Origin of the sequence: Andreprevotia sp. IGB-42 (assembly GCF_009848685.1) — a bacterium.
In the GTDB taxonomy this organism is placed as follows: domain Bacteria; phylum Pseudomonadota; class Gammaproteobacteria; order Burkholderiales; family Chitinibacteraceae; genus Andreprevotia.
The window spans coordinates 283,356-397,715 of record NZ_WXTX01000002.1; the positions used below are offsets into that span (position 1 = coordinate 283,356).

The window sequence follows — 114,360 nt, forward strand, 5'->3', positions numbered from 1 at the left end:
CCAATACCGTGGTCTACCTGCTGGTGTTCGGCTTCAATTTCTGGCTGAACCGCAGCTGGACGTTCCAGTCGCGCGGCGGCATCCGCCGCCAGCTCACCGGCTACACCATCCTGCTCGGTTTCAACCTGCTGGCCAGTAACGCGGTGCTGTACGCGCTGTCGCACGGGCTGGGGCTTGATCCGCTATACGCCAAGCCCATCGTGATGGTCATGGTGGTGGGCTGGAATTTTGTGATCTACAAGCGCGTGATTTACAGGTGATGCCATGGGCAGACTCATTTCCATCGTAATGCCCGTGTACCACGAAGGCCCGCATATCGAGGCCAGCGTGCGCACCGTGCACGCACTGCTGGGTGAACACGGCATCGAGCATGAATTCGTGCTGGTGGACGATGGCTCGCGCGACAACAGCTGGGAAGCGTTGCAGCGGCTGTCGCAAGACCTGCCGGCCATCCGTGCCTTGCGGCTGTCGCGCAATTTCGGCAAGGAAGCCGCGCTATGCGCGGGGCTGGAAGCCACGCGCGGCGATGCCGTGGTGGTGATGGATGCCGACCTGCAGCACCCGCCAACCTGCATTCCGGAAATGGTCAGGCTATGGCGTGAAGGCTGGGATGTGGTCGAGGGTGTGAAGGCATCGCGCGGGCGCGAAAGCGGCACCTACAAGCTGGGTGCGCATGCGTTCTACAAGCTGTTCCACAAGCTGTCCGGCTTCGATCTGCGTGGTGCATCGGATTTCAAGCTGATGGACCGGCGCGCGGTCGATGCCTGGCAGGAGCTGACCGAGCGCGATACCTTTTTCCGCGGCATGTCGGCTTGGGTGGGCTTCAAGCGCTTCCGCCTGCCATTCGAGGTGGCACCGCGTACCGAGGGCGTCACCAAGTGGTCGCCGTGGAAGCTGGGCAAGCTGTTCATCTCGGCCATCACCGCGTTCTCGGCACTGCCGCTGCAGATCGTCACCTTGCTGGGCGGGGTGTTCTTCGTGGTGTCGCTGGGTATTGCCATCCAGACGCTGTACATGAAGTTTTCCGGCCATGCATTCAGCGGTTTTACCACGGTGATCCTGCTGCAGCTGATCATCGGCAGCGCGCTGATGTTCAGCCTGGGCATCATCGGCACCTATCTTGCGCGCATTTATGACGAAGTGAAGGGCCGCCCGCGCTACATCGTCAGCGAAGAAGCCCTTTCCAACCCCGATACCAAGAATCCCTGACCGGAGAGCGCCATGCCGGCCGTGCTGTACCTGCTGATTGTTTTCGTCCTGGGCGACCGCCTGCTGCGCGCCGCCTTCCCCTGGTTGCTCGATGTGCCGCAACGGCACAGCGTATTCGGCACTGCCATCCGCCTGCCGCAGTGGATGATCCGCCTGCCGGCTGCGTGGCTGCTGGGTGCGCTGGTGGTGAACTGGACCACCTTCTTTGCCTGCGACTTCGCTCGCAGCATGAAAACCGGTGCCTATCTCTCGCTGGTGCTGTTCGCGGTGATCGCCGGTGGGCTGATCTGGGCGGAACGCACCGGCTGGCTGGCGTGGCGGCAGAAAGGCCGCAGCGCGCTACGGGCGCTATGGAGCCTGGAAGGCGCGTATGTGCTCGGCGCGCTGCTGATTTCCAGCTTCATTGCCTGGCACACGCTGATGGTGAAAGATGGCGCGCTGTTCGTGGGCAGCACCGTGTGGAGCGATTTCGGCCCGCACCTGGCGATGATCCGCTCGTTCTCGTTTGGCGAGAATTTTCCGCCGCAATACCCGCATTACCCGGATGGCACCATCCGCTATCACTTCCTGTTCCAGTTCCTGACCGCCACGCTTGAAGCACTGGGTTTCCGTATCGACTGGGCGTTCAACATCCCCAGCATCCTGTCGCTGGTCAGCCTGTTCATGCTGCTGTACGTACTGGCGGTGGCCGTGGTGGGCTCGCGCCTGGCCGGTGTGCTGACCGGCGTGCTGTTCATTTTCCGCAGCTCGTTCGCATTCTTCAGCTTTGCCAAGGATCACCTCAACGGAGATCTGTGGACATCGCTGTGGAACGTATCGCTGCATATCGGCAAAACCCAGAACGAAAGCTGGGGGCTGTGGGCGCAGAACGTCTACGCCAACCAGCGCCATTTTGCGTTCTCGATTTCGGTGATGGTGCTGTTGCTGCTGGCCTTGCTGCCCTTGCTGCAGCAGAACATCGCGGCGCGCGCTGCCGCGCAGGGCTTCGGTGGCCGGCTGAAGGCCAGCTTTGCCACGCTCGATGGCTGGCTGGTGGGCGACTGGCGCCGCGCAGTCACGCTGGGCGTGCTGCTGGGCGCCATCGGTTTCTGGAACGGCGCAGTGGTGATCACCACGCTGATCGTGCTGTTCGTGCTGGCACTGGCCTGCAACCGCCGGCTGGAATTCCTGCTGATCGCGGTGATTGCTGTCGTGTTGTCGGTCTTGCAGTCCAAGCTGTTCATCGGGGGCGGTGCATCCGCAGTCAACCCGACCCTGTACTTCGGCTTCCTGGCCGAGTTCAAGACCTGGCCCGGCGTAACCGCATTCAATCTGGAGCTGCTGGGCGTATTCATCCCGCTGCTGCTGATCGCCGTTTGCGGGGCACCGCGCGGTACGCGCTGGCTGGCGCTGGCGTTCATGGCCCCGTTCATCTTTGCCAGCACGGTATCGCTGACCACCGATATCAACGCCAACCACAAGTTCATCATGATTGCGGTGATGCTGGGCAATGTGTTCATCGCCGCCCTGCTGGCACGCTTCTTTTTCAGCCGGGATGGCGCGCTCAAGGCGCTGGCCGTCTTGCTGACGGTGCTGCTGACCATCACCGGCTTCGTCGACCTCAAGACGCTGTACAACATGAACCAGGGCAATGTGGTGCTGCCGATGGACGACCCGGTAGTGAACTGGATCAAACAGAACACCAAGCCGCGCGATGTATTCCTTACCGATTTCTCGGTGTTGCATTCGGCCCAGTTTGCCGGGCGGCCGATCTATAACGGCTGGCCGTATTACGCGTGGTCTGCCGGCTACGACACCGAAACACGCGGCCGCTGGCAAAAGCAGATGTACAGCACCACCAGCCGCGAGGAGCTGCAGTTGATTGCCCGCGGCGAGCATATCAACTACATCGTGGTGGACGATGCCAACCGCAATTCACGCGAATATCCGACCAATGAAATCCTCATCGGCCAGACCTTTCCGCTGGTATTCAGCAGCCCCAAGGACAACACGCGGATTTACCGGGTGCAGTAAGGCCGGCGCTGCCGGTGTTGCAAAGAAAAAACCGGCCCGGCGCCGGTTTTTTTCATGTCATCCGTGAAGTCTCCACAGTGAGGAATCATTCGTATGATATTGATTAATAATAACTTTTTGCATTTAAACCACACCATTGGTGTATCCATGCCATCCGCATGTATCAGGCTTGATACATTTTGCTATCCTGCCTGCGAGGGTGTTAGCCAATAAGTCCACCGAAAGCCATCGACACCCGCCGAGTCAGCCAAATAAAAGCTGACCGTTCGAGGAGACGATGATGAGAAACACGCAATTCGACCTGATGCTGGCGATCGGCATCATTTTCGTGTTGATGGGGCATAGCCATCAACCTGCCTTCCTGTTCTATCCGGCCTATGCGTTCCACATGGGGCTGTTCTTTTTCATTTCAGGTTATTTCTTCAAGCCACCAGTCGCGCTGGCTGAAAAAGCCCGCTTCATTGCCAGAAAATCCCGCACACAGTTGCTGCCCTACCTTGCCTTGCTGCTGCTGTTTGGCGTGCTCACGCAATTGCTGCGCAAAGCCGGCCTGAACCTGGGGGCCGAGATGGACATGAACAGCCTGGTCTGGGGCGTGTTCGAGCGGGCAGATCAGTTCAACCTGTATCTGTCGGCCTGGTTCCTGATGACGCTATATCTGGTCAACGTGGTGGCGGCGATCGCATTCGGCAAGCAGCTCGGCCGCAACCTGGTGGTGATGCTCGTTGCCGCGGCGCTGTTTTACCAGTTGCTGGAGATGGGCAAACTCAACTACGGCGACTGGCACCTGCAACTGATCCGCTGCGGCTTCGGCTTTTTCTTCTTTGGCCTGGGTTACCTGTTCCGTGTGTTCGAGGCGGCGTTAAAACCGCTGCTACTCAAGCCTGCCGCGCTGATCGGCCTGTTTGTGCTGGTGAATGTGCTGAATGTGCATTTCGGCAACCTCAGCTACAGCATCCTGCTGGGCAATATCGGCAACGAGCTGGTGTGGGTACCTGTCCTGTCCACGCTGGCCATCATCCTGATGATCTACGCGGCAGCGCATTTCCTGGCGCAGATCTGCACCGAAAAATCGCTATTGCTGCTGATCGGCCGCAATACCTTCGCCATCATGATCTGGCATTTCTTTGCCTTCCTGCTGCTGAACCTGCTGCTGTTCGCGCTGGGTTTGGTGAAGTTCGAGCAGCTTTCGGATGTGTATTTCCGTTATCAACCGGAAAAGACCTGGGTGCTTTATCTGGCAGCCGGGCTGTTCATCCCGATCGGCATTGCCAAGCTGTACCGGCGCGCCATTCCCGCCGTGCAACGCTTTGCACTGGCCTCCGCAGCGTTGGCCAATGTGCAGGGCGAGGCCCGGGCCGATACGCCGTGACCACACAAGCGGGCATCAACCCGTTGCACGGTGCCGCCGGATAGGCGGATGCCGCAACAGCAGTCTGCCGGTAATACCGGGGTACGGTTGCAAGCCGGTTACCCGACAACCACAGGGGCGGCGCAGCTGGCACCTGTGGCCTTTCGAATCAAATGCCGGGGATATGCATTGCAGCCCCGCGAAGGACGGGTCATGCCTGAACTGCACCGCTTGCTTGCAAGGATAATGCCGCTGCTTGATGCCCATAAGCCAGCACCCGCCCCCTGCACCCGGCCAAGTCACGGTCGTCAGGACGGGTTGCCATGACAGCCGCCCTCATCTTGCTCCGTCGCCGGCAATGGCTGGAAATGGGCGTACTGGCAGCGCTGCTGCTGGTCTTTGTCTGGCAACTGGGCAGCTACCCGGGCTGGTTCGATCATATCCAGCCGCAGTCGATCTGGCCGCAGGTCAACCGGGTACTGGATGACACGCCCTATCCATTGCAAGGCTGGGCTGGCTGGCGCTGGCAGGATATGTACCAGCACAATGCCGGCCTTTCGCCGCTGTATGGCAGCCTGATCGAGCTGGGCTTGCGCCAGGGTGGCATGACACTCGGCGCGCTGCGCTGGCCGCAGGCGATTTTCAGCATCATCGCGCTGTGCCTTGCCTACTTTGCACTGCGCCGGCGCAGCAGCCTGGCTTTTGCCATTACGCTGGCCGTGTTGCTGGGTACATCGCCATGGTTTCTGGTGATGATGCGCTCGGGTGTGATCATCGGCTTCGGTGGCGCACTGCTGCTGGTTTGCCTCAGCCTGGTGTCGTTCCTGTTTCCACGCCTTGAGCAATTGCGAGCCCCGTGGCCGGCGCCACGACTGGCACCATGCTGGCTGGCTGCGCTGGCCGGTTTTTCGGTATCGCTACTGCCGTATGCGCATACATCGGTGCGCCTGCTGGCGGTATTGCTGGCGCTGGGCGTACCGCTTTGCTACCGCCTGATCGGCAAGAAGCAGGCGCTGGCCTTCGTGGCCGGGCTGCTGCCACTGTTGCTGGTGCAGCTGGGTGATCTGCACCAATCGTTGCACGTGTATTTTCTGGCTCGCGGCGAAAGCCTGCTGCACGTAGCCCGCGAGCAGGGCTCCGCCGAAGCGGCACGCACGTTCGTGATCAGCAAGGTGCTGGATAACATGCTGATCCTGGGCAAACTGCTGCTGGGCCTCAATGAGCCCGATAGCTGGTTCTCGGTCAATCTGGCCTTCAGCTACTGGCTGTCTGGCGAGGTGCTCTACCCCAAGTTTCTGGTGCCGTTTTTCCTCGCCGGCCTGCTGCGCAGTGGCTGGCTGGCATGGCGCCAGCGCAGCGCTGGCCACCTGTTGCTGTTGCTGTGGCTGGGCATTACCGTGGCGCCGGGGCTGATGTCCGGCATAGGCAGCCCCAACCAGGCACGGCTGTTTCTTGCAGTCTTCCCGCTGTATGCGCTGATCACGATCGGGCTGCTGGCTGCCTGGCAGTACCTGCGGCGCTGGCAAAGCATGCCGGTGCGCCCGCTGGCTGCCTGCCTGTTGCTGCTGATCGCGCTATACCAGGTGCACAATTTCTTCGGCTACGAGAAAGGTGGCATCGACGAGAAACCCAATACCTATGCGCAACTGCGCGCCGCCTACGACAGCAAGCTGCAGCAGTGCCCGCACGCGCTGTTCGTGCTGCACGAGTACCCGGAGTTCATGGTGTACAGCTACGTCACCATACGCTGGTTTGGCGGCCCGCCAATGCTGGCGGCGATGCGCTCGGGCCAGACCTGGCTGCTTGATTACCGCAATGCCGGGCAATTGCGCAGCTTGCTGCCACATGCAGCGCAGGTAGTGGTCATCAGCCAGAAAAACAGCGCGCAGCAGGCAGCTGCACTGCTCCAGGAAAGTATGGTGCTGCCCGATCATGGCATATCAGACGAAATCGAGATTTTCTCCCGCGGCTGCCCCTGAACCCGGGCATCAACAGGTGGCGCAACGGAAAAGGCCGACTGTAAAGTCGGCCTTTTGTATGGCTGCGCGTTTGCGCAGACTCAGGCGAGCGTTGCCGCCAGCTTCTGCCCCAGCTTGCGCCCCTCGCGGATTGCATAGTTGGTGCCGCGGTCTTCCGGGTAGATCTGCGCCATCGAGCACAGGTACAGGCCCGGCTTGGGGCCGGCTTCTGCCGGAATCAGCTCGCTATAGCGCTTTTCCACCACCGGCTGCGACCAGCGGGCTTTCCAGACGTTGTGGCGGATGATCCAGTCACGCTGAAACGCCGGGAACATCTTCTGGATATGCGGCAGCGCGAATTCCAGTACCTCGTCCGGGCTCATGCCGTACATCGCTTCGGTATGCGGCAGGTACTTGGACAAGTACACGATATGCCGGCCGCCGTAGGTTTCGGCGTGCTCGAAGTTGGTGTGCTCGATCACCGCCACGAACGGGAAAGTCGGGTCGTTGACGTTGAGCCAGTAGGTCTTGGACAGGCTCTCCTTCAACTCCAGCACCAGGCATACGTTGGCGAGGTAATGGATGCGGTTGAGCCGGGCCACGTAATCGGGCTCGGCCCAATCCTTGACCATGTCGGCAATCAGCGGCAACGCCGGCGTGGCAATCACGTTGTCTGCCAGCAACACGCCTTGTGGCGTATGCACGTGCCACACGCCATCGACCTGCTCGAACCGCTGCACCGGGGTGTTCTTGACGATGATGCCGCCCAGCGATTCGAACTTCGCCGCCAATGACTCGGCCAGTGCGACGAAACCGCCCTTGTAGTAGGCCAGGCGCTCCTCGCCGCCCTTGCCGCGCGAACCGCCGCGCAGCTTGAGCTTGTTCCAGAACCATACCGCGGAAATCTGGTCGGCCACCGGGCCGAACTTGCCCTTGAGCAACGGCTCCCACACTACCTTGTAGACTTTCTCGCCGCCCAGCTCGGTCAGCCATTCGGATGCAGTCTTGTTTTCCAGCTCCATCCAGTTGTCGACCTTGCGTGCGCGCAGCGCCAGCAGGCCCAGACGGATACGGTCAAGGAAAGGCAGCGGGGTGAACTTGAGCAGGTCCATCGGCGTGGACAGCTTGAAGAAGTTGTTGGCGAAGTACACCCCGGTATTGGTGGGGTTGATGGCCACGCGCTCGTTCAGGCCCAGCTCGTCGATCAGGCCCATGACGGCCAGATCGTTGGTAAACCAATGATGGTAAAAGCGGTCGAGTTTTTCGTCGCCCACGTCGAAGGCCGCGGCCAGGCCGCCGAGTTCGTTCTCGGCCTCCAGCACCGTCACTGCAATGCCCTTCTTGGCCAGTTCATAAGCGGCCGACAGACCGGAAAAGCCGCCGCCGATCACGGCCACACGGGTGCTGGAGGGAAGTGTGTTCTGAGTCATGATTGCGGGTCCGTCTGTAATTCGGAGTGAAGTTTCGGGGCACGATGCGTAATCAGGTAGAGCCCGCCCAGGATGGTGGGCGGTAGCCACAGCAATGCATGCACCAGCAGCGCAAAGGCAGTCGCAGCCGCGACGCTATTGGTATGCAACGCAGTCATCGCCAGTCTGACCGGGAAATCAAACGTACCCACATAGCCCGGCGTACTCGGTATCAGCGTTGCCAGCGTGCCCACCGGCAAAGCCAGCCACGCGAGGGCCGGCGTCACGATGGCGGGCAAGGCGAGAGCCGCGCAGTAAAACAAGCCGCCTTCCGCCAACCACGCAGCCAGCGACCAGCCCAACAACTTGAGCATGGTGGTGCCACGGGCGAGCTGCGCCAATGTGCCCAGGCCTTTGTCGGCCTCTTGCAGCAATCTGGCGCCTATGGCCGGCGCAAAGCGGCTGATCGATTTGATGCCCCACCGCACCAGCGGCGCAAACGACTGCGGAAACAGCAAGACGGTCAGGATGACCAGCGCAGCAGCAAACAGGAACCCGGCGCCAAAGCGCGCAAACGTTGCGGCATTGAGCTGGAAAGCCAGCAGCGCGCCGCCCAGCATCACGATCACCATCAGCAGATCGAGCAGCCGTTCGACAAACAGCGTGGCCAGCACCGTGCCCGAGGTGGTGCCAAGGCGGCGGTTGAAGGCGAATGCACGCATCACGTCGCCAGCGCGGAACGGCAACACGTTGTTCGCAGCGAAGCTCGCCAGAAAGGGGCCTGCACAGGCCATGCGCGTGAGTTGCGGCGCATCGTGCCGCAACATCGCATGCCAGCGCGAGATACGGCAGGCGTAGCCGACTGCAAAGGCCAGCAATGCCATGCCGATCCAGCCCGACCGCGCTGCGGCCAGCGTCTGGTACAGCGAGCCCCATTCCAGGTTGCGGGCGATCAGCCAGCAGAACACCACTGCCAGCGCGGCGCCGACGATCAGGCGCACGTAGGATTTTTTATTTTTCATGATGGACTTTTCAGGCGGGCCGGCCAGCAGTGGCCGGCATACCGCGCATTACTTGCGGTCGACCACCGGGCTGCGGCTGAACTGCGGCGCGTGCTCTTCCGGATAACCGATGTATTCCTGCACCACGTAGAGCGGGCGGCGTTTCACTTCGCTGTAGATGCGGCCGATATATTCACCCAGGATGCCCACGCACAGCAGCTGTACGCCCCCGATGAACAGCACCGCGATCATCAGCGCGGTCCAGCCTTCCACCCACACATTGGTGAATACGCGCAAGAACAATGCATACAGGATACCAGCCAGCGACAGCGCGGCGGCAGCCATGCCCAGGCCGATGGACATCTGCAACGGCTTGCTGGAGAACGACATGATGCCGTCGGTTGCAAACTTGAGCATCTTGCGCAGCGGGTACTTGGTTTCGCCGGCAAAGCGCTCGGCACGGCGGTACGGCAGCGCGGTCTGCTTGAAACCGGCCCAGCTGACCATGCCGCGCACGAAACGATCGCGCTCGGGCATGGCGCGGATCACCTCGACCACGTTGCGGCTCATCAGGCGGAAATCGCCGGTATCAAGCGGAATGGCCACGTCGGACAATTTGTTGAGCAAGCGATAGAACGCCAGCGCGGTAGCACGCTTGAAGGCGGATTCACCCGGCCGCTCGGTACGCACGCCATAAACCACGTCATACCCTTCGCGCCATTTGGCGATCATCTCGCCAACCACTTCGGGCGGATCCTGCAGGTCGGCATCGATCAGCACCACGGCATCGCCACGCGCGGCATCGATACCGGCGGATACCGCAATCTGATGGCCGAAATTGCGCGCAAAGCCCACGATACGGATGTGCGGGTTACGCTGCACCTCTTCTTTCAGCAGCGCACGCGTGCGGTCACGGCTGCCATCGTCGACAAAAATGAGCTCGACATCCAGATCGGTCAGCGTGGTGCAGAATGCGTTCAGCCGCTTGATCGTTTCCTGTATGACTTCTTCTTCGTTGTAGCAGGGCACAACGATAGACAGCAGCGGGTGCTTCATTCCTCATCCTCTTCCAGGGGGCGAGGATGGCGCATACCGGTGCCCGCGTGCGCAGCTGCGCGTGCCCGGACCCGGCCTGTCTTTCCACCCTCGATTATTTTTGTAGTGTCAGCCCGTCCCTTACAGGATAAGCCGCGAAGGCATTGATACCATATTCAAACGCTGGCTACCAGCACTTGGCATGTGATGCAGCCTACCTTTGCATGCTACTCCATGACGCCAGCTAGGCCGCTGGCGGTTTTTCCCTGAATGCCCACAAGCGGCTACCGGTGAAATGCCAGATAAAGCAGATTCCGGTAGTGATCACCTGTGCCAGCAGGTAGTGGATGATCAGATGGCTGGTAAACAGCGCCATCAGCGCATAGTTGAGCAACCAGCCCACTGCCAGCACCGCGTAGTAGCGTGATGCCGCATGCAGATGCGATTTGCTGCTCTGGAAGGTAAACAGGTAATTGAGGGTGTAATTGAACAGTGACCCCAGCAGGAAACCGACGGCCGAGGCCACGGGTGGGGAAACATAAAGGTAACGCACACCCACCACCAGCGTCAGGTACTGGACGGCGGTGCCCACCAGACCCACCGAAGCGGCGCGCAGCATCTGGGTGCGCCAGCTCATTGCATCCTGCCTAGTCGTTTCATTGCCATGCCGTCGAATTCTTCACTGCTGATCGTATCAGCGCCGAACCATAACAAGCACGGGCATGCCAAGGCAACGGCAACCACGCAGCAGGCGTGGCTGCCGTATCCTGCAAAACCTCAGCCGAACAGGCTTTTCACACTGCCGAGCACACCGGCAATGCCCGCATCATCGGCTGGCAACTCGCCGCCAGGCGTGAGCCCGTCCACCAATTGCGGCAATACGCCGGACAGCTGATCTGCCGCTTGGGCCGGATCGATGCCAAGCTTCCGGGCAATGCTGGTCACCGCATCGCTGCCCAGCACGGACTGGATCTGCTCTGCTGAAATGGGCAGGTTCTGACCGGAAGAAATCCATGACTGGGCCACTTCGCCCAGGCCGCCTTGCTGGAACTTGCTGATCAGGCCAGACAGCCCGCCCTGCTGTTCCAGCAATTGCGACAAGGAGCCCGCAACGCCTTCCTGCCCATCACCTTGCCCAAACAATCCACCCAGTTGATCCAGCAAGCTCATCACGCCACTCCGGTTTGCGAGCGGAGGAACCGCCCGATATGACAAATTTAACGGGTATGTATGACGTTTGCATGTAAGACAGCCAGACGGAAAAAGCCTGCGAGTTGTGCTCAACGCCACCGGGAACACAGTGGTTGACACTGCAAACCAACCGTCACACAGCCCGCACCAAGCCTCACAGACAGCGGGTTTGCGCGGTGCAATCCTGCAGTTGTGGCAGGGCAGGTGCCCGCCAAACTGTTCCGGAGAACAAAAATGAAACTGTTTCGCAACCTCATGCTGGCACTGACCGCTACCGGCCTGCTGCTGACTGGCACCGCTTTCGCTGCCGATGCATCCGCACCGGCCAAGAAAACCGAACACACGCACCATGCCAAGAAGCATGCGTCGGCACCACAGAAAGCCCAGGCCAAGAAACACGCGAAGAAAGCCTCCGAGCCGCAGAAAGCCCAAGCGAAGAAGCACAGCAAGCATGCATCCGCACCACAAAAGGCTCAAGCCAAGAAGCACAGCAAGCACGCATCCGCACCGCAAAAGGCTCAGGCCAAGAAGCACAGCAAGCACGCATCCGCACCGCAAAAGGCTCAAGCCAAGAAGCACGCCAAGCACGCATCCTCGCCGCAGAAGGCTCAAGCCAAGAAGCATGCCAAGCACGCATCCGCGCCGCAAAAGGCTCAAGCCAAGAAGCACAGCAAGAAGCACGCTCAGCACAACGGCTGATCTGGCTGCGACGGGTATCCGGACGGAAAACTGCCGCCCACGGTTGATCTGCGATCAGCATGTGGGCGCCGGTAACGGCAAAGGTTCCAGCATCGCACGTAGTCAGCTGTTGACTACGGCAGGCGCCAGCGGCAACGCTGGTGCCTTTTTTAATGGTGCGGCAAGCCACAGCGGCAATTGCTCCCATGGGCAGATCAGACGCCTGCAGCGCCAGCCATCTGCCACGCAAAGCACAAGCCACGGCAGCGCCGCCTGACTAGGCCACCCGCAATCCAAGCGCCTCGAGAATATCCGCTGCCTGGCTGTACGAGATCACCGCCCCCTGGAACAGCTTCCCGTCCAGCAGCTTCAGCCCGCCAATCTGCACCTCGCGCAGGTCGGCGCCATTGAAGCGCGCCAGGCGGGTTTCCGCGTTGCGCAAGCTGCCGCCCAGAAATACTGCCTCGCGGAAATCGCAGCCGGACAGATCGGCATCGGAAAAATCAAGCTGATCCAGCCGTGCCTTCTTGAACGACATATTGCTCAGGTTGGCGCCCACCAGCAGTGTCTCGGCAAAGTGCAGCCCCAGGCTGGTCACGTCCTCGAAATTTGCCCCGGTCAGCTTGCAACCGGTGAATGACGTGGATGACATCCGGGCGCGGCGCCACGCGGTGTTGTTCAGATCACAGCTTCTGAACCCGGCATCCGCCAGGTTGGCCGCAGCAAAATCGGCACTGCCACCGCGGCATGATTGCCAGACGGTTTGCGTGAGGTTGGCCCCCAGCCAGCTGGTACCCGGGAAAAAACAGCGCGTGAAGCGGCAATCGCTCAGGTCCAGCCGCGAGAAATCTTCATCTTCGAATGTGCAGTCTTCCAGCAGCAGCGGCGTGCTGGCTGCGGCAATGAGGGATTGCATGCGGGCGCGGGTGATCGCCTCGCCGGTTACGGGGTCAGACACGGCAGGATTCCAGGTTGGCGCATGCCGCAAGTTTGTAGGCACTACGGCGCGCAATGCGGGGGCCAGCATTATACGCCCGCAGGCAGGACTTCCGGACCGTCTTGTACGCAACCAGCCTGCTACCAGGTGCGGCGGTGGCATCGCCCTGGGCGGTCGGGCCCATGACCACACACATCCCGCACGGCCATGCCTCATGGCCTCACTTGCGCCGCAGTGCCAGCTTGCGTGCCGTGGCCTCGGCCAGGGCCAGTTCGCGGGGGGCGATGATCAGGCCGGCATCACCGGATAGCCGCTCCACCACCAGATCGATGAAGGCACGCACCCGCGTAGGCTGTGCGGAACGGCTGCCGTAATACAGGTACACGCCCAGGTGATCGGTCATGTGCTGCATCAGTACCGGAAACAGCCGTCCGGCTCGGATATGCTGTGCCACCGCAAAGCCCGGTAGCTGGGCCATCACCTGCCCGGACAGCACTGCCTGCATTTCCAGTTCGGCATCGTTGGTGGACAACGCAAACGGCACCTTGTGATGGATGATTTCGCCATCGCGCTGCAGATACCACGGCAATAATTGCCCGGTACCCGGGTGACGGAACACATTGCTGCGATGCGTGGCCAGGTCTTCCAGCGTTTGCGGTGCACCATGGCGCAACAGGTATTCCGGTGCCGCGCAGATGATCAGCTGCACCGGAAACAAGCGGCGGGCAATCAGGCCGTCGTCGGGCGGCGTGCCGATGCGGAAACCCACGTCCACCCTGTCCTGCACCCAGTTGCCGATACTGTCGTCCAGCTGTACATCGGGCTGCACATCCGGATGCTGGCGGCAAAATTCGTCGATCACCGGCCACAACAATGGTGCGAAGGTGGAACGGGGGCCAACGATGCGTAGCGGCCCGGCAATCTCGTCCTTGGCAGTACGTACCCGCTGCAGTGCACGTTCCAGCGCGGCCAGTGCGGGCTGCGCCGCCTCCAGGAAGTGCTTTCCCTCATCGGTCAGCGCGATATTGCGGGTAGTCCGGTGCAACAGGCGCACGCCAAGATGCTGCTCCAGTTGCGCCAGCGCCTGGCTGACTGCCTGCGGCGTCATGCCCTGCGCCGAGGCCGCCTTGCGCAAGCTGCCCAGTTCGACGGCCTTGGCAAAGGTGGCAATGGCGCGCAATTCGTTGATAGGCATGGGCAATACTCAGGATGGCATGGCGCCATTATCAATAAATACTTGCTTCTGCTTCAAGATTTTATCAGCTAGTTATGTGATAGCGAACCGCCTAAAGTTCAGTTCGATGTCGTGGGCGGCCACTCCGGTTGCCGCAACCCATGGCCACCGCTTTCCGCAGCGCCCTGCCCGCATCACGGGCAGGGCTGATCCGTTCCTACCCGAAACCCGATCGCAACCATCAGCAAGAGGACGCCATGACCACCAATACCCGTGCCTACGCCGCCACATCCGCCACCAGCCCGCTGACGCCGTACCGCTTCAATCGCCGCAACCCGCGCAACGACGATGTCGTGATCGACATCCTTTACTGCGGCGTATGTCACTCCGACCTGCACACCGCGCGCAACGACTGGGGCTGGAGCAGCTACCCCATCGTGCCCGGCCACGAGATCGTCGGCCGCGTCACCAGCGTGGGTGCGGACGTTACCCGCTTCAAGGTGGGCGATCATGTGGGCGTGGGCTGCATGGTCGATTCCTGCGGCCACTGCCCGGCTTGCGCACATGGCGATGAACAGCATTGCGCGGAAGGCTCGACCTTCACCTACGGCGGCATCGACCGCGTTGACGGCAGCATGACGCAGGGCGGCTACTCCGACCAGATCATCGTCAAGCAGGAATTCGTCGTCCGCGTGCCGGACGGGCTGGACCTGAAAGGCGCCGCGCCGCTGCTGTGTGCCGGCATCACCACCTGGTCGCCGCTGAAGAACTGGCATGTGGTAGCGGGCAGCAAGGTTGCCGTGGTGGGGCTGGGTGGCCTCGGCCACATGGCCATCAAGCTGGCCAAGGCCATGGGCGCCGACGTGACACTGTTCACCCGCTCGGCCGGCAAGGAAGACGATGCCCGCCGCCTGGGCGCAGACCATATCGTGTTGTCTACCGACGATGCGCAGATGGCGGAAGTCGCCGGCCGTTTTGACCTGATCGTCGACACCGTGCCGTATGCACACGATACCAATCCGTATATCCCGACGCTCAATTACGGCGGCACGCTGGTCTTGGTGGGCTACTTGGGCCCGCTGGAACCCGCACTCAACTCCATGCCCATGGTGCTGGGGCGCAAGGCCGTGGCCGGCTCGCTGATCGGCGGCATTGCCGCCACGCAGGAAATGCTCGATTTCTGCGGCGAGCATGGCATCACCGCGGATATCGAAGTGATCCGCATGGAGGAGATCAACGACGCCTACGAGCGCATGCTCAAGAGCGACGTGAAATACCGCTTCGTGATCGACATGGCCTCGCTCAAGGAAGCGGCATAAGCGGCAGGCCCTCAGGCCGGCCAGAACGGATGGGCAACCATTCCGGCGCTGGCCGGTCTTGCATGACGATGCCACACCTGGAAGGCCCGCACTGCGGGCCCTTCCCTTTTTGGCCGTGCCATCAAACACGCCACGCCGCGTGGTGCAATCAGGGTCAGCATGCCGGGCATCCGGCGCGCCATGCCCATAGAGCGCCGCCTGCCGCCGGGCTGCATACTGCATGACTTGAACAGGAAACCCGCCTTTGACGCCGAAGAAAAAACGCCACGGCTACCGCATTGCCTGCAGCACGCTGGCCGTGATCGCCGTGTCTTTCGGGCTGAGCCTTGCCAACGCATCGCAAGCCGAGCGCCCTGCCACGCAAACCTGGATGACCGCGCCGCGCCACTCCGCCGGCATCGCCCCTGATCCGGCCACGCTGGCCGACACCGCCATCGTGCAGGTCTACACCGCCACCACCTATGGCTGGCGGGGTTTGTTTGCCGTGCACCCGTGGATCATCTTCAAGCGCACTGGCGACACCGCGTACACGCGCTACGAAGTCGTCGGCTGGCGTGGCGATGACGTAGTGCAGCGTGACTATGCGCTACCTGATGGCCTGTGGTTCGGCGCGCAGCCACAGCTGCTGGTCGAGCATCGCGGCCAGAACGTGGACGCCATGATCAGCCGGATCGAGGCGGCCATTACCAGCTACCCGTTTCCGCATGTCTATCACGCGTACCCCGGCCCCAACAGCAACACCTTCCTGGCCCACATCGGTCGGGAAGTGCCCGAGCTGGGCCTCGATCTGCCGGCCAACGCCATCGGCAAGGATTACCGCGCCATCACCAACCCGGTGGGCCTGTCGCCATCCGGCCGCGGGCTGCAGGCGTCGGTACTCGGCCTGCTCGGCTTCAATATCGGGCTCGAGGAAGGCATCGAGATCAACCTGCTGGGGCTGGATCTGGGCGTGGACCTGAACCGCCCGGCGCTACGCCTGCCGTTCATAGGCCGGCTGGGCATGGACGACACCACGCAGATCGATCACGACTGACCCGGGCTAGCGGCCGCTTGCAAGCCGCGATCTGCAAGCATTGGCAGCGCGAAGCCCTCGGTCCAAGCGTCAGAGCAGCGCGCAGCGGCTCAGCTCACGCCAGGTTCTTTACCGCCAGCAAGGGCGTGAAGCGCGCCTCGGGCAATGGCGGGTGGAAATGGAAGCCCTGTGCCATTTGGCAACCCAGCGAGCGCAGGAAGGCGGCCTGCTCGGCGGTTTCCACGCCTTCCGCGATCACGCCCAGCCCCAGGTTGTCGGCAATGTCGATGATGGAGCGCACGATGGCTTCATCACGCCGCGTGCCGGGCACGTTGCGGATGAAGGAGCGATCGATCTTCAGGTAGTCGATGGAAAACTGCTGCAGATAGGTCAGGTTGGAATAACCGGTGCCGAAATCGTCCAGCGCAAAGCTGCAGCCGGCCTCGCGCAGCTGCAGCAGCATGGCTTCCAGCCGCTCGTTGTTGCGCATCAGCACCGTTTCGGTCATTTCCAGTTCCAGCCGGCCCGGCGGGATGTTGTGCTCGGCAATCAGCCGCGTCACCGTCTCGGCAAACATCGGGCGGAACTGCAGGCCGGATACATTGATGGCCAGCCGCTGCATGTGCACGCCAGCCGCATCCCACGCACTGAGCTGGCGCAATGCTTCTTCCACCACCCAGGCGCCGATCGGCACGATCAGCCCGGTTTCCTCGGCAAACGGGATGAAATCCACCGGCGACACATAGCCCTTCACCGGGTGCTTCCAGCGCAGCAGCGCCTCCGCGCCCACGATACGGCCAGTGCCCAGATCAAGCTGCGGCTGGTAGAACAGCTCGAACTCGCGGCGCTCCAGCGCAAAGCGCAGATCGGTTTCCAGTTTCAGGCGTTCCAGCGAGCGGCGATTCATTTCGTTGGAATAGAACAGGTGCGCGTGGTTGCCCTGCTTGGCGCGGTACATGGCAACCGATGCCTGGTTGATCAGCTTCTCGGCATCCAGCCCGTCATCCGGATACACGCTGATGCCGATATTGGCCAGTAACGCCACCTCGGTCGCCACGCCGTGGAAATCGATCATGAACGGCTCGTCGATCCGGCGCAGGATACGCTCGGCCACGATCACTGCATCTTCACGCTGTTGGATATCGAATAGTGCGATATAGAATTCGTCGCCGCCAAACCGCGATACCACGTCCTCTTCGCGCAGGCATTCCTTGATGCGCGATGCCATTTCCGCCAGCAGCCGGTCTGCGCCGCTATGGCCGAAGGAATCGTTCACATCCTTGAAGCCGGCGATATTGAAGCACAGGATGGCGCCGTGCCGGTGATAGCGGCGTGCCTCGGCCAGCGCCTGTTCGATCAGGATGAACAGCAATGCACGGTTGGGCAGCGTGGTGAGCGTGTCGTAATACGCCAGCCGGTGGATTTGTGCTTCGGCAGCGCGACGCTCGGTCAGGTCGGTGAAGACCGCCAGGTAATGCGTGAGCTGGCCGCGCTCGTTATGCACTGCGGTGACATTGAGCCAGACCGGGTAATCATCGCCACTGGCACGCGTATCGGTCAGCTCGCCTTCCCAGTGCCCCACTGCGGCGAGCGCGGCATCGACCTCGCCCCGGGTGCGCGGGTTGATATGGCCTTCACGCAGGAAGCGGGGGGTTTTGCCTATGGCGTCGGCCGCCTTGTAACCGGTTACCCGCTCGAATGCCTGATTGACGATCACGATCGCGTGTTGCGCATCGATCACCGCTACCGCATCGTTGGCTTTCTCGAAAATCAGCCCGTACAGGCGGTTTTTTTCTTCGGCAGCCAGCCGGTCGGTAATATCACGCAAATAGCCGATCATGTAGATCGGCCGGCCCTGCGCATCCCGCGTCAGCGACAGGTGCACGTTGGCCCAAAATGCTTCGCCGTTCTTGCGCCGGCGCAACACTTCCATCTCGCCACGACCATGCTGCAACACGGTGTTCAGCAGCTCCGCCTCGCGCTCGCTCTCGTTCGCGTACAGCAGCAGCAGGTGCTGGCCGATGATCTCGCTGGCGGCATAACCGAACAGGCGCTCCGCACCGCGGCTCCAGCCGGTGATATAGCCATCCAGATCCAGTGTCAGCAGCGATGCTTCCAGCGAGCCGAGCAGGCTTTGCGGCAAGTGGATATCGGCCGGCAATTCCTCCGGGGTCAGCATCATGCCGCCACCGTGCTGAACAACTGCCGTGTCCACGCCACGGCGGCCACTTCCCCCGCCAGCCAGTTGCGCCAGCCGGCATTGCCGGGCCAGTCGTCGAAATCTTCGGTGATGCCGTGTTCAAAGCGGCAGATCCGGTACAGCGCTTGCCCCAGTTCACCTTCGTAGTTGATCAGAGCGCGCGTCACTGCATCGGGCAGCGGCAATGGCTTGATCAGCTCTGCCAGCGGTACGCCGAACAGGCAATCCAGGCACGACAGCATGCCGGTGAAAAAAGCGCTGTCCGGCGGGCAATCGCCCAGCCAGCCCTGCCCGGCCCATGCTTCCAGCCGGCGCGCGCGCAATGCGGCCACCACCAGCAACGGCGGCACGGTCTCGCCGGGGCCGAATTGCTCGGCGTACATCAAGAGTTGCAACCAGCGCTGCAATTGCCGGCGCCCCAGCAGCGTAATGGCCTGGCGCAGGCTGCCTGCCTTCACGGTGCCGCTGATGGCCACCGAATTCACCAGCCGCAGCATGCTGATGGTCAATTGCGGGGCCTTGGCGAACACGGCCTCCAGATCCTGGCTATCTGCATCGCGGGCAATCAGCCCCAGCAGCTCCAGCAACACCGGCTGCGTGGGTTGAGGCTTGCTGCCACGTGCACTGGCCACCGTCGGCCATGCGCCACTGCACCAGGCACCGGCGGGCAGCGCGGCAAAAATGGACAGGTTGTGTACTGCAGGCATGAACAGCGGGCTGCCCGCTGGCGGCAGCTTGTCGACACAGTCGATCTGCAGCACGGCGTTTTCCGGCACCGCTTGCGTTGCGTCGGTGCAAATGCTGATCAGCTTGCCGGTGTCGGCACCGGACGGCAGCAGCGCTGCCGGATAGAGCAATGGCAGATCACGCAGCACGTATTCGGCGGCTATGGCATCGAGCACCAGCGGCAATACGGCAGGATCGGAATGCAGCCGCAAACCCACCCAACTGCGGTCGGTGCGCCACACGGGCTCTAGTAAGGTTCGGACAGGAAGTTTGGGCTGCATCGCACATCGGTTTCAGTAACTCCCTAACACCCTAGCCAGCCTCGCTTACAACAGCAAGTGCTGAATGACAGAACCTGCCTTTCAGATTTCAGCCGGTCATCGGCAAACAGCGTGCTGTAACCCGCAAAGCGGCTTGCCGTCAGGGTTATTCCCGATAACGGTCGTTATCTGCCCCACCTAGCATTCTGCTGTTAAGCAGTCGTTTCAATGCACTCTGGAGACACCCCATGCGATTGACCCCGCGCCACCTCGCGCTTGCCGCTGCCTTTACCCTGGCTGCAGGCAGCGCTGCTGCAGCAGGAAAAACACTGATTTTCTGCTCCGAAGGCAGCCCGGCCGGGTTCGACCCCGCCCGTTATTCCACCGGTACCGATTTCGATGCCAGTGCGGAAACCGTATTCAACCGGCTGACCGAGTTCGAGCGCGGCACCACCAAGGTGATCCCGGGGCTGGCAGAAAAATGGGATGTCAGTGCAGATGGCCTCACCTACACCTTCACACTGCGCAAGGGCGTGAAATTCCACACCACGCCTTACTTCAAACCGACGCGTGACTTCAATGCCGATGACGTGGTGTTCACCTTCCAGCGGCTGATCGACAAGAGCACGCCCTTCAACAAGGCGGCGCCAGCCGAGTACACGTACGCGTCCGACATGGGCCTCGATACCAACCTGGTGCTGGTGGAAAAAGTCGACCCGTACACGGTGAAGATGAAGCTCAAATCCGTGGATGCCGCCTTCATCCAGAACCTGGCGATGCCGTTCGCCTCGGTGCAATCGGCCGAATACACCGACAAGCTGCTCAAGAGCGGCAAGGCCAACCTGATCAATGCCGAGCCGATCGGTACCGGCCCGTTCATTTTCCGCAGCTACCAGAAGGATGCGGCGATCCGCTATGACGGCAACCCGGAATACTGGCGCAAGGGCGATGTGAAGCTCGACAAGCTGATCTTCGCCATCACGCCGGATGCCTCGGTGCGCTACCAGAAACTGCAGAAAGGCGAGTGCCATGTAATGGCCTACCCGCGCCCGGCCGACCTGCAGGCCATGCAGGCCAATCCGCAGCTGGCCGTCCCCAGCCAGGCCGGCTTCAACCTGGGCTGGATTGCCTACAACGTCAAGCACAAGCCGCTGGACAAGCTGGAAGTGCGCCAGGCGCTGGACATGGCGATCAACAAGAAGAGCATCATCGACGCGGTCTACCAGGGCGCCGGGCAACTGGCCACCAACCCGATGCCGCCCACGCAGTGGTCATACAACAAGACGCTGAAAGACGCCCCCAACGACGTTGCCAAGGCCAAGGCGCTGCTGGCCAAGGCCGGCTTCCCCAACGGCTTCGAGATCACGTTGTGGGCCATGCCGGTACAGCGCCCGTACAACCCCAATGCCAAGCTGATGGCGGAAATGGTGCAATCGGACTGGGCGAAGATCGGCGTGAAGGCGAAAATCGTCACCTACGAATGGGGCGAGTACATCAAGCGCGCCAAGAGCGGCGAGCAGGACACCATGACCATAGGCTGGACCGGCGATAACGGCGATCCGGATAACTGGCTGGGCGTGAACCTGAGCTGCGATGCAGTAGGCGGCAACAACTACTCCAACTGGTGCTACAAGCCGTTCGATGACCTGATCGTGAAGGCCCGCAAGCTCACCAATCAGGCTGAGCGCAGCAAGCTGTACGAGCAATCACAGGTAATCTTCAAGGAACAGGTGCCGTTCACGCCGATTGCGCACTCCACCATCTACCAGCCGGTACGCAAGGAAGTGCAGGACTTCAAGATCGGCCCGTTCGGCCTGAATGCCTTCTACGGTGTCGGCCTGAAATAATACCGCCAGCAAGCACTGCAGCTTGCTGCGTGGTGAACAGCGGCCCGCGATACACTCGCGGGCCGCTGTCTTGAGCGCAATGCATGCAGATGCAGGTTTCGCGCAACCCCGATTCAAACCTAAATTAAAACCAGAGCCGATCAGGCCCCAATCACCGCGCATGGTTGCGGTGCAGGGAGAAACCCCATGTTCACCTTCATCCTGCGGCGGCTGGCCGTGGTGATACCGACCTTCCTCGGCATCACCCTCCTGGCCTTCGCACTGATCCACATGATCCCCGGCGACCCGGTGCTGATCATGGTGGGCGAGCGCAAGCTGGACCCCGAGTTCTACAAGGCCGCCATGGCGCGGCTGGGGCTCGATCAGCCGCTCTACCTGCAATACTGGCACTACCTGACCGGCATGCTGCATGGTGACCTGGGCCAGTCCATCGTCACGCAGGAGCCGGTGATGAGCGAGTTCCTCAAGCTCTTCCCCGCCACGCTGGAGCTGTCGATCTGTGCGATGCTGTTTGCCACCGTGTTCGGCCTGGCCGCCGGTATCGTTGCCGCCACGCGGCGCGGCACCGTGCTTGATCACACGGTGATGGGCGCTGCGCTCACCGGTTACTCGATGCCGATCTTCTGGTGGGGGCTGATCCTGATCATCTTTTTCTCGGTGAACCTGGGCTGGACACCGGTATCGGGCCGCATCGACCTGCAATACGACATCGCACCACGCACCGGGCTGATGCTGATCGACACCCTGCTGTCCGGTGAGGAAGGCGCATTCAAATCCGCGGTGATGCACCTGATCTTGCCGTCCATCGTGCTTGGCACCATCCCGCTGGCGGTGATCGCGCGCATGACGCGCTCGTCGATGCTGGAAGTGCTGCGCGAGGACTACATCCGCACTGCCCGCGCCAAGGGGCTGTCGCGCACACGCGTGGTGCTGGTGCATGCACTGCGCAATGCACTGATGCCGGTGGTCACGGTGATCGGCCTGCAGGTGGGCACCTTGCTGGCCGGCGCGGTGCTGACCGAAACGATTTTCTCGTGGCCCGGCATCGGCAAGTGGTTGATCGATTCGATCTCGCGCCGCGATTACCCGGTGGTGCAGGGCGGTATCCTGCTGGTGGCCACGCTCATCATTGTCGTCAACTTGCTGGTCGATGTGCTGTACGGCGTCATCAATCCGCGCATTCGCCACGCGAGGTAAACCATGGCCGAATCCGCCAAACCCGTCCCCGCCGATCTGCTGCCCGCCTATCCATCGCCACTGCGCGAGTTCTGGCTGTCTTTCCGCGTGAACAGGGGCGCCACCGTCGCGCTGTTCTATTTCATCCTGCTGGTGGTTGCCGCGCTGTTTGCGCCGCTGATTGCCCCGCATCTGCCAGCCGAGCAATTCCGCGATGCGTTGCTGGCGCCGCCTGCGTGGTCGGAAGGCGGCAGTTGGCAGTTCATCCTCGGCACCGACGAAGTAGGCCGCGACATCCTGTCGCGGCTGCTGCACGGTGCACGGCTGTCGCTGATGATCGGCTCGGTCTCGGTGCTGCTGTCGCTGATCCCCGGCGTAGCGCTGGGCCTGGTTGCCGCGTTCTACCCGGGCGCGGTGGGCACCGCCATCATGCGGGTGATGGACATCATGCTGGCGCTGCCATCCTTGCTGCTGGCCATTGCCATCGTTGCCGTGCTCGGCCCGGGCCTTGGCAATACCGTGCTGGCGATTGCCATTGTCGGCCTGCCCTCGTATGTGCGGCTGGCACGCGGCTCGGCCATGACCGAACTGCACCGCGATTACGTGGTGGCCAGCCGGCTGGCCGGGGCCAGCCAGTTGCGGCTGATGTTCAACACCGTACTGCCCAATTGCATGGCACCGCTGATCGTGCAGGCCACGCTGGGCTTTTCGTCCGCCATCCTCGATGCGGCCGCGCTGGGCTTTCTGGGCCTTGGCGCACCGCCACCGCTGCCCGAATGGGGCACCATGCTGGCCACCGCGCGCGATTACATCCAGAGCGCATGGTGGGTGGTGACCATGCCCGGCCTTGCCATCCTGATCACCGTGCTGGCGCTCAACCTGATGGGTGACGGCCTGCGCGATGCGCTCGACCCCAAGCTGAAGAAGGGGTGACCGATGAGCTTGCTCCATATCCAGAACCTCAGCGTATCGTTCGGCGCGTTCCGCGCAGTCAACCACGTCAGTTTTGACGTCAACCGTGGCGAAATCCTCGGCATCGTCGGCGAATCGGGCTCGGGCAAGAGCGTGACCATGCTGGCACTGATGGGGCTGATCGATGCGCCCGGCGTGGTCAGTGCCGATGCACTCGGCTTTGACGGCCAGGATCTGCTCCACGCCAGCAACGCACAGAAGCGCAAGATCATCGGCCGCGATGTAGCGATGATTTTCCAGGATGCGCTATCGAGCCTGAACCCCGCCTATACGGTAGGCGCGCAGCTGATGGAAACACTGAAACTGCACCTGAAGTTATCCGGCGCGGCCGCCAAGAAACGCGCACTCGATCTGCTCGACATGGTGGAGATCCCCGATGCGCGTGCGCGGCTGGCCGCCTACCCGCACCAGCTATCGGGCGGCATGAGCCAGCGTGTGATGATCGCCATGGCCATCGCCTGTAATCCAAAATTGCTGATTGCCGACGAGCCCACTACCGCGCTCGACGTCACCGTGCAGGCACAGATCATGGCGTTGCTGGTCAACCTGCAAAAGCAGAACGATATGGGCCTGATCCTGATCACCCACGATCTGGCCGTGATTGCCGAAGTGGCACATCGCGTGGCGGTGATGTACGCCGGCGAAGTGGTGGAAACCAGCCCGGTGCCGGATATCTTCAACACGCCGCGCCATCCGTATACGCAAGCGTTGCTGACCTCCATCCCCGAGCACAGCAAGGGCGCTGCGCGGCTGGCCACGCTGCCCGGCGTCGTGCCCGGCCAGTACGACCGGCCACGTGGCTGCCTGCTCAGCCCGCGTTGCCCGTACGTGCAGCCGCGCTGCGTGGACGAGCATCCTGACCTGTACACCACACCCGGTGGCACCGCGCGCTGCTTCTTCGCGCTGGATGACGGCGGGAGGCCAAGCCATGGCTGACCTGCAAACCGATATGGCAACACCGATGAACGATGCAGCAGTGATGATCGCCCGCGAATTGTCGCGGCACTACACGGTATCGCGCGGCTTTTTGCGCGGGCATGCCACCGTCAAGGCACTCAACAACGTGTCGTTCATGCTGCACGCCGGCAAAACGCTGGCGGTAGTGGGCGAATCGGGATCGGGCAAATCCACGCTGGCGCGCCAGCTCACGCTGGTGGAACAGCCCAGTGGCGGCAGCCTGCAGATCGGCGGCGTGGAAATCGCCAATGCCAGCAGCGCCCAGCTCAAGGCCTTGCGCCCCACCGTGCAGATGGTATTCCAGAGCCCGTATGCATCGCTGAACCCGCGCAAGCAGATCGGCACCATGCTCGATGAACCGCTGAAGCTCAACACCACGCTGGATGCACGCGCACGCGAAGCGCGCATCCGCGCGATGATGGACAAGGTGGGGCTGCGCCACGAGCACTACGAGCGCTACCCGCACATGTTCTCCGGCGGGCAGCGCCAGCGCATCGCCATTGCGCGCGCCATGATGCTGCAGCCACGCATCGTGGTAGCCGATGAACCCACCTCCGCGCTGGATGTATCGATCCAGGCACAGATCCTCAACCTGTTCATGGATCTGCAGCAGGAACTGGGCACCGCGTACGTGTTCATCAGCCACAACCTGTCGGTGGTCGAACACGTGGCCGACGATGTGATGGTGATGTACTTCGGCAGCACGGTGGAATACGGCAGCAAGACCGCCGTATTCGCCCAGCCTCTGCACCCGTACACGCGCGCGCTGATGTCCGCCACCCCGGCCATCCACAAGCAGGACCGGCAGATCAAGGTGAAGCTGGTGGGCGAATTGCCTTCGCCGCTGAATCCGCCCTCAGGCTGCGCGTTTCACACCCGCTGCCCGTATGCAGTGGAGCATTGCAAGACCGAAGTGCCATTGCTGCGGCCGATCGATGGCCGGCTGGTGGCCTGCCATCGTGTGGAGGAAATCACCAGCTGACGCACAGCCCATCGGGTCGGGTGGTGGTATGCAGCGAGCCAACACCCCCGCGCTGCACAATGCCTGCCAGCCAGACAGCGCCCACCGGTTACACTGTGTGATTGAATCTGGCCACCCCCATGACCCAACGACCCAATAGCAAGAAGACCGCTCCGCCGCCATCCACTGCCAAGGCGCTTAACAGCAGCGCCGCGCCACTGACCGCAAAAGCACGACCCAAATCGCTGCCGGCGAAGACAGCAGTGCCCAAGGCGGTACCCGGCGGCAGCCGCGTGATGCTGGGGCGTGCGCTGTCCAAGCTGGGTTTCTGCTCGCGCACGCAGGCAGAAGCGCTGGTGGCAGCCGGCAAGGTCAGCGTGAATGGCAAGGTGGAGCACGATGCCAACCGCTGGGTGGATACCGGCATCGACAAGCTGGCTGTGAGTGGTACCGCAGTGCAGAAGCAAGACTTCGTCTACCTGATGCTGAACAAGCCACGTGGCCTCGTCACCACTGCCGAGGACGAGCGCGGCCGCGATACCGTCTACCAGTGCTTTGCCGATGCCGATCTGCCATGGCTGGGCCCGGTGGGCCGGCTGGACCAGGCCAGCGAAGGCCTGCTGCTGTTCAGCAACGATACGCGCTGGGCGGCCGGGCTGACCGACCCCGCCAGCCAGCTGGATAAAACCTACCATGTGCAGATAGACCGCCTGCCCGATGATGCACTGCTGGCCGCGCTGCGTACCGGCATCAACGATGCCGGAGAGCAGTTGCTGGCCAAGGCGGTGCACGTGCTGCGCCAGGGAGAAAAGCATGCATGGCTGGAAATCGTGCTTAATGAAGGCCGCAACCGCCACATCCGCCGCCTGCTGCTGGCGCACGGCATCATTACACTGCGGCTGGTGCGGGTGCGCATCGGCGGCCTTGAAATGGGCAAGCTCGCCAAGGGCGAATGGCGTTTGCTGGAAGCGGCCGAGGTAGCGCAGCTGCGCACGGGTGCTGCGCCAGTCAAGCCCAAGGCCGCTGCCAAGCCCCCGGCAGCCCCGGCAAAAAAATTTGCAGCTCCCGGTAAAAAGATGTCAACGCCATCCACGCGCAAGCGTTGAATCAGGGTCGTCTGCTGTGAAGCGGGCGATGGCTTCATCTATCTCCGTATTGCACGAGCATTCAAACGCCTGCCTCCGCAGGCGTTTTTTTTCGCCATCCATTCCGCAAACCCGGCGAATCAGGCTGCGCGCAAGCGCTGCATCACCGGCACTGCGTGATCGTAAAAGCCCTTCCAGCCCTCGCACAGGTAGCTGAGATTGCCTTCGCCGGGCCGGGTTTTCAGCAGGCGCGTACGCGGGCACTCGCCATAGCATAGCTTCAGGTGCGGGCACTTGCGGCACTCGCCGGGCAGGCTGTTGAACTTGTCGAGGCCGAATTCCAGCTGGCGCAGCGAGAACACCATTTCCGATAGCGAGCGCTCGCCGATCTTGCCGATCTCGTATTCCGGGTACACGTAGTGATCGCACGAATACACGCGGCCGTCCTGCTCCAGCGCCACGTTCTTGCCGCAAAACGGGCTGCTGGTGCACAGCAGCGCCGGCTTGCCCTGCAGCTGCGCGATGGTGGTTTCAAACAGGTTGATCTTGATGCGGTTCAGATCCTTGCTGATCCATTCATCGAACACCGCAGACAAAAACCGCCCCCAATCGCCCGATTCCACGCTCCAGTCGGTGACGATGGATAGCGGATGCCCCGGCTTGCTGCGCGGACTACCCTGCTCTGCCAGCCGGCCGGCCTCGATATGGCCGGGGGCGACGTTTTCAAACTGCTTGGGCTCCACACAGGGGATGAACTGCATGTAGCTGGAACCCACTTCGTCACGCAGGAAGCGGTACACCTCCAGCGGCTGCAGCGCATTCTTGCGATTGATCACCGTCAGCGTACTGAACGATACGCGGTGTTTTTTCAGTATCTGCACGCCACGGCATACCGCATCGAAACTGGATTTGCCCGCCTTGGTGGGGCGGTACAGGTCATGCAGCTCGCGCGGGCCATCGATGCTGAGGCCGACCAGAAACTGGTTCTGCGCCAGGAATTCGCCCCATTCGTCATCCAGCAAGGTGCCGTTGGTTTGCAGGTCATTGGAGATGCGCCGGCCAGCCGGGGTGTGCTTCTTCTGCAGTGCCACGATGCGACGGAAAAACTCGACGCCCAGCAAGGTGGGCTCGCCGCCATGCCAGGTGAACACAATCTCTTCCACATCCTGGCTGGCGATATAGTCGGCAACAAAGGTTTCCAGCAAGGCATCGCCGATGCGCTGGTTCTTCTGCTCCAGCAGCCCTTCCTTGCTCAGGTAATAGCAGTAGTTGCAATCGAGGTTGCACGCCGACCCCACTGTCTTGATGGTGGCGTGCATATAGCGGCTGACGCCATGGCCGATCTTGCCCTGGCCGGCATCCAGATAGGTTTGCAGTGCCTCCGGGCTGATATTGAGGCGTTTGGCGTGGTGCAGGGTATCGGCGCTGTACATGGGATATCCGGGGGTCAGGCGCTGTGCCGCAGAGCGGCAGCAGCATGATGGGCCAGTTGCGGGCGCAGCGCCTGGTAGGCCTGTGCGTAGCCGCGCAACTGGGCGGTAAAGGGTTTGTCTGCCGGGTGCTTGCGGGCAAGCGCCGCAGCCAGCGTGTGTTCGATCAATTGCAGCTGTGCATCCACATACTGCAGGCAGCGCGCCGGCCTATGCGGCGCGGATGCGGCCAGCACCGCCAGCACGGGCACCAGCGACAGGTTGAAAAAGCCATCATGCGGAATGCGCTGCCACATGGCCGGGTCACGCAACGCATCCGCAAGCACTGCATGCACCTGTTTGCCCCAGTGCGCGTGGTCGGCGGCAAGCGCCGCGCGTTGCTGCTGCAGCGCGGGGTGGTAGTGCAGGTCGACCACCGTGCCATCTGCCGTCAGCGGCGCGTGCCCGGTGGTGGCGGTGCCAGCGCTGATGCAGCCGGCATCCAGGTAATCATGGTCATTGCTGCGGCTGGCCAGCACCGCGTGCTGCAGCCGATCCGGCTGCAGCGCATCCAGCGGCACCACGTTGCAGGCACCGGGCTTGCCGCTGGCGTGCAGGCTGCACAAACGCTGCGCATCCAGCGCAGGGCACGCCTGCAGCGACGGATAATCGACTGCCTGCAGTGCAATTTGCAACGCATCGCCGGCGCTATCCCCGCCAGGTGCGGCAAACAGCAGCGTATCGAACAGTGTGCGCTGCGCGGTTTCATCATCGGCAGTAATGGTCAGTTGCTTGCCAGCCAGCGTGATCTGGCGGCCAGCGATCAAGCGGGGTACGCGGCGCAAGGCCAGTGCACCGATGAAGCGGGATTCAAAACGCAGCAATTCTGCCAGCGTGAGCAAGGGCGGCGTATTGCAGCACTGCCCGCAAGCCGAACAATGGAACGCAAAACGGTCGCCCAGCGCCTGATCAGGCGCGACGGCAGCGTGCTGCGATGCGTGCAGTTTGAGGTGGATCACGGTCATGACAACTCCGAGGGCCCGCCGGCAGATGCCGGCGGGCTGGTAGCACATGCCGGCAGGGCCGGCATGTATCAGCAACACCTGGAACCGCCGGCAAAACCCGGTGAAACGGTGCTGGCGAGGCGCGCGAAACGCAGACAGTACAAGACGTACGGCAAGTGAGGCTCGGCGCCTCCACGCAACGCTGCCAGCAGGGTTTTGTCGGCGGTTCTTTAGTAGAAGCCTTTGGGGCGCAATGGATTGACCCCACCCACATCGCTCATATAGCCCTTCCACTGGCTGATGAGGTTGCTGGTCAGCACCGGGTACTGCGCAGAAAGATCATTGGTTTCGCCACGATCAATGGACAGATCGAACAATTCCCAATGGCCATCCACCGGGCCGAATGGCGGCTCGGTAAAGCGGGCCTTCCAGCGGCCATCCGCGCTGTAGATGGCGGTACGGCCGTAGGTTTCCTCACCGAATGGCGTGGTGCGGATCAGGCCGGGCGCACCCTGCTTGAGTGCATCCACCAGCGATTTGCCGGTAACCGGATACACGTAGCGGCCGTTGTAAACCACCTTGCCGCGGTTGAGATCGGCCCCGGTCTTGGGGTCGATCTGTGGCGGCGCAGCTTGCGACGGCAGCGTGACCTTGGCCAGCGCGAGGAAGGTCGCGGTGTTGTCGGTCACATGCGTGAAGCTGCGCAGCGCCGGCAGGTTGCTCTTCTGCCCCGGCAGCTTGGCAATGGCCGGGGTGGAGATGCTGCCTTCACCCATCATGCCCTTGAGCTGCGAGAACGGCGTGGCGCTGACTTCCGCCCAGCGCAAGCCATACGAGAGGCCCGGCAGGCCGCCAAACGAGGCATCGGTGCCGAGTTTTTCGTACTTGCCCGGTTGTGCGTTGGCGGTATCGGTTGCGGTCGGGTCCGCAGCGGAATCGATCGGCCAGCCTTCGGCACCGTTATCCGACTGGAACAGGATGAAGGTGTTGTCGTATTGGCCGGTATCTTTCAGATGCTGGATCAGGCGGCCGATGTTGTGGTCCAGGTTGGACACCATGCCGGCGTAGATTTCCATGTAGCGCGCCTGGGCTTTCTTCTCGTCCGCAGACAGGCTGGCCCACTTCTTGTTCACGCGGCCCTGGCCGTAATCGCTGTAGCCGGCGGCAGCACTGTTGAGCGCATTGATGTACTTGGCGCCCGCCTTGCCATCGTTGGCGGTGGCAGCAGAACGCGTCAGCGTTTCCGGCGTGCTGGTGGCAGCCGGCTGGCCGGAAGGGATCACGCCCAGTGCCTGCAGGCGCTCGTAGCGTGCGGCGGCAATGGCCTCGTAACCCTGATCGTACTTGCCTTTGTACTTGCTCAGCCATGGCTCCGGTACCTGCAGCGGCCAGTGCGGCGTGGTGTACGCAGCGTAGGCAAAGAACGGTTTGCCGTCCTTGCTGTTGGCATCGATGTACGAGATCAGCTTGTCGGTGAAGAAGTCGGTGGAATAGAACACCGCCGGTGTGCCGCCCACACCGCCGGGCTGGCCCGGCTGGCCTGGCTGCACATACTTGCCGTCTTCGGTGTAGTTCTTCGAGCCGGCGGCTTCATGGCCGAAGTGGTTGCCTGCCGCGCCCGGCAGCAGCGAAAAGCTGCGCTCGAAGCCCCACTGATCCGGCGTTTTGCCCGCGGTAGCTGCGCCGCCAACAATGGATGAACCCAAGTGCCATTTACCGGCGATATAGGTGTGGTAACCACCATCCTTGAGCAACTGCGCCACCGACAGCGAGCTGTCGTTCAGGTAGCCCTCGTAGCCAGGCAGACCCTTGCGCTCATCCTGCGGCGCGCCCATGGTGCCTTCACCCACCAGATGGTGATCGGTACCGGAAATCAGCATCGCCCGCGTGATCGCGCTGACGGTACCGGTATGGTGGTTGGTGAGGATGCGGCCGTTGGCAACCAGCGCATCCAGGTTCGGGGTTTCGATTTCGCCGCCAAACGCATGGATATCGGAATAACCGAGGTCATCCGCCATGATGTACAGGATGTTGGGGCGGCCATCCGCCACCACCGGTGCCGGCGTGGGGGATGGGGTAGGCGTTACCGTGGCTGCATCATCCGAATTGTTGCAGCCCAGCAAGGCCATGCTGGCAAATACGGCCAGCGCGATTGCGCTTTTGCCGAACTTGCCTGGAAGAATGCCGTTGTGTGGCATGGAGTCACTCCCTGGTGATCTGTTAATGGGAGGACACAATGCTAAAGAGTCGTTCTAACGCAAATTAATACTTAATGGGATGTTTTATATTCCACACAAGAATATTGCAGCTACTCGTTAGAAAAAATTCACCGCAAGTACTTCATTCCTGTGAGCATTTCCCGCTATTGCGGGAGATGCCCAATCACGCAAAGTACTGCTCTATTTCAAGCAATGATGTGGTTTTTTGTGCAGATCGTTCATTTCAAGCCAGCAAACCCAAGCCGGAACGGGCCAGCAATGCGGCAGTTTCATGCAGCGGCAGCCCCATCACCCCGGTAAAGCTGCCCGCCAGGTGCGACACGAACAAACCGCCACGCCCCTGTATGCCATAGCTGCCGGCCTTGTCCATCGGCTCGCCGCTTTGCACATAGGCATCGATCTGCGCATCGGTGAGCGCGGCAAAGGTGACATCGCTGATGGAAATCACTGCATCGGTCTCGTCACCGTTGCACAGCGCCACGCCGGTCAATACCTGGTGGGTGCTGCCGGATAGCTGGCGCAGCATGGCAGCCGCATCGGCGGCATCCACCGGCTTGCCAAGGATCAGCGTACCCAATGCCACCGTGGTATCCGACCCCAGCACCGGCAGCGCCGGCTTGTCTTGCGCGCGTGCGGCCTGCCAGCCGGCTTGCGCCTTGGCGCGCGCCAGCCGCAACACGTAATCGGCAGGCGCTTCAACGGCCAGCGGGGTTTCATCCACCGGCGCACCGACAATTTCGAAAGTGACGCCGGTTTGCGCCAGCAATTCACGGCGGCGCGGGCTGGCGGAAGCCAGGTAGAGATCGGTCATGGTCAGGCCTCTTCTGTCTGTATATGGGCGCGGCGGGGTGTACCCGCTCACTCGCGGTGGTAAGGATGGTTGTGCAGGATCGAATACGCGCGGTATAGCTGCTCTGCCAGCAGCACACGTACCATGCCGTGCGGCAGCGTCATCGCGGACAGCTGCAGCAACTGGTCTGCCCGCTGCTTCACGCTCGGGTCCAGCCCGTCGGTGCCACCGATGATGAATACCGTATCGCGGCCATCGGTGTGCCAGGCCTTCATCCGGTCGGCCAGCTGCATGGTGGTCCAGTTGGCGCCGCGCTCGTCCAGCGCGAGCACGCGCGCGCCTTGTGGCACCGCAGCCAGGATGCGCTCGGCCTCTTCGGCCATCACCTGCTGCGGCGTTTTGCTGCCGGCGCGTTTGTCCGGCTTGAGCTCGACCAGCGTGAGCGCGAATTCACGCGGCAAGCGCTTCTGGTATTCGCCAAAACCGTCTTCGATCCAGCCCGGCATCTTGTGGCCAACGGCAATGATGATGAGTTTCATGGCTAGGGCCTCGTGGCGCACGGCGGTAAAATGGGGCGATTTTACGCCATAGCAGCGCCATGCCCGATTCCCTTGCCAGCAAAACGCCAACCCCCTGCGTCGATATGGTGGCGCCTGATGCCGCCTTGCCCGCCATCGTGCACGTGGCCGATGACTTCGTGGTGGCATACAAACCTGCCGGGCTGAACTTCCACCGCGAAGGCAACGAGCCCGGCCTGACCGAGCTGTTGCGCCCGCAAGCCGACGGCGAGCTTTACCCGCTGCACCGGCTGGACAAGCTTACCTCCGGCCTGCTGTTGCTGGCCCGTAATGCTGCTGCAGCCAGCGAGTTTGGCGCGATGTTCGCCGGGCACCGGCTGGATAAATACTACCTGGCACTGTCTGCACGCGCACCACGCAAGAAGCAGGGCACGGTGGCCGGCGCCATGCTGCCGGCGCGCAATGGCAACTGGCGGCTTGGGGATGGCAACGAGCAATACGCGATCACGCAGTTCTTTACCCACGGTCTGGGCAACGGCTTGCGGCTGTTCCTGCTGCGGCCGCTATCCGGGCGCACGCACCAGATCCGCGTGGCGATGAAAAGCGTGGCAGCGCCCATCCTCGGCGACACCCGCTACGGTGGCGAAGCCGCAGACCGCGGCTATCTGCACGCCTACGCACTGGCATTCGACTGGCAAGGCCAGCGCCATGCATTCAGCCTGGCGCCAGCAACTGGCGGGCATTTCACCGAAGCTGCGTTTTGTCAGCGGCTGGCACAGATGCCGCAGCCCTGGCTTTACCCATGGCCAAGCAATAAATAAGCAAAGAAAGCAATTAGTCAATTTATTGTCAATATCAGCCTGTTGGCTAATACCAGTCACAAAATGGCCTGTAGCCACTTGGCAACTGTTTGCCCCGTCCACTACACAGGTGCATTCATTTCCACTACATCAGAACGTGCTTATTATCAGAAACAATCGTCAAATAATTCAATAATTTCCTTTTAATATCAACACATTGAATGTGATTTCATCCATTACCGGAAGAATCCGTGCATCAGCACATGTAGTCGAATCGGCAAGTATTACAACTACATGATCAAACGATAAACCGGGCTATTGACAATCATCCACACCTCCCCACTAATCGATAGCAAGGCTGGGATCGATGTAATCGCAGCTGCGTTGCGCCGCATTTCTTGCTTGAAATTGACGAGCGCCAGTCACGGCAAAATAGCCGGGCTGATCCCGATAAGTTGGAGGAGAGAGTCCATGTTCAATCGCTTCACCCTGGCGGCCATTCCGGCTGCGCTGGTGTTCGTGCAGGCGTTCGCCGCCTATCCTGCCTGGCAGGAAGGCCAGACCTACACGGCAGGCACCTTTGTCAGCTATAACGGCCACGATTACAAAGCGCTGGTTACCCACACTGCCTATGTCGGCGCAGGCTGGAATCCGGCCTCCACCCCCACGCTATGGGGTGACCAGGGCGTGAGCGTTGGCGGTACACCATCCCCCGTACCGACAGCCACGCCGGTACCGACTGCAACCCCCAAGCCCACCGCGACCCCGACGCCGACCACTGCTCCCGTTACCGCCACGCCGAAGCCTAGCGCCACGCCGACACCAACGATCGCGCCGACCATTGCCCCGACCGTCACCCCGACACCGGCCAGCTGCGGCACTGGCAGCAACAATCCGACCTGGAGCAGCACCACTGCATACAACGGTGGTGCCAAGGTGAACTACAACGGCCGTGACTACCAAGCCAAGTGGTGGACATCGGGCGATATCCCGTCGTCGAACACCGGTGACGGCAAGCCATGGACCGATCTGGGTGCCGCCGGCGCCGCTTGCCCGATCACCCCGACACCGACCACGAAGCCCACGGTTACCCCGACACCTGTCGCAGGCGTGAGCCCGACCCCGACGATCAAGCCAACGGTCACCCCCACACCAACAACGACGCCGAGTACCAAGCCGACGACGACCCCGACACCGACCACGGTGCCGCCAACCGTCACGCCAACGCCGTCGGGCAACCCGACCGTGGTACCGCCGCCTGCTGCATACAAGCCGCAAATCACCTTCATCGCCGCACCGGCCGGCTACCCGACCGATGCCAAGTTTGCCGCTGATGAAGCCGCGCTGGCTTCACAAGCCGGTACCGATGCGCAAGCCATCAACCGCATCCGTGCCGCACTGGCCGTGCTGCCGGATGACCAGGTGAATGCCGTGGTCGCTGGCCGTACCGGCAACCCGGACAACGTGAAGCGTGTGGAACGCGTGATGAACGAAGCGAAGTTCGATTCGTTCTTCCCGGTGCGCAACGTGGCCTACACCTACGTGAACTTCCTGCGTGGCGTGGCCAAGTTCCCGGCGTATTGCGCCACCTACAGCGACGGTCGCGACAGCGATGCCATCTGCCGCAAGCTGCTGGCGACCTCGTTCGCGCACTTCGCCCAGGAAACCGGCGCCAACTGGCCTGCACTGACACCGGCCACGGCCCGCACCTATCCGGCACAGAACAACGCCGTGCTGGCGACAATGGACCAGAACACCGCCATCCCGTCGTACAAGCAGGCACTGTGGTATCTGCGTGAATCCGGCTACAACGAAGGCTCGGCAGTCGGCGCGTACCAGGATTGCTTCCGTGGTGCCGGCAGTTCGATCTTCTCGATCTTCTACCCATGCGCACAGAATGCCTCGGGCCAGACCATCGATTACTTCGGCCGTGGCTCCAAGCAGCTGTCGTGGAACTACAACTTCGGCCCGTTCAGCAAATCGCTGTATGGCGATGTGAACGTACTGCTGGATAACCCGGGCCGTGTTGCCGATACCTGGCTGAACTTTGCCTCGGCCATCTGGTTTGCCGTTTACCCGCAATCGCCGAAGCCACCGATGACCTGGGTGGTTGACGGTACCTGGGTGCCGAACGCAGTCGACGTTGCCAACAATATGAGCCCGGGCTTCGGCGCGACCGTTCATATCATCAACGGTGGCATCGAGTGTGGCGGCGGCGGCGCCGAAAAACCGCAAGTGCAGAACCGCATCGCGTCTTACCGGGCGTTCGCAGCTGACCTCGGCGTGCCCATCCCGGCCAACGAGGCACTGGGTTGCGCCGCGATGAAGGGCTTCCAGCCGGGTTCCGCCGCGGCAACCAAGACTTACCTCGACAAGAACTGGGGTTACAACGCCAACAATCCGGGTGGCGTGAGCTGGGCGTGCTCGCTGGTGGACTACCAGATGCCGTTCTCGCTGGCCAATCCGGGCGACTACAAGCAATGCGTCGACTACATGTTCCGCGGCCAGGTGAAGTACAACGGCCAGGTCGTGATCGACAACACCAAGTAACAGAGAGCAGCAGTAGTTGAAACGGCGACCCGCGGGTCGCCGTTTTTTTTTCGTCTGTTAGATACCCGGAAGATCGCGTCGATTCGGTACCGCGAATAAGTGCCTTCAGGTGCAACACCATCCAATACGACAAGCACCAGCAAAAGCACTATCCGGCAGGGCCAAATCGCCGGACCAGCGCACGGCACACATCATCACCAAGCTGACGCGCATGTGCGGTAGCGGCTGCTATTTCAACCTCACGCCGCGCCAGCGCGTCCTTCGCCCAATGGACTCGTGCGGCACCCAACGGCAAGTGATCGGCGCTGGAAGCGATGGCGAAAAAAACAGGACGCCTTCATCGTTCTCATCGATAGCAAGGCGGAAATGCATGGCGCCCAAAAAAGCAGCACCGTCCAGAAAACAGCTTTCCCCGGCCAGCATGGCGCTAGCCAGTTCAACCACTTCTCGCCGCGCCTGTGCTTCGTCTGGCCGCGCCTGCGCCGATGTTTATCCGCTTCAGGCCGGTTTTCAGGTGGGCTGCGTCAAAGCTTGCCGGCGACTGGCCAGATAAACCACCACCCCCGCCGCACTCAACACCGCTCCCAAGGCCGATACCCCCAGCCAGCCGGCATGCGCATAGATCGCCGCAGACAGCAGCGATCCACTGGCCCCACCGATGAAATACGCGGTCATGTACGCCGAGGTAATGCGGCTGCGTGCTTCCGGGCGCAGCTTGTAGATCACGCTCTGGTTGCTCACGTGTACCGCCTGCACCGCAAAATCGAGCACCAGGATGCCGATGATGAAGGCGACGACCGACGAGGGCGCAAACGCGATCGGCAGCCACGACAGCAACAGGCTGAGCAGCCCCCACAGCGTGGTGCGCTCGGTATGGCCGCGATCCGCCAGCCGGCCCGCATAAGACGCAGCCAGCGCACCGGCAGCACCGACCAGGCCGAACAGCCCGATCATCGCATCGCCGTAGTGATACGGCGGCGCGCTCAGCAGGAAGGCCATCGGCGTCCACAACACGCTGAAGATGGCGAACGACAGGCCGCCCAGCAACGCGCGCAAACGCAGCAACGGCTCTTCCACCACCAGCGCCCATACGGAGGCCAGCAACTGAGGGTAGCTCAACCGGTTGGCTTCCTTGTGAGTGGGCAGCACGAACCACAGCGCCACCGCGGTAAGGATCAACAGCGGCGCGGCGACGAAATACACGGTGCGCCAGCCGCCCAGGCCGGCCAACGTGCCGGCAACGGTACGCGCCAGCAGGATGCCCAGCAGCAGCCCGCTCATGATGGTGCCCACGGCCTTGCCGCGCTGCTCCGGCTCGGCCAGCGCAGCGGCAAACGGCAACAGCACCTGCGCCACCACCGACAGCAAGGCGGTCAGTGCGGTGCCTACCAGCACCATGCCGATGTTCTGTGCGCTGCCGGTAATCAACAAGCCCAATGCCGCCAGCACGGTCATGCCGACGATCAGCTTGCGCCGCTCCAGCAGATCACCCAGAGGCACCAGCAACACCAGCCCTGCCGCGTAGCCCAACTGCGCCGCCGTCACGATGAAACCGGCAGCGCCCAGCGAAATACCGAAGGTGGTGGCCAGCGTATGCAGCAAGGGCTGCGCGTAGTAATTGCTGGCCACGGCAAGACCGGTGGCAAATGCCATCAGCAGTACCAGGCCGGTGGTCAGCCGCGGCGCGGGGTGCGGAGCAGTCATATCGTTGTCCTTGATCGTCATGCCGTGCAGTATCCATCTGGCGCGATTCATGACACCAATGTATTGTTTTCATCGGATCAATCACATTTTGCGATGCAATGAATCTGCGACAGATCGCTTACGCGGTTGCCGTGGCCGAAGAAGCCAGCTTCACGCGCGCTGCAGAGCGCTGCCATACCGTGCAATCCGCCCTCAGCCACCAGATTGCCCGGCTGGAAGAAGAGCTGGGCGCACCACTGTTCGAGCGCACCTCGCGCCGGGTGCGCCTTACCCCGGCCGGCCACGCCTTCCTGCCGGCAGCGCGCCAGCTGTTGCACAGCGAGCAACGCATCCGCGATGAAGTAGCAGCCGCCACCGGGCAGATCCGCGGCGCGTTGTCGGTGGGGCTGATCTCGGCACTGACAGTGCTCGATACCGTCGACCTGCTGGCCGAGTTCCACGGCATGCACCCGCAGGTGGACGTACGCTTTGCATCCGGCATGAGCGAACACCTGCTGGTGAACGTGCGCGAGCACCGCTGCGATGTCGCGTTTGTCGGGCTGTGGCCGGGCGAAATCATCGAGGGGCTCAACACGCTGTTGCTGGCTGATGAAGCATTGGTAGCCGTGCTGCCGCCCGGCCATCCGCTGGCCAGCAGCAGCGAAGTCTGCCTGCGTGATCTGGCGGTGCAGCGCTGCGTGGATTACCGCGCCGGCAGTGGCGCACGCCGCCAGACCGACGAAGCCTATGCCGCCGCCGGCCTGACCCGCCATGTGCACTTCGAAGTCGACCATGCCAGCCTGATGGAACGGGTGATCCGCCGTGGCCTTGCCATCGGCATGGTGCCGGCCGAAACCGCCGCCGGCATGCAGGGCCTTGCCATCGTGCCGGTGCGTGATGCGCCACGCCGGCGCGTCTATTGCGTATGGGCATACCACCCCACGCCGGCCGCCGCCGCCTTTGTCGAACTGGTGCTGGCAAGAAGCCAGGCCTTGCCCCAACCGCTGGCCTATCCGGCGATGGCAACACCCTGAAACCGCGTCGCGCAGGCCCCGAGGCGGCCAAGCGCGTATCATGCGGCCATCCGGAAAACGAGCACCGCCATGCCCAACATTGCCCCCCTTGCCCAAGACCTTGCCCCCGCGCTGCAGCACAAGCTGGACCGCAAGACCAAGCCCGTAGGCAGCCTGGGCCGACTGGAAGCACTGGCGCTGCAGTTGGGCATGATCCAGCAGCGGCTGGACCCGCAAATCGTTAACCCCGCCGTATTGGTGTTTGCGGCCGATCATGGCCTGGCACGTGCGGGCGTCAGCCCGTTTCCACCGGAAGTCACGCCGCAGATGGTGCACAACTTCCTTGCCGGTGGTGCCGCCATCAACGTGCTGTGCCGTGCCAATGGCCTGGCGCTCAAAGTGGTGAATGCAGGCGTGAATGCCGAATTTGCGCCGCACCCCTTGCTGATCGACGTGGCAGTGGCGCGCGGCACGCAAAACAGCCTGGAAGGCCCGGCCATGACGCCGGAACAGGCCGATCTGGCCGTGCAGCACGGTGCTGAGATCGTCCGCCATTTCGCCGCGCTGGGCACTACGGTACTGGCGCTGGGTGAAATGGGCATCGGCAATACCTCGGCCGCATCACTGCTGATGGCACGCCTCACCGGCACGCCACTGGCCAGTTGCACCGGCCGTGGCACCGGCCATGATGATGCCGGCTTGGCACGCAAGCTGGCCATCCTGCAACAGGTGCTGGCGCGCCATGCAGATGCAAAAGATGCGATGGCAGCGCTGGCGGCGTTCGGCGGTTTCGAGATCGCCATGATGGCGGGCGCCTACCTGCAGGGCGCGGTCAGCCGCATGCTGCTGGTGGTGGATGGCTTCATCGCCACTGCCGCGCTGCTGGTCGCCAGCAAGCTGAACCCGGCAGTGCTCGATTACTGCGTGTTCGCGCATTGCTCGGGCGAGCAGGGCCACCGCCGCCTGTTGCAATACCTGGGTGGCGAACCGCTGCTGGATCTGGGCCTGCGCCTGGGCGAAGGCAGCGGTGCGGCCACGGCGTTCCCGCTGGTGCGTGCGGCTGCAGCTATCCTCAACGAAATGGCCTCGTTCGAATCCGCCGGCGTGAGCGACCGGGATGCCTGAAGCACTGCAGCGCTGGCTACGCCCGCCGCTGGTCGCCATCGCCTATTTCACCCGCATTCCCATCCCGGCATGGGTAGGCTACCGGGAGGACGACCTCGACCGCGCCGCATGCTGGTTTCCAGCGGTGGGGCTGCTGGTGGGCGCGCTGCTTGCCGCGGTGTGGTGGCTGGGCGCAGAGGTGTTCACCCCGCGCGTGGCACTGGTGCTCAGCCTGATTGCCGGCGTGCTGCTCACCGGTGCCTTCCATGAGGACGGCCTGGCCGATTCGGCCGACGGCTTTGGTGGCGGCTACACGCGCGAGCGTGCACTGGAAATCATGCACGATTCGCGCATCGGCACCTTTGGCGCGGTAGCGCTGCTGCTGGCCTTCATGCTGAAACTGGAAACGCTGGCCGCGCTGCCGGCGCAGTGGATTGCCGGGGCGCTGATCGCGGCGCATGCAGCCAGCCGCTTCGTTGCAGCCAGCCTGCTGGCCACGCTCGATTACGTGCGGCCAGCCGGCAAGGCCAAGCCCGTTGCCACCAGGCTGGGCGGCCGGGGCTTGCTGCTTGCTGCCGCCTGCGGCATCACGCCGCTGCTGGTGTTCGACTGGCGCGCCGGCCTGATCGCCTTGCTGGTGCTGGCGCTGCTGCGTGCACTGGTTGCGCGCTATCTGGTGCGGCGCATTGGCGGCTACACCGGTGATGCACTGGGCATGACGCAACAACTGGCCGAGCTCGCCATTTACCTGACTTTTGCCGCCTGGGCACCATGGGCATGGCGCTTTACCTGATCCGCCACCCGGCGCCGCAGCACGTGCCCGGGATTTGCTACGGCCAGCTCGATTTGCCGCTGGCCGAACCCGTCACCGATGCCGCGCATTGGCTGGCGCAACTGCCGGCGCGCTTTGCCTGCTACACCAGCCCCTTGCAGCGCTGCCGGCTGCTGGCCGAAGCGCTGCAAACACCAACATTGATCGACGCGCGGCTGCTCGAGCTCGATTTCGGCCGCTGGGAAGGCCAGCAGTGGGATGCCATCGGCGCCGCTGCGCTCGATGCGTGGATAACCAGCGACTACGCGGCAGACGCCCACGGTGGCGAAAGCTTGGGCGCCTTGCACGCCAGGACCGCAGCTTGGGCCAGCGATGCCGCAAGGCAGCCGCTACCGGTGGTGGCCGTCACGCATGCCGGGGTGATCCGCAGCCTGCTGGCGCAGCAGCACGGCTGGTCCACCACGCAGGCATTCGATCACCCGTTGCCATTTGGCAGCGTCACCCTGCTCGACTGGAAACCATCCCCACCATGACCACCACGCTGATCCTTGGCGGTGCCCGCTCGGGCAAAAGCGCCTACGCGGAAAAACTGGCTGCCGGATCGGGCAAGCCGGTCGTGGTGATTGCCACCGCCACGGTGGGCGACGCCGAAATGGCCGCGCGCATTGCACGCCACCGGCAAGATCGCCCCGCGCACTGGCAAACGGTGGAAGAACCCATCGCCGTTGCCGCCGCCATCCGTGACGCCGCAGCAGCAGATTGCGTGGTGCTGGTCGACTGCCTGACCTTATGGCTGGCCAATACACTGTTCAGCACCGCGCATGATGTACCGGACGAAGGCGTGCCCGCCCCCTCTGCGCTATTCGTGCACGAGCGCGCGGCATTGCTCGATGTACTGGCGCACGCCGCCGGTGATGTCATCCTGGTCAGCAATGAAGTGGGGCTGGGCGTGATCCCCATGGGCGCCGGCACCCGGCTGTTCGTGGATGAAGCCGGCCGGCTGAACCAGGCGGTGGCTGCAGTGTGCGGGCAAGTGCGCTTCGTCGCGGCAGGGCTGCCGCTGGTGCTGAAAGGCTGACGCACCGCGCGCCGTACGGCGGCCGTCGATGCGGCCCCGGAGTGCCACGGTAGCGATCAATCCAGGCTGTGTATCAATAATCCGGCACGCCGAATGCGGTAAGGATGTAATCGAACTGGCCGCTATCCATCTGCTCAGCCACATAAGGCTGCAGCTTGGCGATACGCTCGGCATCGAGCATGTACGACAGCTTCATGTCCGGGTCCGGCTTGTCCTGCTCGTGCTCGAACAGCGCAAACAGAAAGGCCGGCGAGACGCTTTCGGCCAGCGGCAAGTGGCCGATGAAGCCCCCTTCCATGCCCTTGTCCCAGACTTCGATGGCGCGGACGATTTTCATGATGCAGCTCCAATGGCACGGTATGTGGCTTGATCCGCCATTATACCGCCGCCGGCAGCCTGCCCAAATGGACAGCTGAACCTCAGATTTGCTTGCCGGATTGGCAGGAACCAGGCTCAGCCGGGCCCCTGATAGCGCGTGCCTGCGGTCTCCATCACCTGCCCACCATCTGAAATACACCCGGCCTCCTGATTCAACAGCGCTCGTTCATGCCACCAACGAGCGACAGCGAGGCTCCCTCGCGGCGGCGAAGGCGGAGGGTGTGGAGTCGATCAGGGAGAGCCGGCGTTTCGCCCGCCAGAACAGGTGAGAACCCGGCTCCGCCGGGTTCCTGATGCCGTCTGCCCCGGGACCATCACCGGTTCGCCATCTGAAATGCATCTGATTCAACAGTACTCATTCATGCCACCAACGAGCGACAGCGAGGGCGAGAGGTGTGGAATCGATCAGGAAGAGCCGGCGTTTCGCCCGCCAGAACAGGTGAGAACCCGGCTCCGCCGGGTTCCTGATGCCGGTTATCCACAGATAACCCCAATACCGTGCAGAACAGGCTCTCAGAAATGCGCAGAGATCGATGCCATCACGTTGCGCCCTTCAGCCGGGTACAGGCTATAGGCGCCGGTAGTGCCCAGGCTGCCGGCGCGGATGCCGTAGCTGGCGTATTGCTTGTCGAACAGGTTGTCCACCACCAGCGATGCATCCCAGTTCCTGGCCAGCCGTTGCGTGTAGCGTGCACCGACCAGCGTGTAGGCGGGCAACTTCGTGCCGAACTGATTGGCCTGATCGTTGTCGAGGCGCTGCTCGCCCACGTATTGCACGTTGAACGCCAGTTGCGAGCCCTCCACCACCTGCCAGGCCAGCGCCACGTTGGACAGCCACGCCGGCACCATCGGCACGGTATTGCCGGCGATGTTCACGCCGCTGGCATTGCCGCGGCGGAAGGTGGCGTCCTGCCAGGTCAGGTTGCCCGACAACACGATGGCCGGCGTGAATGCATAGCGGCCGGATAGCTCCACGCCATCGCGGCGGGTGGGGTCGAGGTTCACATTGGCGCCGAAGCCGAAATTGGCCAGCGGGCTGTAGTAGATCTCGTTTTCCAGGTCGTAACGGTATACGGCCAGCTGCGCACTGGCGTTGTTGCCATCCCAGCCCACGCCGATTTCCTGGTCTTTCGACGTTTGCGGCTGCAGCGGCACCATGGTGTAAACCAGCTCATCCGCGTTGGCGAGGCGGAAACTGCGGCCCACCCTGGCATACGCCGAGAAACCGCTGCCGAACGGCTGGCGGATACCCAGTTGCCACGCATTGAGGCCCCGATCGCTGCCGGAACTGAAGCCATAGCCGCTCAGGTCGGTCACCTCATCGTTCAGCCACGCGTGGCGCGCGCCCAGCGTGATGCGTGTTTCACTGAATGCCAGCAGGTTGGCTTCGGCAAATACCGCACGATGGCGTTGTGCGGTCTGCATTGCCGCCACCGGCACGGCGCCCTGGCCCACGTCCATGTTGCTGCCCAGCCAGTCGAAGCCGGCAACGATCTGCTGGCCATCGCCGAATGGCAGCTGGTAGCGGATGGCCGCAGTTTTCTCGGTCAGCTCGCGCTGGTCGTAATAATCGCCATAGATGCTGTTGTAGTAGCTATCGGTGTCCTTGCCACGCACCGCGCCTTCAACGTACAGCATGCCCGGGCCGGCGGCCTGCACCAGCTGGAAGCCGGCGCTCCGGTTCTGCACGTCGCTGTAGTCTTTCGGTGTCGACGTGCCATCCGGATCATTCGCGTATTCGTTCAGGCCAGTCGCCGGATCTACCTTGCGGCTACCTGGCAGGCCCAGGTGCTGGTCGCCGCCACGGACGTACACATTGATATTGCCGCCATCGTGGCGCCACGCCAGCGCTACGCCCAGGTTGTTGCGCTCCTCGGCGTTGTTGTCGCGCTGGTGATCGGTACGCATGGCCTGGCCGTATGCGTCGACCGCAACCGATCCGGTGGCCTTGTGCAGCGCAACGTCGAGCTGGCGCAAACTGAAGCTGCCCAGCGTGCCGGTCGCCTCAACCATATCGGCAGCGCGGAATGCGCCGCTGGTGATGATGTTGATCACGCCACCGGTGGTACCGCCACCGTATTGCACGCTGCCGCTGCCACGGACGATCTCGATGCGCTCGATGGCAGACAGTGGCAGGAAAGACAGATTGGGCGCGGACAGATCATTGCTGTTCTGCTGCACGCCATCGACCAGGATCAGCGTATTGCTGCTGCCATTCATGCCGAAGCCGCGCAGGTCGACAATGCCGTCCGGCGTGCCGTTGCTGCTGAAGAAATGCACGCCGGCAGCGCCGGAGAGCACGTCCTGCACGGTGGTAGCGGTCGATTGCGCGATATCGGCGGCGGTAATGACGGTCACGCTGGCCGGCACGGTGCTTTCCGGGCCGGGCACCCGTGCGGCGGTCACGATGACCGGATCCAGGGTGTAAGCCGGTACATCGGCGGCATGGGCGCTACCGAGCACGGCAAGGCAAGCCGCAAGCGGCGTGAGGCGGTTATTGCGGAAAAAGCTACGCTGGAACAGGCTGGACATTGGACACACTCCCGTGAACATGAAAGGGAGTGCGAAAGACCGACCGGCATGCGGCGTGCGGAAATCCTGCGGATAGCCCGAGCGCCGGCATATGCCGGTCGTACTTCGGACTTCACCCCGAGTCTTCCGCACTGCAGTGTCAGGCCGGTCTCCGGGCTCATTGCTCTTCTGTACCGCCTTCCCGGCTTTGCAGCCAGTGGCATCGTGGTACAGCGTCCATGCAATTTACCGTTGCGGGGGCAGCTCGGGGTTTGCTGATACACCCGATTCCCAGTTTAACCCGCCACGCATGGCAGGCACCCGACAGGGCGCGCAGTGTAGCACCCCGCAGGGCATTTACGCCTTTACCTTTTGGCCCAACCGTCAGGCGGTCAGCGCTCGTCGGTATGGATCACGCCACAGGCGGCATCCGCGGCCAGCAGCAGGTCTTCGATGGTATCCGATTCGTCGGCGATCATTGCCGCCCCCACGGTCACGCTGACGCTGATTTCGCGCCCGTCCGGCAGCGTCACCGGCGTGGCAGCCACGCGCTGGCGCACGCGCGCCGCCACCGTCTGCGCGCCATCGAGCGGGGTATCGGGCAGCACCAGCGCGATCTCCTCGCTGGAAAAACGCCCCAGCAGATCGAAATCACGCACGCTGCCCCGGCAGCACTCGGCCACGTGCTGCAGCACCAGGTCACCGCCATGCGTGCCGTAGCGCTCGTTCAACTTGCGCATCTGGTCGATATCCACCAGCAACGCCGACAGTAGGTGCCCGCCGCGCTGGCTGCGGTTGACCTCGCGCCCGGCCTGCTCCAGAAACGTCGCGCGCGTGGGCAGGCCGGTCAGCACATCGATACGTTCGTTCACGCGCTGCGCCGCGCGCAAACGGGCACGCTGCCACGAGATACCGAGCGCCAGCGCCGCCAGCCAGCCCAGCGTTGCCACGCCCCATGCGATTGCCATCCAGTTGTCGTCGCCGCCCATTGCATCCTGCCCTCTGCCGATTCAATCAGTGTATGTGCTGGTTGGCCAATTTGCATCCGGGCCAGCCTGCGCCGGCCGGGCCGGCGGTAAAGGCACATCGCCGCGCGCAGGCCGGGCAAGTACAATCACGGCCATGTCCAGAATCCTGCTGCTTCGCCTGTCGTCGATGGGCGATGTCATCCATACCTTGCCGGCGGTCACCGATCTGGCCCGCGCCTTGCCGGACACCCGCATCGACTGGGTGGCCGAGGAAGGCTTTGCCGAACTGCCACGGCTGCACCCGGCGGTGAGCAGGGTGATTCCCATCGCGCTGCGCCGCTGGCGCAAAAACGCGCTGGACGCGGCAACACGCCGTGAATTCGCCGCGTTCCGCCAGCAGTTGCAAAGCACGCGCTACGATCTCGTGCTCGATATCCAGGGTTTGCTGAAAAGCGCCACCATCGGCCGCTTTGCGCATGGCCCGCTGGCCGGCTACGACCGCCACAGCATTCGTGAGCCACTGGCCAGCCTGCTGTACAGCAAACGGTATCCGGTATCGCGGGATCAGCACGCGGTGCTGCGCAGCCGCCAGCTGATGGCAGCCGCCATGGGCTACACGCCGGCCGGCCCGGTCGATTACGGCTTGCCGGCAGCGGCCGCAGCGTTGCCGTGGCTGCCCGACCAGCGCCATGCGGTGTTGCTCACCGCGACCAGCCGTGCCGACAAGGAATGGCCGGAAGCACACTGGATCGCGCTGGGGCAGCAGTTGGCCGCAGCCGGGCTGGCCAGCGTGCTGCCGTGGGGTAGCCCGGCGGAACGCGCACGTGCCGAACGCCTGGCCACAGCCATACCGAATGCCATGGTCGCCCCCCGCCTCAGCCTGACCGAAGCCGCCGCGCTGCTGGCTGGCAGCGCCATCGTCGTCGGTGTGGATACCGGCCTGGCCCATCTGGCTGCGGCGGTGGCCGCACCGGTGGTGGCGATCTTCTGCGCGTCTGACCCCGTCAGGACCGGTGTGCTGGCCAACAGCTACGCGGTCAACCTGGGCCGGGCCGGCGCCGCACCGGATGTGGCCACCGTGTGGCAGGCCGTGGTGGCCGGGGTCCGCTCGTGAGCCGTTTTTTCTATTCACTGCTGTTCTACCTGATCACGCCGGGGATTGCCACGTACTTGCTGCGGCGCGCGCGCAAGCAGCCGGAATACCGCCAGCACTGGCGCGAGCGCTGGGCGCTGTATGACCACAGCACGCTGGCGCTGCCAGCAGGTGCGCGGCCCATCTGGCTGCACGCGGTATCGGTGGGGGAAATGCGCGCCGCCATGCCGCTGATCCGTGCACTGCACCAGCAATACCCAGCCCGCCCGCTGCTGCTCACCTGCATGACGCCCACCGGCCGCGCCACTGCGCAGGAGCTGTACGGCGATATCGCGCAGATCATGTACCTGCCATACGACTACCCATACGCAGTGCGGCGCTTCCTCAAGCGCTACCGGCCCGCCATCGGCCTGCTGCTGGAAACCGAGCTGTGGCCCAACCTGCTGGCGGCATGCCGGCGCCAGCGCGTGCCGGTGTGGCTGGTCAACGCGCGGCTATCAGCCAAATCCGCCGCCGGCTACCAGCACATACGCTGGCTGGCCGCACCGGCATTCGGTCGGCTGACCGGCGCGCTGGCGCAAGCCCCGGCCGATGCCGAGCGCCTGATCGCGCTGGGCACCGGTAATGTGCACGTCACCGGCAACCTCAAGTTCGAAAACGTGCCGGACCGGGCCATGGTCGAGCGCGGCCTGCACTGGCGCAGTCTGTTCGGTAACCGGCCGGTGCTGCTGCTAGCATCCAGCCGCGAAGGCGAAGAACTGCTGCTGGGCGATGCGCTGCGCGCTGCCGGCCTGCCGGCGGATACGTTGTGGATCGTGGTGCCACGCCATCCGCAACGCTTCGATGAAGTCGCCAGCCTGCTCGAAACGGCCGACTGGCGCGTAGCGCGCCGTAGTCAATGGCAGGAAACCCCGCTGCCGGCCGATGTGCAGGTGCTGCTGGGCGACAGCATGGGCGAAATGGTGGCGTGGAGCGCGGCAACGGATGTGGCCATCATCGGCGGCTCGCTGCTGCCGTTTGGCAGCCAGAGCCTGATCGAAGCGTGTGCGGTAGGCACGCCGGTGCTGCTGGGGCCATCCACCTATAATTTCTCGCAGGCAGCGGCCGAGGCACTGGAGCGCGGCGCGGCATTGCAGGGCGAAGATGCCGCCGCAGTGGCGCAACTGGCGGTGCCGCTGCTGGCAGATCCCGCGCGCCGCAAGGCCATGGGCGATGCCGGGCAGGCATTCACCGCCGCGCACCGTGGCGCCACCGTGCGCGTGCTGTCACACTTGGAAGTGGACGGCTGACGCGGCGGTAGCCATATCAGCGGTAAGCGGCCGAAATGCGCTCGACCGCGCCCCGCTTCTGCAGCTGCCGCACCGCTGCGTCCAGCTTGCTTAAAATGGCCCGATCCAGCTGCGGGTTGCAGCCCAGCCACATTTCACCGTCCTTGCCCGCCGCCAGCGTCAGCACCGCCTTGATGCTGCCGCGTTGCCCCGCGCGCAACGCCCGGTATGGCCCCACCCTGCCGCCGGCCACAGGTCGATGCGCCCGGCGTGCAGCTTGAGCAGATTCTGTGCATCACTGGTCACGCGCTCGACCGGAATACCCATTTTCTCTGCCACATCGGTATACGCATCGCCGTTATAGCCGCCCACGCGCAGCCGCTTTGCATCGGCCACGTTGTTGACGCGGACCGGATTACTCGCCAGTGCGAACAGCTTGATATCGTCCGCCACCAGCGGGCCGATCCATTGGAACCAGTGTTCGCGCTCATGGGTGCGCACTGCCGAGTACACGCAGGTATCGGGCTGCGTGCGGGCCAGGAACAGTGCCCGTGCCCACGGCAACAACTTGAAATCGGCGCGCAGGCCAGCCAGTTGCAGCGATTCACGCAGCAGCTCGGTGGAAATGCCGGTAACCACCTCACCAGACAGCATATTGAACGGCGGGTAGTCTTCGGTCACCAGCGTCAAGGCAGCAGCGTGCTGCATCGCGACCGCCATGCAGGCTGATATCAACAGGTAACCCGGCTTTGCCATTGCGCGCTCCCGGCCAGCGGCCCGAGCCTTCAGCTTAGCGCGTCACAGCGACCACCGCCCGCCTGCGCGTCAGAAGCTGACCGCCAGCCCCACCGAATAGCCGGATACGTTGTTGCCGAACACATGGCGCAGCACCAGCCGGGTGCGGGTGACGAAAATGTCGTAAGCGCTGGAATCAAGCTCCAGCCCCAGACCGACCGAGGTCAGGTAATCAAACCCCAGGATGCCCGCCTGGCTGCCCATATAGTGTGAGTGCGACAGCTCAAGCACGTAGCGCACCGGGCGGCTCAATGCAGTCAGGCCGGTGGGCGCGCGATAGCGGGCATACAGGTTGGCGGTCTGCGCATCGGCAGTCCCCTTTACCGCTGTCGACGTGCCACCATAGCTTTCCAGCCGGATATCCGAGTAGCGCAGCTCGATGTCGATCTCGCCTTCGGGGCGCACGTGCTCGTAATCGAGCATCAGCGAGCCGCCATAGCCATAGGCCTTGAGCGTGCCATGGTGCAGGAACTCGATATCCGTGTCGGCCTTGTAGTTGATGAATGCCTGCGCCAGCCTCAGATCGCTGGCCACATATCCCAGCGAGAAATTCACGATGGGACGGATCACCAGTTCCTTGTCTTCGGTCAGCGGGAAATCCCAGCCGATGCCGCCGGTGCCGGAAACCGTATTCCATTTCACCGGCAGCTTGCGCGTTTCCTGGCCATCTGTGGCCAGATAGGTGGGATCGTAACGGCTGGCGGCAATCGCGCCCTCAAGATAAAGGGGCGTGTCATGGCTGATGGTGAAACCGCCGCCGAACTGGGTCATGCCGATTTCCGGGTTGCCGGTATTGCCATTGCTGATGGAGACCGAGCTGGATGTCAGATCGGGCACCACCGAATACGACATCAGCGACAGCACCGCATTGGCCTGCTTTTGCATATTGATGCCGGGCAGCGAAAACGGTGCAGCTTGCGCCACCGGTGACAGCGCCGCAACGGCCAGAAACAGGGGAAACGACTTCATCTGCGATCCTTGTGCGCGGATATCCACCCACCATATTCGCAGATTTTTGCCGCTGCAATGATTACAGCAGCAAGCGTTGTATCAGCGTGCAGTCAATCCGGCACCATTTTGCGTGGCGCCATCTGGTGCACTACAAGGCCCGCCAGGATCAATGCGGTGCCGGCAACGATTTGCGCGGTGACTGTTTCGGCATTGAGTGCATGGCCCAGCCACAGCGCCGCCGCGGGCGATGCGAGCGACAGCAACGCCACCTGCGCGGGCCGGCATTCGCGGATCATCCAGTAATAAACGCTGAAACCCAGCGCCGAGCCGATGATGGCCAGGTAGGCCACCGCGCCCAGCGCGCGCATGGGCGCAACGGCTGGCAGCGGCATGCCGGCAAGCAGCCACGCCAGCCCGGTCAGCGCTGCGCAAACCAGCAGCGCGCCGGTATTGACCGCCAGTGCGGACAACCCTTGCGAATCGATTTTCAGCCGCACCGCGGTAGCCGATTGCAGCATCACCGCCACCAGCACCACCAGAAGCCCCAGCGCCGCGCCGCCAAAGCCATGGGCAAAAATCACCCCCAGCCCGGCCACCCCCAGCGCCACGCCCACCAGTTCACGCAATGCCGGTTTTTCATGCAGCCACAGATGGGTGAACAGCGCGGTGGAAAAGGGAATCAGCCCGAACAGCACCGCCACGGTGCCGGACGACACGCTGTGCGATGCCCAGTAGGTGCACGCCATCGACAGGCTGGTGCCCAGCCCGCCCACCAAGTAGGCGCGCCGCGCGCCGGCATGCATGGGCAGCGTGCGCCCGGTAATGCGCAGCAGCAGCCAGCACGCCAGCGCCGCAGTGCCAAAGCGGCCGAACAGCGCCAGTTGCACCGGCAAGCCGTGCACGCTCCAGTTGATGGCCAGCGCCGTGGTCGACCAGACGCCGATCAGTACCAGTGCAGCCAGCAACTTCTTCATCAGGCCGCCAGCAGCACGCGCGCGATATCAATACCGTATTTCTCTGCAGACTCGAACCCGATGATCTTGTCGCCGCCGCTGCGCGCTGCATGCGCCAGATCGAGGATTTCCGGCGGGATATAGCTGTTCTGCCGCGTGGAATACACCAGCTTCACCACCGGCGTCAGCGCGGTAGCGTCGTTCTGCTCGATCACCACGCCCAGGCGGCCGGATTCGAGCTGGACCAGCGTGCCCACCGGATAGATGCCGATGGTGCGGATGAACGACTGCACCAGTTGCGGATTGAAATGGTGCGGGCTCCACTCCCACAGCTTGCGCAGCACCTGCGGTGCGGGCATGCCCTTGTGGTAGCAGCGATCCGAAGTGATGGCGTCATATACATCGACGATGGACGCCATCTGCACCAATTGGCTCAGCTCGCCAGCCTTGCGCTTGTACGGATAGCCGCTGCCATCCTGGCGCTCGTGATGCAGCAGCGTGATATCCAGCGCCACCGGGTCCACGCCCTCCATCTGGCGCAGCAGGTTCCACCCTTCCAGCGGGTGCGAGCGCATCACGTCGAACTCTTCGGCGGTCAGCTTGCCCGGCTTGTTGAGGATATGGTCGGGCACCAGCATCTTGCCGGTATCGTGCAGCAGGCCGCCCACGCCACCTTGCTGCACCTCGCGCGGATCCAGCCCCAGGCTTTTCGCGAACGTGATCATCAGCGTGCCCACCGCCACCGAGTGCAGGAACGTGTATTCGTCCTTGTTCTTGATGCCGATCAGGCCGATCAGCGCGCCGGCGTTGCGGTCTATCGATTCCGCCAGCAGCGCCGCCACGTCCTCGACCTGGGCCACTTCCATGGCGCGGCCCATGCGTGCATCCATCATCACGCGCCGCACCATCTGGCCCGCTTCCTGGTGGATGCGGCTGGCGCGGCTCATTTCCGCCTGCGCCGTGATGCGCACCGGCACCACTGGCTCGGCCAATGCCGCCATCAGCGTGGCTTCATTGTGCGCCTGCGCCTCTTCCAGCGTGGGGGCATCGCCCACATCGCGACCGCGCGTGGCATCGATATACAGCGCCTGCACACCGGTATCGATCACGCGCTGCAGATCGGCGTCGTTTTCCAGCAGGAACTGGTTGCGCACGAACGGGTGATCGAACCACGCCACATTCAGGTCGTGGATATACATGCCGGGTGTAAGCTGATCGATGCGTATTTTTTTGATCATGTAGCACCACCTCGCCGGTGGCTGTAATGTATGGTGGATTGTAGTTGCTGATGATCGCCTGCCTGCAGGTTTTATCTTGCAGCGGCACCGTGACGCGAGCGTGAGCTAGAATCGCCAAAACATTAGAAAACGCTATTCAATGCCATCCAAGAGTCTGTTCGATCCTCATACCCGTCGCCAGTGGCGCCACGTCTGGCTGCTGGGCGTGGCCTTGTGTGCGTGGGCGCTGGTGCTGGTGGCATGGGAAAGCTGGGATGACTACCGCTCCAGCGAGGCCCAGTACAAGCGCCGCCTGCTGTCGGCCGCGCGCCTCGTCACCACGCAGTTTGACCAGATCCTCGCACAAAGTGTTGCAAGCGTCGGCAATATTGGCACCGAACTGGCGGTGCGTGCCAACCGCAATCCGGTAGATAGCGCAGACTACCTTGATGTGCTACGGACCGCCGCACGCTACGACACGCAATCGCACGGGCTGTTCGTGCTGGACGACAACCAGCTGTGGCTGGTGGACCAGAACGGCCGGCTGGAAGGCCGGTTGGCGGTGCAGACACGCATCCGCGCCGCCGTCGCCAGCGATGCCGGCCAGGTGCTGGGGCTGCCGGTGCAGACCGAGGCAGATGGCGGCTTCGTCATTCCGGTGGTGCAGCGCTACAGCCTGCGCAATGGCCGCAAGATCGTGGTGGGCAGCCTGCTGCCCGGTGCACGCTTCAACGAGCTTTATCAGCGCCTGATCATCAGCCCCGGCCTGACCTTCGGCCTGGTGCGCTCGGATGGGCGCTTGCTGCTGTGCGCGCCAGACGCCACCGACCGCCGGCTGGGCCTGCCGGTGAACATCACGCCGGACAGCGAAAGCACGCTGCCGGGTGCACCATGCGGCACGCTGGCGGATCAACCGGACAACGGCTTGTTCATGCTGTCGCAATCGGCGCAGTTTCCGTTCAGCAGTTTTTACGGCGTACACCGCAGTACCTATACCGCGCTGTGGCAGCAGCGGCTGAACTGGCGACTGATCTCGCTGGCCATCCTGGGCGTGGTGATCGGCCTGTTCACGTTCACGCTGCGCCGTTTCGTGCGCCAGCTGGTGCAGCACGGGCGTTTTCACCGCCAGATGTTCCTGACCGTCAACGACGGCATCCTGCTGGTGGAGAAAGGCCACGTGGTCGATGCCAATGATGCCGCATGCGAGCTGTTCGGCGTAGTGGGCAACCATGAACTGCTGGGGCGCTCGCTGGCCGAGCTGTCGCCGCCGCAACAACCCGATGGCCAGCCATCGGGCGCACATGGCGAGGAACTGCTCGATGCTGCCGCATCCGGCCTGATCACCGGATTCAACTGGCAGCTCAGACGCATGGACAACGGCACGCTGTTCGACAGCGAAATCCGCCTCAACCCGTTCCAGCATGGCGAAACACCACACATCCTGATGGCGATACGCGATGTATCCGAGGCCCAGCACTACCTGGCGCAGCAGGAATACCTGGCCAACCACGATCTGCTCACCCAGTTGCCCAACCGCTACTGGATGAGCCGCCGCATCGACAGCCTGATCGCCGCGGAGCCCGGCCGGGCGCTGGCCTTCCTGCTGCTGGACCTGAACCGCTTCAAGGAAATCAACGATACGCTGGGCCACCAGGTGGGCGACGAAATCCTGCAGACGCTGGGCACGCGGCTGGCAGACTGGGTAAAGACCCAAGGCGCGGACACCGCGCGGCTGGGTGGCGATGAACTGGCGGTGGCCTTGCCCTTCGACGGGCAGGAAGCCACGCTGGCGCAGGTATGCGATGACATCGCCGCGGTGATCCGCGAGCCCTTGTGGGCCGGCAACCTGGCGCTGGAGCTGACCGCAAGCATCGGCGTGGCGTTCTATCCCGCGCATGGCAACGATGCGATCTCGCTGGCACGCTGCGCGGATATCGCCATGTACGAAGCCAAGCGCAGCCGCCAGCATGTCAGCCTGTACCGCAGCGGCATGGACCGCTTCACGCCGGAGCGACTGGCACTGCACGCCGAGCTGGCGCAGGCCATCCGCGAAGACCGCCTCGCGCTGGTGTACCAGCCAAAGGTCAGCGCGCTGGATGGCAGCATCGCCGGTTGCGAGGCGCTGCTGCGCTGGTCGCATGCGGAGCGCGGCATGATCTCACCGGGCGAATTCATCCCGATGGCGGAAAACTCCGAGCTGATCCGCCCGCTCACCGCGTGGGTGATCGACCATGCGCTGGCGCAGGTGCGGCAGTGGCTCGATAGCGGGCTGACCATCCAGGTGGCGGTGAACATCAGTGCACGCAACCTGCTGGATGCGGACCTGGTCGGCCTGGTAGTGGACAGCCTGCGCCGCCACCGCGTGCCCGCATCACTGCTGGAACTGGAAGTGACCGAATCCGCGCTGCTGGAAGACCCGGAAACCGCACTGGCCCGGCTCACGCGCCTTCATGATCTGGGCGTGAGCATGGCGATCGACGATTTCGGCACCGGTTATTCATCACTGGCCTACCTGAAGCGCCTGCCGGTGCAGGTGCTCAAGATCGACCGCACCTTCATCGCACCGCTGGTCACCAGCCAGCCCGACGTGCTGATCGTGCAATCGACCATCGGCCTCGCGCACAGCTTCGGCCTCAAGGTGGTGGCCGAGGGCGTCGAGGATGCTGCCATCCTCGATATCCTGCGCGGGCTGGGCTGCGATCTGGCACAGGGCTACCACATCGCCCGGCCGCAGCCGCCGGCCGCGATCGAGGCGTGGTTCCGTGAGCACGCCGTCGTCGCCTGAGCCGGCTGCCGTAGCGCTGCGCTTTTTCGCTGCGGACGGGCAGTTCCTGCTGGCTACGCACGCCCCCGCAGGCAGCAGGCTGATCGACACGGTACGCCTGCTGGGCCAGCAAGGCCGGCTCAATCTGCCATGGCGCTGTGCGCAGGGTACGTGCGGCACTTGCGTGGTTCATTTGCAACATGCCAGCAGCGGCGGCACCCTGCTGATGCCGGCGATGGAACGCAATGTGCTGATACGCCGCGGCCTGCTGGATACTGCTGAAAAACCCACAGGAATTGATGAAAAACAGACAGCCAGGCTGGCGTGCCATGTGCGCTGTAGCGCGGATTTGCTGGTTTATATCAAAATAGAATAAAAACAAAAAACATCATTCTTTATTGAATAAAGACCGCTCTGGCACACTCCGTCGTGTTCATATTCCAAATACGCACGGAGATCGCAATGTCTTATCGCAAACTGTTTGCTGCCCTGACACTGGCCGCTGTTACCACCACCGGCTGGGCCGCCACCGTCGAGCTGCTCAACGTCTCTTACGATCCGACACGCGAACTCTATCAGGACTACAACAAGGCTTTCGCCAAGTACTGGAAGGCCAAGACCGGCGACGACGTGGTGATCAAGCAATCGCACGGTGGCTCCGGCAAGCAGGCACGCTCGGTGCTCGATGGCCTGCAGGCCGACGTGGTGACACTGGCGCTGGCCTACGACATTGACGAGCTCAACACCAAGGGCAAGCTGCTGGGTGCCGACTGGCAAAAGAAGTACCCGGACAATGCATCCCCATACACCTCGACCATCGTGTTCCTGGTGCGCAAGGGTAACCCCAAGGGCATCAAGGACTGGAATGATCTGGTCCGCCCGGATATCAAGGTGATCACCCCCAACCCGAAGACATCGGGCGGCGCACGCTGGAACTTCCTGGCGGCCTGGGCATGGGCGAAGAAAACCTATGGCAGCGACGACAAGGCGCGTGAATACGTGACCAAGCTGCTGGCCAACGTGCCGATCCTCGATTCCGGTGCACGCGGTTCCACCGTGACGTTTGCAGAACGCGGTCAGGGCGATGTGCTGCTGGCATGGGAAAACGAAGCGGTACTCGCCGGCAAGGAATGGGGCCCGGAGAAGTTCGACATCATCGCGCCGAGCATCTCGATCAAGGCCGAGCCGCCGGTTGCCGTGGTCGACAAGGTGGTCGACAAGAAGGGCACCCGCAAGGTGGCCGAAGCCTACCTGCAGTACCTGTACTCGAAGGAAGGCCAGGAAATCGCCGCGCAGAACTACTACCGCCCGATCGATAAGGAAGTCTACGCCAAGTACGCCAAGCAGTTCCCCAACGTAAAGCTGTTTGATATCGACGACGTGTTCGGCGGCTGGACCAAGGCACAGACCACTTACTTCAGCGATGGTGGCGTATTCGACCAGATCCAGGCTGCCATTGCCGCCAAGAAGTAAAAACGACCGACTATGCTGTTCGTGTGCGCTGCCCCTGCGGGCAGCGCCTCAACCATCGAATCAGGAGTTAGATCATGAGCTTGCGTCTTGGCGATACCGCCCCCGATTTCACCCAGCAATCCTCGGAAGGCGAAATCCGCTTCCACGATTGGGCTGGTGACCAATGGATCGTGCTGTTCTCCCACCCGGCGGACTTCACCCCGGTTTGCACCACCGAGCTGGGCTATACCGCCAAGCTGGCCGATGAATTCAAGAAGCGCAACGTCAAGCCGCTGGCGGTGAGCGTTGACCCGGTCGATTCGCACGAAAAGTGGATTGCCGACATCAACGAAACGCAGAACACCCGCGTGAACTTCCCGATCATTGCCGATGCCGACCGCAAGGTAGCAGAGCTGTACGACATGATCCACCCGAACTCGCTGGCCAACCTGACCGTGCGCACGGTATTCATCATCGACCCGGCCAAGAAAATCCGCCTGACGCTGACCTACCCGGCCAGCACCGGCCGCAATTTCAATGAAATCCTGCGCGTGATCGATTCGCTGCAGCTCACCGATGGCTACAAGGTGGCGACCCCCGCCAACTGGCAGGATGGTGACGACGTGGTGATCGTGCCCTCGCTGCAGGACGAAGCCGAAATCGCCCAGCGCTTCCCCAAGGGTTACCGCGCGGTGCGCCCGTACCTGCGCCTGACACCGCAGCCGAACCGCTGAGCCCTGCCCATGGTTTGACCGCGTAGCAAGCAGATGCGGTCAAGCAGGCCGGGGGCAACCCCGGCTTTTTTTATTGCCATCGAAGACGTCCCATGAGCATACCCACCGAAGACCTTGCCGGGCGGCTGCCGTTGCCGGTACCGCTGCCCACGCTGGAAGACTGGCCCAATGCCGACTTCCTGATCGACCCGGCACGCGGCATCACCGTGAAGGCGCTGGGCCTCAATCTGGCCAGCGTGTTCCAGCCCATCTTCAACCGTGATGGCAAGGTGATCGCGGAAGAAGCGCTGCTGCGCGCCACGGCACGCGGCAAGCCGCTGCCGCCGATGCAGGCATTCGCCAGCGCGGCCAGCCAGCAGCTGGTGGCATTCGACCGGCTATGCCGCACCTTGCACCTGCTCAACTGCGCCACGTTCCAGAGTGAGAACACGCGGCTGTTCCTGAACGTGCATCCGCAATTGCTGGTGCAGGTGGAATCACGCCATGGCGAGGCATTCGGGCGCATTCTGGACAGCGTGGCCTGGTCGCCAGCACGCATCGTGCTGGAAATCACCGAGGACGCGATACCCGATTCACGCGTGGGTCAGGTGCGGGCGGCCATCGAGAGCTACCGCGCCCGTGGCTACGGCATTGCCATCGATGACTTCGGCTCGCGCCATGCCAACCTGGACCGGCTGTGGACGTTCGAGCCGGACATTGTCAAGGTCGACCGCGAGCTGATTGCCCGCGCCGAGCATTCCGCCCCGCTGCGCCGCGCGCTGCCCAAGCTGGTGGAGCTGCTGCACGAGCTGGAAGCGGAAGTGGTGGTAGAGGGCATAGAAACCGCCACCCAGCACCAGTTGGCGGTAGATGCCGGTGCCGATGCAGTGCAGGGCTTTCATCTTGGCGAACCGCGTTATTTCGGCTCGCCGTCACGGACAGGAGCACGTTGATGGATTTGATCGAACGCTGGCTGGATGCCGGCAACAGCGTGGTGGTGGCGCCGGGCTGGCGCGATTCCGGCCCCGAGCACTGGCAGAGCCAGTGGTGCAGCAGCTACCCGCGCTTTTTGCGCGTGGCGCAGCAGGATTGGGAAGAGCCCACCGCCGCCGACTGGGTGCGCGGGCTGGAAGCCACCATTGCCGCCGCCGCCGGCCGCGTGATCCTGGTCGCACACAGCCTGGGCTGCGTGACGGCCAGCCACTGGGCTGCGCTGTCGCAACACCGCAGCAAGATCGCCGCCGCCATGTTGGTGGCGCCGGCCGATGTGGCGCGCGAGGATGTGCCGGCCAGTTTCCGCAGCTTCCTGCCGCTGCCGATTGCGCCGCTGCCGTTCCAGACGCTGCTGGTCGCCAGCGACAACGACCATGCCTGCTCGCTGGACCGCGCCAGCATCCTTGCCGATACCTGGGGCGGGCAATTGCATACGCTGGCCGGCGCCGGCCACATCAACGTGGATTCCGGCCACGGCGACTGGCCGGAAGGGCTGAAGCTGCTGCGCCAGCTGTTACGCCGCACGCCGCTTTGATCGCTGGCGGCGTCCTGCGCCGAAGCCGCTGATCCAGCGGCACCCGGCTCGCGCCATGCACATTTGGCAGCGAGCCCCCGCGTGGCTGCTGGGGTGGGCGTTTGGCATGGCATCAAGAGCGCTGGTGTTTCATCCGCCAGCACAGGCAAGAACCCGGCCAGGCCGGGTTCCTGATGCCGCTTACCCATTGATACGGGTAGGGTAAGGACAAGCGCTCACCCATGCCCCGGCCTGGCAAACAGCGCCATCCCCGGCCGGCTTGCCAGCCATCGCCGCACGCGCTGCCCCAATGGCGTGGGTGCGCCCACGCAAGCGAGCTTGCGCGCGCTCAGCGTGCTGGCGTGGAGAGCAGTCAACGCCACCCAGCCAGCAGAATCGAGCACATGCACGTTGCCGGCTCGCAGCCTGTAGTGCGGTGCAAACATCCGTTCACCCAGCCATTGGGGCGATTCGGCCAGCAGCACTTCCCCGCTGGCCACATGCAGCACCGCGCCACGCCTGCCATAGACCGGCAGCGTCTGCCCTGCCATCAGATCGATCTGTATTACCTGTGTCTTGTCCCGCATCACGCTCTCCTTGCTACCGTGCAAACAGCTTATCGGGCAGGGGCAGCGCAAAACAGGCACAGGAAAATGTCGCGTGATCCTCAACAGCAGGCATGAAACCCATCTGTTGCGATGCAGTAACGGTTTATCTGTATGTGTTCCGGTCCGCAGCAAGGAGGACAATGGCAGCCATGCACAGCGAACCCCTGTACCGCCAGTTGGCGGGCCATTATCTGCAGGCTATTGCCGCCGGCACCCTTGCAGTGGGCGAGCGCATGCCCTCGGTGCGCGTGCTGATGGCGCGGCATGATGTATCGCTCTCCACCGCCCTGCAGGCATGTCGGCTGCTGGAAAGCCGCGGCGTACTGGAAGCACGGCCCCGCTCCGGCTATTTCATCCGCAAGCCGGTCAAAGCCGCGCTGACACCGGCGCGCGAACCGCTATGCACGGTGCCCGATCCGGCACAGTTCGTCGGTGTACACGCGCGCGTATCGGCCATCCTCACGCGCGGGCAGGCCGCCACGGTGCACACCAATTTCTCCGGCGCGGTCGGCGCGCCCGAGCTGTATCCGTATGAAGCATTGCGCAACGCGGCGATACGCGGGCTGCGCCAGCATCCCGATCTGTTCGGCCGCGCCGTGCCACCCAATGGTGCTGCCGTCTTCCGCAATGTGCTGGCGCGGCGGGTGCTGGATGCCCGCATCAACATCGGTGCGGATGAAATCGTCGTCACGCAAGGCTGCGTGGAAGCGCTCAACCTGGCGTTGCGCGCCGTCGCCCAGCCCGGTGACGTGATCGCGGTTGAATCCCCCACCTTCTACGGCCTGTTGCAGATACTGGAAAGCCTGGGGCTGCGTGCACTGGAAATCCCCACCAGCCCGCAGACCGGCATCTCGCTCGAAGCACTGGATCTGGCCGCGCAAACCTACCCGAACATCAAGGGTGTGGTGGTGGTGCCCAACCTGCAAAACCCGCTGGGCAGCATCATGCCCGACAGCCACAAGCAGAAGCTGGTGCAGTGGTGCGAGGCGCAACAGATTGCGCTGATCGAGGACGATACCTATTCAGCGCTGGGCAACAGCGATGTACCGCTATCCGCCCTCAAGGCATGGGATCACAGCGGCAACGTGATCTACTGTGCGTCGCTGCACAAGATCCTCGCGCCGGGCATGCGGCTGGGCTGGATCAGCGCGGGCCGCTGGCAGGCGCGGGTGGAAATGCTCAAGTACGCGCAATCCCGCCCCAACGAAGCGCTGCCGCAGATCGCCGCCGCAGATTACATGGCCTCCAGCGCCTACGAGCGCCACCTGCGCCGGCTGCGCACCCGCCTGCGCGAACAGCGCGAACAGATGGCCGATGCGATCGCCAGCTCGTTCCCCGCCGGCACCTGCTTGAGCGTACCCGAAGGCGGGCTGGCACTGTGGGTGGAAATGCCCGCACAGCGCGAATCGGAAGCGGTATTCGATGCCGCGCTGCAGGCCGGCATCCGTATTGCACCGGGGGTGATGTTCTCCAACCTCAAGCGCTTCAACCACTTCGTGCGCATCAGTTGCGGCCAGCCGTTCACGCGCGAGGTGGATCAGGCCGTGCGCACGCTGGCCGCCATCGTGGCGCGGGGCTGAAGCGCCTCCGCTATCCTTCTGGTAACCACTGGAGGAACTCAGCCGGCGAGCTGCCCCCGGGCAACGCGGCCAGCAGGGTTTTGATGGCGGCTCTTAAAAGAGCACGATGCCCCAGCGCTTGAGCAGCAGCGCAAACAGCGCGAAACACAGCATGGTCATGACCATGCTGGCCGCCAGCGCCATGCCGAAACCCCAGCGCTGTATCAGCCACGGGAATAGCAGAAACATCGGCAGGGTGGGCACCACGTACCAGAAGGTGTAGTACGCGTGGTTGGCAATCTTCTCCAGCGGCTGCTTTTCCAGGTACAGCCAGCACAGCGTCAGCACCGTCACCAGTGGCAGCGAGGCCAGCAGCGCGCCGAGCTTGTCGCTGCGCTTGGCCAGCTCGGACACCAGCACCACCACGGCCGCGGTGATGCCATATTTGAGGATCAGGTAGTACATGGTGCCTCCTCTCCCGTCTTGCCGCGCTGGCGGCGGTAATGCAACCACCACAGCAGGCTGCCCAAGGTGGCAGTGAGCATGTCCTTGTGTGCATCCCACATATCGCCCTGCTGGCCGTTATAGGCCTCTGCCTGACCGGGCGACAGCGTAATGGCAATCAACCACTCGAACCACTCGTACCAGAGGCTGGTGACCATGATGGCGGTGATCGCCACCAGAAAACCGCAGCGGCAGCTTTGCCGGTAGCGGCGTATCACGTGTGCGGCAATCGGCGGCGTCAGGCAGAAGCCATACAGCAGGTGCACCAGCCGGTCGAAGTGGTTGCGTTGCCAACCCAGCACCTGGTTGAGCGAGATGCCCATTGCCGATTGCATCCAGCGCTCGTAGGGTACGTTGGAATACAGCCAGCGTGCAGCGATGCAGTGCGCGGCAATGAACAGCGCGATCAGTAGATAATCACGCTCGCTCAGCGGGTAATGGCGGCGATACCACCACAGCGCCACGAAACCGATCAAGGTAAGCGAGCTGTGCAGCGCTTGCTCTAACGGCCACAGCGGCTTGATCCAGCTGGCGACGAAAACCAGCAGCATGAACGTGGTGGTAGTACGGTACGACGGCAGCAGCCTCATGCGCCACGATCCGGCCGGCGCAACACAGCAAAGGATTGCGGCTGCCATTCACGCATGGCCAGCAGCACCCCGGTGCCATGGCGATGCGATAGTGGCACGTTCAGGCTCTCGCGGTGCAGCTCGGCCAGATCCTGGCGCAAGCGCTGCAGCTTTTGCCGGAACTGCAGCGCCGCCGCTTCGCTGAGCATGCCGTGCAGGAACAGCATGGTCTCGCCCGGGCCATCAAAACCGGCATCAAGGAAATCCGGCCGGCCCTGCTCGCGGAAGTAGCGCAGTATCGGGCCATCCGCTCGCCAGTCGAAATCGCGGGTGATATTGAGGCGGATGCGGTTACCCGGCAACAGCGTGATCAGGCCCATGCGATCGAGCTGCAGCAGCTTGGCAATGCACACCGGTTCGCTCAGCGTGTAGCTGGCAATGATGTCGGCCATGGTCCAGTGATTGAGCGCGCCCACCGCCACCAGCAGCAACTGGCTATCACTGACGAGCTGCGCCTCCTGCTCCTCGCTTAGCTGCTGCAGCGCGCTGGCGCGCTCCTGGCTGGCGGCCACCAGCTCGGCCAGCGTGAGATCGGCCAAGGCTGCCAATGCGCACAGCCGGTCCACGGCGATGCTGTCGCCACTGAACAGGCGCTTGAGCGTGGGTTCGGACACACCCAGTTGCTGCGCCGCATGGCGGTAGGTGATGCCCAGTGCCTTGAAACGCTGTTTGAGGGTATCGAGCAGGCGACGGGTTTCGTTCATGGATTGGAGGCGGTCGGGTATCGTTTTTTGATACCGGGCAGCGTAAATGCTGCGACGTTTTCCGGCAAGGTTTCATGTGCTGGTCGTTCCCGCCATGCTGCACGCATTCCGTTTACATGGAGAGGACCATGCAACGCAGCAGTGCCGTTTTACCCACATTGATCACCGTCATGCTGATCGCAGCCATGCTGGCCCACGGCCCGATTGCACAGTGGCAGGATTATCACCGGTTTGCCGATCACCGCAGCTGGCTGGGCGTCGCCAATGCGGCCGACGTGTTGTCCAACCTGCCATTTGCGCTGGCCGGCCTGTGGGGGCTGCACGGCCTGCTGGGCAAGGATGCAGAAACCGCCTGGGGTAACCTGGGCCATGCGGCGCCGGCTTACCTGATCTTCCTGTGCGCATTGCTGGCGACTGCGGTCGGCTCCGCGTGGTATCACTGCGCGCCGGATGACCAGCGGCTGGTGTGGGATCGCCTGCCGATTGCGCTGGCCTGCGCCGGCTTGCTGGCTGCTGTGCGTGCGGAATCGCGTGCGGGCAGTGCATTCACTGCGCTGCTCAATGCCCTTGGGCTGTGCGTGCTTGCCATAGCCAGCGTGGCATGGTGGGCATACAGCGACGATTTGCGGCCCTACCTGCTGCTGCAAGCGTTACCGCTGCTGCTGATTCCGCTGTGGCAATACCAAGCAAGCGCACCGCTTGCCCGCAGGCTGGTGTTTGGCGAGGCACTGGGCTGCTATGTGCTGGCCAAGGGGGCGGAACTGGCCGATGCGCAGATCCTGGCGCTGGGGCTGCGAGTCAGCGGACATACGCTCAAGCACCTGCTGGCGGCCCTTGCTGCAGCGTTGATCGTCGCGCATCTGCGCACCCGGGTAAGGCAGCGCCACACCCGCCTCAGCGGGCTGGGTTATCCGCGCGCGGCCTAGCCATCCGGGCCATCGCTGCGGATACGCGCCAGCAGATGCCGGCGTGCGGCCACGTTGAAGATCATCAGCCCGATCAGCGCCACGGTGGAGCCCACCAGCACATCGGTCAGGCGGATGCGCAGCAGGCTGATGTCGCCGCCATCGTGCAGCCAGACGATATCGAGCAGCACCAGCACCAGCGCCGTCATCGCAGCGGCATGTGCCCAGTAATTGCGGGCCATGCCCAGCGGCCGCAGGAACGCGAATAGCACCACCCAGATCAGCAGATGGCCGGGATCGTGGCTGAAGCGCACCACGCACCAGGCCAGCGGCACGCCCACCAGCGTGCCGACAGCGTTCTGCAGCAGGCGCCGCAGGCTGTCCTGGCCATCGGGCTTGAGTACGAACAACGTCACTGCGGCGATCCATGCCGGCCGCTGGAATTCCAGCGCCAGCGCCAGCCATAGCGCCACGGTGCAAGTAAACGCAAAACACAGCGCGTGGCGCAGGCCGGCGTTGCGCCCCGCCAGGATGCGCCACAGCCCCAGCTTCAGCCCCTTGTGTGCATCGCGCGACTGCTGCCACAACAGGCTGTCGAGCCCGGTGATGGCCAGGCCCACGCCAAAGCCGAGCAGTACATAAGGCACCGCGGAGAGCGGAAAACCCGGCGTGTAGGCGTAGATCAGCAATACCAGCGCGGCCAGCCGCAAGATGGTTTCCAGCGCCAGGTCATTGCCGTCCACCCAGCCGATGCCGAACGACAGCACTGCCAGCAACGGCAGTACCCAGCTCTCGTGCCGGCCCAGATACACGCCGAATGCGCCGCAGGCGATGATCAGCACCGCGCCGGTCAGCTGCGTGGTGACGCGATGGCGGAAAGAGCCACCGAAATCGATCAGCGTGGCATACAGGCCACCCAGCACGCCGAACAGGATGCCGGCCGGCTGGTTCATCAGGATGGCAACCAGCGCCGGCAAGCCCACCGCGAACGCCGAGCACCACGCCTTGCGCCACGGGTTGGTGGTGGGTTTGAGCTCCAGCAGGTGCAAGGGCAGGCGCATGCGGTGTGCTCCCGGTTCGGTGCATCGCCCGTTGGCGATGCGGCTTGATCAGCTGCGGCGAGGCAGCACGGTACTACTCGTCCTATTCGGCAAACTGCACGCGGTGCATTTGCGCGTAGGCGCCGCCATTGGCCAGCAGCTCGGCGTGGCGGCCGGATTCGATCACGCGCCCGGCGCGCATCACCACGATGCGGTCGGCGCTTTCTATGGTGGAGAGGCGGTGTGCGATCACCAGCGTGGTGCGGTCCTGCATCAGGTTTTCCAGCGCGGCCTGCACCTTGCGTTCCGATTCGGTATCCAGTGCGGAAGTGGCTTCATCGAGGATCAGCACCGGCGCGTTCTTGTAGATGGCACGCGCAATTGCCAGCCGCTGGCGCTGTCCGCCGGAGAGCCGCACGCCGTTCTCGCCCAGCATGGAATCAAACCCCTCCGGCATCGCCTCGATGAAATCGATGGCGAATGCCGCCTCCGCCGCTGCGCGCACGCGCGCCATGTCCGGCTGCGGATCGCCATAGGCGATATTGGCGGCCACGCTGTCGTTGAACAGCACCACATCCTGGCTGACCACGGCGAACTGCCGGCGCAGATCGGCCAGCTTGTAATCGGGCAGCGGTACGTCATCGAGCAGGATGGTGCCGCTACTGGGCTCGTAGAAACGTGGCAGCAGGTTGGCCAGCGTGGTCTTGCCGCTGCCCGAGCTGCCCACCAGCGCGATGGTTTCGCCACGTGCCACGCTGAGGTTGATACCGGCCAACGCCAGGTGCTCGGCATCGCCGTAGTGGAAATCGACATTGTGGAATTCGATGCGGCCTTCGCTGCGGCCCAGTGCAGTGGTGCCGGCATCGTTTTCGATATCCTGATCGAGCACCGCAAACACCGATTCGGCGGCGGCAAGGCCGCGGTGCATCACCTGGTTGATCTTGGTGATGTTCTTGATCGGCTGTTGCAGCGCCATCATCGCGGTCATGAATACGATGAACGCACCAGCAGTCAGCCCGCCCGCCTGGGCACGCAGCGTGGCAAAGTAGACGATCACCGCCAGCGTGATACCGATCAGCAGCATGATCAGGCCGGAATTGAGCGCGGCAGTGGCCGCCTGCTTGGTGCTGAGGTTCTTCACGCCGCGGTTGCGGCTGGAAAAACGTCCTTCCTCATAGCTGATGCCGCCAAACAGCTTGACCACGCGCTGGCCGGCCAGGCTTTCATCGAGGATGCGCGTCATCTCGCCCATCGCGGACTGGGTTTCGCGCGAGATGCGGCGCTGGCGCTTGCCGACGATGGCAATGCTGGCGGCAACGCCCGGCAGCAGGATCAGGCACAGCAGCGTCAGCCGCCAGTCGTGGTACAGCATGATGGACAGGTAAACCACCAGCGCGATCGAATCGCGGCACAGCACGGTCAGCGTCTGCACGCCGGCTTCCATGATCTGGTTCACGTCGTAGGTGACGCGCGACAGCAGCACGCCGATGGAAGACTGATCGTAATAGCGCGTGGGCAGTCGCATGTAGCGGGCAAACATCTTTTCGCGCAGATCGTGCATCACGCGGGCGGACAGCCACGTGCTGGTGTATTCGTTGCCGAAGTTGGAAGCCAGCCGCAATACCGCCAGCGCCAGGATCTGCACCGGCAGCACCCAGATGTTGCTGCGCGCCAGCGCATCGTTGGACAGGTTCTTGTCCACCAGCGGCTGCAGCAGCGACAGCAATGCGCCATCCACGATGGCCGCCACCGCCATGCACACGACGGTAACGATGATCACGCGCCAGTACGGTTTGATTTCGCCCAGCAGGCGCAGGTAAAGCTGACGACTATTCATGCCGGATCACGCAAGGGAATCGAGTCCGGATTATAGCCGCCCGGCTGCGCCGGCCGTGGGGGAATCACGGTCAAAATGCCACGCCGGGCCGCCCGCATGCGGCCAGTCCCAATAACGAGCGACAGCGAGGCGCTCTCGCTACGGCGAGGGCGGGTGTGTGGAGCCGGGCAGGAGCGCCGTTGTTTCATCCGCAGCAAACGGCGAAAACCCGGCTTGGCCGGGTTCTTGATGCCACTGCACAGCAACATGCTGGCCAGGCAAAACGGCAAGGCGCTTCAATAGTCGCCGTAGCGCGCCTGCAGGATGGCGGCCATGGCCGGGCCAGCGGTTTCGGTACGGAGGATGCGCGGGCCCAGGATGATGGGCAGGTAGCCGGCATCACGCGCGGCAGCTTCCTCGGCGGCGGACAAGCCGCCTTCCGGCCCCACCAGCACCGCGGTGCTTTGCGCGCTGGGCGGCAGGCCGGCGGCGCGCATGGCCCCCACCGGCGACAGCAGCAGCTTGAGGTCTGCCGCCAGCGGCGTGGCGAGGAATTTATCCAGCGCCATCACATGGTCGATCTGCGGCACGCGCGTGCGCTCGCATTGCTCGCACGCGGCCTGCGCCACCGCGCGCCAGTGCGCCAGGCGTTTTTCCGCCCGCTCGCCACTCATGCGTTGCTGGCAATACTGGCTGTACACCGGCACGATGCGGCTGATCCCCAGCTCGGTGGCTTTCTGCACCGTGTAATCCATGCGCTCGGATGCCGATACCGCCTGCACCAGCACCAGCTGCAACGCGGATTCGCGGTCTGCGGCAGCGAATGCGCCAACCGCCACATCCACGTTCTTCTTGCCCATCGCGGTAATGGCGGCGCTGTATTCGCCGCCCTGGCCGTTGAACAGCGTGATGGTTTCACCCGGCTGCATGCGCAGCACCTGCACATGGCGCGCCACGCCCTCCGGCAAGGCGAACGCAGTGCCGGCCGCCAGCGCGGCATCGATGAAGAAACGGGGCATCAGTGAGCCAGCCTGTCGAGTGCCAGGCCGGCAAACATCACCAGCATGCCGCCCAGCACGATGAAAATGGTCCAGCGGATCAGGCGCAGCCAGAAGGCATCTTGCGTACGCCTATATTTGAATGTGGCAAAGCCGATCAGCACGATGGCGAGGATGACAACGACACGCAGCAGCGCAAACATCGGCTAGATCGACAGCGGCGGCAGATCATGGAAGGAACTGGGCACGTCTTCGCGCTTGTCGAAGCTGACGATCTCGTAGCTGGTCGGGTCGGCCAGCAGCGCGCGCAGCAGCTTGTTGTTCATTGCGTGGCCGCTCTTGTAGCCGGAAAACGCGGCAATCAGTGGTTGCCCGAGGATATACAGGTCGCCGATCGCATCGAGCACCTTGTGACGGACGAATTCGTCCTCGAAGCGCAGGCCGCCTTCGTTCAGCACGCGGTATTCATCGATCACGATGGCGTTTTCCATGCTGCCGCCACGCGCCAGCCCGTGCATGCGCATGTATTCCACTTCGTGGATGAAGCCGAATGTGCGCGCGCGGGAAATCTCGGATACGTAGTTGGTATTGGCAAAATCGAGCTCCACTGTCTGCGCGGAGCGCTTGAACGCCGGGTGCTGGAAATCGATGGTGAGCGTGATCTTGTAGCCATCGTGCGGTGTGAGCTTCACCCACTTGTCGCCATCGACCACTTCCACCGTTTTCAGCACCCGCACGAAGCGCTTGGGCGCGTTCTGGTCGACGATGCCGGCAGACTGGATCAGGTAGATGAAGGGCGCGGCGGAGCCGTCCATGATGGGCATCTCGGGCGCATCGACTTCCACCAGCACATTATCGATGCCCAGCCCGGCGAAGGACGACATCAGGTGCTCGATGGTACCGATGCGGACATCGCCATCGACCAGCGTAGAGGAGAGACGCGTGTCGTTGACGAGATCCGGCCCGACCTTGAAAAGCCGCGAGCCCGGCAGATCGCTGCGGGCAAACACGATGCCGTGATCGACCGGGGCCGGCTTCATGACGAGCGTAACCCGCTCGCCCGAATGCAGGCCAACACCGACCGCGCGCACGGCGCTTTTCAAAGTACGTTGCGAAAACATGGACGTATCCTCCCGCTCCTGGCTGGCCTTGCCAGACTACAACATGCCGGCCAGGGGCGGATCAATCTTGAACAAGCCCCGATTTTACCAGCCGCGGGTCATCGACTGGATTGATCGTTGCAATGCTCACGATTGACGTTCTTTATCTAACCGATACAGCTGCCACCCGGCCAACGGCCGGGAATGCACCCGCGAAGCCGCCGCCGCGCTCACGCGCAGCGGGCTGCCCACCCATGCAATCAGTCAGCCTGGCGACGCAGGAATGCCGGAATATCCATATCGATATTCGATACCGCCGGGCGTGCCGCCGGTTCAGCCTGTGCACCAGCGCCACGGCGCGAACGCCAGATTGCCGGGGTATCGTAGTCTTCTGCATTGAAGCCGGCGTTATCGGTGCCGGTTTTCAACGATTGCGTCTGCACCACCGACAGCTCCGGCTTGCCCTTGCTGTTCAGGCCGGTGGCAACCAGGGTCACGCGGATTTCATCGCCCAGGCTTTCGTCATATACCACACCGTGCTTGACCAGCGCGCCATCGGCCACGCCGGCTTCGATGATCTCGAGCGCCTGGCGGATTTCCGATTTCTTCAGCGTGTTGCGGCTGGCAGAGAAGTTCACCAGCACGCCGCGTGCACCCTTGAAGCTGATGTTGTCCAGCAGCGGGCAACGGATTGCCTCTTCGGTGGCCATCACCGCGCGGTCGGAGCCCGATGCGTGGGCGGAACCCATCATCGCCATGCCCATTTCGCGCATCACGGTTTTCACGTCGGCAAAGTCGACGTTGATCAGGCCCGGGTAGTTGATGATCTCGACGATGGAACCGACCGCGTTGCGCAGCACGTCGTCTGCGGCGCGGAATGCTTCGTCGATGGTCACGTCTTCACCCAGCACTTCTTCCAGCTTCTGGTTGGAAACCACGATCAGCGAATCCACGTAGCGGCTCAGCTCGTCGATACCCTGTTGCGCCACTTTCTGGCGGTTGCCTTCGTCGAGGCCCGGCTTGGTGACCACGCCTACGGTCAGGATGCCTTTCTCGCGCGCCACCTGTGCAATCACCGGTGCTGCGCCAGTGCCGGTACCGCCGCCCATGCCGGCAGTGATGAACAGCAGGTCTGCGCCGTTGATCAGATCGGCGATGTGCTCGCGATCTTCTTCCGCTGCCGCGCGGCCGATATCCGGATTGCAACCGGCGCCGAAGCCCTTGGTCAGTTCATGGCCCAGTTGCACCACGTCCTGCGCCTTGGAAAGCTTGAGCACCTGTGCATCGGTATTCGCCGAAATGAACTGCACGCCGCTCATTGCGTGCTCGATCATGTTGTTGATTGCGTTGCAACCCGCGCCGCCCACACCGATGACCTTGATGTTGACGTGATGCGCTACTTCCTGGACTTCAATCGTCAATGCCATTTTGTTTCTCCTCTGACCCGATATTACTGATACAGCTACTGATTAAAAGTTGTTCTGGAACCACGATTTCATGCGGCCCAGGATGTCGCCGAACGATCCATCCCTCTGTCGTCCGGTCGGATTTTTCTGGTATTGCTCATGCGCCAGCAACAGCAGGCCCACTGCTGTCGAATAACGCGGGTTCTTCACCACTTCTGCCAGGCCGCCCACGTATTTGGGCAGGCCGATACGCACCGGCATGTGGAATATCTCTTCGGCCAACTCGGTCATGCCCGGCATCAGTGAGGCACCGCCGGTAATGACGATGCCACTCGATAGCCGGTCTTCGAAACCGAAGCGGCGCAGTTCCGCCTGCACTAGGCCGTACAGTTCTTCAACGCGCGGCTCCACTACTTCGGCCAGCGTGTGGCGGCTCATCTGCCGCGCACCGCGCTCGCCCACGCCGGGCACTTCGATCATCGCTTGCGGATCGGTCATGTGGCGCAGTGCCACGCCATGCTGCAGCTTGATGGTTTCCGCCTCCGACGTCGGCGTGCGCAATGCCATGGCGATGTCGTTGGTGATCTGGTCGCCGGCAATCGGAATCACCGCGGTATGGCGGATGGCGCCGTTCATGAACACCGAGATATCGGTGGTGCCGCCGCCGATATCCACCAGGCACACGCCCAGATCGCGTTCGTCTTCGGTCAGCACCGCGTTGGCCGATGCCAGCGGCTGCAGGATGACTTCGGCAATTTCCAGTCCGCAGCGGCGCACGCACTTGGTGATGTTCTGCACCGCACTGACCGCGCCGGACACGATGTGCACGTTCACATGCAACCGCACACCCGACATGCCCAGCGGCTCTTTCACGCCTTCCTGGCCATCGATCATGTATTCCTGGGCCAGGATGTGCAGCACCTGGTGATCGGTCGGGATATTCACGGCACTGGCGGTTTCGATCGCGCGGTCCACATCGGCCTGCGTGACTTCCTTGTCCTTGATCGCCACCATGCCGTCCGAGTTGATGCCCTTGATGTGGCTACCGGCAATGCCCGTGTAGACCTCGCGGATCTTGCAATCCGCCATCAATTCGGCCTCGCCCAGTGCGGCCTGGATTGCGCCCACCGTTTTCTCGATATCGACGACCACACCGCGCTTGAGCCCGCGGCTGACCGACGAGCCCATGCCGACGACATTCAACGAGCCGTCGTCCTGTATCTCGGCCACGACGGCGACGACTTTGGACGTCCCGATATCGAGCCCGACGATAAGGTTCTTTGCGTCTCTAGTCACTGACAGCCTCTTTACAATACTTAATATTTTGCTTTAAAAGCCGCATTCAACCTACTGGTTTATTGCGTTTTCTTTATTCAATTATTTACGGTTACTTCTTTCTAGCCGATTTCATGCTTTTCCCGGCTTCGGTTTGGCAGTTTCCGCCGGCTGGTAGCCCGGCAAACGCACGGCAAAACCATTCGGATAGCGCAAATCGACGTATTCAAACGGATGCTGCTCGGCAATCAGTGCCAATGAATTGGGATAGGCGTCGGCAAATCGTTCCACCCGCGCCACCGCATCGTCACGGCCCACTTCCACAATCAGCTGGTGATCCAGCTCCAGCCGCCATGCGCGCCGTGGCGACAGCCACAGGTGCGTGGTCATTTTCTTCAGCGGTGCCAATGCCTGCTGCAATTGGCGGAAACCGTCGACCATCTGCTTTTCACTACCCGGCGGGCCTTCCAGCACCGGCAGCACTTCATTGCTGGCGGCATCGAAACGCTCACCGAAAGTATTGAGCAGCGATACATTGCCCCAGCGCGCCAATGCCTTGTGTTCTTCTATGCTCACTTCCAGCCGGTCCGGCCAGCGGCGGCGCACGCTCACTTCACGCACCCACGGCAGTTTTTCGAATGCGCCACGGGTTTTATCCAGATCCAGCGTAAAGAACGTGCCCTTGAGCTCGTTCTTGATCACGTATTGCAATTGCTCACGCGTGACATGGCTCAATTCGCCATCCACCTTGATGCCGCGGATCGGAAACAACGGCGAATGCACGCCCAGGAACAGCAGCGAATAGAACAGCAGCAGCACCGCCAGCGCCGTCAGCAGGTTGGCAAACCACAGCAGCAGTTGCGGCTTATCCCACATGGCGGCCTCCTGCACGGGCAGCATCCCGATCAACCGCGACGCTTGCGCAATGCGCGCAGCAGCCCGCGCACGCACGTGGCGCACCGGCTTGCGGAATCAGTGGATGAAGGGCTGCCGGCAACATGCTTATTTGCGCTCCAGCGTGCTGTCCAGAATCTGCAATACCAGATCTTCGTAACTGAGCCCCACTGCACGTGCCGCCATCGGGAACAGGCTGTGGCTGGTCATGCCCGGTGCCGTGTTCACTTCCAGCAGGTAGTGCTTGCCGGCTTCATCCATCAGGAAATCGACCCGGCCCCAGCTGGTGCCACCGATCACCCAGAACGCTTTTTTCACATCGTCGACGATCTGTGCGGCGGTGGCGGACGGGATATCGGCCGGGCACACATATACCGTGTCGTCGCGGATGTACTTGGCTTCGTAATCGTAAAATTCGGTGGCCGGTTCGATTTTCACGAACGGCAGCACCTGGCCGCCCAGTACCGCGGCGGTGTATTCACCCGCGCCGATGAACTGCTCGGCAATCACCAGCGGATCGTACTGGCTGGCCTCGGCAAACGCTGCCTGCAGGCCTCCCGCTTCCTTGACCTTGATCACACCGACGCTGGAGCCCTCGGTGGCCGGCTTCACGAACAACGGCAGGCCGAGCTTCTGCTCTACCGCGGCGAAATCGCTGCCGGCATCGACCAGCTCGAACGCCGGGATCGGCAGGCCCAATGCCTGCCACAGCAACTTGGTACGTAACTTGTCGAGGCCGATGGCGGAAGCCAGCACGCCGCAGCCGGTGTACGGCAGGCCCAGCACTTCCAGCGCGCCCTGTACGGTGCCATCCTCGCCGAACGGGCCGTGCAGGATCAGGAACACGCGGTCGAAGCCTTCGTCCTTCAGCGCGGACAGCGGTTTCTCGCTCGGATCGAACGGGAATGCATCGACGCCACGATCCAGCAGCGCGGTCAGCACGCCGCCGCCGCTCATCAGCGACACCTCGCGCTCGCTGGACGAGCCACCCATCAGTACCGCCACTTTCCCGTATTTCTGTTTCATATCCATCTTCATTCACCTGCCACCAGTTTTGCCGGGATGCCACCGATCGTGCCGGCCCCCATGGTGATCACCACATCGCCCGGCTGCACCACCGCAGCGATGGCTGCGGGCAGGTCGGCAATGCTTTCAACGAATACCGGCTCCACCTTGCCGGCCACGCGCACCGCGCGCGCCAGCGCGCGGCCGTCCGCGGCGACGATGGGTGCTTCGCCAGCGGCGTAAACTTCGGCCAGCAGCAGGCCATCGACGGTATTGAGCACTTTCACGAAATCTTCAAAGCAATCCCGCGTACGCGTGTAGCGATGTGGCTGGAATGCCAGCAGCAACCGGCGGCCGGCAAACGCGCCGCGTGCCGCAGCCAGCGTGGCGGCCATTTCCACCGGGTGGTGGCCGTAGTCGTCGACCAGCGTGTAGCTGCCACCAGCGGGCAGCGTCACTTCGCCGTAGCGCTGGAAGCGCCGGCCCACGCCCTGGAACTCGGTCAGTGCTTTCTGGATGGCTGCCTCGGGCGCGCCCACTTCGATGGCGATACCGATTGCAGCCAGCGCGTTCAGCACGTTGTGCATGCCCGGCATGTTGAGCGTGATGGGAATGCTGCGTGTTTCGCCGTTTTCCCACACCGCGTCGAACTTCATCTGCCCATTGGCGGCGACGATGTTCTCCGCGCGCAGCATGGCATCGGGCGTGGTGCCGTAGGTGGTGACCGGGCTGGTGAGGCGCGGCAGGATTTCACGCACGACCGGGTCGTCCACGCACAGCACCGCGCGGCCGTAGAACGGCAGGTGATAGAGGAAATCGACGAAAGCCTGCTTCAGTTTCTCGAAATCATGACCATAGGTATCCATATGGTCGGCATCGATATTGGTTACCACCGAAATCACCGGCGACAGCAGCAGGAACGATGCATCGCTCTCGTCTGCCTCCGCCACCAGGAAGTCGCCATGCCCCAGCCGCGCATTGGAGCCGGCCGCATGCAGTTTGCCGCCGATCACGAAGGTGGGATCCAGCCCGGCAGCTTCCAGGATCGACGCGGTCAGGCTGGTGGTGGTGGTTTTGCCATGCGTGCCGGCAATGGCGATGCCCTGCTTCAGGCGCATCAGTTCGGCCAGCATCATCGCGCGCGGCACCACCGGGATCTTGCGGCTGCGCGCATCGACCACCTCGGGGTTGTCTTCCTTCACCGCACTGGAAATCACCACCACATCGGCGTTCTGCACGTATTCGGCTGCATGGCCCTGATGCACGACGGCACCGGCCGCCGCCAGGCGCAGCGTGGTGGCATTGCTGCCCAGGTCAGAGCCTGATACCTCATAGCCCAGATTGAGCAATACCTCGGCGATGCCGCTCATGCCCACGCCACCGATACCCACGAAATGGATGCGTTTTACTTTGTGTTTCATCTTGCTAATTCCTCGATCACCGCAGCAACCCTGCTGGTTGCATCAGGCTTGGCAAGTTGCCGCGCACGCTCCGCCATGGCAAGGCAACTTGCACGATCTGTTTCACGCAGCAGCGCAGCAAAGCGCGCTGCATCAAACTGGTTTTGCGGCAGCAACAGGCCTGCGCCTGCATCACTCAAATACTTGGCGTTGCCAGTCTGGTGGTCATCCACCGCCGACGGGAAGGGCACCAGCACGCTGGCCGCACCCACGCAGGCCAGCTCGGAAACCGTGAGCGCACCAGCGCGGCACAGCACCAGGTCTGCATCGGCGTAGGCGCTGGCCATGTCGGCAATGAAGGCCACGCATCGGGCATCCACACCGGCAGCGGCGTAATTGGCGCGCAACGCATCAATGTGTTTTTCGCCCGCCTGGTGCGTGATCAGCGGGCGTTCGCCCACCGGCAACAAAGCCAGTGCCTTGGGCACCTGTTCGTTGAACACCTGCGCACCCAGGCTGCCGCCGACCACCAGTACCCGCAGCGGGCCGCTGCGGCTGGCAAAGCGCTCCAGCGGCTCGGGCAGGCCGGTAATCTCGCTGCGCACCGGGTTGCCGATGCAGCCATCACGGCCGGGGAAGGCACTTGGGAAGGCGAACAGCACCTTCGAAGCGATTTTCGACAGCACGCGGTTGGTCAGCCCCGCTACCGAATTCTGTTCGTGGATCACCAGCGGCAGCCACAGCGCGCGCGTGGCAACGCCACCGGGGAAGCCGGTAAAGCCGCCAAAGCCGATCGCCACGTCCGGACGGTAGCGGAAGATCACCCGCACCGCGCAGAACAGCGCCTTGAGCTGCACCCATGGCTGGCCGAGCTTTTTGATCAGGCCCTTGCCGCGCACACCGGTGATGGCCAGCGTTTCCAGCGGGATATCGTGTTGCGGCACGATGCGCGTTTCCATCGCATCCCTGGCGCCCAGCCACACCACGTTCCAGCCCTTGCCGCGCATGGCGTTGGCCACCGCCAGTGCCGGGAAGATATGGCCGCCGGTACCGCCCGCCATCACCAGCAGCGTGCGGCGGGCGGGGTTGTTCTGCAGCGGGGCGGCGCTCATTGGCCGTACCCCCGGATCAGCTGGCGGTTTTCGTAATCGATGCGCAGCAGCACGCCCAGCGCCAGCAGGTTGGCCACGATGCCGGAGCCGCCGAACGACAGCAGCGGCAAGGTCAGCCCCTTGGTAGGCATCAGCCCCATGTTCACGCCGATATTGATCACCGACTGCACGCCGATCCAGATGGCGATGCCCTGCGCCACCAGCGCCTGGTAGGCGCGGTCGAGCTTGGCGGCCTGCACGCCGATCATGAATGCGCGGAATACGATGAAGCCGAACATCAGCACCACGAAGGCCACGCCGAGGAAGCCCAGTTCCTCGGCAATGATGGCCATCAGGAAATCGGTATGCGCTTCGGGCAGGTAGGAGAGCTTTTCCACGCTGGCCCCCAGGCCCACGCCGTGCCATTCACCGCGGCCGAACGCGATCAGCGAATGCGACAGCTGGTAGCCCTTGCCGTACGGGTCTTGCCACGGATCGAGGAAGCCCAGCACACGTGCGCGGCGATACGGCGAGCTGGCGACGAGACCGACAAAGCCGATAGCCAGCAGCACGATCAGGCCGGCGAACAGCCGCCAGTTGAAGCCGCCCAGGAACAGCAGGCCCATGGTGATGGCGGTGATCACCGCGAAGGCGCCGAAGTCCGGCTCCAGCAGCAGCAGCCCCCCCACCACCAGCATCACTGCAAGCATGGGCAACAGGCCCTTGGTAATGCTCTCGACGAAGCTGCCGCCCATGAACGCGGCCTTGCGCACCGTGTAGTCGGCCGCATAGATGCAAGCAACGAACTTCATCAGCTCGGACGGTTGCAGATTGACCACGAACAGCGACAGCCAGCGCTTGGAGCCATTGACCTCGCGGCCCACGTGCGGGATCAGCACCATGATCAGCAGCACCACCGCGATGATGAATAACACCGGTGCATATTGCTGCCAGGCCTTGGTGGGCACGGTGAAAGTGGCAAAGCCGGCAGCAAGGCCGACGGTGAGGAAGATCGCGTGGCGGATCAGGAAGTAACTGGCGCGGTAGCCGGTATCCTTGTCCACTTCCGCCATCGCGATCGACGCGGAATAAACCATCACCAGGCCAAACGCGAGCAGCAGCAGCACGCCCCACAGCAACGCTTGGTCGTAGGCGTTCATGCTGGGGCGGGCGCGCTTGAGGGCCTGGTAGAAAAGCGCTTTCATTGCGGCAACGCCTTGACCGCGGCAATGAACACTTCCGCGCGGTGGTGGTAGTTGCGGAACATGTCGAGGCTGGCGCACGCCGGGCTGAGCAATACCACGTCGCCCGCTTCGGCCAGGTTGGATGCCATCATCACCGCCATCTCCAGCGTCGGCACCTGCAGCACCGGCAGGAAGGCTTCGTCTTCATCGTTGGCGGTAACGAGCGCCGACTGCGCATCGTTGAGCACTTCGGCAATCTGCGGGCCATCGCGGCCGATCAGCACCACCGCGCGGCAGATGCGCTCGCATGCGGCCTTGAGCGGGCGGAAATCCTGGCCCTTGCCGTCGCCACCGGCAATCAGCACTACCGGACGTGTCATGCCCTTGAGCGCGGCTTCGGTCGCGCCCACGTTGGTGCCCTTGGAATCGTCGTAATACGCGGCACCAGCCACGTCGGCAACAAACTCGACGCGATGCGGCAAACCCTTGAATGCCCGCAGTGCCGCCACCAGCGGGCCGGTGGGCAGGCCGATGGCTTTGCACAATGCAATCGCGGACAGCGCGTTCACTGCGTTGTGCAGGCCGGCCAATGGCAGCTCGGACGCCTTCATCAGCTCGAAATCGCCGAGGCGCAGGCTGACCTCGTCACCCTGCTGCACCAGACCGTACTCGCTGCCATTGCGCGGTGCATCTTGGCCAAACCACACCAGGTTGCGGCCGGCTTGCGCCATGCCGCGGCAATAACCGTCTTCGCGGTTGAGCACCATCACGCCCAGGCCGTTGAACACGCGTGCCTTGGCCGCGGCGTAGCCTTTCATGCCGTCGTAGCGGTCCAGATGGTCTTCGGACACGTTCAGCACCGTGGCCGCATCGGGCGCCAGCGTGTGCGTGGTCTCCAGCTGGAAACTGGAGAGCTCCAACACGAACACGTCGGCATCCGGCGTTTGCGTCAGTGCATCAAGTACCGGCAGGCCGATATTGCCGGCCACTACGGTCTTGAGGCCGGCGGCCTCGCACATCTGGCCCACCATGGTGGTGACGGTGGATTTGCCGTTGGAACCGGTGATGGCAATCACTTTGGCTTTGCCACCATCGATGGCGCGTGCCAGCAGTTCCACGTCGCCCGCATAAGGCACGCCGCGCGCGATGGCGGCGGCCGCTTCCGGCGTGGCGAGCGGTACGCCCGGGCTCAGCACCAGCAGATCGGCATCGGCAAACGTATCGGCAGTGAAGGCGCCAGCGCGCACGGCCACATCCGGAAGCTCGGCCTTGAGTGCATCCAGGCTGGGCGGCGTGGCGCGGCTATCGGCCACGGTGACGCGTGCACCCTGCGCAGCCAGCCAGCGCGCAGCCGACAGCCCGGTGATCCCGAGGCCGACGACGATGACGTGTTGGTTTGCGTAGTTCATGGCTTCACCGCAGCTTCAACGTGGCAAGACCGACCAGCACCAGCAGCATGGTGATGATCCAGAAACGCACCACCACCTGCGTTTCCTTCCAGCCTTTCAATTCGTAGTGGTGGTGCAGCGGCGCCATGCGGAACACGCGCTTGCCGGTCATCTTGAAGCTGGCCACCTGGATCATCACCGATAGCGCCTCGACCACGAACACGCCGCCCATGATCAGCAGCACGATTTCCTGGCGCACGATCACCGCGACGATGCCGAGGCCGGCGCCCAGCGCCAGCGCGCCGACATCGCCCATGAATACTTCTGCCGGATAGGCGTTGAACCACAGGAAACCCAGCCCTGCGCCCGCCATGGCCGCGCAGAACACCATCAGCTCGCCGGCGCCCGGCACGTGCGGCACGCCCAGGTAGGTGGCGAACTTCACGTTACCCGCCACGAACGCAAAAATGCAGAAGGCGCCGGCTATCAGCACCGTGGGCATGATAGCCAGGCCATCAAGCCCGTCGGTGAGGTTGACCGCATTGCTGGTGCCGACGATGACGAAATACGTGAGCACGCAGAAACCCACCGCGCCGAACGGGTAGATGATTTCCTTGTAGAACGGGATGATGAAGCCGGTATGCGACGGCAACTGCCCGGCGTTGACGAGGAACAGCCCGGCGCCGATGGCAATCGCCGATTGCCAGAACATCTTGGCTTTTGCGCTGAGGCCCTTGGGGTTTTTCAGCGCCACTTTCTTGTAGTCGTCGACAAAGCCGATGATGCCGGTGCTCATGGTCACCAGCAGCACCAGCCACACGTACTTGTTGTGCAGATCGCCCCACAGCAAGGTGGTGAGGCCGATCGACAGCAGGATCAGCGTGCCGCCCATGGTGGGCGTGCCGGCTTTGACGAGGTGCGTTTGCGGGCCGTCGTTGCGGACCGACTGGCCGACCTTCATTTCTGTCAGCTTGCGGATTACCCATGGGCCCAGCGTCCAGGAGATGCCCAGCGCGGTGATGGTGGCCAGTACCGTGCGCAGTGTGAGGTAGTTGAATACGTTGAAGGCGCGGATCGATTCACCCAGCCATTGCGTGAGGAGCAGCAACATCGCTTACTTCCCTCCTTGCGGGTCTGCACAGAGCGCGTCCACCACGCGCTCCATGCGCATGAAGCGCGAGCCCTTCACCAGCACCGCGGAATCCGCGGTGATGCTGGCGCGCAGTACAGCAATCAGCGCATCGACATCGTCAAAATGCCGGGCACCGGCAAATGCATCTGCCGCGTGCTGCATCTGCTCGCCCAGCGTGTAGAGCGCAGCCACGCCGCGTGCCTTGGCATAGGCACCGATTTCTGCATGCAGTGCCGGGCCATCGCTGCCGATTTCACCGATATCCCCCAGCACCAGCACGCTGGCGCTACCGGCATTCACCAGCACATCGATGGCCGCCTTCATCGAATCGGGATTGGCGTTGTAGGTGTCGTCGATCAGCCGGGCGCCGTTGAACGCCACCTTGGCCTGCAAGCGGCCTTTCACGCCGTGGTAGCTTTCCAGCCCATCCGCGATGCGGTTCAACGGGATGCCCAGCGCATGGGCAATGGCGGTGGTCGCCAACGCATTGCTGATGTTGTGCATGCCCGGGACCGGCAGCAGCAGCTGCGCTTCCGCATGGGGCGTGGACAGGATGAAACGCGATTCGGCCGCATCCAGCGTCACTTCACGGGCGCAAACTTCCGCGGTCTTCACGCCGAATGTCACCTGCTTGTTGCCGTTGGCGAGCCGCGCCCACAGCTCGGCGTATGCGTCGTCTGCGTTGATGACGGCGGTGCCGTCCTTGCGCAGGCCGGCAAAGATCTCGCCCTTGGCGCGCGCTACGCCTTCCACGCTGCCCAGTGCCTCCAGGTGTGCGCTGCCGGCGTTGTTGACGAGCGCGACATCCGGCTCGGCCATGCGGGTAAGGTAATCGATTTCGCCGAAATGGTTCATGCCCATTTCAACCACCGCATAGCGATGCCCGGCGCGCAACGACAGCAGCGTCAGCGGTACGCCGATGTGGTTGTTCAGGTTGCCCTGCGTAGCCAGCACTGCCTCGCTGCCCATGCAGTGCGCAAGCACTGCGGCAGTCATTTCCTTGACCGTGGTCTTGCCGTTGCTGCCGGTAATGGCCACCACGACGGGCGCAATCTTGTTGCGCCAGTAACGCGCCAGCACGCCCAGCGCCACCAGCGTATCGGCCACCACGATCTGGTTGCCACCGGCAAGGCCGGCCTCGACCACCACCGCCACCGCACCGCGCGCCAGCGCATCGGCAGCAAAGGCATGGCCGTCAAAACGCTCGCCCTTGAGCGCAATAAACAGATCACCGGCGCGGATATCGCGGCTGTCGGTGGTCACCCGCGAAAACGCGATGTCGCCATCGCCGGCCAGATGGCCGGATACGGCAAGTGCGGTTTCACGCAAATTCAACATCATGCTTTCTTCCTTTGCAGCGCGGCGCCGGCGACTTCGACATCGTCGAAGTGATGCCGTACGCCGGCGATTTCCTGATAATTCTCATGCCCCTTGCCGGCGATCAACACCACGTCTGCGGGGCCGGCAAGGCCGATCGCGTCGGCAATCGCGTCGCCGCGATCGGACTCGATGGTGTAGTTGTCGGTTCCCGTACCCGGTACACCGGCAACGCCCTTGATGATGTCCTTGATGATGGCGCGTGGCGCTTCGGAGCGCGGGTTGTCGCTGGTGATCACCACCGAATCGGCCAGCCGGCAGGCGATCTCGCCCATCATCGGTCGCTTGCCCGGATCACGGTCGCCACCGCAGCCGAACACGCAGAACAACCGGCTGCCCTGCGGCAGCAGATCGCGCAGCGTGACCAATGCTTTTTCCAGTGCATCAGGGGTATGCGCGTAATCGACGATCACCAGCGGCTTGCCGTCGCCCCCCAGGCGCTGCATGCGCCCCGGTGCGGAAGTGATGCCGTCCAGCACGCGCACCGCGTCGGTCAGCGGCACATCCAGTACCAGCAGCGCGGCAAGGCAGGCCAGCAGGTTGTACGCATTGAATTTGCCGATCAGCCGCGAATGGATGGTGGCTTCTCCGGCGGGCGTGGCCACCTCGATAGTGAGACCACCCAGCGTCATGCCGATGCGCAGTGCACGCACGTCACCACCGATGATGCCATAGCTGATCACCCGACCGGCTTGGGCCGATTGCAGCAAGCGGGCGCCAAAATAATCATCGGCGTTGATGACCGCCGCTTTCAGCCCTTCCCACTCGAACAGCCGGGCTTTCTCGGCGCCATAGGCATCCATGTCGCCGTGGTAATCGAGGTGATCGCGTGTGAGATTGGTGAAGATCGCCAGGTCGAACGCGGTGCCGTGCGCACGCGCTTGCGCCAGCCCGTGCGAGCTGACTTCCATCGCCACATGGCTGACGCCCTGATCGCGGAAATCGGCCAGCCAGCGCTGCAATGCCAGCGGGTCCAGCGTGGTGTGCGTGGATTCGGCCAGCGCCGGGTAGACACCATTGCCCAGCGTGCCCAGCACGCCGGTCTTGTGGCCCAACGCACTGAATGCCTGCCCCAGCCAGCTGGCGATCGACGTTTTGCCGTTGGTACCGGTGATGCCCGTCACCACCATCTGCTGCGACGGATTGCCCAGCAGATGGCTGACGAGGATGCCGGCCTGTGCGCGCAGTTGCGGCACCGCCAGGTTGGGCACCGTCCACGCCGGGTTCCAGCTGAAGTCCTCGGCCTCCCACAGCAAGGCTGCAGCACCCGCGGCGATGGCGGCATCGATATGGGTGCGCCCATCCGCGTATTCGCCCTGGAACGCGATGAAGACATCCCCGGGCTGCACCTTGCGACTGTCAGCCACAAAACGACGACCGGCCGCCAACGCATCGATGGCAGCCAGATCAAGTTGTGGAAGATTCCAGCTCTGCGGCTTCATCTAGGTTTCTTCCTTCACATCTTCATCTTCCTCGGGGCCTGGCAGGAGGATGTTGGTGGTGGGTGCATCGGGCGGCACGCCCAGCAATCTGAGGCTGCCGGCAACGACATTGGAAAACACCGGCGCGGAAACCATGCCGCCGTAGATACTCTTGTCGGTAGCGGGTTCGTCTATCATCACCGCAATGATCAGGCGCGGATCGGACACCGGCGCAAAACCGACGAATGACGCCACGTATTTCTTGTCGCCATAGCCGCCGGCGCTTTGCTTGCGTGCAGTGCCGGTCTTGCCGGCCACGCGGTAGCCCACCACCTGGGCACGCGTTGCAGTGCCGCCAGGCTGGGTAACTTTCTCCAGCATGCCGCGGATTTCCTGCGCCAGCTCGGCCGGAATCACGCGCTTGCCCGGCATCGGTGCCACCAGCTTGGTGAAGGTGATCGGGCGGATTTCGCCGTCGGTAGCAAAAATCTGGTAGGCCTTGGCCATCTGCATCAGGCTGACCGAAATCCCGTAGCCGTAGCCGATGGTGGCCTGCTCGATCGGGTACCAGGTTTTCCACGGGCGCAATTTGCCGGCCGCTTCACCCGGGAAGCCGGTTTGCGGCTGGCTGCCGAAACCCACCGTGGTCAGCATGTTGTATTGCGTTTCGCGCGGCATCGACAGCGCCACCTTGGCGGCGCCGATATTGCTCGACTTGACGAGGATGCCTTCCGGCGTGAGCGCACCGTAGTTGTGCGTATCCTTGATCACATAGCCGGCCATGGGCATCTGCCCGTTAGTGCCGAACACGCTGGTGTCCTTGATCGAACCGGAATCGATGGCCGCCGCAATGGTGAACGGCTTCATGGTCGAGCCCGGTTCGTACAGATCGGTCAGCGCGCGGTTGCGCTTCTTGGCCGGATCGATGCGGTTGCGGCTGTTGGGGTTGTACGACGGCGCGTTGGCCAGCGCCAGAACCTCGCCGGTGCGTGCATCGAGCACGACGATGCCGCCGCCCAGCGCATGGTAGGCATCGACCTGCGCTTTCAGCTCGCGGTAGGCCAGGTACTGGATGCGGCTGTCGATCGACAGCGAGAGCGTTTCGCCATCGCGCGGCGGCACGATGGTGGAGATGTCCTCGACGATGTAGCCGCGGCGGTCGCGGATTACCGTGCGGCTGCCCACCTTGCCTTCCAGCATGGCATTGCGCGTGAGCTCGAAGCCTTCCTGGCCACGGCCATCGATATCGGTAAAGCCGACGATATGCGCCATCACTTCACCAGCCGGGTAGAAGCGGCGGTATTCGGTCTGGCTGTAAATGCCGGGGATGTTCAGCGCCATGACTTTTTTGGCGTCGTCCGGCGACATATGCCGGCGCAGCCACAGGAAATCGGGGCGGATTTCTTCGCCCTTGTCGTTCTTGCGGCCGTCACCCAGCTTTTTCAGCAGCTCTGCGGGCGGCATGGTCAGTTGCACCGCCAGCTTGTTCACTTCATCGCGCGATACCGGCACCGGGTCTTTTTCGGTTTTCGGTTCCCAGTCGCTATCGCGTTGCTGGCCGGCCGGCAGCAACTTGATGCCGCGCGGGCTGGCCCAGATCGACTGCACCGGTGTGGAGATCGCCAGCGGCTCGCCGTTGCGATCGGTGATCTTGCCGCGATCAGCCTCCAGGCGCAGCGTGCGGGTGTAACGCGCATCGCCCTGCTCCTGCAGGAAGCCTTCGTTATAGACCTGCAGGTAAAGGCCGCGCGCCAGCAAGGCGCCGAATAACGCCAGCAGGCCGGCCACCATCAGCCAGACGCGCCAGCGCTCCAGCTTGAGTTGCTGCACATAGCGTTGCCGACCCGGCGGCGCGGTAGCTAGGCGCTTCATTCCGCAGTCACCCTGGGGCGGCTCACACCCTGGCCGTGCGGCAGGATGGCTTGCGTGCGGTTGGCACCGGGCACCTGCATGCCGAGTTTCTTGGTGGCTTCCGATTCAATGCGCGAATGCATGGCCCAGGTGCTTTGCTCCAGCTGCAGCTGACCCCATTCGACATCGAGCTTCTTGGAGTACTGCGCTTCCTTCTGCAGCTCGCCATAAAGCTTGCGCGCCTTGTGCTGGCTGGTGACGACGGACAGCGCACACAGGATCAGCATGCCCAGCAGCAGCAGGTTGAGGCGCGTCATGCCGGTGCCCCGGTGCGCTCGGCCACGCGCAGGATGGCGCTGCGCGCGCGCGGATTGGCGTCCACCTCGTCCTTGCTGGCACGGATGGGCTTGCCGACGGGCTTGAGTGGTGGCTCGGGAATATCGGCGGCACGCACCGGCAGGCGGTCAGGCAGATCGTTCTTGCTGGCGTCCTGCACGAAGCGCTTGACGATGCGGTCTTCCAGCGAGTGGAAGGCGATCACCGACAGGCGTCCGCCGGGCACCAGCCGGCTGAGGGCTTGCGGCAGGATCAGCGCGAGCTCCTCAAGCTCCCGATTGATGAAAATCCGTACAGCCTGGAAGGTACGCGTCGCCGGGTCCTGGCCCGGCTCACGGGTGCGGACGGCCGTTGCCACGACCGCGGCAAGTTCCCTTGTTGTAGAGAAAGGCTGTTCGAGCCGACGCGCAACAATCGCTGCTGCAACCTGTTTAGCAAACCGTTCTTCGCCGTAGTCACGTACCACCTCCGCTATGTCTTTTTCATCGGCGCTATTGAGCCAGTCAGCGGCAGTAATGCCGCGTGTGGTGTCCATGCGCATGTCGAGCGGGGCATCGAACCTGAAGCTGAAGCCCCTGCTGCCGTCATCGAGCTGTGGCGATGACACGCCCAGATCGAGCAGCAGCCCGTTGATCTGCTGGATACCCAGGTCGTCGAGCGACTGGGCGAGTGTGCGGAAGCCATCGTGGACAATGGTGAACCGCGGGTCCGCAATGGTTTGTGCCTCGGCAATGGCGGCCGGGTCCTTGTCGAAGGACACCAGGCGGCCGCTGGGGCCGAGGCGGGAAAGGATGAGGCGTGAATGGCCGCCGCGGCCGAATGTGCCGTCGACATACAGACCGTCAGGCTGGATTGCCAGCGCGTCGACCGCCTCGTGAAGCAAGACGGTGCGGTGTTCAAAACTCACAGCACCACACCTTCCATCAATTGTTCACGATCGTCGTCAGAGATCGCCAGCACCGAGAGATCTTTCTCGGTCCACTTCGATTCGTCCCACAGCTCGAACTTGTTGCCGATATCGACGAACGCGATGGTTTTCTCCAGGCCAGTGAGCTGGCGCAAACGTTGTGGCACCAGGATACGGCCGGCAGCGTCCATTTCCAGCTCTTCGGCATTGCCGACGACAAAGCGGCGCAGCTGGGTTTGCGCGCCGGACAGCTGATTGAGGCGATCACGCACCGGCAGCCAATCGGGCTCTGCATACAGCAACAGGCAGCCAGCCGGATCGATGGTGAGTACCAGACGGCCACTGCTCTTTGCGGACAGCAGTTCGCGATGCTTGGCGGGAATCGCCAAACGACCTTTGCTGTCCAGATTGAGAGTTGCCACGCCCATGCGTCAAACCGCCTTTGAGATGGGGGAAAATTCCACTTTCATCCACTTTTTCCCACTTCGCCCCACTATAGAGCAAATAAAAAACCGCCACAAGGGGCGGTTTCAAGAAAAGCGTTTTGATACAATCACTTAGCAATTCAGATCGCCGCTAAAGTGTTGAAAAATAAACATCAAATAAATAAAGCACTAAGCCGCACAACTTAAAGTAACACTTTAAGTGTAGTTCTCTTCCTCCTACAGCAATGCACTCCAATCCATACCATCGTCATGATCGGCAAGCTGATACGCCTTCTTCCGTGGATTTTTCTGGCCTGGATACTCTGGCAGGCAATCAATCCGCAATTGCGCAACGACATCCACCGCAGCGTGCATATCGCTGCCATTGTGTTGCTGCTGGCCAGTTGCGTGGCACTGGGCTGGCACCTTTTGCATTAGGCTGTGTCATATCCATCCCGTTTGAACGACTACAACGAATTGAGGATCAACAGGAGCTACGCCATGCCGCACTTGCCGCAATCGGGCGACATATTGCCATCCGAGATCACGCCGGAAGCCGTTTATCTGAATCGCCGCCAATTGATAGCTGCCGGTGCGGGCCTGGCAGCAGCCGGCCTGCTGCCCACCGCGCAGGCGGCGGGTGAGCTTGCCGCCAAGCCCAGCCGCTACAATGTGGGCGGCGAGGAAAAGAACTCGCTTGAGCAGATCACCCATTACAACAACTATTACGAATTCGGCACCGACAAGGACGACCCGGCCAAGAACGTCGGCACGCTGAAAACCCGGCCATGGACGGTGCGCGTGGAAGGTGCGTGCGAAAAGCCGCAAACCTTCGATATCGACAAGCTGCTGAAGCTGGTGCCCTTGGAAGAACGATTGTACCGGCTGCGTTGCGTGGAGGCCTGGTCGATGGTGATCCCATGGATCGGCTTTCCGCTATCCGAGCTGCTCAAGCAGGTGGCGCCGACCTCCAAAGCCAAATACGTGGAATTCACCTCGCTGGCCGACAAGAGCCAGATGCCGGGCCTGCTGGCGGGTGTTCTGGACTGGCCTTATACCGAGGGCCTGCGCATCGACGAAGCCATGCACCCGCTCGCCATCATGGCGGTGGGCCTGTACGGCAAGGTGCTGCCCAACCAGAACGGCGCGCCCATCCGGCTGGTGGTGCCGTGGAAATACGGCTTCAAGAGCGCCAAATCCATCGTGAAGATCCGCCTGCTGGAAACCCAGCCGGCCACTGCCTGGAACAAGGCCGCCCCCAATGAATACGGTTTCTATTCCAATGTGAACCCGGAAGTGGACCACCCGCGCTGGAGCCAGGCCACCGAGCGGCGCATCGGCGAATTCCTGCGCCGCAAAACGCTGCCATTCAATGGCTATGGCAATGAAGTTGCGGGTTTGTACAAAGGGATGGATTTGAAGAAGTTTTATTGATTGGGTGGTTGGTGGCAGTCCAAGCGCCAATCTTATGTTGGCGCCTGCGGCGGGGTGTTTAGGGCGGCATGCGGGACGCACTCCCGCCCAAAACATCGCGCCACAGGCGCTAAAAAAGCCCCAACCAACGCTAAAGATCGCGACGCGCAAGCCTTGCCACGCTGGCAATGGCCGCCTCCATCTTCAAGCGTGCCGACGCATTGGCCGAATGCACACGCAGCGGCGGCGGCACAAAGCCACGTGTTGCTACCTGCTCTTCAAGCCAGAGCAAAACGGTATAGCCGGTGCCGTGCGCATCGTCACCCAGGTCATGATCCAGCGACAGCTCGGTCACCTGCCCGGTTTCCAGTAGGGCGATGACCTCCTCGGGCCAGTACGTGCGCACCCAGCCGTCCGGCGTTGCCCGTTCGTCATCCAGAAAAACCTTCATGCTCCACCCCTGCCTATCACTCCGGCCACATCGTGCCACAGGCAGCGCCCAAAAAAAGACCCGCCGTGAAGGCGGGTCGTACTCGGCTCTATGTTGAGCCTTGCTTTCCTGCTTGGATTTCAGGGTTGTTATCGACTTTGTTGATAAACCGGCTGCAGCCTGCGCCACAGCCGGCTTGCGTCTTAGCTGTTGTACGCTTTCTCGCCGTGCGAGTTCACGTCCAGACCTTCGCGCTCTTCGTCTTCCTTCACGCGCAGGCCGATGGTGAGATCAACCAGCTTGTAGGCGATGATCGAAACGATGCCCGACCACAGCAGGGTCACGCCTACACCGATCAGCTGCGTGGTGACTTGGCTGCCGATCGAGTAAGTACCGACCTTGCCTGCTACGTAGTCCCACACACCGGTGCCGCCCAGATCCGGCGATGCGAACACGCCAGTCAGCACAGCGCCGAGGATACCGCCCACACCGTGCACGCCGAACACGTCCAGCGCATCGTCAGCACCCAGCAGCTTCTTCAGGCCATGCACGCCCCACAGGCAAACCACGCCAGCGATCAGGCCCAGTACCAGTGCGCCACCGACACCGACGAAACCGGCAGCCGGGGTAATGGCAACCAGACCGGCCACGGCACCGGATGCAGCGCCCAGCATGGAAGGCTTGCCCTTCAGGATCCATTCGGCAAACAGCCATGCCAGTGCGGCAGCGGCAGTGGCAGCCCAGGTGTTGATGAAGGCCAGTGCAGCGGAGCCGTTGGCTTCCAGTGCGGAGCCGGCGTTGAAGCCGAACCAGCCGAACCACAGCAGCGATGCACCAACCATGGTCAGCGTGAGGCTGTGCGGGGTCATTGCTTCCTTGCCGAAGCCAACGCGCTTGCCAACCATGTAGGCACCCACCAAGCCGGCAACGGCGGCGTTGATGTGCACGACGGTACCGCCGGCAAAATCAAGTGCACCCTTCTGGAACAGGAAACCGGCAGTTGCGGTAGCGGCATCAGCAGCGGCTTGCGTGGTGTACGCATCCGGGCCGGTCCAGTACCACACCATGTGGGCCATCGGGATATAGGCAAAGGTGAACCACAGCACCACGAACACCAGCACCGCCGAGAACTTGGCACGCTCGGCAAAGGCACCCACGATCAGGCCACCGGTGATGGCGGCGAATGCACCCTGGAATACCACGAAGATGAATTCGGATACGCCCACGCCCTTGCTGAAGGTGGCACCGATGGAATCCGGTGTAACCCCTTTCAGGAACAGCTTGGAGAAGCCGCCGAAGAACGCGTTGCCCTCGGTGAATGCCAGGCTGTAGCCGTAAACGACCCACAGTACCGACAGCAGCGAGAACACGGTGAACACCTGCATCAGCACCGACAGCATGTTCTTGGAGCGCACAAGGCCGCCGTAGAACAACGCCAGGCCAGGAATGGACATCAGGATGACCAGCGCGGCGCAGATCATCAGCCACGCGTTATCGCCCTTGTTGACGGTATCGACGATGGGCGCAGCGGCAGCAGCCGGTGTGGCAGCTGCCGCCACATCGCTGGCAGGTGCAGCCGCAGGCGCGGACGCCTGGTCAGCCACAACGGCGGATGCCTCGACCGCTGGTGCGGAAGCCGCTTCTTCAGCGAAGCTTGGCGCCGCAAACGCGATTGCGCCAGCCAGCGCAACCCAAGCAAACAGTTTTTTCATGATTGATCTCTCCTGCCCTGATTTCTTTTAGATTGCGGCTTCGCCGGTCTCGCTGGTGCGGATGCGCAGCACGCTTTCGAGATCGAACACGAAAATCTTGCCGTCGCCGATTTTGCCGGTGTGTGCGGCTTTTTCGATCGCTTCCAGCGTCTGGTCCAGCAGTGCGTCGGCAATGGCGATTTCCAGCTTCACTTTCGGCAGGAAATCGACGATATATTCAGCGCCACGGTACAGCTCGGTATGACCCTTCTGGCGACCGAACCCTTTTACTTCAGTGACCGTGAGACCTTGCACGCCAATGGCGGACAGTGCCTCGCGCACTTCATCGAGCTTGAACGGCTTGATGATGGCGGTAACGAATTTCATGACAGAGACTCCTTATGTGCCACAGGTTGACGGGTTGGGTATCAGCAGAAAGCATGCCAGCGTGAAATTTCACTTGTATTCAGCCACTTGGCTTTGGCTGATAAATAAACTGCACCGGGCTGGCGCGGCAAACCGGCAGCGAACCAGAATGGGGCACCATACTGGTGCAGTACAGATATGGCACAGCCCGTTGTGGCTGCGCGGCATCTGCTACACTCGCTGTGATGCCATCAACGCACTGGAGGGTTAAGCATGCTCAAGGAAAAATTCTTCGACGAAATCGCCGCCAAGGTCTCGGACGCCATCGCCAACAGCCCTGCCAAGGATGTGGAGAAAAACGTGCGTGCCATGATGGGCAGCGCGTTTACCAAGCTTGATCTGGTCACGCGTGAGGAATTCGATATCCAGCAGGACGTGCTGGCCCGCACGCGCGAAACGCTGACCGCACTGGAAGCCCGCGTGGCCGCGCTGGAAAACAAGCTGCTGGCGGGCAACCCGCAAGACGGCATTTAAGCCGCTTGCCGTTGCTGGCCCGCTTGGCCGGCAGCCATGAAAAAGCCCCGCAACCGCTGCGGGGCTTTTTTTGCGGGTGGCGCCTGCATTGCGCATGCCCAAACGCGGTGCCCGATCAGTGCCCGAGTACTGCCAGCGCCCACATGGCGGCAAGATTGGTCAGACAGACCAATTGCGCGGCGCTGCCCAGATCCTTGGCGCGCTTGGCAAGATGGTGCTTTTCCAGCGAGGTATGATCCACCGCGGCTTCGATCGCGGAATTGAGCAATTCCACAATCACCGTCAGCAGGTGCGAGCCGATCACTACCGCGCGCGCCCATGCAGGCAGATGCACCGAGAAGGCCAGCACGATGCCGACGATGGCCAGCAGCGACACCTGGCGGAAGGCGGCCTCGTTATCCCAGCCGGCCTTCAGGCCATCGAACGAATAACCCAGCGCATTGAGCACGCGCTGGAAGCCTCTTTTGCCTTTGAATGGACTTTCGGACACTCATTCGCTCCTTGGTGCAACGGGAAACACATCTGCGTAGCAGGTGTAGTTGAACAGCATGACGACAGGCACCAGCAACAGCATGGCCGGCAGCAACATTGAAGCAAAAACGAGCAAGACGAAGAAAATCATCCCGGCAACGGTCAGCGGCAGCATATTGCGCCAGAACGCGGTGATGCCGGTACGGATGGCCTCACCCGGCGTGGCGCCATTGAGCATCACCAGCGGTGCAGCAAAGAAGAACAGGTTCTGCAGCACGATACCGCAGACCACCACCGCGCCCATCCAGTAACCCAGCGCGGACATATCCATTTTCAGGTCGACGGACGTCTTGCCCGCCTTCGCCGCCTCGGTGAACGCATGCATCAGTGCTTCCACACCCAGTACGCCGCTCACGTATCCAAGCAGCAGATTGATCAGCAACACGGTAAGCAGATAAATCATGCCCAGCATCAGCAAGGGGCGGGTACGCATCCTGAAGCCGGCAAACAGATCGACCAACCGTGGCACTTCACCCATGGCAGCGCGGGAGACCGAATAGCTGACCCCTGCCAGCAGCGCCGGCCAGATAACCAGCAACGGCGCGATGAAGGTGCAGACGATCATCAACAACAGGAACAGCAGGCTTTGCGGCAGGAATACGCTCCAGTGCTTGCCGAACAGGCGGGCTGCGCCTGAAATCCAGCGCCACCCCTGCATTGCCGGCAAAGTCCGTGGCTCCAGCGTGGTATCAATGACGTCGTCGGTCTGCATCCGTGTACTCGAAAAGCCGTAAGAGGCGCCCATGCTAGGGAAGTTCACAAGGGGATGACAAGCTGCCTAGTATGTTTCGCACATGTTTCTGTTTTGTTGATGCCCGCCGAAACGCGCTGCAGGCCCGCGAATACTGGCGATAAGGCCGATGCCTGCACAATGGCCCACCAGCACATAAGCGGGCACCACACCATCCGGGCATGGCTCAGGCATATGCCGACCTGACCTTCTGCCAGTGCATCAGCGCTGATCCGTTTCAAACAAAAAGAAATAATAATTTAATTTATAATTATTTATTGGAATAACAAATCTGCATCTACGCTGGCTGCACCACTTACAAACAAGATGGAATGCCAACGATGCCTGCTCTGCCTGCCTTCTCTGCCTTTCACCGCTTCATGCTGCTTGCACCTGCAGCCGCCTTGCTTGGTAGCGTAGTATCCGCCGCCCCGGTGCTGGCCACGCCTGATCAGCAGGTGCTGGACAGCAAAGCCATCAATATCCGCAAGTACAACCTGTTTCCGCTGCTGCGCGCGCAGCTTGCCACTGCCTATGTGGCCGCGCATGGCGCACCGGTCAGCCCGGAAGCATCTTCCACACTGGATCACGCGCTGGACGAGCTGATTTTCAGCGCCGTGCAGAAAGCGGTGAACAACGATCCGCTTTACCCCAAGGTGTACTGGCTGAACGCACCACCGCGCAACTGGCTGGGCCTGAAAGTGCCCGGCGGGCGTTATTCGTACGACAACCCGGACAACATCTACCGCACCATCCCCATCGATGGCGATTCCAGCTACGTGATCCGCGGCAAACGCAGTGGCAGCGGCCCCAGCGACGTGACATTCTCGCTGATCAGCAACCCCAACTACCAGCAGAGCATTGCGGTGATCAGCGGTGATGACCTGGTGGTTGCCGCCGACGGCAGCTTCACCATCACCGTGGACAAACAGCCGGCCAACGGGCGCATCAACCATATCCAGTCCACCGCGGATGCCAAGCAGCTGTTCGTGCGCAACAACCTGGGCAACTGGAACACCGAAGCGCCGGATGCGCTGACCGTGGTGCGCAGCGGCACGCCATGGCGCGGCCCGCGCAGCGATGCCGATATCGTTGCCGATGTGCGCACCAACCTGGGCGAATCCACACTGGCCTATGGTGTGGGCACGCTGGGCGTGAAAACCTATATCAACCCGGTGAATACGCTGCCGCAGCCCAGTTCATCAGCCACACTGGGTACGCTGGTCACGCAGGCCAGCTCTTTCGGCCACTTCAAGCTCGCGGATGATGAAGCGCTGCTTGCCACGGTGAATACCGGCGGCGCCAGCTACTTCGTGCTGCCGGTGACCGACCCGTGGACCGTCACCGTGGACCCGATCAACCACCAGAGCAGCCTGAACAATACGCAGGCCGTCGCCAACGCGGATGGCAGCTATACCTTCGTGGTGTCGCTGCGAGATCCGGGCGTGCACAACTGGGTGGATACCACCGGCAAGCATGAGGGCACCATCATGGCGCGCTGGCAGAACGTGCCGGCTACCGCGCCTGCCAGCGGCGGCCCGGCCATTTCAGTGCGCGTGGTGAAGCTGGCCGATCTGCCGCACTACCTGCCGGCAGGTACCCGCTACGTGAGCAGCACAGAGCGCCAGCAGCAATTGCAGGCACGCAGCGCCGGCTACGCGCAGCGGCTGGCAACGGAGTAAGTCCGCTACGATCTGGCTGCGGGGAGCTGAGCGGGCTATCCACTTTGCCCCCCCCAGCGCGGGAATCGTAAACCGACGCCGGGGGTGCGGGCAGGCAACGCGGCTGGCTTGCACCGCCCCTGACCGACTCCCCTGCCGCATCCTCCTGACCGCGCGGTGTGATCAGGCGCTGGCCAGCGCCCAGGCGTGCCGCGCGATCATCACTTCCTCGTTGGTGGGGATCACATACGCACGTACGCGGCTGGCCGCGGTGCTGATGCGCTGTGGCGCCGTATGGCGTTGCGCATTGACAGCTTCATCGATCTCCAGCCCCAGCCAGCGCAGCTGCGTGCAGATGCGGCGGCGCACGTCATGATCGTTCTCGCCGATGCCGGCGGTGAACACCAGCGCATCGATGCCCTCCAGCGCCGCCACCAGCGATGCCGCCTCGCGCGCTACGTGCTGGCAGAACATGGTGATGGCCAATGCCGCACGCGGGCTGTCGCTGCTGTGCAGGTCACGCATGTCGCTGGAGATGCCGGAAATGCCCAGCAGGCCCGCTTGCTTGTGCACCAGATCGCTGACTTCCTGCACGCTCATTCCCAGGTGGTTCACGCAATGGAACACCAGCGCCGGATCGAACGAACCGGCGCGCGTGCCCATGATCAATCCTTCCAGCGCGGTAAAGCCCATGGTGGTGGCCTGGCACTGCCCGCCCAGCAAGGCGGCCAGCGAGGCGCCGTTGCCCAGGTGCGCCACCACGGTACGGCCACTGGCGGCAGCCGCATCGATCTGCGGCAGCACGCTGGCGATGTATTCATAGCTGAGGCCATGGAAACCATAGCGGCGGATACCATGCTGCTGGCTGAATTCGTACGGCAGCGCGTACAGCTGCGCCGCTTCCGGCTGCGTGCGATGGAAGGCGGTATCGAAGCAGGCCACCTGCGGCACCTTGGGCAGCAGTTCGCTCAGCACCCGCATGGGCATGATGTTGTGCGGTGCATGCAGCGGCGCCAGCGCCACCGTGCCCTCCAGCGCATCGAGCACTTCACTGTTTACGCGTACCGGCTGGGTAAAATCCGGGCCGCCATGCACCACGCGGTGGCCAATCACCGCCAGCGTCTTGCCGGCAGTGTGGCCACGCAGCCAATCGAGGATGTAACGCAGCGCGGCATCATGGTTGCGTGATGACGAAACCGGCAGCGGCGTATCGGACAGCTTTTCGCCATCGCGGCCGCGTGCGGAGAACTGTGGCTCGGTGAAAATGCCTTCCACCTGGCCCTTGCACAGCAGCTCGGGGTTGGCCTCGGCCTCGAACAGCGAAAACTTGATGCTGGACGAACCGGCATTGATGACCAGAATCAGTTGCTCGCTCATTGCACCTCCTTCGCCAATGCAGCGGCATGGGCAACCAGCACCATCACCGCGCATGAAGCAAGCCGCGCCTTGGCGTCATCTGCCCGGCTGGTAAGGATGATGGGCACGCGGGCGCCCAGCACGATGCCGGCCGAATCCGCGCCGGCAAAATAGCTCATCTGCTTGGCCAGCATATTGCCCGATTCGATATCCGGCACCACCAGGATGTCCGCCTGCCCGGCTACCGGCGAGACGATTTTCTTGGCCTTGGCCGCCTGCATGGAGATGGCGTTGTCGAATGCCAGCGGGCCATCGAGGATGCCGCCAGTGATCTGGCCACGGTCTGCCATCTTGCACAGCAACGCGGCATCGAGCGTGGACGGCATTTTCTCGTACACGGTTTCCACCGCCGACAGGATGGCCACCTTGGGCTCGGGTATGCCCAGCGTATGCGCAAGGTTGATGGCGTTTTGGGTGATGTCCACCTTGGCGGCCAGATCCGGCGCGATATTGATTGCCGCATCCGTTACCAGCAGCGGCCGGCCATACGCGGGCACATCCATCACGAACACGTGCGATACCCGCTTGCCACAGCGCAGACCGGTGGCCGAGCTCATGGCGGCGCCCATCATTTCATCGGTATGCAGGCTGCCCTTCATCAACGCCCCGGCTTCGCCGTTCCGGCACAGCTCCACGCCCTTGGCCGCTGCAGCATGGCTGTGCGGCACATCGACGATGCGCGCATTGCCAAGATCGAACCCTTCCTTGGCGGCAACCGCGCGGATTTTGGCTTCCGGCCCGATCAGGATGGGCTCGATCAGCCCTTCCCGCGCGGCTTCCAGCGCCCCCAGCAGTGATTCGCGGTCGCACGGGTGCACGACGGCGGTGGGCACTGGCGGCAGGCCGGCGGCTTCGGCACGCAGGTGCGCAAACACATGATGCTGGCGCAACGTGAGCTGCGGCGGCTCGTCGAAACGGTTCAGCCGCTTGACGGTGGGCGGCACCACGGTGATCGGCCCGGAGGCGATCATGTCGCCCAGCTGGTTGTGGCAGGACACCTGCACCACTACCTGCTTGGAGACCTCGTGCTTTTCGGTCACTTCCAGATTGATGGTGAGGGCATCGCCATCGTGGATCCAGCCCAGCGATTTGAGCTCATGCCCGGCCAGGATGGAGCCATTGCCGGGGAAGAAATTGGTGGTGGTGGATGAGAACAACGGAAACGCCCCCAGCGCGGGCACGCTCAGCGTATCCCCCTCGCCGCGGGAGCCGGCAATCATGCCGAACAGGGTGATGTCGTTCGCCTTGACCGTGTGCACGCGCTGGTAGCGCATGCCGGGCCGGATGTCGTCGAAAAGGATGTTTTCCTGGACCATGGTGACAGCTCGCTCGGAAGTGATGAAACGGAAAAACCGGTGCAGCACCTGCGGTGCCGCGCACATTCGTGCATCAGCACTACCATAGCTGCTGAACGCGTCTTGCTCACTGACCCTGATCAAGGCAGCGCGTTTTCAGCCACTGCCTGCCAGGACGGGATGACCGGTTTCAGCCGGCCTGCCACTTGATATTGCAGCCCATGCTGGGCGTCTGCACCGCCAGCGGTGCGGCACCGCTGACCAGCGCTGCCACCGCAGCGCGGATATCCGCCGCATCGGCCACGCCGTTGCCGGGCCGGGTGGCATCGAACTGGCCACGGTAAAACAGCTTGCCGGCCCCGTCGAACAGGTAAAGATCCGGCGTACACGCCGCCTGGAATGCTTGCGCCACCGCCTGGGTCTGGTCGTACAGATAGGGGAAGGTATAGCCGAGTGCCTGTGCGGCCTCGGCCATCTTGTCCGGCGCATCAGCCGGGTAGGCAACGGCATCGTTGCTGGAGATCGCCACCATGCCCACGCCCTGCGCGGCAAATTCGGCCCCCAAGGGCGCCAGCGCGGCGTTGATGTGCTTCACATAAGGGCAGTGGTTGCAGATGAAAATCACGAACAGGCCGGCCGGGCCGGCCAGATCAGCGCTGTGATGCACGCGCCCATTGCCATCGGGCAAGGCGAACACGGGCAAGGGGCTGCCCAGCGGCAGCATGGTGGATGGCGTCAGTGCCATGGGTAATCTCCTTGATGATCAGGTCTGCACGGCCGCCTGCGCTGCCAGCGCGTATTCAACAAACGTTGCCATCATGGCCGCATTGGCGGCCACGCGCGTTTCCATGGCCTGCTGGCCGGGGGTTTCGGTACAGGCGGCGCGGGCCACGCCCGCCTGCATCATCCAGGATTCGAACGAGCTATCGCGGTGGTTGAACACCACCCCATGGCGTACCGGGCAGCCATCGACTTCGCCATCGGGCATCAACGTGAAAAAGCGGGCATTGCAGTCACGCAATGCGTGGCTGAACGGGCCGGGTGCCGCAGCGTGTTCGAAAGAATAAACATAGCCATATTGCACCAATACGTCTTCATGGCAGCTGAGTACGCCATCGCTGCCCAGTTGCGCCAGCAAGGGTGCGTGTTCGAGCAGGATATGCCCTTCGCGCGATGGCGTTTCGCCATCTTCCGTAATGCAGAAACCCCGGTTGGGATTCTCGCCCCAGCGATTGAAGCGGCAACCGGCGGCAAAACCGCTGACATTCACCAGCGGCAGGAAAGATAGCCGGGCACGCGCAAACAGACTGTCGTCGGCCTGTTCCAGAAAGCGCAGCAGACCCCACGGGCCGGCGGGCTCTTCGCCATGAAAACCGGCAGCGATCAGCAGCCGCGGGCCAGCCGCCGTAACGCCCGGTTGCAGCAGCCACACCGGCGCATCGCCCACGTCGCCCAGCACCGTGCGCTGCAGCCCGCGGCGTGCAAGCAGTGGGGCCAGCCGTGCCTGGTAGGCGGCCCAGTCGTTGCTGGCACAGCCCTCCACCGGCAATGGCCAGACATGGCTTTGATCACCTGCGCGTATCGTGTCTCTCATGCCTTATCCATGGCTTCAATCGGGCAGCGGCAGTGCCAGGGTTTCCTTGGCTTCTTCCATCACGATATAGCTTCTGGATTCTGCCGCCCCTGGCAACCTTAGCAAAATATCGCCGAGCAAGCGCCGGTAGTGCGACATATCCGGCAGGCGCGCCTTCAGCAGGTAATCGAAATCGCCGGCGATCAGGTGGCATTCCAGCACCTCGGGGATGGTGGCGATGGTGTGGCGGAAATCATCGAACACCTGGCCGGATTTGCGCTCCAGCCGCAGCTCCACGAACACCAGCAATTGCGCATCCAGCAGCCTGGGGTTGAGCCGCGCGTGGTAGCCCATGATCACGCCGCTGTCTTCCAGCCGGCGCACGCGCTCTGCGCAGGGGGTGGCGGTAAGGCCCACTTTCTCGGCCAGCTCGGTGATCGCCAGCCGGCCATCGGCCTGCAATGCCCGCAGGATCTTGTAATCGATACGGTCCAGCTTGCGGCCACCCTGGTATTGCGTGCGCATGGGTTTTCTCCAAAAATCAAATCAACTATAGCGAAAACCACCGCATCGCTCTGAATATACTTTTGTTATTCACTGAAGAAATCAGGGCGTTGCCATGAAAGTCGTTATCGTTGGCGCAGGTGTCATCGGCGTGACCACCGCGCACTATCTGCAAGCGGCCGGCCATCAGGTCACCGTGCTGGAAAAACTGCCCGCTGCGGCGGAGGAAACCAGCTTTGCCAATGCCGGCCAGGTATCGCCCGGCTACGCAGCGCCTTGGGCGGCGCCCGGCGTGCCATGGAAGGCGATCAAGTGGCTGGCATCGCGCCATGCGCCGCTGCGCATCCGCCCGGATGGCAGCTGGTTCCAGCTGGCGTGGATGGCGCGCATGCTGGCCAACTGCAGTACCGGCGCATTCGAGCGCAACAAGCGCCGCATGGTGCCGCTGGCCGAATACAGCCGCGACTGCCTGCGCGAACTGCGTAGCGAAACCGGCCTGCATTACGAAGAACGCGCGCTGGGCACGCTGCAACTGCTGCGCACCCCCAAGCAGATGCTGGCCGCCGAACGCGATGCCGCCATCCTGAACCACCTGGGCGTGCCGCATGAGCTGCTCGATACCAACGAGCTGGCAGCAGTGGAGCCGGCGCTGGAGCGCGTTGCACACAAGCTGGTGGGCGGCCTGCACCTGCCCAATGACGAAACCGGCGACTGCAAGCTGTTTACCGAGCGCCTGGCCGCGCAGTTGGTGCAGAAGGGCGTGCAGTTCCGCTATGGCGTGACCGTGGAGCAACTGATCACCCGGCAGAACCAGATCCGCGCGGTAGTGCTCGATGACGGCGAAGCCATTTATGCCGACAGCGTGGTGCTTGCCGCCGGCTGTGCCAGCCGCGCACTGGCCGCACCGCTGGGGCTGGATCTGCCGGTTTACCCGGTAAAGGGCTATTCGCTGACCATTCCGCTGGCCGACCCGGATGCCGCACCGCGCTCTACCGTGCTGGATGAAAGCTACAAGATCGCGCTGACCCGCTTCGACAACCGGCTGCGCGTGGGCGGCATGGCTGAGCTGGTGGGATACGACCGCAAGCTGGACCCGGCGCGCATCGATACGCTGAAAATGGTCACCCGTGATCTGTTCCCGGATGCGGCCGACCCGGCACAGGCCAGCGCCTGGACCGGCCTGCGGCCGATGACGCCGGATGGCACGCCGCTGGTATGCGCCACTGATGTGCGCGGCGTGTTCCTCAATACCGGCCACGGCACCTTGGGCTGGACCATGGCTTGCGGCTCCGCGCGGGTGGTTGCCGATCTGGTGGACGGCCGCGTGCCGGAAATCGAAACCGGCGGCTTGTCGCTGGACCGCTACGGCCGCTACAGCAAACCGGCAGCGCCCAACCAAGCGAATGCGCGGCCGGGCCATGGCCATCCGGCGCAGGCCTGAAGTAGCGGATTGTTGTCGCCGTTGCAAACTGGCAATAAATTTTACCCGGGTAATTTACAAACGGTATTTACCCGGGTAAATTAACAGCCATCAACACGATGATGGATGTTAATCATGACTACGCCCACCCTCCAATCAGCCCCGCAGCAGTGCACTGCATTTGCCGGCACCCGCCGCCTTGCCACCGGTTCGCTCGGCACCGTGGCCATTGCCGTCAAGCAGGTATGCGATGGCGGTGAAACCGCCAGCATCCTGGTATTCGACGATCACACCAGCCAGCCCATCGAGTTCGACCTGCGCGGCAGCGTTGCCGATGTACTGCAACGGCTGCCCGCAGCGCAGCCGGCCGATGACGCCGGCGAAGACGACCAGCCGCGTGGCCGGGGCCGCCCCAGGCTGGGTGTGGTAGCGCGTGAAGTCACGCTGCTGCCGCGCCATTGGGATTGGCTGGCCACGCAGCCGGGCGGTGCATCGGTAGCGCTGCGCAAGCTGGTGGAAGAAGCGCGCCGCGCCAATGACGATGCAGACCGCAAGCGGCTCTCGCAGGAAGCCAGTTACCGCTTCATGGCAGCCATGGCCGGCAACGAGGCAGGCTTTGAAGACGCCACCCGTGCGCTGTTTGCCGGCAACCGCGCCGCGTTTGAAGCCAGCACCGACAACTGGCCTGTGGATGTGCGTGATTACGCCCGGCAACTGGCCATGGTTGCGCTGTGGTAACAGCCAGCACCATGCAGCGGTGCCGCGCAGCGCAAAAATCACCGTTTTGCCTGACGCGGCCACCGCGGCCAGTGGCGTAAAATCCCGCCTGAGCCTGCACGCATTGCCTGCCACCCGCAGCAAATCCAGCCCCACGCCGATTCAAGGATAGATTGATGTTCAACCGCACCCACGCCTCGTTCCGCCCGCGCCGCATGCGCCGCGATGCCTTCAGCCGCAGCCTGATGCGCGAAAACACGCTGACCCCCGCAGACCTGATCCTGCCGGTGTTCGTGCTGGACGGCACCGCGCGCGAGGAAGCGGTGGCATCGATGCCGGGCGTGAAGCGCCAGAGCATCGACCTGCTGCTGGAAACCGCCGCCGAAGCCGTGCGCCTGGGGGTGCCGGCGCTGGCGCTGTTTCCGGTGATCGATGCGCCGCTCAAATCGCTGGATGCCGCCGAAGCATGGAACCCGGATGGCCTGGTGCCGCGCACCATCAAGGCACTGAAAGCCGCATTCCCCGAGCTGGGCGTGATTACCGACGTGGCGCTGGACCCGTACACCACGCATGGTCAGGACGGCATCATCGGCACCGAGGGGCGTGACGAAGGCTATGTGCTCAACGACGTAACGATTGCCGCGCTGGTAAAGCAAGCGTGCTGCCACGCGGCAGCCGGGGCCGATATCGTGGCCCCCAGCGACATGATGGATGGCCGCGTGGGGGCGATACGCAGCGCGCTGGACCGCGACCAGCACGTCCATACCCGCATCATGGCGTATTCGGCCAAGTATGCGAGCGCGTTCTACGGCCCGTTCCGCGATGCGGTGGGCTCCAGCGGCAACCTGGGCACGGGCAACAAGTACACCTACCAGATGGACCCGGCCAACGGCGACGAAGCGTTGCACGAAGTGGCGCTGGATCTGCAGGAAGGCGCGGACATGGTGATGGTGAAGCCGGGCATGCCCTACCTGGATATCGTGCGCCGCGTGAAAGACCAGTTTGGCGTGCCCACCATGGTGTACCAGGTATCCGGTGAATACGCGATGCTGAAAGCCGCCGCCCAAAATGGCTGGCTGAATGAAGAAGCGGTGATGCTGGAAAGCCTGATCGCCTTCAAGCGCGCCGGCGCGGATGCCGTGCTGACTTACTTTGCATTGGATGCCGCACGCGCATTGCGCGCGGGCTGAGCGAGCATTGCTTGCATCCAGCCAGCCGCCAGCCACGTACATGGTGGTACTGAATCTGCTGGAGTGGCGCGCATGCTGAAACAGATGGGGTTGCTGCTGATCGGTATCCCGGCCGTGCTGGCTTTGCTGGCAGGCTGTTCTGCCACGCGCATCGTCAATGCGCTGGCGCCGACCGATACCTATACCCGCGTGGAAGGCGTGCGCTTTGGCGCGGCCGATCTGCAGCTGGACATCTACCGCCCCACCGGCACGCACGGCGCCAGCCCGGTGGTGGTGTTCTTTTACGGCGGCAACTGGCAAAGCGGCAGCCGTAGCGACTATCTGTTTGTTGGCGAAGCACTGGCAAGCCGCGGCATCACTGCGGTGCTGGCCGATTACCGGCTCTACCCGGCAGCAAAATACCCGGATTTCCTGGCCGATAGCGCGGCGGCAGTGCGCTGGGCCAGCGAACACATTGCCGAGTTTGGTGGCGATCCGGCACGCCTCTACCTGATGGGGCACTCTGCCGGCGCATACAACGCGGCCATGCTGGCACTGGATCAGCGCTGGCTGGCGCAAGCAGGCTTTAGCGGGCCGGCACCGCGCGGCTGGATCGGCCTGGCTGGCCCGTATGATTTCCTGCCGCTGACCGACCCGGCACTGCAAGCGATCTTTGCCCCGCGCGATGGCTGGCCTGCCACCCAGCCCATTCACTACGTGCAGGCAGGCGTACCGCCCACATTGCTGCTGACCGCCGATGGCGATACCACCGTCTACCCGCGCAATAGCGAGCATCTTGCTGCAGCGCTACGCGCCAGCGGCAACCAGGTGGCGTGGTTGCGCTACACGGGCACCAGCCATGCCGGCCTGATCGGCGCGCTTTCCTACCCGCTGCGCCACCGCCGCGACGTGCTCGACCAGATCAGCCGCTTTGTACAGACTGGCCAACTGCCCGCAGACAAGACTGCCGACTAAAGTACGAACGCCGCGCACAGCGTGATCAGCGCCAGCATGGCGATCAGGCCCACGCCGGCATTCACCCAGAACAGGCCACGCCAGAATGGCGAGGCGATCACGCGGAAATCACGGCGGCGCGTCAGCGCCCATACATCGCCGACAAACGCCATGGCCATGTCCTGGTCTACCCACATGGTCTGGCTCTCGGTCGGGGCCAGCAGGTTGCCGTAATGCCGTTGCACATAGTCATACAGGATGCGCGACAGGATCAGCATCAGGAAGAAGCCGATCAGGCTGCCGGATACGCACAGCGGCAGCACGACATCGAGGAACAGCGGGGATTTGATCATTGCGGCCCAGGTTGGCAATACGACATGCGCTCAGCATAAGCGCGAATCCGCCGCATCGCACCACCTTCAACATGGATAGCCCCCATGCATGCCGTGCATGGGTCGGCGTTACTCCGCCGGCACTGCTGGCGGTGTCAGCGCAATCAGCAGCGCGGCCGCCAGGATGGCCGCGCCACCCAGCCATTGCAGCGCGCTCATCGGTTCCGCCAGCAGCGTGGCGGCCAGCAATACACTGACTACCGGCTCCAGCGTGGACAAGGTGGATGCCTCGGCCGCGCGCAGGCGGTCCAGCCCGGCCAGGAAAGCAAAAATGGCGATCACCGTGGAAATCAGCGCAATGCCCAGCATCGCCAGCCAGCCGGCAGTGCCATGCGCCCAGTGCGGCGTGGCAAATGCGGTTGATGTGGATAGCGACAGTGCCGCGGCCACCATCACCACGCTGGCAGCCGGTAACGCACCAGCCTTGGGGGTAAGGCGGCTGCCGACCAGGATATAGCCGGAATAGATGAAGGCGGTGGCGAGCCCGAACAGGATGCCCGGCAACTTGCCGGCAATGCCGTTGCCAATGGTGAGCACCAGGCCGATACACGCCAGCAGCAGTGCAAACATCGCGCGGCGGCGCAGCTTTTCACCGAGGAAGGCAGCAGCGATCAGCGTAACCAGCACCGGATACAAGTACAGCAGCAACGCAGCCAGCGCGGCGGATGCGTATTGCAGCGCCGAGAAATAACAGAACGCCTGCGCCGAATACGCCAGGCCCATGCCCACCAGCCCCCACAGCACCTTGCCACGCGGCCAGCGTGCGCCGCGCCATTGCATCAGCGCCACCATCATCACTGCGGCAGCGCCAAAGCGGATCAGCAGGATGCCTTGCGTATCGGCACCCGCGCGGTAGGCGTACACGCCAAAAATGGGCATCAGCCCGAATGCGCAGGCAGACAGCAGGATCAGCAAGATGCCGGTGGCACGGCGGGAAGCAAACATGGGATGGGGGCCAAAAAACCGTCAGTATGCGGCGGCTTCGTGGCGGGCGCGCCTGCGGCTTACCCGCATTGCGCGATAGCCGCACGGGCACGCGTTACGTAACCCGGCGGCATGGAGGAATGAATGGGGAGTTGGCCGCGTCAGCGGTAAACGATGCGCCCGAACAGCGCACCGTGATCTTGCGGCGTGATGGCGTTGAGGTCATCCAGCCGCACATCCACCGGGCCTTCGTGGGTTTCCAGCTGCAGGTATTCGATCTGGTCCTTGTCGAACACGTTCTGCGCGCGGCCCACTACTTCCGGGGCGCCCACACGCTCCACGTACAGCTTGTAGTGGTTGGTGCACGCCAGTTCCAGATAATCGTACAAATCGCTGTCTATCGGCTGGTAAGGCTTATGGCTCATACAAGATCTCCTGACTTGGGTCCGCCAGCGCTGCTAGCGGTATTGCATGGCGGCGCCCTGCCTTGCCGGCCGCACCTTGCAGCCGTACCTCGTGGTTTGCCAGCACTGGTTCACTGGTAGCGGGCCTACACAAACAAGGACAAGATCGCCTCCGGTGGCCGGCCTATCACAGCACGCTGGTCATCAACCACCACGATAGGCCGTTCGATCAGTCTAGGTGTGGCAAGCATTGCCGCAATGAGTTCATTACGCGTGAGTTCCGGCTTATCCAGCCCCAGCAGCGAGTACTCGGCCTCCTTGCGGCGCATCAGCTCGCGCGGCTGCAGCTTGAGCAGCGTCAGCAGCTTGTCCAGCGTGGCGGCATCTGGCGGGGTTTTCAGGTATTCGATCACCCGGGGCGCAATGCCGCGCGCTTCAAGCAGCGCCAGCGTATCGCGCGATTTGGAGCAGCGCGGGTTGTGGTAGATGGTGACCTGCATGATGGCGCCTCGATTGCATCGCTTTGAATCTTCGAGTCTAACCAGCCGCGCCGGGCCAGCCCATAGGAATAATCCCGCGCGCTGCCCGGCACTGCTGCAGGCCATGCCGCAGCACAACGGGAGCCGCCCACAAAACGCGGTGGAACGTAGCCGACGAGCTGCGGCTGGCGCGGCAGTGCTGACAAGGCGGTGCTGGCAAGACGCGGCCGGCGAGGTGCGGCCGGCGAGGCGCGCGAAACGCAGGCAGTACAAGCCATACGACAAGTAAGGCTCGGCGCCCCCAGCTCGGCACCCCCAGCTCAGTACCCGGCTCACTACCCCCGCTCGGTCCCCTCAGCCAGGCGCTCCCAGCTTGCCGCCGGCAGCTCGCCGCTCGCATACAAGGTCGCCAGCAGGGTTTGTTGCGGTGCTAAACGCCGGCGCTTTGCTCCAGCGTGGGGTTGCCTTCCATATACTTCAGCTTGAAGCGGAACGCGGCAATGCGCCAGCTGCCATGGTTATTGCTCAGCGCAAAATCGTAGGTGCCCACAAAAGTGCGGGTGTTGATACCGCTGGGGTTGGGCAAGTAGTGGCTGGCGGTGCCGTAGCAGAATGCATCGGCCTCGTTGCCTTTCACGTTGATCACCACGTTGCCGATCTGGTGATGCACGGCAACCAGGTGCCGCAGCCCACTTTGCCACGCGGCTGTGATCTGCTGCGGCGTTTGTGCCGACGGCGCACCGCCACCAACCGACGACATATCCAGCAGCACGCTATCGGCCAATACCTGATGCACCGATGGCCAATCCCGCTGATCGGTGGCGATGAACAGCTGGTTGATGGCATCGGTAATGGCACCTTTGGCCAGCAGCGTTTCCAGTTGGTTGGACATGATGATTCCTCAGCAAGATGCGCCACGTTGTGGCGGCAGTTCTGGTGGGACTGATGGGATGGATGGGATGGGGTTAGCGCAGCAGCTTGAATGCGTGCTGCCACTGGTTGTTCAGGAAGCCCGGAATGCACCACAGCATGCACAGCGGCTCGATGGCGCGCGCTGCGGCCATGGTGCCCATGTCGATCGGCTCCCAGCCAAACTGCTCGACCACGCCCTTCACGGTGCGCTTGGCATGATCATCGTTGCCGCAGATGAACATCGATGGTGGGCCGCCGGTAAATTGCGGATTGACCATGCGCGCGCTGCCCACCGAATTGAACGCCTTCACGAAGTGCGCCTCGGGGAACGCCTGCTGCAGCGTTTCCAGCAATGACAGGTTGAGGTCGGTATAGAAACTGAGCACGCCATTGACGGGTGGCGCATCGGCTATCGGGTTGGTGACATCGATCACCGGCTTGCCCGCCAGGTTGGCCGCCTCGGCCAGTGCCAGCACATCCAGCGCCGCACTGCCCTTTACCGCCAGCACCACCAGCTCGCCAAAGGCGGCGGCATCAGCAAACGTGCCGGCGGTGCTGCCCGGGTGGGCAGCCAACCAATCAGCCAGCCGGGCCGGATCACGGCTGCCGATCAGTACCTGATGCCCATGTCGCACAAACCCGGCCGCCAGCGTGGTGGCAACCTCGCCCGAACCCAGAACGCCTACTTTCATGACTGCTCCCTGTTGGCGCCGCAAACAGAACCCGGCAGGCAGCGGTGCCCCGGGCTTTGCTGGCAGCCATCGGGGCCGTAGCCCCGTGACGGTAGATCAGGCAAGCGCCGGGCGCGCATCAGCGCCCGTAGGTGGCGGTGATGACGGTGCTGGCAATGGCCTGCTTCCTGATTGCTTCACTGAGTGATTGCGGGCTGTCGTCCGGCTTGGCTGCCAGATGGTCCACCTTGAGCGCATACACGGTGAAATTGTAGCGGTGCGGCTTGTCGCCGGAAGGCGGGCACGCACCGCCCCAGTATTGACTACCGCTGCTGGTTTTGCCTTGGATTACGCCAGATGGCAAACCCTTGCCCTCGTAATCACCGGCACCGCTCTTCAGGCTGGTGACGGTCGGCGGCAGGTTGTAGGCAATCCAGTGCCACCAGCCGCCGGTCATCGGCGCATCCGGATCATGCACCACGATGGCAAAGCTCCTGGTGCCGGCCGGCGCGTTCTGCCAGCTCAAATCCGGCGACAGGTTCTGGCCCTTGCAGCCATCGCCATAGGCCACCTGCTTCTGGCTGAGCTTGCTGCCGGCCGGTACATCGGTACTGGTCACGCTGAAATCGGCAGCGGTAGCGGCGAGGGAAGCGAAGGCTAGGGTGGCGGCGAGCAGGCGTTGCGGGGTAGTGCGCATGGTGGATTCCTCCGGTTGGGTGACGGAGCAAATCTATACGCTGGGGAGCAGGTGTGATCGCTGCAAACGCGCAGTGTTTCGCCTTTGGCGATCAAGTTGGGTGGGGTGCGAAAACAAAGCGCACAAGATGCCGATAAAGGTACGGCAGGGGACTCGCTTACCTTACCAATACCAAAATCCAAAACCAATTATCACCTCACGATAAAAACACAATAACAACAAAAACAACAATTCATTTTGACGCACCAAAAAGATGTCTCTAGAATGATTTCTCAACATCAACAAGATGGATTTCTCCATGCCCTTGCCCCGCTCTCTCGCCCGGATTAGCCTACAAAAAATACGCCCCCACCTCGCCACTTCAAAACAGGCATCGCTGGATGTGCTAGTTGCACATCTTGGAGAGGATGGCCGCGCAGGCTATAACGGGCTTCGAGATGCCTTGTCGCCACTAGCTACAAGCACAAACAGTGCTAACGTCATGCTCAAGCGCTTTCTTGATCATATCGAGGACACCGCTACAGCCCTAGGCATACAATTTAGCGTGCAGACAACAGCAGACAAAAAGGCGGGCGACAATCGATGGGTCTGGTTCGAAGGGCTTGCGGAGGTAGGAGGTAAGCCATATACAGGCGATCTGAACAGTATCCCGACTACGCTATTGCAAGACGAAGCACGTGGCATACTCTTAGGCCAACCAGTAGTAATAGTTACATTCAATGAATACGAAACCCGGGCGATACGGGAACTGTTTGGCGGAACTAACAAAATAGAGCAGGAAGGCGCACATAGTTTTCTGCGCCTTGGCGTGGTCGGCCATCAGGAAGTGATCCACGTTATCAGTCAGCAAGGGCGTAAAGGCGCTCAGCAAACGGCCACATGGGCCATAGCGCATTTCAGGCCCGGCGCTATAATCGCCGCCGGCATTGCGTTCGGTCACAACAATGGAAAGCGCCATATCGGTGATGTACTGGTATCTGACTACATCTTTGATTACGAATCCGCACGAATTAATCCAGACGGGACGCAAATACCCCGTGGTGCACGGCCTCCAGCATCAAGAACTCTAGTAGATAGGGTGCGCAGCCTAGCTCATTTGAACGAGGATTGGCCTCGCATCCATTTAGGCTGCATCGTCTGCGGAGACAAGCTCATAGATGATCAGAATTTCATCGCCAAGCTGGCTCAAATAGAGCCTGAATTCGTTGGGGGGGAAATGGAGGCTGCAGGAATCGAAGCTGCGGCCCAAGCCAATAAGACCGATTGGATCGTGATCAAGGGCATAAGCGACTGGGGTGACGGCAACAAAAACACCACCAGCAAGGATGAAGATCAAGGTATCGCCGCACACAATGCAGCGCAAGTGGTACACGCTCTGATCGCCATTGGGCCGATTCAGCCTCCACCCACTATTGAGCGGAGCATGGTGCCCGCTCAGCCAGCCCCCCCTTCTCTCCTCTCCACCGCTTGTCTCCCCCCTGGTATCGGGCGAATGCGATTACCTGATCTCAATGCGATGAAAGAGCACCTGCTTGATCAACAAGCAGCTGGGCGACCCACAAAACTGCATAGCGCCAATATTCAGTCTGAAACCACCACCTCCGCAGATACTGGAGACCGTAGCGCTCCGGTACTGCAAACTTTGCATGAATGGCTTGGCAATCGGAATGCGCCACCACTGTTTGCGCTTTTGGGCGAATATGGCATGGGCAAAACCATCAATTGCCAATTATTTGCCCGTCAACTTGATGAAGCTCGGCAAGGCGATCCAACGCTTCCTATCCCGCTTTACTTTGACCTACGCCATGTTACTGGTTTACGTGAGAAAGTACCAACCTTAGGTGAGGCTCTAGAAGAATGCATGAAGCGTGGCTGGCTCGACAGCGGCGCGGGCGACACCATGGCTAATGTACATCTTTGGATAGCGCAAGGGGCTCTGGTTGTATTTGATGGACTAGATGAAGTATTGGTGAAATTAAGCGAGGCTGACGGAAAGACTTTCACAAACAATTTGCTGAAATTGATTGCGGATGCTGCCGCGCGTGCGGAGCGCGAAGGTCGTGTATCAACTTTAAAGATTCTGATCACCTGCCGCACTCAATACTTCCCAACCTTGCAGGCTCAGAATAGCCACTTCACTCAATCCGATCGTGGAGAATTCAGCGCCGAACGCTACGAAGCAATGCTGCTTTTGCCGTGGACCGAAGTACAGGTGCGGAACTACTTGGCGCTGGCATTGCCGGAAATGAACATTGATCAACTGATCGCTATGGTCCGCGCCATTCACAATTTGGAGGAGCTAACGCAGCGGCCATACACCCTCAAACTGATTGCACAGTTCATTCCTGACATTGAGCGCGAGCGGGCTACAGGTCGCACCGTCTACGGAGTTACCTTATACCGAAAAATGGCGGAGAGCTGGTTGGCGCGCGACAACGGTAAACACAGCATCAGTTCCGAACACAAACTTCAACTTGCCGCCCATTTAGGAGCACACTTGTGGCGTAGCGGCCGCAATGCATTGCCAATCGGCGAGCTCAATGACTGGTTCCATGGCTGGATCACCACCAAACCTAGTTTAAGTAGCCGCTACCAACGATTTTTGCCAGATCAGCTTGAAGAAGACTTACGTACTGCAACCTTCTTGGCTCGCCAAGATGATGGCGAGCAAAGCAGCTTCCGATTTGCACACACGTCCCTACATGAATTTTTCCTCGCCTGCTATTTGTGTGATGCACTGAAGCAGAATCGGCAGGCTGATTGGGACATGCCCGTGCCCAGCAAAGAAACGCTAGACTTTCTAGGGCAACTGATAGGAGAGGCTAATAATCCAGATTTAATTATAGCACTTCAACACTGGGGCAGCTCGCAACAAACACAGACCAGTAAATTGATTCTGGCTTACGCAATGCAGGCGCAGGCACGCACTTGGCCTACACCTAATATACGTGCGCTAAACCTGTCTGAAGCCAAACTAAAAGATTGGCTAATTGAAGGCAAGCCAAGCCAAATGCTTGACCTTGCAGGGGCAATTTTTAGGGGAGCGGAACTCCAGAGCACAGTGTTCCGCCACGTACGGCTCGACCATTGCCTGTTTGATGAGGCTGCTCTTGCCCGCAGTAACTTCATCGACTGCTCGCTACGAGGGGCCAAGTTTACCAATGCTGAGCTTAGCGCCAGCATTTTTAGGCGCTGTGCGCTTTCAGATAGTCAATGGCGTGGGGCTAGTGGCTACCGGCCACAGTGGCTGCTGTGCGACCTTCCAGCTGGAACTCAATCTGACTGGCAACACCGATTTACCCATTTGCAAATTGCACCAAGTGGTGAAGAAAGGAATGACGAGCAATTGAAATGGATGCCTGCTACGCATAGGGCTCTCAGCATAGCATTTGCGCCTAGCGCAGATGCCCTTGGGCGACACTGGGTAGCTACCACTAGTTACAACGGTTTAATCGAATTATGGGATGCCGAGAGTTGTGAATCTGGCCCTACCTTAGGTCGGCACGGGAATATGGTGAGTTCGTGTGCGTTCGCCCCATTTGTCGATTCAGAGGGGTACTTGTGGCTGGCTACCGCCGGATATGATGGAACAATCAAGCTATGGGATGTTACGAATGGCGCAGCAGGGTCTGAACTATATAAGCATGATGGCCCAGCAACAGTTTGCGCCTTCGCATCTATAGCCAATGCGGATGAAAAATTATTGTTAGCAACTGCGGGCCATGACGACGCAATCAGGTTATGGGATGTAACTAATAACGAGCCAAGTATGTTGCTGCGCGGTCACCAAGGTGCGGTGAACAGCTGTTGCTTTGCACCAGCTACGGCCAATCATCGCTGGTTAGCAAGCTGTGGCGAGGATGGCACGGTTAGGCTATGGGACACTACAAATGGCACCGCCGGTCCTGTGTTTCACGGACATGTAGGGAATGTGACGGACTGCAGCTTTGCTCCTGCTCTAGATTCGAATGGTCAGTTATGGTTAGCCAGTGCAGGCGAGGATGGAACACTTCGCCTATGGGATGTAACAAGTGGCACTGCTGGCCCCACCATATGGGAAGGAAATGGAAAGCCAGTTCGTGCATGCGCCTTTGCACCGACCAAGGAATGGCCACTTAGGCTGGCCAGTACAGGCCTTGACAATAAAATCAGGATTTGGAATATATCCACTGGTGCAATGAAATTGAGCATGCCGGGTTATAATAATTGGGCACAAAAAATCGCTTGGGCTCCAGCAACGAACGCTAACGGGCAGCTTTGGTTGGCAGCATCAGGCATGAATGGCCGCTTAACATTTTGGGATGCAAATAGCGGAACCCTTGGTCCAGAGGTTGAACGCCAACTCGGGATAGATACCTGCGCTATTTCACCAGTAATAGATGCAGCAGGGCACAGATGGTTATGCAGTACAGATAGGGGCGGATTGATAAGACTATGGGAAGAAGAGCGTGGCGTGGCGGGACCAATGTTGGCGAAGCATCGCCCTTGGGGATGTTGCGCATTTGCATCGACATTGGATGCAAATGGTCAGTGGTGGGTTGCCGGTTCGGGATTCGATGGCACAATCGAATTGTGGGACATACAAAACGGTGTCCCTGGTCCAGAACTACGTGGGCATGAAGACTGGATTCGCGCATGCACCTTCGCCCCAACAATGGATTCAGCAGGTCGGTTATGGTTGGCCAGTTCGGATGAGGGTGGCTCGGTCCGGCTATGGGACGTCAGCAGTGGCGCCAGTGGGCCGATATTGCCAAAGCAAACAGAAACCGTTAGCGCCTGCGCCATTGCCCCAAAAACAGATGCGACTGGAAGACTATGGCTGGCTACCGCAAGTAGCACGGGCACGGTAAAGCTGTGGGATATAGAAAATGGCAAAGCTGGACTAGTAATTGAAGGAAACAATTATTGGGTGAGGAACTGTTCCTTTGCGCCTGCCGAGGATGCAGACGGAAAATGGTGGCTAGCCTGCACGGATATAAGTGGCACGACCAAACTATGGGATATCGTGACAGGTGCAGTTGGTATAACACTGCAAGGATACGGAGGCGGTTCCTCTTTCTGCACTTTTGCGCCAGCAGCGGATGCAAATGGGCGACTATGGTTAGCCAATGCATGCGTTGATGGCACTATTCAGCTTTGGGATGCGGTAACTGGTGCTCCTGGGGTAGTTTTGCGCGGACACGAAGGCTCAGTGAATGCATGCGTTTTTTCACCAGCACTTCGAATAGGGGATCAGCCTTGGCTACTTAGCGCTGGCGATGACGGCACATTACGTCGCTGGAATCTAGATAGTGGAGAATGTTTACTTGTTACCGCTTTATGCGACGCATATAAAAATGGTGATACCGATGGGTATGTCGTTTGGCAGCCTGCAAGCAATAAAGTCATTGCGATGCATGGAGATGCTTGGCGACATCTAGCTTGGTTGCAGCCGCAGCCACATACGCTACCTAAGCGACTGCCACTGGAAACATTCGGTGCAGTACCCATCGGGTCCTGATACATCTGCAGCTGCAAAGATAGCCAGCCAAGGTTTCGCATAATCGCGTTGCGGCTTCGAATATCAATCGCTCTATTCGATTCCGCCCCCTAAAACGAAGCCCGCAACGCCGTAGGCGTCAACCCGAACCTCGCCCGGAACGCATCAGTAAACCGCGAAGGCGACTGATAGCCACACGCCTCCGCAATGCGCTGGATGGCTGCCCCGCCATGCATCACCATGCCCAGCGCCCGGTCCATGCGGGCGGCGTTGAGGATGTCGCTGAAAGATGTTTCTTCCGCAGCCAGCCGGCGGCGCAAGGTGGCTTCGCTGGCGTTCAGCTGCTTGGCGACGGCATCGATGCGCCAATCCTGCGCCGGATCGCTGGCGACGATCCACGATACGCGCTCGCGCCAGCTGCCGGGTTTGGCCAGCAGCAGCTCGCGCGCCACGCCCTGGCGGGCTAGGGCCAGCCAGAGGGCTTCCCAGCGGTGCTCGATCATCGCGTGATCGAGCTTGGATACGCTGGGCAGCATGATCTGCTCCACGTAGTCGCCCAATGCCTTGCGGCTGCCGTCGTTCGGGCTGAATACCGGTTCGTTGTTGATGTGCGCGGGCAGCAGATCGGCATAGCGGGACTGGAAGCGCTGCATCAGGTTGTTGTCGCCACAGATCACCAGCGCGGCAAAGTAGCCGCGCTCTGCATCCGGTACATTGGTAAAGGTCAACTCGCTGCCGGCCGGGATGGCGATCCAGTCACCGGCGCGGCACACATGCTCGGCGCCACGGAACACCAGGCGTTTTTCACCGGCCAGCACGGCCATCAGGCAGGGGATAAAATAGGGGGTGCGCTGGATGCGCACCTGCTGGTGAAAGCGGAACAAGGCAGCGCCGCCAGAGAACGCGCGCTCGCTCAGGTGATCGGTTTTCAGCAGTTGATCTAGCAGGGTGGTGTGCATGGCAGTGCAGCGGTGCATTGTGGATGCGCAAAGACTACACGGCTCGGCCGCAAGGCCAAAGCGAGGCGGCCATGCGTTTGCTGCATACCGGCGTTACCCTGGCCTGCGTACTGGCGCTGGGCGTTGCGCCGCGCGCGCATGCGGCCGGTGCGTGGCAGGCGTATGAAGCGGGCAATTACCCGCGTGCTGCCGAGCTGTACCGGCTGGAGGCCGTCAATGGGGATCGGCTGGCGGCCTTCAACTACGCAATGATGCTGCGGCACGGCCAGGGCATCACGGCCAATCCGGGCGAGGCGCGCCGCTGGCTGGCGCTGGCCGCCACCGCCGGCCTGGCGCAGGCACAGTATGCGATGGGGCTGTTGTTCGAGAACGGCGATGGCGTTGCCCGTTCGCAACCCACCGCCACCTGGTGGTTCCAGCACGCGGCGCGGCAGGGCCACCGCGATGCGCAGGTCAGCCTGGCCACGCAGTACTTCCTGGGGCGCGGTGCGCCACATGATCTGCTGCTGGCGGCACGCTGGTACCGCGAGGCCGCGCAGAATGGCGATGTGGGCGCGCAGTACATCATTGCCACCCTATATGAACAGGGCCAGGGTGCCCCACGGAACCTGGCGCTGGCGCGATACTGGTATGCGGCAGCGGCCTTGCAGGGTGATCCGGCCGCCAAGATACGCGGGCAGGCGCTGGGCAAGCAGCTGGATCAGCCGCAATGAATATCCCCAGTAGCGCACCAGCTTAAACGCCCGGCACGCTGCGGGTAGTGCCGGGAAAGACGCTGGAAGCCCCACAGGCCCCCGCACGCCCTTAGCAGGCTGGCTGATCAGTCACCCTGCGGCTTGCCACCATCCGCAGCACCCCACTGGCCTGCAGCAGGTGAATCAACAACGGCTCAGTAAATCGCCCGCCGCCGCAGCGTCAACGCGTGCGCCACATCCCGTGCCAGCGGGGCGATTTCGTCCATGTCCAGGTTGCCGATACTGATGCGGATGGCGGGTGCGCTCTGCAGCCGGAACGGGTGGCCGGCCTGCACCGCCCAGCCTTTGGATGCCAGGCTTTGCACCGCTTCGATTTCATCGTGCACCGGCAGCCACAGATGCAGGCCCTCGCCCTTGTCTACCAGCTCGATGCCATGGCTGGCCAGGCCGGCCAGCAGCGCGTTGCGCCGCCCGGCATAGGATTGGCGCACCGCCTGGATGCCATTCTCGTCCAGCAGCTTCTGCCACGCCTGCGCCACGATGCGCTGCAGCAGGATGCTGACCCAGCGTGGCCCCAGTGCATGGCGACGGCGCATCGCCTTCAGCACCGGGCCGTTGCCGGATGCGAATGCCACGCGCAGATCCGGCCCGAGGAATTTGCTCACCGACAGCACGTATACCCATTCGGTGGAAAAAATCTGCAATGGCGGTGGTGCGGCGGCGCTCAGCGGCCCCCAGTGGTCATCGATGATCAGCAGGCAATCGGTGGATCTGGCCAGCACATGCTGCCATGCCTGCCAGCGCTCCCGCGTGTAGCTCAGGCCGGTGGGGTTGTGCGCACGGGCGGTCAGCACCACCGCGGATGCATCCTGCAGCACGTCGGCCGGCGGGATCAGCGCGCCCTCGCCATCCAGCGCCAGCGGCACCGGCTTGAGGCGCATGCTGGTCAGCAGCACCAGCAGTGGCGGCCAGCATGGGTCTTCCACCAGCACGCTGGCGCCGGGGCGACATCGCTGCACCAGCGCGCGCTCGACGGCATCGAGCACGCCGGAAAACACCGCGATGGCGCCATCGCTGCCGGCCGGCGCAAACAGCCATTGCCGCGCCAACGTGATCAGCGCCGGGTGATCTTCGCATGCATCGTAGCCGGATAGCCGCTCCCGGTCGGCCAGCCATGCCGGCTCCAGCCGCGGCAGCAGCCGGCCATCCACATTGCCCGACGCCAGATCGCGCAGGCCGGCGGGAATGGCCGCCTCTGCATTGATGCGATCGACATCTTCGGCCACATGGGTGCCACGGCGGCCATCGGTCACCACGGTGCCCACATCGCGCAGCGTTTTGTATGCAGCGGCAACGGTGTTGGCGTTCACCCCCAGTGCCCCGGCCAGCGAGCGCACGGCAGGTAGCT

At 62.5% G+C, this 114,360-nt stretch carries 107 protein-coding genes and 1 riboswitch (2 of these 108 running past the window's edge); of the genes, 41 read left to right on the forward strand and 66 right to left on the reverse strand.

Going from position 1 to position 114,360, the window contains the following annotated elements:
- The 5 genes from IGB42_RS04085 to IGB42_RS04105 all read left to right on the forward strand — a co-directional run.
- Positions 1–260 carry the 3' portion of a GtrA family protein gene (locus IGB42_RS04085; protein ID WP_159667193.1) on the forward strand. 121 nt of this gene lie to the left of the window's left edge, so only the last 260 of its 381 coding nucleotides appear in the window; its start codon lies off the left edge, out of view; its stop codon occupies positions 258–260.
- 4 nt (positions 261–264) lie between these two features.
- On the forward strand, positions 265–1,209 hold the full coding sequence (locus IGB42_RS04090; protein ID WP_159667196.1) for a glycosyltransferase family 2 protein: 945 nt from the start codon (positions 265–267) through the stop codon (positions 1,207–1,209).
- Between the two features lie 12 nt (positions 1,210–1,221).
- Positions 1,222–3,222, forward strand: a complete 2,001-nt coding sequence (locus IGB42_RS04095) for a hypothetical protein (protein ID WP_159667199.1) — start codon at positions 1,222–1,224, stop codon at positions 3,220–3,222.
- Between the two features lie 280 nt (positions 3,223–3,502).
- Positions 3,503–4,594: an acyltransferase family protein gene (locus tag IGB42_RS04100; protein ID WP_159667202.1), complete on the forward strand. Its 1,092-nt coding sequence runs from the start codon at positions 3,503–3,505 to the stop codon at positions 4,592–4,594.
- A gap of 302 nt (positions 4,595–4,896) precedes the next feature.
- Positions 4,897–6,552 carry a hypothetical protein gene (locus tag IGB42_RS04105; protein WP_159667205.1) on the forward strand — a complete coding sequence of 552 codons (1,656 nt, stop codon included), beginning with the start codon at positions 4,897–4,899 and terminating at the stop codon, positions 6,550–6,552.
- Between the two features lie 80 nt (positions 6,553–6,632).
- Here IGB42_RS04105 and IGB42_RS04110 read toward each other — a convergent pair whose 3' ends face one another.
- The 5 genes from IGB42_RS04110 to IGB42_RS04130 form a co-directional block, all read right to left on the reverse strand.
- On the reverse strand, positions 6,633–7,961 hold the full coding sequence (locus tag IGB42_RS04110) for an NAD(P)/FAD-dependent oxidoreductase (protein WP_159667208.1): 1,329 nt from the start codon (positions 7,959–7,961) through the stop codon (positions 6,633–6,635).
- A complete protein-coding gene (locus tag IGB42_RS04115) occupies positions 7,958–8,962 on the reverse strand; it encodes a lysylphosphatidylglycerol synthase transmembrane domain-containing protein (RefSeq protein WP_159667211.1) in 1,005 nt (334 codons plus the stop codon). Before IGB42_RS04115 ends, IGB42_RS04110 begins: the two co-directional genes overlap by 4 nt.
- Positions 8,963–9,010: 48 nt before the next feature.
- Positions 9,011–9,997 carry a glycosyltransferase family 2 protein gene (locus tag IGB42_RS04120; RefSeq protein WP_159667214.1) on the reverse strand — a complete coding sequence of 329 codons (987 nt, stop codon included), beginning with the start codon at positions 9,995–9,997 and terminating at the stop codon, positions 9,011–9,013.
- 223 nt (positions 9,998–10,220) lie between these two features.
- Entirely contained in the window at positions 10,221–10,613 is a 393-nt protein-coding gene (locus tag IGB42_RS04125; protein WP_159667217.1) for a GtrA family protein, read from the reverse strand.
- 140 nt (positions 10,614–10,753) lie between these two features.
- On the reverse strand, positions 10,754–11,146 hold the full coding sequence (locus IGB42_RS04130) for a YidB family protein (RefSeq protein ID WP_159667220.1): 393 nt from the start codon (positions 11,144–11,146) through the stop codon (positions 10,754–10,756).
- A gap of 255 nt (positions 11,147–11,401) precedes the next feature.
- Between IGB42_RS04130 and IGB42_RS04135 the strand changes: the two genes are divergently transcribed.
- A complete protein-coding gene (locus IGB42_RS04135) occupies positions 11,402–11,866 on the forward strand; it encodes a hypothetical protein (protein WP_201799816.1) in 465 nt (154 codons plus the stop codon).
- 256 nt (positions 11,867–12,122) lie between these two features.
- Here the strand turns inward: IGB42_RS04135 and IGB42_RS04140 are convergent, their stop codons facing one another.
- Complete coding sequence (locus IGB42_RS04140; protein ID WP_201799817.1) at positions 12,123–12,803, reverse strand: pentapeptide repeat-containing protein; 681 nt, start codon at positions 12,801–12,803, stop codon at positions 12,123–12,125.
- A gap of 199 nt (positions 12,804–13,002) precedes the next feature.
- Positions 13,003–13,977, reverse strand: coding sequence for a LysR family transcriptional regulator (locus tag IGB42_RS04145; protein WP_159667226.1), 975 nt, complete (start codon positions 13,975–13,977; stop codon positions 13,003–13,005).
- A gap of 236 nt (positions 13,978–14,213) precedes the next feature.
- On the opposite strand from IGB42_RS04145, the gene IGB42_RS04150 reads away from it, so the two are divergent.
- Positions 14,214–15,275: an NAD(P)-dependent alcohol dehydrogenase gene (locus IGB42_RS04150; RefSeq protein WP_159667229.1), complete on the forward strand. Its 1,062-nt coding sequence runs from the start codon at positions 14,214–14,216 to the stop codon at positions 15,273–15,275.
- Between the two features lie 244 nt (positions 15,276–15,519).
- On the forward strand, positions 15,520–16,308 hold the full coding sequence (locus IGB42_RS04155) for a DUF3750 domain-containing protein (protein WP_201799818.1): 789 nt from the start codon (positions 15,520–15,522) through the stop codon (positions 16,306–16,308).
- Positions 16,309–16,402: 94 nt separating this feature from the next.
- On the opposite strand, the gene IGB42_RS04160 is transcribed toward IGB42_RS04155, so the two are convergent.
- Together IGB42_RS04160 and IGB42_RS04165 are read right to left on the reverse strand one after the other, a co-directional pair.
- On the reverse strand, positions 16,403–18,469 hold the full coding sequence (locus IGB42_RS04160) for a bifunctional diguanylate cyclase/phosphodiesterase (protein WP_159667232.1): 2,067 nt from the start codon (positions 18,467–18,469) through the stop codon (positions 16,403–16,405).
- Complete coding sequence (locus IGB42_RS04165; RefSeq protein ID WP_159667235.1) at positions 18,466–19,455, reverse strand: EAL and HDOD domain-containing protein; 990 nt, start codon at positions 19,453–19,455, stop codon at positions 18,466–18,468. Before IGB42_RS04165 ends, IGB42_RS04160 begins: the two co-directional genes overlap by 4 nt.
- Positions 19,456–19,721: 266 nt before the next feature.
- Here IGB42_RS04165 and IGB42_RS04170 point away from each other — a divergent pair, with 266 nt between their 5' ends.
- The 6 genes from IGB42_RS04170 (at position 19,722) to IGB42_RS04195 (ending at position 26,492) form a co-directional block, all read left to right on the forward strand.
- Positions 19,722–21,320, forward strand: a complete 1,599-nt coding sequence (locus tag IGB42_RS04170) for an ABC transporter substrate-binding protein (protein ID WP_159667238.1) — start codon at positions 19,722–19,724, stop codon at positions 21,318–21,320.
- Positions 21,321–21,506: 186 nt separating this feature from the next.
- Entirely contained in the window at positions 21,507–22,517 is a 1,011-nt protein-coding gene (locus IGB42_RS04175; RefSeq protein WP_159667241.1) for an ABC transporter permease subunit, read from the forward strand.
- Positions 22,518–22,520: 3 nt separating this feature from the next.
- Complete coding sequence (locus tag IGB42_RS04180) at positions 22,521–23,429, forward strand: ABC transporter permease subunit (protein ID WP_159667244.1); 909 nt, start codon at positions 22,521–22,523, stop codon at positions 23,427–23,429.
- 3 nt (positions 23,430–23,432) lie between these two features.
- Complete coding sequence (locus tag IGB42_RS04185; RefSeq protein ID WP_159667247.1) at positions 23,433–24,404, forward strand: ABC transporter ATP-binding protein; 972 nt, start codon at positions 23,433–23,435, stop codon at positions 24,402–24,404.
- Positions 24,397–25,407, forward strand: coding sequence for a peptide ABC transporter ATP-binding protein (locus tag IGB42_RS04190; protein WP_236822486.1), 1,011 nt, complete (start codon positions 24,397–24,399; stop codon positions 25,405–25,407). The genes IGB42_RS04185 and IGB42_RS04190 overlap by 8 nt, the downstream gene beginning before the upstream one ends.
- 119 nt (positions 25,408–25,526) lie before the next feature.
- Positions 25,527–26,492, forward strand: a complete 966-nt coding sequence (locus tag IGB42_RS04195) for a pseudouridine synthase (RefSeq protein WP_236822487.1) — start codon at positions 25,527–25,529, stop codon at positions 26,490–26,492.
- A gap of 119 nt (positions 26,493–26,611) precedes the next feature.
- Here the strand turns inward: IGB42_RS04195 and IGB42_RS04200 are convergent, their stop codons facing one another.
- The 5 genes from IGB42_RS04200 to rlmH form a co-directional block, all read right to left on the reverse strand.
- Positions 26,612–27,904, reverse strand: coding sequence for an anaerobic sulfatase maturase (locus IGB42_RS04200; protein ID WP_159667250.1), 1,293 nt, complete (start codon positions 27,902–27,904; stop codon positions 26,612–26,614).
- Between the two features lie 14 nt (positions 27,905–27,918).
- Positions 27,919–28,905: a YkgJ family cysteine cluster protein gene (locus IGB42_RS04205; RefSeq protein ID WP_159667253.1), complete on the reverse strand. Its 987-nt coding sequence runs from the start codon at positions 28,903–28,905 to the stop codon at positions 27,919–27,921.
- Between the two features lie 209 nt (positions 28,906–29,114).
- Positions 29,115–31,082, reverse strand: coding sequence for an arylsulfatase (locus IGB42_RS04210; RefSeq protein ID WP_174764165.1), 1,968 nt, complete (start codon positions 31,080–31,082; stop codon positions 29,115–29,117).
- Positions 31,083–31,326: 244 nt separating this feature from the next.
- A complete protein-coding gene (locus IGB42_RS04215) occupies positions 31,327–31,914 on the reverse strand; it encodes a nucleoside triphosphate pyrophosphatase (protein WP_159667256.1) in 588 nt (195 codons plus the stop codon).
- A 47-nt stretch (positions 31,915–31,961) separates the two neighbouring features.
- Entirely contained in the window at positions 31,962–32,432 is a 471-nt protein-coding gene (gene rlmH, locus IGB42_RS04220) for a 23S rRNA (pseudouridine(1915)-N(3))-methyltransferase RlmH (protein ID WP_159667259.1), read from the reverse strand.
- Positions 32,433–32,491: 59 nt separating this feature from the next.
- Here rlmH and IGB42_RS04225 point away from each other — a divergent pair, with 59 nt between their 5' ends.
- Positions 32,492–33,232 (forward strand): pseudouridine synthase, encoded by a 741-nt coding sequence (locus IGB42_RS04225; RefSeq protein WP_159667263.1) that lies wholly within the window; start codon positions 32,492–32,494, stop codon positions 33,230–33,232.
- A gap of 450 nt (positions 33,233–33,682) precedes the next feature.
- Positions 33,683–35,761, forward strand: coding sequence for a glycoside hydrolase family 19 protein (locus tag IGB42_RS21945; RefSeq protein WP_201799819.1), 2,079 nt, complete (start codon positions 33,683–33,685; stop codon positions 35,759–35,761).
- A 510-nt stretch (positions 35,762–36,271) separates the two neighbouring features.
- On the opposite strand, the gene IGB42_RS04235 is transcribed toward IGB42_RS21945, so the two are convergent.
- A complete protein-coding gene (locus tag IGB42_RS04235; protein WP_236822488.1) occupies positions 36,272–37,516 on the reverse strand; it encodes an MFS transporter in 1,245 nt (414 codons plus the stop codon).
- A gap of 47 nt (positions 37,517–37,563) precedes the next feature.
- Here IGB42_RS04235 and IGB42_RS04240 point away from each other — a divergent pair, with 47 nt between their 5' ends.
- The 5 genes from IGB42_RS04240 to cobU all read left to right on the forward strand — a co-directional run bounded on the left by IGB42_RS04240 (position 37,564) and on the right by cobU (position 41,411).
- Positions 37,564–38,478 (forward strand): LysR family transcriptional regulator, encoded by a 915-nt coding sequence (locus IGB42_RS04240; protein ID WP_159667267.1) that lies wholly within the window; start codon positions 37,564–37,566, stop codon positions 38,476–38,478.
- A 69-nt stretch (positions 38,479–38,547) separates the two neighbouring features.
- Positions 38,548–39,582 carry a nicotinate-nucleotide--dimethylbenzimidazole phosphoribosyltransferase gene (cobT, locus tag IGB42_RS04245; protein WP_159667270.1) on the forward strand — a complete coding sequence of 345 codons (1,035 nt, stop codon included), beginning with the start codon at positions 38,548–38,550 and terminating at the stop codon, positions 39,580–39,582.
- A complete protein-coding gene (locus IGB42_RS04250; RefSeq protein ID WP_159667273.1) occupies positions 39,575–40,354 on the forward strand; it encodes an adenosylcobinamide-GDP ribazoletransferase in 780 nt (259 codons plus the stop codon). Before cobT ends, IGB42_RS04250 begins: the two co-directional genes overlap by 8 nt.
- Positions 40,339–40,866, forward strand: a complete 528-nt coding sequence (locus IGB42_RS04255; protein ID WP_159667276.1) for a histidine phosphatase family protein — start codon at positions 40,339–40,341, stop codon at positions 40,864–40,866. Before IGB42_RS04250 ends, IGB42_RS04255 begins: the two co-directional genes overlap by 16 nt.
- The gene (cobU, locus tag IGB42_RS04260) at positions 40,863–41,411 is read left to right on the forward strand and encodes a bifunctional adenosylcobinamide kinase/adenosylcobinamide-phosphate guanylyltransferase (RefSeq protein ID WP_159667279.1); all 549 of its coding nucleotides are present in this window, start codon (positions 40,863–40,865) and stop codon (positions 41,409–41,411) included. The genes IGB42_RS04255 and cobU overlap by 4 nt, the downstream gene beginning before the upstream one ends.
- Before the next feature lie 73 nt (positions 41,412–41,484).
- On the opposite strand, the gene IGB42_RS04265 is transcribed toward cobU, so the two are convergent.
- The 3 genes from IGB42_RS04265 to IGB42_RS04275 form a co-directional block, all read right to left on the reverse strand.
- Complete coding sequence (locus IGB42_RS04265; RefSeq protein WP_159667282.1) at positions 41,485–41,748, reverse strand: hypothetical protein; 264 nt, start codon at positions 41,746–41,748, stop codon at positions 41,485–41,487.
- Between the two features lie 554 nt (positions 41,749–42,302).
- Positions 42,303–44,321, reverse strand: coding sequence for a TonB-dependent receptor (locus IGB42_RS04270; protein WP_159667285.1), 2,019 nt, complete (start codon positions 44,319–44,321; stop codon positions 42,303–42,305).
- 124 nt (positions 44,322–44,445) lie between these two features.
- Positions 44,446–44,640: riboswitch (cobalamin riboswitch) on the reverse strand.
- 52 nt (positions 44,641–44,692) lie between these two features.
- Positions 44,693–45,289, reverse strand: coding sequence for a GGDEF domain-containing protein (locus IGB42_RS04275; RefSeq protein WP_159667288.1), 597 nt, complete (start codon positions 45,287–45,289; stop codon positions 44,693–44,695).
- Between the two features lie 133 nt (positions 45,290–45,422).
- Between IGB42_RS04275 and waaC the strand changes: the two genes are divergently transcribed.
- Both waaC and waaA read left to right on the forward strand, forming a co-directional pair.
- Positions 45,423–46,382, forward strand: a complete 960-nt coding sequence (gene waaC / locus IGB42_RS04280; protein WP_159667291.1) for a lipopolysaccharide heptosyltransferase I — start codon at positions 45,423–45,425, stop codon at positions 46,380–46,382.
- Positions 46,379–47,650: a lipid IV(A) 3-deoxy-D-manno-octulosonic acid transferase gene (gene waaA, locus IGB42_RS04285; RefSeq protein WP_159667294.1), complete on the forward strand. Its 1,272-nt coding sequence runs from the start codon at positions 46,379–46,381 to the stop codon at positions 47,648–47,650. Before waaC ends, waaA begins: the two co-directional genes overlap by 4 nt.
- A gap of 16 nt (positions 47,651–47,666) precedes the next feature.
- On the opposite strand, the gene IGB42_RS04290 is transcribed toward waaA, so the two are convergent.
- The 5 genes from IGB42_RS04290 to IGB42_RS04310 all read right to left on the reverse strand — a co-directional run bounded on the left by IGB42_RS04290 (position 47,667) and on the right by IGB42_RS04310 (position 51,566).
- Positions 47,667–47,816 carry a hypothetical protein gene (locus tag IGB42_RS04290; RefSeq protein WP_159667297.1) on the reverse strand — a complete coding sequence of 50 codons (150 nt, stop codon included), beginning with the start codon at positions 47,814–47,816 and terminating at the stop codon, positions 47,667–47,669.
- Positions 47,810–48,337 (reverse strand): ABC transporter substrate-binding protein, encoded by a 528-nt coding sequence (locus IGB42_RS04295; protein ID WP_159667300.1) that lies wholly within the window; start codon positions 48,335–48,337, stop codon positions 47,810–47,812. Before IGB42_RS04295 ends, IGB42_RS04290 begins: the two co-directional genes overlap by 7 nt.
- A gap of 117 nt (positions 48,338–48,454) precedes the next feature.
- Complete coding sequence (locus IGB42_RS04300; protein ID WP_159667303.1) at positions 48,455–49,393, reverse strand: autotransporter domain-containing protein; 939 nt, start codon at positions 49,391–49,393, stop codon at positions 48,455–48,457.
- A gap of 92 nt (positions 49,394–49,485) precedes the next feature.
- Positions 49,486–50,349, reverse strand: a complete 864-nt coding sequence (locus tag IGB42_RS04305; RefSeq protein ID WP_159667306.1) for a DMT family transporter — start codon at positions 50,347–50,349, stop codon at positions 49,486–49,488.
- On the reverse strand, positions 50,349–51,566 hold the full coding sequence (locus IGB42_RS04310; RefSeq protein ID WP_159667309.1) for an HD-GYP domain-containing protein: 1,218 nt from the start codon (positions 51,564–51,566) through the stop codon (positions 50,349–50,351). Before IGB42_RS04310 ends, IGB42_RS04305 begins: the two co-directional genes overlap by 1 nt.
- Positions 51,567–51,705: 139 nt before the next feature.
- On the opposite strand from IGB42_RS04310, the gene IGB42_RS04315 reads away from it, so the two are divergent.
- The 6 genes from IGB42_RS04315 (at position 51,706) to IGB42_RS04340 (ending at position 58,002) form a co-directional block, all read left to right on the forward strand.
- On the forward strand, positions 51,706–54,330 hold the full coding sequence (locus IGB42_RS04315; RefSeq protein WP_159667312.1) for a bifunctional diguanylate cyclase/phosphodiesterase: 2,625 nt from the start codon (positions 51,706–51,708) through the stop codon (positions 54,328–54,330).
- On the forward strand, positions 54,308–54,685 hold the full coding sequence (locus IGB42_RS04320; RefSeq protein ID WP_159667316.1) for a 2Fe-2S iron-sulfur cluster-binding protein: 378 nt from the start codon (positions 54,308–54,310) through the stop codon (positions 54,683–54,685). The genes IGB42_RS04315 and IGB42_RS04320 overlap by 23 nt, the downstream gene beginning before the upstream one ends.
- Positions 54,686–54,771: 86 nt before the next feature.
- The gene (locus tag IGB42_RS04325; protein WP_159667319.1) at positions 54,772–55,782 is read left to right on the forward strand and encodes a sulfate ABC transporter substrate-binding protein; all 1,011 of its coding nucleotides are present in this window, start codon (positions 54,772–54,774) and stop codon (positions 55,780–55,782) included.
- A 74-nt stretch (positions 55,783–55,856) separates the two neighbouring features.
- Entirely contained in the window at positions 55,857–56,495 is a 639-nt protein-coding gene (locus tag IGB42_RS04330) for a peroxiredoxin (protein WP_159667322.1), read from the forward strand.
- Between the two features lie 92 nt (positions 56,496–56,587).
- Positions 56,588–57,427, forward strand: a complete 840-nt coding sequence (locus IGB42_RS04335) for an EAL domain-containing protein (RefSeq protein ID WP_159667325.1) — start codon at positions 56,588–56,590, stop codon at positions 57,425–57,427.
- Positions 57,427–58,002, forward strand: a complete 576-nt coding sequence (locus IGB42_RS04340; protein ID WP_159667328.1) for an alpha/beta hydrolase — start codon at positions 57,427–57,429, stop codon at positions 58,000–58,002. The genes IGB42_RS04335 and IGB42_RS04340 overlap by 1 nt, the downstream gene beginning before the upstream one ends.
- 215 nt (positions 58,003–58,217) lie before the next feature.
- Here IGB42_RS04340 and IGB42_RS04345 read toward each other — a convergent pair whose 3' ends face one another.
- The gene (locus IGB42_RS04345; RefSeq protein WP_159667331.1) at positions 58,218–58,568 is read right to left on the reverse strand and encodes a hypothetical protein; all 351 of its coding nucleotides are present in this window, start codon (positions 58,566–58,568) and stop codon (positions 58,218–58,220) included.
- Between the two features lie 170 nt (positions 58,569–58,738).
- On the opposite strand from IGB42_RS04345, the gene IGB42_RS04350 reads away from it, so the two are divergent.
- Complete coding sequence (locus IGB42_RS04350) at positions 58,739–60,169, forward strand: PLP-dependent aminotransferase family protein (protein ID WP_159667334.1); 1,431 nt, start codon at positions 58,739–58,741, stop codon at positions 60,167–60,169.
- Between the two features lie 93 nt (positions 60,170–60,262).
- Here the strand turns inward: IGB42_RS04350 and IGB42_RS04355 are convergent, their stop codons facing one another.
- The 3 genes from IGB42_RS04355 to IGB42_RS04365 are packed head-to-tail and all read right to left on the reverse strand — an operon-like array spanning position 60,263 to position 61,985.
- Positions 60,263–60,613, reverse strand: a complete 351-nt coding sequence (locus IGB42_RS04355) for a DUF3147 family protein (RefSeq protein ID WP_159667337.1) — start codon at positions 60,611–60,613, stop codon at positions 60,263–60,265.
- On the reverse strand, positions 60,601–61,242 hold the full coding sequence (locus IGB42_RS04360; protein ID WP_159667340.1) for a DUF2238 domain-containing protein: 642 nt from the start codon (positions 61,240–61,242) through the stop codon (positions 60,601–60,603). Before IGB42_RS04360 ends, IGB42_RS04355 begins: the two co-directional genes overlap by 13 nt.
- Positions 61,239–61,985, reverse strand: coding sequence for a helix-turn-helix domain-containing protein (locus tag IGB42_RS04365; RefSeq protein ID WP_159667343.1), 747 nt, complete (start codon positions 61,983–61,985; stop codon positions 61,239–61,241). The genes IGB42_RS04360 and IGB42_RS04365 overlap by 4 nt, the downstream gene beginning before the upstream one ends.
- Before the next feature lie 128 nt (positions 61,986–62,113).
- Here IGB42_RS04365 and IGB42_RS04370 point away from each other — a divergent pair, with 128 nt between their 5' ends.
- Entirely contained in the window at positions 62,114–62,911 is a 798-nt protein-coding gene (locus IGB42_RS04370; protein ID WP_159667345.1) for a hypothetical protein, read from the forward strand.
- Here the strand turns inward: IGB42_RS04370 and IGB42_RS04375 are convergent.
- The 20 genes from IGB42_RS04375 to mraZ form a co-directional block, all read right to left on the reverse strand.
- Positions 62,908–63,951: an FUSC family protein gene (locus IGB42_RS04375; RefSeq protein ID WP_159667348.1), complete on the reverse strand. Its 1,044-nt coding sequence runs from the start codon at positions 63,949–63,951 to the stop codon at positions 62,908–62,910. The two genes, IGB42_RS04370 and IGB42_RS04375, sit on opposite strands and share 4 nt — an antisense overlap.
- An 82-nt stretch (positions 63,952–64,033) precedes the next feature.
- On the reverse strand, positions 64,034–65,767 hold the full coding sequence (gene msbA, locus IGB42_RS04380; RefSeq protein WP_159667351.1) for a lipid A export permease/ATP-binding protein MsbA: 1,734 nt from the start codon (positions 65,765–65,767) through the stop codon (positions 64,034–64,036).
- Between the two features lie 275 nt (positions 65,768–66,042).
- Entirely contained in the window at positions 66,043–66,765 is a 723-nt protein-coding gene (locus IGB42_RS04385; protein WP_159667354.1) for a 16S rRNA (uracil(1498)-N(3))-methyltransferase, read from the reverse strand.
- Positions 66,765–66,947 carry a hypothetical protein gene (locus tag IGB42_RS04390; RefSeq protein WP_159667357.1) on the reverse strand — a complete coding sequence of 61 codons (183 nt, stop codon included), beginning with the start codon at positions 66,945–66,947 and terminating at the stop codon, positions 66,765–66,767. The genes IGB42_RS04385 and IGB42_RS04390 overlap by 1 nt, the downstream gene beginning before the upstream one ends.
- 3 nt (positions 66,948–66,950) lie before the next feature.
- Positions 66,951–67,865, reverse strand: a complete 915-nt coding sequence (lpxC, locus tag IGB42_RS04395) for a UDP-3-O-acyl-N-acetylglucosamine deacetylase (protein ID WP_159667360.1) — start codon at positions 67,863–67,865, stop codon at positions 66,951–66,953.
- A 239-nt stretch (positions 67,866–68,104) separates the two neighbouring features.
- Positions 68,105–69,271 carry a cell division protein FtsZ gene (ftsZ, locus tag IGB42_RS04400; RefSeq protein WP_159667363.1) on the reverse strand — a complete coding sequence of 389 codons (1,167 nt, stop codon included), beginning with the start codon at positions 69,269–69,271 and terminating at the stop codon, positions 68,105–68,107.
- A 42-nt stretch (positions 69,272–69,313) separates the two neighbouring features.
- Positions 69,314–70,546, reverse strand: a complete 1,233-nt coding sequence (ftsA, locus tag IGB42_RS04405; RefSeq protein WP_201799821.1) for a cell division protein FtsA — start codon at positions 70,544–70,546, stop codon at positions 69,314–69,316.
- 111 nt (positions 70,547–70,657) lie between these two features.
- Positions 70,658–71,401 (reverse strand): cell division protein FtsQ/DivIB, encoded by a 744-nt coding sequence (locus IGB42_RS04410; RefSeq protein ID WP_159667366.1) that lies wholly within the window; start codon positions 71,399–71,401, stop codon positions 70,658–70,660.
- A gap of 126 nt (positions 71,402–71,527) precedes the next feature.
- Complete coding sequence (locus IGB42_RS04415; protein ID WP_159667369.1) at positions 71,528–72,445, reverse strand: D-alanine--D-alanine ligase; 918 nt, start codon at positions 72,443–72,445, stop codon at positions 71,528–71,530.
- Positions 72,446–72,453: 8 nt separating this feature from the next.
- Entirely contained in the window at positions 72,454–73,845 is a 1,392-nt protein-coding gene (gene murC, locus IGB42_RS04420; RefSeq protein WP_159667372.1) for a UDP-N-acetylmuramate--L-alanine ligase, read from the reverse strand.
- On the reverse strand, positions 73,842–74,936 hold the full coding sequence (gene murG / locus IGB42_RS04425) for an undecaprenyldiphospho-muramoylpentapeptide beta-N-acetylglucosaminyltransferase (RefSeq protein ID WP_174764166.1): 1,095 nt from the start codon (positions 74,934–74,936) through the stop codon (positions 73,842–73,844). The genes murC and murG overlap by 4 nt, the downstream gene beginning before the upstream one ends.
- Positions 74,933–76,120 carry a putative lipid II flippase FtsW gene (gene ftsW / locus IGB42_RS04430; RefSeq protein ID WP_159667375.1) on the reverse strand — a complete coding sequence of 396 codons (1,188 nt, stop codon included), beginning with the start codon at positions 76,118–76,120 and terminating at the stop codon, positions 74,933–74,935. The genes murG and ftsW overlap by 4 nt, the downstream gene beginning before the upstream one ends.
- Positions 76,117–77,508, reverse strand: coding sequence for a UDP-N-acetylmuramoyl-L-alanine--D-glutamate ligase (gene murD / locus IGB42_RS04435; protein ID WP_159667378.1), 1,392 nt, complete (start codon positions 77,506–77,508; stop codon positions 76,117–76,119). Before murD ends, ftsW begins: the two co-directional genes overlap by 4 nt.
- A gap of 4 nt (positions 77,509–77,512) precedes the next feature.
- Complete coding sequence (gene mraY, locus IGB42_RS04440) at positions 77,513–78,598, reverse strand: phospho-N-acetylmuramoyl-pentapeptide-transferase (RefSeq protein WP_159667381.1); 1,086 nt, start codon at positions 78,596–78,598, stop codon at positions 77,513–77,515.
- 3 nt (positions 78,599–78,601) lie between these two features.
- Positions 78,602–79,960, reverse strand: a complete 1,359-nt coding sequence (gene murF / locus IGB42_RS04445; RefSeq protein WP_308419204.1) for a UDP-N-acetylmuramoyl-tripeptide--D-alanyl-D-alanine ligase — start codon at positions 79,958–79,960, stop codon at positions 78,602–78,604.
- Positions 79,957–81,438, reverse strand: a complete 1,482-nt coding sequence (locus IGB42_RS04450) for a UDP-N-acetylmuramoyl-L-alanyl-D-glutamate--2,6-diaminopimelate ligase (RefSeq protein ID WP_159667384.1) — start codon at positions 81,436–81,438, stop codon at positions 79,957–79,959. The genes murF and IGB42_RS04450 overlap by 4 nt, the downstream gene beginning before the upstream one ends.
- On the reverse strand, positions 81,439–83,289 hold the full coding sequence (locus tag IGB42_RS04455; RefSeq protein WP_159667387.1) for a penicillin-binding protein 2: 1,851 nt from the start codon (positions 83,287–83,289) through the stop codon (positions 81,439–81,441).
- The gene (gene ftsL / locus IGB42_RS04460) at positions 83,286–83,585 is read right to left on the reverse strand and encodes a cell division protein FtsL (RefSeq protein ID WP_159667390.1); all 300 of its coding nucleotides are present in this window, start codon (positions 83,583–83,585) and stop codon (positions 83,286–83,288) included. Before ftsL ends, IGB42_RS04455 begins: the two co-directional genes overlap by 4 nt.
- Positions 83,582–84,511, reverse strand: coding sequence for a 16S rRNA (cytosine(1402)-N(4))-methyltransferase RsmH (gene rsmH / locus IGB42_RS04465; protein ID WP_159667393.1), 930 nt, complete (start codon positions 84,509–84,511; stop codon positions 83,582–83,584). Before rsmH ends, ftsL begins: the two co-directional genes overlap by 4 nt.
- Positions 84,508–84,939, reverse strand: coding sequence for a division/cell wall cluster transcriptional repressor MraZ (mraZ, locus tag IGB42_RS04470; protein WP_159667396.1), 432 nt, complete (start codon positions 84,937–84,939; stop codon positions 84,508–84,510). The genes rsmH and mraZ overlap by 4 nt, the downstream gene beginning before the upstream one ends.
- Before the next feature lie 267 nt (positions 84,940–85,206).
- Here mraZ and IGB42_RS04475 point away from each other — a divergent pair, with 267 nt between their 5' ends.
- On the forward strand, positions 85,207–85,374 hold the full coding sequence (locus tag IGB42_RS04475) for a hypothetical protein (protein WP_159667399.1): 168 nt from the start codon (positions 85,207–85,209) through the stop codon (positions 85,372–85,374).
- A gap of 63 nt (positions 85,375–85,437) precedes the next feature.
- Positions 85,438–86,370 (forward strand): protein-methionine-sulfoxide reductase catalytic subunit MsrP, encoded by a 933-nt coding sequence (msrP, locus tag IGB42_RS04480; RefSeq protein WP_159667402.1) that lies wholly within the window; start codon positions 85,438–85,440, stop codon positions 86,368–86,370.
- 130 nt (positions 86,371–86,500) lie between these two features.
- Here the strand turns inward: msrP and IGB42_RS04485 are convergent, their stop codons facing one another.
- The 3 genes from IGB42_RS04485 to glnK all read right to left on the reverse strand — a co-directional run bounded on the left by IGB42_RS04485 (position 86,501) and on the right by glnK (position 88,857).
- Positions 86,501–86,800, reverse strand: a complete 300-nt coding sequence (locus tag IGB42_RS04485; RefSeq protein WP_159667405.1) for a cyclic-phosphate processing receiver domain-containing protein — start codon at positions 86,798–86,800, stop codon at positions 86,501–86,503.
- Between the two features lie 182 nt (positions 86,801–86,982).
- A complete protein-coding gene (amt, locus tag IGB42_RS04490) occupies positions 86,983–88,491 on the reverse strand; it encodes an ammonium transporter (protein WP_159667408.1) in 1,509 nt (502 codons plus the stop codon).
- Between the two features lie 27 nt (positions 88,492–88,518).
- On the reverse strand, positions 88,519–88,857 hold the full coding sequence (gene glnK / locus IGB42_RS04495) for a P-II family nitrogen regulator (RefSeq protein WP_035061528.1): 339 nt from the start codon (positions 88,855–88,857) through the stop codon (positions 88,519–88,521).
- A 252-nt stretch (positions 88,858–89,109) separates the two neighbouring features.
- Here glnK and IGB42_RS04500 point away from each other — a divergent pair, with 252 nt between their 5' ends.
- A complete protein-coding gene (locus IGB42_RS04500) occupies positions 89,110–89,370 on the forward strand; it encodes an accessory factor UbiK family protein (RefSeq protein ID WP_159667411.1) in 261 nt (86 codons plus the stop codon).
- A 115-nt stretch (positions 89,371–89,485) separates the two neighbouring features.
- Here the strand turns inward: IGB42_RS04500 and IGB42_RS04505 are convergent, their stop codons facing one another.
- Both IGB42_RS04505 and IGB42_RS04510 read right to left on the reverse strand, forming a co-directional pair.
- Complete coding sequence (locus IGB42_RS04505; RefSeq protein ID WP_159667414.1) at positions 89,486–89,860, reverse strand: diacylglycerol kinase; 375 nt, start codon at positions 89,858–89,860, stop codon at positions 89,486–89,488.
- Positions 89,861–90,613 (reverse strand): BPSS1780 family membrane protein, encoded by a 753-nt coding sequence (locus IGB42_RS04510; protein WP_159667417.1) that lies wholly within the window; start codon positions 90,611–90,613, stop codon positions 89,861–89,863. It abuts the gene before it with no gap.
- Positions 90,614–90,972: 359 nt separating this feature from the next.
- Between IGB42_RS04510 and IGB42_RS04515 the strand changes: the two genes are divergently transcribed.
- A complete protein-coding gene (locus IGB42_RS04515) occupies positions 90,973–92,313 on the forward strand; it encodes a DUF1214 domain-containing protein (RefSeq protein ID WP_236822489.1) in 1,341 nt (446 codons plus the stop codon).
- 162 nt (positions 92,314–92,475) lie between these two features.
- Here IGB42_RS04515 and IGB42_RS04520 read toward each other — a convergent pair whose 3' ends face one another.
- The 5 genes from IGB42_RS04520 to IGB42_RS04540 all read right to left on the reverse strand — a co-directional run bounded on the left by IGB42_RS04520 (position 92,476) and on the right by IGB42_RS04540 (position 97,101).
- The gene (locus IGB42_RS04520) at positions 92,476–93,669 is read right to left on the reverse strand and encodes an acetate/propionate family kinase (protein WP_159667423.1); all 1,194 of its coding nucleotides are present in this window, start codon (positions 93,667–93,669) and stop codon (positions 92,476–92,478) included.
- Positions 93,666–95,024: a bifunctional enoyl-CoA hydratase/phosphate acetyltransferase gene (locus IGB42_RS04525; RefSeq protein WP_159667426.1), complete on the reverse strand. Its 1,359-nt coding sequence runs from the start codon at positions 95,022–95,024 to the stop codon at positions 93,666–93,668. Before IGB42_RS04525 ends, IGB42_RS04520 begins: the two co-directional genes overlap by 4 nt.
- 169 nt (positions 95,025–95,193) lie before the next feature.
- Entirely contained in the window at positions 95,194–95,748 is a 555-nt protein-coding gene (locus IGB42_RS04530; RefSeq protein WP_159667429.1) for a thioredoxin family protein, read from the reverse strand.
- Between the two features lie 18 nt (positions 95,749–95,766).
- Positions 95,767–96,597 carry a M14 family metallocarboxypeptidase gene (locus tag IGB42_RS04535; protein WP_159667431.1) on the reverse strand — a complete coding sequence of 277 codons (831 nt, stop codon included), beginning with the start codon at positions 96,595–96,597 and terminating at the stop codon, positions 95,767–95,769.
- A gap of 15 nt (positions 96,598–96,612) precedes the next feature.
- Positions 96,613–97,101 carry an Lrp/AsnC ligand binding domain-containing protein gene (locus tag IGB42_RS04540; protein WP_159667434.1) on the reverse strand — a complete coding sequence of 163 codons (489 nt, stop codon included), beginning with the start codon at positions 97,099–97,101 and terminating at the stop codon, positions 96,613–96,615.
- A 94-nt stretch (positions 97,102–97,195) separates the two neighbouring features.
- On the opposite strand from IGB42_RS04540, the gene IGB42_RS04545 reads away from it, so the two are divergent.
- From IGB42_RS04545 to IGB42_RS04560, 4 genes are all read left to right on the forward strand, one after another.
- The gene (locus IGB42_RS04545; protein WP_159667437.1) at positions 97,196–98,521 is read left to right on the forward strand and encodes a D-amino acid dehydrogenase; all 1,326 of its coding nucleotides are present in this window, start codon (positions 97,196–97,198) and stop codon (positions 98,519–98,521) included.
- Positions 98,522–98,635: 114 nt separating this feature from the next.
- Positions 98,636–99,238, forward strand: a complete 603-nt coding sequence (locus tag IGB42_RS04550) for a DUF2239 family protein (RefSeq protein ID WP_159667440.1) — start codon at positions 98,636–98,638, stop codon at positions 99,236–99,238.
- A gap of 155 nt (positions 99,239–99,393) precedes the next feature.
- A complete protein-coding gene (gene hemB, locus IGB42_RS04555) occupies positions 99,394–100,407 on the forward strand; it encodes a porphobilinogen synthase (RefSeq protein ID WP_159667443.1) in 1,014 nt (337 codons plus the stop codon).
- Positions 100,408–100,479: 72 nt separating this feature from the next.
- Positions 100,480–101,361 (forward strand): alpha/beta hydrolase, encoded by an 882-nt coding sequence (locus IGB42_RS04560; protein WP_159667446.1) that lies wholly within the window; start codon positions 100,480–100,482, stop codon positions 101,359–101,361.
- Here IGB42_RS04560 and IGB42_RS04565 read toward each other — a convergent pair.
- The 7 genes from IGB42_RS04565 to IGB42_RS04595 form a co-directional block, all read right to left on the reverse strand.
- Positions 101,358–101,693, reverse strand: a complete 336-nt coding sequence (locus IGB42_RS04565; protein WP_159667449.1) for a hypothetical protein — start codon at positions 101,691–101,693, stop codon at positions 101,358–101,360. The two genes, IGB42_RS04560 and IGB42_RS04565, sit on opposite strands and share 4 nt — an antisense overlap.
- Positions 101,694–101,801: 108 nt before the next feature.
- Positions 101,802–102,677, reverse strand: a complete 876-nt coding sequence (locus IGB42_RS04570) for a DMT family transporter (protein ID WP_159667452.1) — start codon at positions 102,675–102,677, stop codon at positions 101,802–101,804.
- A 140-nt stretch (positions 102,678–102,817) separates the two neighbouring features.
- Positions 102,818–103,081 carry a Rho-binding antiterminator gene (locus IGB42_RS04575; RefSeq protein ID WP_159667456.1) on the reverse strand — a complete coding sequence of 88 codons (264 nt, stop codon included), beginning with the start codon at positions 103,079–103,081 and terminating at the stop codon, positions 102,818–102,820.
- Positions 103,082–103,206: 125 nt separating this feature from the next.
- Positions 103,207–103,560, reverse strand: coding sequence for an arsenate reductase (glutaredoxin) (gene arsC, locus IGB42_RS04580; protein WP_159667459.1), 354 nt, complete (start codon positions 103,558–103,560; stop codon positions 103,207–103,209).
- A 409-nt stretch (positions 103,561–103,969) separates the two neighbouring features.
- Entirely contained in the window at positions 103,970–104,431 is a 462-nt protein-coding gene (locus tag IGB42_RS04585; protein ID WP_159667462.1) for a nuclear transport factor 2 family protein, read from the reverse strand.
- A gap of 73 nt (positions 104,432–104,504) precedes the next feature.
- A complete protein-coding gene (locus IGB42_RS04590; RefSeq protein ID WP_159667465.1) occupies positions 104,505–105,143 on the reverse strand; it encodes an NADPH-dependent F420 reductase in 639 nt (212 codons plus the stop codon).
- Positions 105,144–105,261: 118 nt separating this feature from the next.
- Entirely contained in the window at positions 105,262–105,819 is a 558-nt protein-coding gene (locus tag IGB42_RS04595; RefSeq protein WP_159667468.1) for a YbhB/YbcL family Raf kinase inhibitor-like protein, read from the reverse strand.
- 298 nt (positions 105,820–106,117) lie between these two features.
- Between IGB42_RS04595 and IGB42_RS04600 the strand changes: the two genes are divergently transcribed.
- Entirely contained in the window at positions 106,118–111,319 is a 5,202-nt protein-coding gene (locus IGB42_RS04600) for a pentapeptide repeat-containing protein (RefSeq protein ID WP_159667471.1), read from the forward strand.
- A gap of 89 nt (positions 111,320–111,408) precedes the next feature.
- Here the strand turns inward: IGB42_RS04600 and IGB42_RS04605 are convergent, their stop codons facing one another.
- A complete protein-coding gene (locus IGB42_RS04605) occupies positions 111,409–112,257 on the reverse strand; it encodes an AraC family transcriptional regulator (RefSeq protein ID WP_159667474.1) in 849 nt (282 codons plus the stop codon).
- 71 nt (positions 112,258–112,328) lie between these two features.
- Between IGB42_RS04605 and IGB42_RS04610 the strand changes: the two genes are divergently transcribed.
- Positions 112,329–112,970 carry a tetratricopeptide repeat protein gene (locus IGB42_RS04610; protein ID WP_159667477.1) on the forward strand — a complete coding sequence of 214 codons (642 nt, stop codon included), beginning with the start codon at positions 112,329–112,331 and terminating at the stop codon, positions 112,968–112,970.
- 176 nt (positions 112,971–113,146) lie between these two features.
- On the opposite strand, the gene IGB42_RS04615 is transcribed toward IGB42_RS04610, so the two are convergent.
- A protein-coding gene (locus IGB42_RS04615; protein ID WP_201799822.1) for an aminotransferase class I/II-fold pyridoxal phosphate-dependent enzyme crosses the window boundary here: on the reverse strand, positions 113,147–114,360 show its 3' portion. 82 nt of this gene lie beyond the right edge of the window; only the last 1,214 of its 1,296 coding nucleotides appear in the window; the start codon falls outside the window, past its right edge; it ends in the stop codon at positions 113,147–113,149.

Excerpts from the sequence above, each read along its gene's own strand:
- IGB42_RS04485 (WP_159667405.1), bottom strand. The coding sequence starts at position 86,800 with ATGAAGGTTTTTCTGGATGACGAACGGGCAACGCCGGACGGCTGGGTG.
- IGB42_RS04415 (WP_159667369.1), bottom strand. The coding sequence starts at position 72,445 with ATGAAACAGAAATACGGGAAAGTGGCGGTACTGATGGGTGGCTCGTCC.
- msbA (WP_159667351.1), bottom strand. The coding sequence starts at position 65,767 with ATGAATAGTCGTCAGCTTTACCTGCGCCTGCTGGGCGAAATCAAACCG.
- murD (WP_159667378.1), bottom strand. The coding sequence starts at position 77,508 with ATGAACTACGCAAACCAACACGTCATCGTCGTCGGCCTCGGGATCACC.
- IGB42_RS04610 (WP_159667477.1), top strand. The coding sequence starts at position 112,329 with ATGCGTTTGCTGCATACCGGCGTTACCCTGGCCTGCGTACTGGCGCTG.
- IGB42_RS04360 (WP_159667340.1), bottom strand. The coding sequence starts at position 61,242 with ATGAGGCTGCTGCCGTCGTACCGTACTACCACCACGTTCATGCTGCTG.
- hemB (WP_159667443.1), top strand. The coding sequence starts at position 99,394 with ATGTTCAACCGCACCCACGCCTCGTTCCGCCCGCGCCGCATGCGCCGC.
- IGB42_RS21945 (WP_201799819.1), top strand. The coding sequence starts at position 33,683 with ATGTTCAATCGCTTCACCCTGGCGGCCATTCCGGCTGCGCTGGTGTTC.
- IGB42_RS04520 (WP_159667423.1), bottom strand. The coding sequence starts at position 93,669 with ATGAGCGAGCAACTGATTCTGGTCATCAATGCCGGTTCGTCCAGCATC.
- IGB42_RS04515 (WP_236822489.1), top strand. The coding sequence starts at position 90,973 with ATGCCTGCTCTGCCTGCCTTCTCTGCCTTTCACCGCTTCATGCTGCTT.
- IGB42_RS04575 (WP_159667456.1), bottom strand. The coding sequence starts at position 103,081 with ATGAGCCATAAGCCTTACCAGCCGATAGACAGCGATTTGTACGATTAT.
- arsC (WP_159667459.1), bottom strand. The coding sequence starts at position 103,560 with ATGCAGGTCACCATCTACCACAACCCGCGCTGCTCCAAATCGCGCGAT.
- IGB42_RS04275 (WP_159667288.1), bottom strand. The coding sequence starts at position 45,289 with ATGGGCGGCGACGACAACTGGATGGCAATCGCATGGGGCGTGGCAACG.
- IGB42_RS04585 (WP_159667462.1), bottom strand. The coding sequence starts at position 104,431 with ATGTCCAACCAACTGGAAACGCTGCTGGCCAAAGGTGCCATTACCGAT.
- IGB42_RS04205 (WP_159667253.1), bottom strand. The coding sequence starts at position 28,905 with ATGACCGTGATCCACCTCAAACTGCACGCATCGCAGCACGCTGCCGTC.
- IGB42_RS04315 (WP_159667312.1), top strand. The coding sequence starts at position 51,706 with ATGCCATCCAAGAGTCTGTTCGATCCTCATACCCGTCGCCAGTGGCGC.
- IGB42_RS04590 (WP_159667465.1), bottom strand. The coding sequence starts at position 105,143 with ATGAAAGTAGGCGTTCTGGGTTCGGGCGAGGTTGCCACCACGCTGGCG.
- IGB42_RS04310 (WP_159667309.1), bottom strand. The coding sequence starts at position 51,566 with ATGATCAAAAAAATACGCATCGATCAGCTTACACCCGGCATGTATATC.
- IGB42_RS04370 (WP_159667345.1), top strand. The coding sequence starts at position 62,114 with ATGCAACGCAGCAGTGCCGTTTTACCCACATTGATCACCGTCATGCTG.
- IGB42_RS04375 (WP_159667348.1), bottom strand. The coding sequence starts at position 63,951 with ATGCGCCTGCCCTTGCACCTGCTGGAGCTCAAACCCACCACCAACCCG.
- IGB42_RS04185 (WP_159667247.1), top strand. The coding sequence starts at position 23,433 with ATGAGCTTGCTCCATATCCAGAACCTCAGCGTATCGTTCGGCGCGTTC.
- IGB42_RS04190 (WP_236822486.1), top strand. The coding sequence starts at position 24,397 with ATGGCTGACCTGCAAACCGATATGGCAACACCGATGAACGATGCAGCA.
- IGB42_RS04130 (WP_159667220.1), bottom strand. The coding sequence starts at position 11,146 with ATGAGCTTGCTGGATCAACTGGGTGGATTGTTTGGGCAAGGTGATGGG.
- murG (WP_174764166.1), bottom strand. The coding sequence starts at position 74,936 with ATGAGCGCCGCCCCGCTGCAGAACAACCCCGCCCGCCGCACGCTGCTG.
- IGB42_RS04510 (WP_159667417.1), bottom strand. The coding sequence starts at position 90,613 with ATGCAGACCGACGACGTCATTGATACCACGCTGGAGCCACGGACTTTG.
- IGB42_RS04535 (WP_159667431.1), bottom strand. The coding sequence starts at position 96,597 with ATGAGAGACACGATACGCGCAGGTGATCAAAGCCATGTCTGGCCATTG.
- IGB42_RS04120 (WP_159667214.1), bottom strand. The coding sequence starts at position 9,997 with ATGAAGCACCCGCTGCTGTCTATCGTTGTGCCCTGCTACAACGAAGAA.
- IGB42_RS04525 (WP_159667426.1), bottom strand. The coding sequence starts at position 95,024 with ATGGTCCAGGAAAACATCCTTTTCGACGACATCCGGCCCGGCATGCGC.
- IGB42_RS04235 (WP_236822488.1), bottom strand. The coding sequence starts at position 37,516 with ATGAATCGCGCCAGATGGATACTGCACGGCATGACGATCAAGGACAAC.
- IGB42_RS04390 (WP_159667357.1), bottom strand. The coding sequence starts at position 66,947 with ATGTTTGCGCTGCTGCGTGTCGTTGTCATCCTCGCCATCGTGCTGATC.
- IGB42_RS04270 (WP_159667285.1), bottom strand. The coding sequence starts at position 44,321 with ATGTCCAGCCTGTTCCAGCGTAGCTTTTTCCGCAATAACCGCCTCACG.
- murC (WP_159667372.1), bottom strand. The coding sequence starts at position 73,845 with ATGAAACACAAAGTAAAACGCATCCATTTCGTGGGTATCGGTGGCGTG.
- IGB42_RS04175 (WP_159667241.1), top strand. The coding sequence starts at position 21,507 with ATGTTCACCTTCATCCTGCGGCGGCTGGCCGTGGTGATACCGACCTTC.
- IGB42_RS04540 (WP_159667434.1), bottom strand. The coding sequence starts at position 97,101 with ATGCGCACGCAATACCAGGGTGGCCGCAAGCTGGACCGTATCGATTAC.
- IGB42_RS04195 (WP_236822487.1), top strand. The coding sequence starts at position 25,527 with ATGACCCAACGACCCAATAGCAAGAAGACCGCTCCGCCGCCATCCACT.
- mraZ (WP_159667396.1), bottom strand. The coding sequence starts at position 84,939 with ATGGGCGTGGCAACTCTCAATCTGGACAGCAAAGGTCGTTTGGCGATT.
- IGB42_RS04305 (WP_159667306.1), bottom strand. The coding sequence starts at position 50,349 with ATGAAGAAGTTGCTGGCTGCACTGGTACTGATCGGCGTCTGGTCGACC.
- IGB42_RS04090 (WP_159667196.1), top strand. The coding sequence starts at position 265 with ATGGGCAGACTCATTTCCATCGTAATGCCCGTGTACCACGAAGGCCCG.
- IGB42_RS04530 (WP_159667429.1), bottom strand. The coding sequence starts at position 95,748 with ATGGCACTGACGCCATCCACCATGCTGCCGCTGGGCAGCCCCTTGCCC.
- IGB42_RS04295 (WP_159667300.1), bottom strand. The coding sequence starts at position 48,337 with ATGCAGCACGCTGCTGCCTTGACGCTGGTGACCGAAGACTACCCGCCG.
- IGB42_RS04500 (WP_159667411.1), top strand. The coding sequence starts at position 89,110 with ATGCTCAAGGAAAAATTCTTCGACGAAATCGCCGCCAAGGTCTCGGAC.
- IGB42_RS04250 (WP_159667273.1), top strand. The coding sequence starts at position 39,575 with ATGCCTGAAGCACTGCAGCGCTGGCTACGCCCGCCGCTGGTCGCCATC.
- lpxC (WP_159667360.1), bottom strand. The coding sequence starts at position 67,865 with ATGTTTTCGCAACGTACTTTGAAAAGCGCCGTGCGCGCGGTCGGTGTT.
- waaC (WP_159667291.1), top strand. The coding sequence starts at position 45,423 with ATGTCCAGAATCCTGCTGCTTCGCCTGTCGTCGATGGGCGATGTCATC.
- cobT (WP_159667270.1), top strand. The coding sequence starts at position 38,548 with ATGCCCAACATTGCCCCCCTTGCCCAAGACCTTGCCCCCGCGCTGCAG.
- IGB42_RS04595 (WP_159667468.1), bottom strand. The coding sequence starts at position 105,819 with ATGCGCACTACCCCGCAACGCCTGCTCGCCGCCACCCTAGCCTTCGCT.
- IGB42_RS04150 (WP_159667229.1), top strand. The coding sequence starts at position 14,214 with ATGACCACCAATACCCGTGCCTACGCCGCCACATCCGCCACCAGCCCG.
- IGB42_RS04105 (WP_159667205.1), top strand. The coding sequence starts at position 4,897 with ATGACAGCCGCCCTCATCTTGCTCCGTCGCCGGCAATGGCTGGAAATG.
- ftsL (WP_159667390.1), bottom strand. The coding sequence starts at position 83,585 with ATGACGCGCCTCAACCTGCTGCTGCTGGGCATGCTGATCCTGTGTGCG.
- IGB42_RS04550 (WP_159667440.1), top strand. The coding sequence starts at position 98,636 with ATGACTACGCCCACCCTCCAATCAGCCCCGCAGCAGTGCACTGCATTT.
- IGB42_RS04300 (WP_159667303.1), bottom strand. The coding sequence starts at position 49,393 with ATGAAGTCGTTTCCCCTGTTTCTGGCCGTTGCGGCGCTGTCACCGGTG.
- IGB42_RS04255 (WP_159667276.1), top strand. The coding sequence starts at position 40,339 with ATGGCGCTTTACCTGATCCGCCACCCGGCGCCGCAGCACGTGCCCGGG.
- IGB42_RS04605 (WP_159667474.1), bottom strand. The coding sequence starts at position 112,257 with ATGCACACCACCCTGCTAGATCAACTGCTGAAAACCGATCACCTGAGC.
- IGB42_RS04600 (WP_159667471.1), top strand. The coding sequence starts at position 106,118 with ATGCCCTTGCCCCGCTCTCTCGCCCGGATTAGCCTACAAAAAATACGC.
- IGB42_RS04410 (WP_159667366.1), bottom strand. The coding sequence starts at position 71,401 with ATGTGGGATAAGCCGCAACTGCTGCTGTGGTTTGCCAACCTGCTGACG.
- IGB42_RS04565 (WP_159667449.1), bottom strand. The coding sequence starts at position 101,693 with ATGATCAAATCCCCGCTGTTCCTCGATGTCGTGCTGCCGCTGTGCGTA.
- IGB42_RS04095 (WP_159667199.1), top strand. The coding sequence starts at position 1,222 with ATGCCGGCCGTGCTGTACCTGCTGATTGTTTTCGTCCTGGGCGACCGC.
- IGB42_RS04330 (WP_159667322.1), top strand. The coding sequence starts at position 55,857 with ATGAGCTTGCGTCTTGGCGATACCGCCCCCGATTTCACCCAGCAATCC.
- IGB42_RS04560 (WP_159667446.1), top strand. The coding sequence starts at position 100,480 with ATGCTGAAACAGATGGGGTTGCTGCTGATCGGTATCCCGGCCGTGCTG.
- IGB42_RS04475 (WP_159667399.1), top strand. The coding sequence starts at position 85,207 with ATGATCGGCAAGCTGATACGCCTTCTTCCGTGGATTTTTCTGGCCTGG.
- IGB42_RS04240 (WP_159667267.1), top strand. The coding sequence starts at position 37,564 with ATGAATCTGCGACAGATCGCTTACGCGGTTGCCGTGGCCGAAGAAGCC.
- IGB42_RS04170 (WP_159667238.1), top strand. The coding sequence starts at position 19,722 with ATGCGATTGACCCCGCGCCACCTCGCGCTTGCCGCTGCCTTTACCCTG.
- IGB42_RS04365 (WP_159667343.1), bottom strand. The coding sequence starts at position 61,985 with ATGAACGAAACCCGTCGCCTGCTCGATACCCTCAAACAGCGTTTCAAG.
- IGB42_RS04265 (WP_159667282.1), bottom strand. The coding sequence starts at position 41,748 with ATGAAAATCGTCCGCGCCATCGAAGTCTGGGACAAGGGCATGGAAGGG.
- IGB42_RS04125 (WP_159667217.1), bottom strand. The coding sequence starts at position 10,613 with ATGAGCTGGCGCACCCAGATGCTGCGCGCCGCTTCGGTGGGTCTGGTG.
- IGB42_RS04335 (WP_159667325.1), top strand. The coding sequence starts at position 56,588 with ATGAGCATACCCACCGAAGACCTTGCCGGGCGGCTGCCGTTGCCGGTA.
- msrP (WP_159667402.1), top strand. The coding sequence starts at position 85,438 with ATGCCGCACTTGCCGCAATCGGGCGACATATTGCCATCCGAGATCACG.
- IGB42_RS04110 (WP_159667208.1), bottom strand. The coding sequence starts at position 7,961 with ATGACTCAGAACACACTTCCCTCCAGCACCCGTGTGGCCGTGATCGGC.
- IGB42_RS04340 (WP_159667328.1), top strand. The coding sequence starts at position 57,427 with ATGGATTTGATCGAACGCTGGCTGGATGCCGGCAACAGCGTGGTGGTG.
- IGB42_RS04225 (WP_159667263.1), top strand. The coding sequence starts at position 32,492 with ATGCCCGATTCCCTTGCCAGCAAAACGCCAACCCCCTGCGTCGATATG.
- IGB42_RS04215 (WP_159667256.1), bottom strand. The coding sequence starts at position 31,914 with ATGACCGATCTCTACCTGGCTTCCGCCAGCCCGCGCCGCCGTGAATTG.
- cobU (WP_159667279.1), top strand. The coding sequence starts at position 40,863 with ATGACCACCACGCTGATCCTTGGCGGTGCCCGCTCGGGCAAAAGCGCC.
- IGB42_RS04100 (WP_159667202.1), top strand. The coding sequence starts at position 3,503 with ATGAGAAACACGCAATTCGACCTGATGCTGGCGATCGGCATCATTTTC.
- IGB42_RS04355 (WP_159667337.1), bottom strand. The coding sequence starts at position 60,613 with ATGTACTACCTGATCCTCAAATATGGCATCACCGCGGCCGTGGTGGTG.
- glnK (WP_035061528.1), bottom strand. The coding sequence starts at position 88,857 with ATGAAATTCGTTACCGCCATCATCAAGCCGTTCAAGCTCGATGAAGTG.
- IGB42_RS04135 (WP_201799816.1), top strand. The coding sequence starts at position 11,402 with ATGAAACTGTTTCGCAACCTCATGCTGGCACTGACCGCTACCGGCCTG.
- IGB42_RS04545 (WP_159667437.1), top strand. The coding sequence starts at position 97,196 with ATGAAAGTCGTTATCGTTGGCGCAGGTGTCATCGGCGTGACCACCGCG.
- IGB42_RS04325 (WP_159667319.1), top strand. The coding sequence starts at position 54,772 with ATGTCTTATCGCAAACTGTTTGCTGCCCTGACACTGGCCGCTGTTACC.
- IGB42_RS04570 (WP_159667452.1), bottom strand. The coding sequence starts at position 102,677 with ATGTTTGCTTCCCGCCGTGCCACCGGCATCTTGCTGATCCTGCTGTCT.
- IGB42_RS04115 (WP_159667211.1), bottom strand. The coding sequence starts at position 8,962 with ATGAAAAATAAAAAATCCTACGTGCGCCTGATCGTCGGCGCCGCGCTG.
- mraY (WP_159667381.1), bottom strand. The coding sequence starts at position 78,598 with ATGTTGCTGCTCCTCACGCAATGGCTGGGTGAATCGATCCGCGCCTTC.
- ftsZ (WP_159667363.1), bottom strand. The coding sequence starts at position 69,271 with ATGGCATTGACGATTGAAGTCCAGGAAGTAGCGCATCACGTCAACATC.
- IGB42_RS04450 (WP_159667384.1), bottom strand. The coding sequence starts at position 81,438 with ATGAAGCCGCAGAGCTGGAATCTTCCACAACTTGATCTGGCTGCCATC.
- IGB42_RS04200 (WP_159667250.1), bottom strand. The coding sequence starts at position 27,904 with ATGTACAGCGCCGATACCCTGCACCACGCCAAACGCCTCAATATCAGC.
- amt (WP_159667408.1), bottom strand. The coding sequence starts at position 88,491 with ATGAAAAAACTGTTTGCTTGGGTTGCGCTGGCTGGCGCAATCGCGTTT.
- IGB42_RS04345 (WP_159667331.1), bottom strand. The coding sequence starts at position 58,568 with ATGCGGGACAAGACACAGGTAATACAGATCGATCTGATGGCAGGGCAG.
- IGB42_RS04160 (WP_159667232.1), bottom strand. The coding sequence starts at position 18,469 with ATGATGCTGACCCCGGAGGAATTGCCGGCCGATATCCACTTGCCGCAA.
- IGB42_RS04455 (WP_159667387.1), bottom strand. The coding sequence starts at position 83,289 with ATGAAGCGCCTAGCTACCGCGCCGCCGGGTCGGCAACGCTATGTGCAG.
- IGB42_RS04180 (WP_159667244.1), top strand. The coding sequence starts at position 22,521 with ATGGCCGAATCCGCCAAACCCGTCCCCGCCGATCTGCTGCCCGCCTAT.
- IGB42_RS04210 (WP_174764165.1), bottom strand. The coding sequence starts at position 31,082 with ATGCCACACAACGGCATTCTTCCAGGCAAGTTCGGCAAAAGCGCAATC.
- murF (WP_308419204.1), bottom strand. The coding sequence starts at position 79,960 with ATGATGTTGAATTTGCGTGAAACCGCACTTGCCGTATCCGGCCATCTG.
- IGB42_RS04145 (WP_159667226.1), bottom strand. The coding sequence starts at position 13,977 with ATGCCTATCAACGAATTGCGCGCCATTGCCACCTTTGCCAAGGCCGTC.
- rlmH (WP_159667259.1), bottom strand. The coding sequence starts at position 32,432 with ATGAAACTCATCATCATTGCCGTTGGCCACAAGATGCCGGGCTGGATC.
- IGB42_RS04385 (WP_159667354.1), bottom strand. The coding sequence starts at position 66,765 with ATGCCCCGTTTCTTCATCGATGCCGCGCTGGCGGCCGGCACTGCGTTC.
- IGB42_RS04350 (WP_159667334.1), top strand. The coding sequence starts at position 58,739 with ATGCACAGCGAACCCCTGTACCGCCAGTTGGCGGGCCATTATCTGCAG.
- ftsW (WP_159667375.1), bottom strand. The coding sequence starts at position 76,120 with ATGAAAGCGCTTTTCTACCAGGCCCTCAAGCGCGCCCGCCCCAGCATG.